Origin of the sequence: Microbacterium sp. JC 701, from assembly GCF_021026215.1 — a bacterium.
GTDB lineage: Bacteria > Actinomycetota > Actinomycetes > Actinomycetales > Microbacteriaceae > Microbacterium > Microbacterium algihabitans.
Genome location: NZ_JAJNCV010000002.1, coordinates 1 through 115343, shown reverse-complemented (window position 1 = coordinate 115343; position 115343 = coordinate 1). Strand labels below are relative to the sequence as shown.

Below are 115343 nucleotides of genomic sequence, written 5' to 3'. Positions count from 1 at the left end.
CATCCCGTCGATTGATCTTCTCGAGATCGCTCAGCTCGCGCCGGATGGTGGAGTACTCGCGGAAGTCGCCGCGGTCGCACGTCATCGCCTTCTCGTAGCCGGCGAGCGATTCCTCGGCCTCTTTCACCTGGCGGGCGAGGCCCACCACCGAGCGGTCGGCCTGGAACTGCGCGAACGACGACTCGAGGATCTCGCGGGCCCGCGCCCGACCGAACTGGTCGATGAGGTTCACGGCCATGTTGTACGTGGGCCGGAAGCTCGAGTTGAGCGGGTACGTACGGCGCGAGGCGAGGGCGGCGACCGACTGCGGGTCGAGCCCCTCGGTGAACTGCACGACGGCGTGGCCCTCGACGTCGATGCCGCGGCGACCGGCGCGACCGGTCAGCTGCGTGTACTCCCCCGACGTGATCGCGACGCGCGCCTCGCCGTTGAACTTCTCGAGCTTCTCGAGAACGACGGTGCGCGCCGGCATGTTGATGCCGAGCGCGAGCGTCTCGGTCGCGAAGACGACCTTGACGAGCTTGCGGCGGAACAGCTCTTCGACGACCTCTTTGAACGCCGGCAGAAGACCCGCGTGGTGCGCGGCGACCCCGCGCTCGAGGTTCTCCCGCCACTCCCAGAAGTGCAGCACGGCGAGGTCTTCGTCTTTGAGGGTGAAGGTCAGCTCGTCGACGATCTGGCGGATCTCGACCCGCTCCTCGGCGGAGGTCAGCCGCACATTCGCCCGGCGCAGCTGCTGCACGGCCGCGTCGCAGCCGGCCCGGCTGAAGATGAAGAAGATCGCGGGCAGCAGGTGGTTGCGCTGCAGCAGCTCGACGACCTCGGGTCGGTCGATGCGCTCGATGCGCGGGCCCTGCTGGGCGCGCAGCGGCTTGTGCCCACCGCGCCGCTGGTGCGCGTGGCGCGGGCCGCCTGCGTGACGCTGCGAGCGGTACTCCTGCGCGCGCCGGTTGTTCTCGTACCCGCCGGCGTTGCCGCCGCGGATGCGCAGCAGCTCCTGGTTGACCTGTGCGGTGGCGACCCCGGCCCGGTCGTCGAACAGCGGCAGCAGATCGCCGCGCACGAGCACGTGCTGCTCGAGCGGCACCGGCCGGGTCTCCGACACGATGACCTCGGTGTCGCCCCGCACGGTGTCGAGCCAGTCGCCGAATTCCTCGGCGTTCGACACGGTCGCCGACAGCGACACGAGCTTGACCGACGGCGGGAGGTGGATGATCACTTCCTCCCACACCGCCCCGCGGAAGCGGTCGGCGAGGTAGTGCACCTCGTCCATCACGACGAACCGCAGTCCGCGCAGCGCCGGGGAGTCGGCGTAGAGCATGTTGCGCAGCACTTCGGTGGTCATCACGACGATGCGCGCCGAGGCGTTGATGTTGGTGTCGCCGGTGAGCAGGCCGACCTCGTCGTCGCCGTAGATCTCCTGCAGCTCGTGGAACTTCTGGTTCGACAACGCCTTGATGGGCGTGGTGTAGAACGCCTTGTCGCCGGGCTCGAGCATCGCGAGGTGGATCGCGAATTCGCCGACGATCGTCTTGCCGGCACCGGTGGGAGCGGCCACCAGCACGCTCCGGCCATCCTCGAGGGCGTGGCATCCGGCGATCTGGAAATCATCGAGCTCGAAGCGCTGCATCTCGGCGAAATCCGCCGTGTGCGGGTGCGTGGAACGGGCGGAGGCGCGCGCGAAACGCTCGGCCGGACTCGGCGAACTCACGCGAGAGGCCCCGACGGCATCTCCGCCGCGGCGAGTCGGCGGGCCTTGCGCCGGTCGAACAGCATCGAGACGCCGGCGGCCGCGAAGAACAGCACGGTGAGGATGCCGGCGAGCAGGAACATGCTGATGATGTCGGCCGCGGGGGTGGCGAGGGCCGAGAACAGGGTGGCGATGAGGATGGCCACGCGCCAGCCCTTGAGGATCGCCTTGCCGCTCATGACGCCGGCCACGTTGAGGGCGACGAGGAACACCGGCAGCACGAACGCGACGCCCACCACGATCAGCAGCTTGAACACGAAGTCGTAGTAATCGACGGCGTTGTAGAAGTTGACGCCGCCCTCGGGGGTGAAGCCCCACATGAGCTCGATCACGTGCGGGACGATCAGCAGGCCCACCCAGCAGCCCACGAAGAAGAGCGGGACGGCGGATGCCACGAACCCGACCGTGTAGCGGATCTCTTTGCGCGTGAGCCCGGGCATGATGAACGCCCAGATCTGCCAGAGCCAGACCGGCGCCGAGAGGAAGATGCCGATCGTGAAGGCGATGCGCATGCGCAGATCGAACGCCGAGGTCACCGAGGTGAAGTTCAGCGCCGAGAAGTCGTCGCCACGCCTCTCAGCGATCACGCGGATCGGCTCGGTGATGAGGTGGATGATCGGGTCGGTGATGACGAAAGCCACCACCATGCCGACGACGAGCGCCAGCGCGGCGATCATGAGCCGCTTGCGCAGCTCGACCAGGTGCGCCCCGATCGACATGCGCTTGTCGCGCCGCGGCCCTTCGGGCACGTCGATGCGCGGCGGACCTGCCGTCACCACGGGTTAGACGGTGGGGTCGGTCGACCTGCGCGGCTCGGGGGCGACAGACGGCGCAGTGCCGGCGTCGGTGGCGCGCGGGGCTTCGGGGGCGGCAGCGACCTCGTCGTCGCGCTTCATCTCTTTCATCTCGCTCTTGAACACGCGGGCCGACTGGCCCATGCTCTTCGCGAGCGCCGGCAGCTTGGCGGCACCGAAAAGAAGGAGGATCACAGCGAGAACGGCGAGCAGGTGCCATCCGGTCAGACCTTGCAACATGAGGACTCCTCGACTCGTTCGTGCGGAGCTTCAGTCTAACCCGCGTGGTTGCGGAGGGCTTCAGCCACGGCGCGCGGGCGGAAAACGGCCGCGATCAGCGGTACTGCGCCAGTCCGGCCGCCGCCCAGGCGGCCGCGGCACGACGTGCCCCGGCCGGTTCGAGCAGTTCGACCTCTCCCCCGCGGCGGGCGGCGAGGCGTTTGAGGCTCTGCTCGTCGGCGAGGCGGAGGGATGCCACGGCGGTGCCGTCGTGATCGTCGTCGACCTCGGCGCGCTCGAGGTAGTCGGCCAGCAACGGCGCGACCGCGCGGGGGAAGCGGAAACGCGCGACCACCTCGTCGTCGCTCGGGGCGAACAGCTCGGGCACCGGGTCGGCTCCGTGGATCGCCGGGGTGTCGGTCACGCTCGGCGCGCTCACGCGGTCGAGGTGGAACGTGCGCACCGCCTTCCGAAGGTGGTCCCAGCCCTGCAGGTACCACTGGTCGTTCGCGATGTGCACCTTGATCGGATCCACCGTGCGGGTGGTCGGCTCGGCGCCCGGCGCGCGGTAGGTGAAGGTGACGGCCACGCGGGCGCGCAGCGCGCGGTCGACCACGTCGCGCACGCCGTCGACCGGGCCGGGCGCCACGATCACCGGCGGCGGTGCGGTGGCGGCCCCTCGCGCGAGCTTGGCGAGCAGCGCCGTGACGAGCTCGCTGTCGCCGAAGCCCGGCAGGCTGCGGGCGAGCTGGAGCCCGGCGAGCAGAGCAGCGGCTTCGCGCGCGGTCAGCCGCGGCGACCGTTCGAGGCCGACGGTGTTCGTGATGGCGATGACGTCGTCGCGGTCGAGCAGATCCCAGTCGATGTCGAACAGGTCGTGCGGCAGCTGCCAGTAGCCGCGTTCTCCGGGAAGACCGATCACGGTGAGCCGCTCGACCATCGCGCGCATCTCGTCGGGGGTCACGTCGAAGTCGGCCGCGGCCTCGGCCACGGGAACTTCGCCCTTGCCGAGCAGGTAGGGCACGAGCTGCAGCAGCAGGGCCGCCCGGTCGAGGGCGGCGACGGGGCGTTCGGGGATCACGCGGAACCCCCGTGCAGCACGACGGTCGCCTCGAGGCGGCGGATGACCTCGGCCCGCAGGTCGGCGGGCTCGACCACGCGCACCTCGGGTCCGTACGAGGCGAGTTCGTCGGCGAAGACGTGCAGGTCGACGTAGGGCACGACGATCCCCTGCGGGGCGTCCTGCGGCGCCTCCTGGGCCCGACGCGCGAGACGCAGCGAGGCCTCGGTGCCGGGATGCACCTCCAGCAGGGCCCGCTGACGGGCGGCGACCGCACGGAGCCCCGCCACCGCGCGCTCGCCCGCGCCCTCGAGCAGCTCGGGGGCGAACTTCTCGCGGCGCACGGTCACGTCGCCGACGATCCGCGAGAGCAGGAACGTGCGATCGGCGTCCATGTTGAGGTCGAACCCGTACACGTGCCAGCGCGCCTCGTACTCGACCAAGGCGAGGGGGCGGATGCGCCGCTCGCGCGGCTGCGCCTCGCCCGGGCGCAGGTAGGTGAAGGTCACGACGCGGTTCTGCTCGATCGCGCGCTGCAGCGTCGGGAACGAGGCGTCGCGCACGCGGATGCGCGGGGCGTAGCCGATGATCGGCTCGTCGACGACGATGCCGAGCGCGCGGATCTTGCGCAGGCCGCTGCGCGCGTCGGCCGAGAGTGATTCGCTCCCCCACACGCCGCCGGCGATGTTCAGCAGCGCGACCTCGGCCGGACTGAACACGATGTCGTCGGGGAGCGCGTACTCCGCCGTGGGCACGCGGTAGCGCGCCTCGCGCAGGTCGTCGGGGTCGGCGCGGTTGCCGATCGTCTCGATCGGCACGCCGAGTCCGCGGAGGTTCTCTTTATCGCGCTCGAACATCTTCTCGAGCGCGTCTTTGGAGGCTCCGGCCTCGAGCTGCTCTCGGTAGCCGGTGACCGACGACAGGATCGTGTCCTTGGTGAGCCCCTGCTCGGTCGCCATGAGCGCGACCACGAGGTTCACCAGGCGCTCTTCGGGAGCGCTACGAGACGCAGTGGCGGACACTCGCCCATCCTAGGCGCGGTTGCGCGGCCCGCCGCGGTGCCGCGGCAGGCGGATCGTCGGGCTCAGCCGACGGTGCCGAGGATGTCGACCACGTAGACCAGCGCGCTACCGGCCGGCGCCTTGAGGATCTGCTGGTCCTGGTCGGTCTGATCGGCGGGGACGACGACGAGCACCTGGGAGCCGACGGTCTGCCCCTCGAGGGCGCTCGCGAGCGCCGGCGGCAGGCCCGAGACCTTCGCCTGTCCGGGCGCGCCGTTCTTCCAGGTCGACGCGAACGTCGTCTTGGCGCCCCACGCGACACCCTGCAGGTGGATGATCACCGAGGAGTCGGCGGTGACGGTCTCGCCGTCGCCCTTCTCGATCGTCTGCGAGCGCTCCTGGGTGGGCGCGTCTCCGGCGGGCATGACCACACCGGGCGTGCCGTCGGGTGCGCGCACGACCGAGGGCATGCCCGAGTCGGCGTTGTACTGGTCGGCGCCGTTCGCAGCCGGGAGGAACACCTTGCGCACGTCGAAGACGAAGATCGCGCTGTCGCCCTCGTCGATGCCGAGCGCCTGCGCACCCTGCGCGCCGAGCTGGTCGCCGGGGAGGGCCACGGCCACGCGCGAGCCCTCGGCCACGCAGTGCAGCATCGGGGTGAGCGAGGGGATCGCCTGCGTGAGACGCACGATCGGGGTCGCCGAGGCCACGTCGGACGGGTACTGCGTCGCGATGACCTGCGAGCCCGTGGTCGCGTCGAGCACGGTCACGTCGACGAACGCCAACTGGTCGTCGGCGGTGATGCGCTGACCGTCACCCTCGATGAGGGTCTGCGTCCCGGCCTGCGAGGGGACGAAGGGCGAGCGCACCGAGACGGTGGGCGCGGAGCCGAAGTCACCACTGGCGTCGACCACCGCGGCGATCGAGCTGTCGGTGGGGGTCGGGCACGACGAGGCGGCGGATGCCGAGCACCCGACGAGGCCCATTCCGGCCAGGGCGGTCACGGCAACGAGAGCGGGGAGTCTGCGCACCGGAACAGTTTAGGCGGTCGAACCTGTGTCCTCCGACGCAGCCCCCGCGACGGACTGCCGCACGCCCTCGGCCGACTTCTGCGCCTCGCGCACGCGCTTGCGCAGGTTCTTGTCGGTGATCTCGCGATCGCCCACCGCGCCGGGGGTCCACAGCTCCACGTCGTCGTCGCCGTAGCTCGACTTCGACGCGCGGCGCTTGACCTCGGGCGGGATCGCTCCGGGTGCGAGACGGCGCGCCGTGATGAGGAAGCCCGTGTGCGCGACCATGCGGTGATCAGGGCGCACCGCGAGCCCTTCGACGTGCCATCCGCGCACCATCGTCTCGCTGGCATCCGGTTCGGTGAACAGCCCCGTCGCGCGGATGTACTCGGCCACGCGGCTGAGCTGCGTGGCGGTGGCGATGTAGCAGAGCACGACGCCGCCGGGGGTGAGCGCGTCGGCGACGGCGTCGATGCACTCCCACGGGGCGAGCATGTCGAGCACGACACGATCGACGGATGCCGGCTCCACGGCATCCGGAAGGCTCTGCACCAGATCGCCCACGACGACCTCCCACGTGGCGGGGGCCTCACCGTGGAACGTCTCGACGTTGGCGCGGGCGACCTCGGCGAACTCCTCGCGGCGCTCGAACGACAGCAGGCGGCCGGCCGGTCCGATCGCGCGCAGCAGCCACAGCGAGAGGGCGCCGGAGCCGACGCCGGCCTCGACGACCGTGGCCCCGGGGAAGATGTCGGCCTGCGCGAGGATCTGCGCGGCGTCCTTGGGGTAGACGATCGCCGCTCCGCGCGGCATCGACATCACGAAGTCGCGCAGCAGCGGGCGCACGGCGAGGTAGTCGTGGCCCGCGCTGTTGGTGACGACGCTGCCGTCCGGCTGGCCGACGAGCAGCTCGTGCTTCAGCACGCCGTTGTGGGTGTGCAGCTCGCCCGCCTCGCGCAGGGTGATGGTGTGCATGCGACCCTTGGGGCCGGTCAGCTGCACCCGGTCGCCGACCCGGAAGGGGCCGCTCAGGTGGGGGGTCTCGCTCATCGGGTGATCCGCGTCTCGTCGGGGTGGATGGGGGTGTGCGCGGCGTGCAGCGCGCGGAGGTCGGAGGCGGTGCGTCCGGAGAGACTGGGCCACAGCTGCGCGGCGCCGACGCCCTCGAGCGACACCATGTGCGGCACGCCGAGGCTCACGGCCCCGCTGGCGATGGCCGAGCGCAGCCCGTTGGGCGAGTCCTCGATCGCGACGGTGTCGGCGATGTCGACGCCGAGCGCCGCGGCCGCCTGCAGGTAAGGGTCGGGGAAGGGCTTGGGACGTTCGACGTCGTCGCCGGCGACCACGACGTCGAACGCCGCAAAGTCGATCAGGTCGGCGACCGTCAGCGCCATGCGGCGCATCGACATGGTCACCAAACCGGTCTTCACACCCGCCGCGCGCAGGTCGGCGAGCAGCTCGTACGCGCCCGGGCGGAACGGCACGCCGACGGTCGCGAGCTGGCGCAGCACCTCGTCGGTCAGGTACGCGATGATCTCGTCGACGCTCCACGGCACGCCGGCGTTCTGCAGGAGCCCGGCCGAGTCTTCGAGCGCGAGGCCGACCATGCCGAGGGCCTGTTCGTGCGACCACGTGCCGCCGAAGCGCTCCACGAGCGGGGTCTCCGCGGCCATCCAGTACGGCTCGGTGTCGACGAGCGTGCCGTCCATGTCCCATAGGACCGCGGCGAGGGCGGGAGAAGTCATCGTTCCATCGTATCGAGCGCGGGTGTCGCGCCCGCACCCGCTCCCCACCACCGTCGGCGCTTCAGCGGTCGGACCCTCCGGCCGCGGTCTCGCCCGTACGCCTATTCTGGAAGTCAGCCCCGACGGGGCAGAGGAGGTTGCGTGGACGCACTGGGTCGCCGGATCATCGTCGCCGCTTTCGACGGCTGGAACGACGCCGGAGAAGCCGCGTCGGCCGCCGCCGCGATGCTGCGGGCGGATGCCGAGTACGAGGTCGTGCACACGGTCGACCCCGAGCTCTACTTCGACTACCAGTACACGCGCCCGCAGGTCGGACTCGACGCCGAGGGGCGTCGCACCCTGACCTGGCCCGAGGCGAAACTGCTGCGCCCCGTCGAGCGCTCCGACGACGCCGAGATCTGGCTGCTCGTGGGAGTGGAGCCCGCCCGCGCGTGGCAGGCCTTCGCCGCCGAGTTCATCGACGTCGCGCTGCGCGAAGACGTTACCGGCTTCGTCGCGCTGGGCTCGATGATGTCCGACGTGCCGCACACCCGGCCCATCTCGGTCTTCGCCGGCAGCGACAACGAGGTGGTCCGCCAGGAGCTCGGACTCGAGCGGAGCCTGTACGAGGGACCCGTCGGCATCCTGAGCGCCATCGGCGTCGTCTCCGAGACCGTGGGCATTCCCACCGCCAGCCTTTGGGCGAGCGTGCCGCACTACGTCGCCGGTCACACCCCGTCGCCCAAGGCCACCCTCGCCCTTCTCGAGAAGCTCGAGGCCGTCACCGGCATCACCGTGCCGCGCGGCGACCTCGAGGTCGAGTCGCGCGCGTGGGAGGCCTCGATCGACGCCGCCGCCGCGGACGACGAGGAGATGACGGAGTACATCCACCAGCTCGAGCAGACCCGAGACACGTGGGACTCCCCCGAGGCCTCGGGTGACGCGATCGCCCAGGAGTTCGAGCGGTACCTGCGCCGGGGCGGCGACGGGCCGACCAAGCCCGGCCGCGACGACCCGCCGCGTCGCTGACCGCCGGGTCCCGGCCCTTCGACAAGCTCAGGGACCTCGCGCTGCAAGGTGGCTGAGCCTGTCGAAGCCACCGCACCCCACCGCGCCGCCCGGCCACTGACCGCCGGGTCCCGGCCCTTCGACAAGCTCAGGGACCTCGCGCTGCAAGGTGGCTGAGCCTGTCGAAGCCACCGCACCCCACCGCGCCGCCTGGCGCTGAACGCCTGGTCCCGGCCCTCCGACACGCTCAGGGACCTAGCCGAACCAAGGTGGCTGAGCCTGTCGAGGCCACCGCACCCCACCGCGCCGCCCGGCCACTGACCGCCGGGCCCCGGCCCTTCGACAAGCTCAGGGACCTCGCGCTGCAAGGTGGCTGAGCCTGTCGAAGCCACCGCACCCCACCGCGCCGCCCGGCCACTGACCGCCGGGTCCCGGCCCTTCGACAAGCTCAGGGACCTCGCGCTGCAAGGTGGCTGAGCCTGTCGAAGCCACCCCACCCCGCCGCGCCGCCCGGCCGCTGAACGCCTGGTCCCGGCCCTTCGACAAGCTCAGGGACCTCGCGTTGCAAGGTGGCTGAGCCTGTCGAAGCCACCGCACCCCACCGCCCTGCCCGGCCCTTCGACAAGCTCAGGGACCTAGCCGAACCAAGGTGGCTGAGCCTGTCGAAGCCACCGCACCCCACCGCCCTGCCCGGCCCTTCGACAAGCTCAGGGACCTCGCGTTGCAAGGTGGCTGATCCTTTCAGGGACCCCTCCACCGCACACGACGACGGCGCCGCCCCGATCGGGACGGCGCCGTCGTCGCATCCGGGATCAACTGGCGATGATCGTCGACTCCGCGGGGATGACGCCGAGCACCAGCAGCACCATGATCAGCACGCCGAGGGCGACGCGGTAGATCACGAACGGCAGGAAGCTGCCGCGCTTGAGGTACTGCATGAGGAACGCGATCACGACGTAGCCCACGACGAACGCGATGATCGTCGCAATGGCCGTCTCGCCGAGCGTGTACGGGCCCGTGCCCTCGTCGAAGCTCTTGTAGAGCTCGAACAGACCGCTGGCGAACACCGCGGGCACGGCGAGCAGGAACGAGTACTCCGCCGCGGCGGTGCGCTTGTATCCGAGCGCGCGGCCGAGCGTCGTGGTGGCACCCGAGCGCGAGACGCCGGGCACGAGCGCGAGGGCCTGGGCGAAGCCGTAGGCGATGCCGTGCGGGTAGGTGAGGTCGTCGAGGTCTCGGCGACGCTTTCCGTAGTGGTCGGCGAGACCGAGCAGGATGCCGAAGACGATGAGCACGACGGCCGTGATCCACAGGCTCCGGAAGTTGTCGCGGATGAGGCTCTGCAGCAGTACACCCAGAAGGGCGATGGGGATCGTGCCGATGATGACGAGCCAGCCCATGCGGGCGTCAGGGTCGTTGCGCGGCACCTTGCCGGTGAGCGAGCCGAACCACCGCGAGATCACGCGGACGATCTTCTTGCGGAAGTAGATCAGCACGGCGAGCTCGGTGCCGATCTGGGTGATGGCGGTGAAGGTCGCACCCGGGTCGGTCTGCGACGGGAGGAACTCGCCCACGATGCGCAGGTGCGCACTGGAGGAGATGGGGAGGAACTCGGTCAGGCCCTGGACGAGCCCGAGGATGATCACCTCGAAGATGTGCATTCGGTCCTTCAGTACGTTCGGAGGAGGTCGGCGAGAACTCGTCGACCGAACTCGAGCGCGTCGACGGGGACGCGCTCGTCGACACCGTGGAACATCCCGGTGAAGTCGAGATCGGCGGGGAGTCGCAGCGGCGCGAATCCGTAGCCGGCGATGCCGAGGGCCGACAGCGCCTTGTTGTCGGTGCCGCCTCCCATCAGGTACGGCAGCACGGGCACGCCCGGGTCGTGTCGGCCGAGCTGGGCGACCATGGCGTCGACGAGGTCGCCCGAGAACGGCACCTCGAGCCCGATGTCCTGGTGCACGATCTCGATGTCGACGTCGGGTCCGACGATGCGGCGGATGTCGGTGAGGGCGGCCTCTTCGGTCCCCGGCAGCACGCGCACGTCGATGAGCGCCTCGGCGCGGTCGGGGATGACGTTGTGCTTGTAGCCCGCGGTGAGTCCCGTGGGGTTGGTGGTGGTCCGCAGCGTCGAGCGGATGAACGCGGATGCCGCGCCCGTGCGCAAGGCGAGGGCATCGGGGTCGCCGGCGTCATCACCGGTGATGTCGGCGAGGCCCGCCAGCAGCTGGGAGGTCGTGTCGGTGAGGCGAATGGGCCACTCGGTGCGGCCGAGGGCGGCGACGGCCTCGGCGAGCTTCGTCACGGCGTTGTCGGGGTGCAGGCCGCTGCCGTGGCCGGCGCGACCGCGGGCGACGAGCTTGAGCCAGACGAGGGCCTTCTCGCCGACCTGCAGCAGGTAGGCGCGACGACCGCCGACGGCGATCGAGTAGCCCCCGACCTCGCTGATGGCCTCGGTCGCGCCAGCGAACCACTCGGGGCGGTTGCGGATGACGAGGGCCGACCCTTCGACCCCGCCGTTCTCCTCGTCGGCGAAGAAGGTCACGATGATGTCGCGCTCGGGCTGCTCCCCCGCGCGCACGAGCTCGGCCACGGCGGTGAGGATCATGGCGTCCATGTCCTTCATGTCGACCGCGCCGCGGCCCCACAGCACGCCGTCGCGGATCTCTCCCGCGAACGGGTCGACGCTCCAGTCCTCGGCGACGGCGGGCACGACGTCGAGATGCCCGTGCAGTACGAGGGCCGGCTTGTCGCGGTTGCGCCCCGGGATGCGCGCGCACACGTTGGTGCGGCGCTGGATCGGCTCGTAGTACTCGGTTTCGAGGCCGAGGTCCTCGAGGTAGGCCCCGACGTACTCGGCGGCCTCGCGTTCGCCGTTCGCCCGGCCTCCGCCGTAGTTGGAGGTGTCGAACCGGATGAGCTCGGATGCGACGTGCGCGACCTCGGGCAGGTAGGGGACGACCTTGGGCATGGCCACTACGGTACCTGCGGCGGGGCCGCTCTCCCGACGCGCGACGCCCCGCGACGCGCTCCGCCGGCGCGCAGGACGCGCCCGGGCTGCTGCACCGGTTCGAGGCGCGGCCCCGGGCATGGTAATGTCGTTCCTCGTTGCGAAAGCGACAAATCACCCAGATGCGCGGGTGGCGGAATAGGTAGACGCGCTAGCTTGAGGTGCTAGTGCCCTTTAACGGGCGTGGGGGTTCAAGTCCCCCCTCGCGCACACACGAGAAAGACCCCCCGGGTTCATCCCGGGGGGTCTTTCTCATTTCTGCGACAGGGTAGGGCTTGGACCCGTGCGGGGTTGGGCCCCTGGCGCCCGAGAGGCTCCGCTCGGCTCAGGCCATGCGCCCGAAGGTCGCGTCGATGTCGGCCATCTCCATCGCGGCGGTGGCCTCGATCAGCTCACGCAGGTCGGCGTCGGCTCCGGGCGAGAACTCCTCGAGGCGTTCGGGCGAGATCGTCATCGGCGCTCCCGCGGGAGCCTGCTCGCTGGCGTCCAGCTGCGTCCCGTCATTCGAGGGCGAGGCGCCCTGGAAGATCTTGCCGGCTTCGGACTGGTTGCCGAGGTCGAACGAGTACTGCTTGCTCTGGAGTCCCAGATCGACCAGCCGCTTGACCTCCGGGAACTGCTCGGCGTTGGTCTTCGGGATCGGCAGCGAGGTGCGCCAATTCACCCCGAGCGTCTCGAGCGCCTTGGCGTAGGCGTTCTCGTGAGCCTGATCGCGGACGATCAGGTACGAGATCGTGCCGCGCGCCATCTTGTTGTCGGTCATCTCGTAGAGGCGGCACTTCTGCAGACGGCCGGTCGATTCGAGCATCAGGTTGTACAGCAGGTCGAGGACGAGATTGCCCGAGTTGTACACGTAGCTCCCCGACCAGGGGTTGCCGACGGAGTCGACCGGAAGCGCGCCCTGCGCTCCGACCAGGTAGTGGTGGATGTTCCCGTGGTCCACGGCGATGCTCAGCGGGGTGGCTCCGCCCGCCCCGGGCTGGTCGACGGGGTCGGCGGGCGTGCCGTGGTAGCCGGGCGAACCGTCGAGAAGGCGAGAGATCGTGGTGCCGATCAACTCGACGTGGCTGATCTCCTCCGTACCGATCCCCTGGATGAGGTCCTTGTAGGCCTTTCCCGACGGACCGCGGAAGTTCATGCTTTGGAAGAGGTACTGCATCATGGTGCGCATCTCGCCGAACTGCCCGCCGAGCCCTTCTTGGAGCGCGTTCGCGGCGGCCGGATCCGGCTCGTCCTGAGCGATGTCGTTGATGAATTCCTGCAGGTGAAAATACATGTTTCCTCCAAGGGGGTGGGTGGCCGACAGTGCGCCCGAAACGCTCCGTCGCCGAGCCCGTAGCCATGGCGGGCGTCGGCGACTACCCTGCCCGGTGGCCAGCGGCGCCATCCGCTCTCCCACCCCCACGGCATCCGGAACCCCCGTCCCCGATCCCGTGACGCTGCGGAAACACAGATGTGACATCGCGCGCTTAGCGTCGGGCCATGGCTTCTTTCCACGTGCCCACGATCGACATCTCGGCGTGGGTGGGTCCCGGTCCTGACCATGCCCGCGCGGCGGTGGTCGCGGCGGTCGACCACGCGTGCCGCACCGTGGGATTCATGCAGATCGTGGGGCACGGGGTTCCGGATGCCGTGATGCACGACCTCGAGGACGCACTGGACGAGTTCTTCGGCCTCCCGCTCGAGGCGAAGAAGGCGTACGTGCGACCGGCGGGCGAGAACCGCGGGTACAGCCCGCCCAAGAGCGAGTCGCTCAGCTACAGCCTCGGGGTGGATCCGGTGACGCGCATGAACGACTTCTTCGAGGCGTTCAACGTCGGCACGTCGTGGCAGGAGTATCCGGGGGCGTCGGTGTCGCCCGACGATTACGCGACGAACACGTGGCCCGCCGAGACGGCGCTGTTCGAGCCGGCCGTTCGCACGTACTACGACGAGGCGCGACGGGTCGCCCACACGCTCACCCGCATCTTCGCGGCGGCGTTGCGCGTGCGCGACGACTTCTTCGACGGGCTCACCGACCACTCCATCGACGTGCTGCGGATGAACAACTACGCCCTGCCGCCGGGGTCGATCGAGCTCGGCGCCGAGTTGACGGGCATGGGCGAGCACACCGACTTCGGACTCGTCACGGTGCTGTGGGCCGATCAGGTGGCGGGCCTGCAGGTGCTCGGGCTCGACGGTTCGTGGAACGACGTCGCGCCCGCCGACGGCGCGCTGCTGGTCAACCTCGGCGACGTCGCCGCGCGACTCACCAACGACAAGTGGCTCTCGACCCTGCACCGGGTGAAGCCGCCGGTGATCGACGGCACGATCGAGCGGCGGCGTTCGGCGGCGTTCTTCCACGACGGCAACGCGGATGCCGTGGTGGGCCCCCTTCCGCACTTCGTCACCACCGAGACTCCCGCGCAGTACGAGCCGGTCACGGTGAGCGAGCACATCGCCGCGAAGCTGGCCGGGTCGCGTGCCGGGCGCAAGAACGTCTCGGCGGTGCGCGAGGCCGCGCGGGTGACCGCAGCGAGCCGAGCCTGAGCGCGGGTGGCGCTGCCCGAGGCAGCGCCACGCCCGGCGTCAGGCCGCGGACACCCCGAACAGCAGGCCCAGCACGTAGGTGACGGCGGCGGCGCCGAAGCCGATCGCGAGCTGGCGCAGACCCCGCTTCAGCGGCGACGCACCCGAGAGCAGGCCGACCATGGCGCCCGTGCCGAGCAGCGCGATGCCGACGAGCCCCAGCGCGAGGGCGACGGCCGGGAAGCCGGCCATGCCGAAGATCCACGGCAGCACCGGGATGATCGCGCCCGAGGCGAAGAACAGGAAGCTCGACAGGGCCGCTCCCCAGGCGCTGCCGACCACGTCGTGCGAGTTCTCGCCCGGGGCGGCGGCGACCGGTGCGGAGCCCGCCTGCGCGGCGGTGACGACCTCGCGGGCCTTGTCGAACGCGGCATCCGGATCCATTCCGCGCGTGCGGTAGACCAGGGCGAGCTCGTTGGCGTCGAGGTCGAGGTGGGGCAGGGCCGAGTCGGCGAAGTCGCTCTCTTCGGTGGCCTCGAGCAGTTCGCGCTGCGAGCGCACCGAGACGAACTCCCCCGCGCCCATCGACAGGGCGCCGGCGAGCAGACCGGCGATTCCGCTGAAGAGCACGAAGCTCGGCGCGACGCCGGTCGCCCCGACACCCATCACGAGGGCGAGGTTCGAGACGAGTCCGTCGTTGGCGCCGAACACGGCGGCGCGGAAGGTTCCCGACAGTCGGCGGCGGCCGCGCGCGGCGAGTCCGCGGACGACCTCGTGGTGCACGCGCTCGTCGGCGGCCATCGCGGCCGTGGCGTAGGGCTCGTCGGCATAGGGCGAGCGCGCTTCGGCGTTCTGCGCGAGGGCGAGCACGAAGATCGAGCCGAACCGGCGGGCCATCCAGGAGAGCAGGCGTGTTCCGATGCCGGGCGACGGCAGGCGCTTCGGCGTCTCGCCGAGGAGGTCGATCCAGTGCTGCTCGTGTCGGCCTTCGGCTTCGGCGAGCTCGAGCAGGATGTCGCGCTCCTCGCCGGTGCGGCGCGACGCGAGCTCGCGGTACACGCGCGCTTCGGCGCGTTCGTCGACGAGATAGCGCGCCCAGCGGCGGCGATCGCGGGCGGTGGGTGTGGCGAGGTTCGTCACGGGGCTCCTTCAGGTCGTCCCCCACCGTAATGAGGGCGATCCGGGCCCCCGGGCGCGTCGGTCGATACTGACAGCATTTCGGCTCCCCGAAGCCCGGAAAGACGCGGATGCCGGGGGGCCCATGCCAGCATTTCGGGGTCGCGAAAAGCGGGGTCGCGGGGCCGAGGTCGGGTGACGCGGCCGGCGGCGAGGCGCATCGCTCGGGCAACGGCGTCGGGCCCTCTGTGGCCTTGAAACTGCAGTTCGCTGACGAGTCGGTTGCAGCCTGTCACCGGAATGTCAGCGAGATGCAGTTTCGCGACGCGGAGCGCGCGGGTGACCCACGCCGACCCGCAGCCCGGACGAGACCGCAACCCGCCCGGATCAGGAGTGCACGCGCCGGCGCAGCACGTCGATGCGCGCCTGCAGCTGCGCGACGGTGGCGTGCGAGACGGCGGGGCCTCCGCAGATGCGGCGGAGCTCTGCGTGCACGAGGCCGTGCGGCTCGCCGGTCTGGCGGGCGTACAGCCCGACCATGGTGTTGAGCAGCTGACGCTGCTCCTTGAGCGTGCGGTGGAGAGGGGCGGGGAGCCCGCCGTCGTCGACCGAGGCCGGCTCGACACCGCTCTCCTTCTCGGTCGCCTCGCGGGTCGAACGGTGGCGCGACTGCCGCGTCGCGCGCGACATGAGCACCTCGTGCACCTGCTCGGGCTCGAGAAGGCCCGGGATGCCGAGGAACTCCTCCTCCTCGATGGTTCCCGGGACCGCGAGCTGCCCGAACTCCTGCCCGTCGAACAGCACGCGATCGAAGTGCGCGAGCGAGCCGAGCGCCTGGTACTCGAATTCCTGCTCGAGCGCGTCGGAGGCTTTGTCCTCGCGCTCGGCGGCATCCATCATGTCTTCTTCGGCGTTCCACTGGTCTTCCGCGTCGCTGTCGCGGTCGAGGGCGTGGTCGCGCTGCGCCTCCATCTCGCCGGCGAGGGCGAGCAGTTGCGGGACGTTCGGCAGAAAGACGCTCGCGGTCTCACCGCGACGACGCGCGCGCACGAAGCGGCCGATCGCCTGCGCGAAGAACAGCGGGGTCGAGGCGCTCGTAGCGTATACGCCGACGGCGAGGCGCGGCACGTCGACGCCCTCCGACACCATGCGCACGGCGACCATCCAGCGCGTCGTCCCCTTCGAGAACGTCTCGATGCGTCCCGAGGCCTCCGCCTCGTCGGAGAGCACGACGGTGACCTTCTCGCCGCTGATGTCTTCGAGGATGGCGGCGTAGGCGCGCGCGGCGGTCTGATCCGTCGCGATGACCAGGCCACCGGCATCCGGAACCGTCTCGCGCACCTCGGTGAGGCGGCGATCGGCGGAGCGGAGCACCGCGGGGATCCAGTCGCCGTTCGGGTCGAGCGCGGTGCGCCAGGCCTGCGAGGTGATGTCCTTGGTGTTGTCTTGCCCGAGCTGGGCCTCCATCTCCTCGCCCGCCTTGGTGCGCCAGCGCATCTGACCGGCGTAGACGAGGAAGAAGACGGGGCGCACGACGCCGTCGTCGAGGGCGCGGCGGTAGCCGTAGGCGTAGTCGGTGCGCGAGAGGCGGATGCCCTTCGAGTTCGGGTGGTACTCCACGAACGGGATCGGCGCGGTGTCGCTGCGGAACGGGGTTCCCGACAGCAGCAGGCGGCGCGTGGCGCGGTTGTAGGCCTCGCGGAGGGCGTCTCCCCAGCTGAGGGCGTCACCGCCGTGGTGCACCTCGTCGAGGATCACGAGAGTCCGGGCATCCATCGTCAGGCGCTGGTGCACCTCGGCCTTCACCGCGACCTGCGCGTAGGTCACCGCGACGCCGTGGTACTGCCGCGAGGGTGTGGCGTGCCGATTGGAGAAGAAGGGATCGAGACGGATGCCGACGCGTGCCGCCGCTTCCGCCCACTGGGTCTTCAAGTGTTCGGTGGGAGCGACGACGACGATGCGGTCGATCACGCGACGACGCATGAGCTCGGAGGCGAGGCGGAGGGCGAATGTCGTCTTACCGGCGCCGGGGGTGGCCGCCGCGAGGAAGTCGCGGGGACCCTTGCCGACGCCGTCGGGCCCGTCGGAGCCGAAGTATTGATCCAGCGCTTCGGCCTGCCATGCGCGCAAGCGCTGCGCGGTTCCCCACGGGGCGCGCTGCGGGAACGACGGAGACAGGTGCTCGGCGGCGAACGAACCGAAATGCGGCTCGGTGCCGTCGAGCGATCCATCGATCTGCGGGTCGGCGATCGCCCCGGGCGCGGGGGCGTCGGCGACGGGTGCGGTGGCGTGCGCCGGGTCGACGGGGGCGTCGGGGGATGTGGGGGCATCGGCGGCGGATGCCGGGGGCGCGGCATCCGGAATCGTCCTAGGAGGCGCGGGGGCGCCGAGGGTGCCCGGGGCGGGGGTTGCGACCGGGCCGGGGCTGGCGATCGGGCCGGGGGTTGCGACGGGGCCAGGACTTGCGACCGGACCGGGACTCGCGACCGGACCGGGACTCGCGACCGGGCCGGGAGAGGCGATGCGGGGAGTCGCCGTTTCGGCGGCGGGGCTCGTGTGCGGGAGGGCCGAGGTGCGGGCTTCTTCTTCCAGCATCGAACCTCCATCCCTCGCGAGCGCGAACATCCACGATAGGTCACTCCCGCGCTCCCCGTCGCGGGGCGCGGATGGCGGCCCGCCGCCTGTGCGTCGGTCGGAGGTCGCCGGGCGGGCAGAACGCAGGAGTTGAGGCATCCGCCCCGTGTCGTGGCCAGTTTCTCTGCATGGCCGGGTCGGGCGCGTCGGAAACTCCTGCGTTGTGGACGTCGGCGCGGGCGGCGGGCGGCGCCGGGGCGGGCCGACGGGGCGCCCGGGGCACGCACCGCTCGCTCGCAGTGTCGGAGGCCGGGGGTACCGTGGAAGGCGGAGGTTTCGATGACACTCGATCCGCACTCGCCCCGCACCTCGCCCACGCCCGACAATCCCGGCCCCCACCCGTGGCGCCGCTTCGTCGCCCTGGGCGACTCGTTCACCGAGGGCATCGGCGATCCGCTGCCCGACGGCGGCCATCGCGGCTGGGCTGATCGCGTCGCCGAGGTGCTCGGCGCGCAGGTCGACGACTTCGCCTACGCCAACCTCGCCGTGCGCGGGAAGCTCATCGCGCAGATCGTGGCCGACCAGATCGAGCCCGCACTCGCGCTCAAGCCCGACCTCATCACCATCTCGGCGGGCGGAAACGACGTCATCCGGCCGGGCAGCGATCCCGACGCGGTATCACGGCAGTTCGAAGACGCCATCGCGCGCCTCAGCACCAGCGGGGCGACCGTCGTCGTGTTCACCGCGATCGACACCGAGTTCACGCCGGTGTTCCGCGGCATCCGGGGCAAGGTCGCGATCTACAACGAGAACATCCGCTCGATCGCCGACCGTTACGACTGCGTCGTCGCCGACCAATGGGGTCTGAAAGAGGTGCAGGACATGCGCTTCTTCGACGACGACCGCCTGCACTACAACTCCCTCGGTCACCACGAGGTCGCCCGCATGGTGTTGCGGGCGCTCAACGTGCCGAACGACCTCGAGCCGATGAAGGCCGAGACCATGGCCATCACCACCTGGCGCGCCGCCCGCGAGAAAGACTTCGTGTGGGCGCGCGAATACCTCGTGCCGTGGGTGCTGCGGCGCCTGCGTCACCAGTCGTCGGGCGATCACATCCGGGCCAAGCGACCCGAGCCGCTCCCGATCGTGACTCTCGCCCCGGGTCCGGATGCCGCGGGCCCCCGCGAGACGCAGGTCTGACCCCCGTGCGCACTCTTCCCGACGCGGTGGGCGCTCTCCTGCAGGCGGCTGATGCCGACACGCTGCTGCGCGACGCCGACGCGCTCGCCGAGGCTCTCGCCGACGCCGGCTGGGCTCCCGAGGTCGAAAGCGGTCGCTTCAGCGCCGACGGATGGGACGTCGTGTCGTCGGCCTGGCCGCCGAACCTGTCGGTGTTCCGCGACGGCGACCTGCTCGATGTGCGTCGAGACGCCCTCGCGATCGCCGCGACGCTGAACGCCGAGCCGCAGCGGTGGGCCTTCGAGACCGAGGGCCCCGACTGGTCGGGCTGGACCACCGACGACCCGCGGTGGGACGACGACCAGATCGACTGGCTTCTCTGGCACGGGCAGGGCGTCGTCGTCGAGCTGTTCACCGCGCCCGCGGTTGCGGGTGAGGTGCCCGCGCACCTGCACCTCGCGATCGAGCGTGCCGACTCCCCGCCCGAGGGGCTGCCGCGAGACGATGTGCGCGACCTCCGCGTGGCATCCGAGGGGAGCATCGTCGAGCGGTGGTTCCTCGTGGGTGAGAGCGACCTGCCCGACGAACTACTCGCCACGCTCGAGGCCGACCCCGATCAGCGCGTCAGCGCAGCCGCGGCGTCGGAGCGCCGGATGCGCGACGGCGGGTTCGACGACCCGACCGGCTGAGCCGCTCTAGGCGGGTCTCCGTCTCAAACCCGCCGCCCCCGCCCGAGCTCCCACAGCGCCACCGCGCTGGCAGCTGCGACGTTGAGCGAGTCCACTCCCCCGGCCATCGGGATCGTCACGACGGTGTCGGCCGCGGCGAGCGCGTGACGGCTGAGTCCGTCTCCCTCGGATCCCATCAGCAGGGCGACGCGTTCGTGCCCGGCGGCCGAGAAGGCGTCGAGGGTGACGGCGTCGTCCGACAGGGCGAGGGCCGCGAGGTGGAATCCGGCGTCGTGCAGAAGGGGCGCGGCATCCGACCATTCGGGCAGGCGCGTCCACGGCACCTGGAAGACGGTGCCCATGCTCACGCGGACGCTCCGCCGGTAGAGCGGGTCGGCGCAGCGCGGCGTGACGAGCACCGCGTCGGCGCCGAGGGCGGCTGCGGAGCGGAACGCCGCACCGATGTTGGTGTGGTCGACGATGTCTTCGAGCACGACGACGAGCCGCGCGTCGCGCACGATCTCTGCGACGGATGCCAGGGCGGGGCGATGCATCGAGGCGAGGAGCCCGCGGTGCACGGTGTACCCGGTCACCTGCTCGGCGATCTCGGCCGCGACCACGTAGACCTCGGCGTCGTCGCCGACCAGGGCGAGCGCGTCGGCGAGGAACTTCTCCTGCACGAGCACCGATCGCGGGCGGTGCCCGGCACGCAGCGCGCGGTCGAGCACCTTGGCGGACTCGGCGATGTACAGCCCACCCGCGGGCTCGCTCACCCGGCGCAGCGAGACGTCGGTGAGGTCGCGATAGTCGGCGAGGCGCGGGTCGTCGGCGGAGTCGAGCGGGATCACGGGCATTCCCCCATCCTCCCAGCACGCCCCGCACGCCCCGCCCGCGCGTTGAGTGTCCACAACACCCCGCCCCCGTCCGTTGCATACGGCGTGCCGTGGACCCTCAACCCCCCGGGGGGGGGGACGCGCCGCGCGTCACGCGACGTGCAGTGCGCGGCCTCCCGCGATCACCAGGGCCCGCTCGGGTTGGCGCACGAGAGCGTCCATGGGGTTCTCGGCATCCACCAGCACGATGTCGGCGCGAGCGCCCTCGACGAGGTCGTGCACGTCGCGGCCGACCGCCCACGCTCCCGCGCTCGTGGCCAGCTTCACCACGCGCAGCAGGTCGTCGTCGCGCACGAGTCCCCCGGCGCGGGCGTACTGCCAGGCGATGCCGAGCGTGTCTCCGGTGCCGTAGGGGCTCCACAGATCGCGGATGCCGTCGGTGCCGAGCCCCAGCGCGACTCCGGCCGCGTCGAGTTCGGCGAGGGGCAGCTGCGTGTTGCGCAAGGGCGCGACGGTGGTCATGCTGACTCCCGCCTCGCCCATCGCCGCGAGGAGGTCGCGACGGCGGGCGGGCGCGAGGTCGGCGACGGCGAATCCGTGCGCGATGTTCACGCGTCCGCCGAGTCCGTGCCGCTGAGTGCGTTCGATGAGGAGCTCGATCTGGAACGCCCCGAGCTCGGCGGGGTCGTGCAGGTGGATGTCGATGCCGACGCCCGTGTCGGCGGCGAGCGCGACGAGGGCGTCGATCTGGCCCACGGGGTCGCGGTCGATCGTGGCGGGGTCGAGCCCGCCCACCCAGTTGACGCCGTCTCGCCCCGCGGCCTCTCGCAGCAGGTCGAGCACACCCGGGCGGCGCAAAATCCCGTCTTGGGGGAACGCGACGATCTGCACGTCGAGGGCGCCCTCGTATCGCGCGACCGCCTGTTCGACCGCCTCGATGCCGCGCAGGCCCACGCCGAGGTCGACGTCGACGTGCGAGCGGATCGCCGTGGTGCCGTGACGCACGAGTTCGCGCAGCACGACGGCCGAGCGTTCGATCGACGGGATGCCGAGGGCATCGCGCTGAGCGCGCTCGTGGCGGATGCGCCCGTCGGTGCTGCCCTCTCCCCCGTACGACTGCCACGGCAGGCCCCACCACGACTTGTCGAGGTGCGCGTGCGCGTTCACGATGCCCGGGAGGGCGAGGAGCCCCCGCCCGTCGAACTCGCGCACACCGATCGGATCGATGGCCGCGGGCCGGATGGCGGTCATGCGACCGTCGGCGATGTCGATGTCGACGGCATCCGCTCCCCACGGCCGCACGCGGCGGAGACAGGTGACATCGAGCATGGCCGGAGGCGACAGGGGGGTCATGGCCCCAGTATCCGTGGGCGAGCGCGCGGCTCGGGGGTGCCGCGCTCGACGAGCGGTGATCCGGATGCCACGACCGGGGCACCCACCGGCCCCTCCCCGCGCGGGTCCGGGTCTGCGGCTCGGGGGTGCCGCGCTCGACGAGCGATAATCCGGATGCCACGACCGGGGAACCACACCGACCCCTCGCCGCGCGAGCCGGGGTCGGCGGCCCGCCATAGACTCGATATGACGGAGGTGCGCATGACCGACACGGTGCAGGATGCCGAGTTCTCGGCATCCGTCGATCGTGCCGTCGAGGTTCTGGCGGGCCGTCGCGTGGCCGTGCTGACGGGCGCGGGGGTGTCGACCGATTCGGGGATCCCCGACTATCGCGGCAAGGGTGCTCCCACGCGCACGCCGATGACGGCGCAGCAGTTTCTCTCGAACGCCGATGCGCGTCGTCGGTACTGGGTGGGCAGCCACCTCGGCTGGAAGGTGTTCGCCGCCGCCGAGCCGAACGACGGCCATCGCGCGCTCGCCGCGCTCGAGACGGCGGGTGTCGCCAACGGCGTGATCACGCAGAACGTCGACGGACTTCACGTGCGCGCCGGCAGCGGACGCGTCGTCGAGCTGCACGGCACGATGCGCCGCGTCGGGTGCCTGCAGTGCGGGCAGGTATTCGACCGCCGCGATCTGGCCGAACGCGTCGAGGCCGACAACCCCTGGATCTCCCTCCCCGAGAACGTCGAGCTCGGCCCCGACGGCGATGTCACCCCGGCGAGCGCCGACGGCTTCGTCGTTCCCGTGTGCTCGGTGTGCGGGGGCACTCTCAAGCCCGACGTCGTGTTCTTCGGCGAGTACATCCCGGTCGAGAAGTTCCGCGAGGCCGAGCAGCTGGTGCACGCCAGCGACGCGCTCGTCGTGGCGGGGTCGTCGCTGGTGGTCAACTCCGGTATCCGGCTCGTCGAGCGGGCACGGCGCAAGCGTCTTCCGGTCGTGATCGTCAACCGTGGAGCCACGCGCGCCGATCAGCGCGCGGCCGTGAAGATCGACGGTGGCACGAGCGACGTGCTGAAGGCCTTCGCCGAGCGGCTGCCCGGACTGCTCTGACTCCGGCGACGTCCGCGGCGGCACGAGCGACGTGCTGAAGGCCTTCGCCGAGCGGCTGCCCGGACTGCTCTGACGGCCCGACGCCTCTCGGCATCCGGTCATCCCGCGCCGGTTAGGCTCGAACCGTGACGATTCTGACTCTGGTGCGGCATGGCGAGACGGCGTGGAACTACGAGGGGCGCATCCAGGGGTCGACCGACATCCCCCTGAACGACACGGGTCGTCTGCAGGCCCGTGGCATCGCCGACACCCTCGCCGCGGAGTACGCCGGCCGTGAGGTCGTCGTCGTCTCGAGCGACCTGGGCCGTGCCGCCGAGACGGCCGACATCATCGCCGCCGCCCTCGGCACCGAGGTCTCGCACCGCTTCCCCGGCCTGCAGGAGCGCTCCTACGGCGAGGCCGAGGGCATGGACGCGCCCACCTTCTACGACACCTACGGCCCGTGGCACGCGGCCGATGTGCCCGGCGCCGAGACCTGGCCGGTCGTGCGCGAGCGTGCGCTGGCCGCGCTCGCCGAGGCCGTGGCATCCGCCCCCGACGGCGTCGACGTGATCGCCGTCGCGCACGGGGCGCTCATCCGCGAGGTCATCATGTTCGCCACCGACGGAGAGTTTCCCCGCGAGGGCGAGCGCCTGCCGAACTGCTCGGCGACGACGTTCCGCCTCGATGGCGACCGTTGGGAGATGCTGGCCTACGCCGGCGTCGCGAGCTGACCCGAGCCCAGGTCCCTGAGCCTGTCGAAGGGACCGGAACCCGCGGACACCCCGGACCCCAGGTCCCTGAGCCTGTCGAAGGGACCGGAGACCGCGGACACCCGGAACCCGCAGACACCCGGTGGCTTCGACACGCTCAGCCACCACCCACGCGCGAACCCCGATCGCTGACCCCGGTGGCTTCGACACGCTCAGCCACCTCCCACGCGCGAAACCCGGTCGCTGACCCCGGTGGCTTCGACACGCTCAGCCACCACCCACGCGCGAACCCCGATCGCTGACCCCGGCGGCTTCGACACGCTCAGCCACCTCACCCGCTCACCCCGCCCGTGCGATGAGCGAGCGGGCGTGGCGCAGGATCGGCTCGTCGATCATGCGCCCCCCGTGGCGGAACACTCCCCGCTCCCCCTCGGCCGCGGCGAGCACTCCGCGCGCCCACTCGACCTGCTCGGGGGGCGGGGCGTACGCCTCGCGGATCGTCGCGACCTGCCCGGGGTGGATGCACGCGGTGGCCGTGAATCCGGATGCCACGGCATCCCGCGCCTCGTCCGAGAGTCCGTCCAGGTCGGCGATGTCGACGTGCACGGCGTCGATCGCCCTCTTGCCGAAGGCCCCGGCGGCGAGCAGCACCCGGGCCCGTGAGAGTCGAGCGATGTCGCGGTACGAGCCGTCGTCGTGGCGGCTCGAGGTTCCGCCGAGGCTCGCCACGAGGTCTTCGGCACCCCACATGAGGGCGACGACCTGCGGGAGCGCGGCGATCTGCTCGGCGGCGACCACTCCGCGCGCCGTCTCGCACAGGGCGATGACGTCGTACCCCTCGAGAGGGGCGAGGGATGCCGGGTCCTCGGCCTTCGCGACCATCACGCGCCGCACGCGCGTCCGCGCGAGGGCGTTGAGGTCGAGCGCGAAGTCGGGCGTCTCGGGTCCGTTGACCCGCACGATCACGCGGTCGGGGTCGGGATCGGCGGCGATCAGCTGCGCGCGGGCGTCGGCCTTGGCATCCGGGGCCACGGCGTCTTCGAGGTCGAGGATCGCGGCATCCGCCCTCTCGAGCGCCTTCGACAGCCGCTCCGGGCGGTCGCCGGGCACGAACAGGAGTGCGGGCCCGAGCGCGAAACTCACGCCGCCGCCTCCTGCGCCCACACCAGCACCGTGCGGGTCGCGGTGGCGACCACCTCGTCGTTCTGCGAGCGTCCGGTGTGCTCCATCACGACGATCCCCTGTCCGGGGCGCGACGCCGACGGCCGCACCGAGACGATCTCGGTCTCGGCGATCAGGGTGTCGCCGACGAACAGCGGGGCCGGGAAGCTCACGTCGGTCAGCCCGAGCTGCGCGACGAGCGTGCCCTGGGTGAGCTGTCCCACCGACAGGCCCACGAGGGTCGACAGCGTCCACATCGAATTCACCAGCGGACGCCCGAACGGCTGGGTCGCCGCGTACGCCGCATCGAGGTGCAGCGCCTGCGGATTCATCGTCAGGGTCGTGAACACGACGTTGTCGGCATCCGTCACCGTCCGCCCGGGGCGGTGCGCGTACCTCTCACCGACGACGAACTCCTCCAGATACAGGCCGCGCTGCTCGATCATGCCGCCACGGTACCCGTGAGCCCCAGCGCGCGCGAGATCACCATGAGCTGCACCTCGGTCGTTCCCTCGCCGATCTCGAGGATCTTGGAGTCGCGGTAGTGGCGCGCCACGGAATACTCGTTGATGAACCCGTTGCCACCGAACACCTGTGTCGCATCCCGCGCGTTCGCCATGGCGGCATCGCTCGCGGTCATCTTGGCGACGGCGGCGTCGACGGTGAACGGCTTTCCGGCGTCGCACAGGCGCGCGGCGTGCACCCACGCGAGGCGGGCGGTGTGCACGCGGGCGTGCATGCGCGCGAGCAGGAACTGCATGTTCTGGCGCGTCGACAGGCGCTCGCCGAAGACGGTGCGGCTGCGGGCGTAGTCGACGGCGGCTTCGAGGCAGCCCTCGGCGGCTCCGGTGGCGAGCGCGGCGATCGCGACGCGGCCCTCGTCGAGCGTGCGGAGGAAGTTCTTGAACCCGTGCCCGCGCTCACCGAGCAGGTTCGCCTCGGGAACCCGCACGCCGTCGAAGGTGAGCGGATGCGTGTCCGAGGCGTTCCAGCCGACCTTGTCGTACGCGGGACCCACGGTGAAGCCCGGCGTGCCGTTGGGCACGATGATCGTCGAGATCTCGGGGCGGCCCGCATCGGTGCGCCCGGTGACAGCGGTGACGGTCACGAAGCGCGTGATGTCGGTGCCGGAGTTGGTGATGAACTGCTTCGTCCCATCGATCACCCATTCACCGCCCTCGAGCCGCGCAGTCGTGCGGGTGGCGCCGGCGTCGCTGCCGGCCTCCGCCTCGGTGAGTCCGAATCCGGCGAGCGCGCGACCGGCGACGAGGTCGGGCAGGTACTCAGCCTTCTGCGCGTCGGTGCCGTAGCGGTAGATCGGCATCGCACCCAGGCCGACTCCGGCTTCGAGGGTGATGGCCATCGACTGGTCGACGCGCGCGACGCCCTCGATCGCGACGCACAGGCTCGCGTAGTCGCCGCCCTGTCCGCCGACCTCTTCGGGGAACGGCAGGCCGAAGAGCCCCAGGTCGCCCATCTGCTCGACCAGGTCGAGGGGCAGCTGGTGGGCGCGGTCGGCTTCGTACGAGCGCGGCGCGATCACCTCGTCGGCGAACTCGCGCACCATCGCGCTCAGTTCGCGCTCGTCGTCGGTGAAGGCCTGCTGGCTGTCGATGCTCACGAGAGGGACTCCTTGTGGGAAGGGATGGGGGCGGATGCCGGGATGCCGGCGGAACCGTGCGGTTCGGGGTGGGAGGAGGGTGAGGTGACTGAGACGGCACTGCGGGTCCCGGGCCCTTCGACAAGCTCAGGGACCTGGGTAGCGGCGGTGGCTGAGCCTGTCGAAGCCTCCGGCGCGGGAGCACTGCGGGTTCCGGACCCTTCGACAAGCTCAGGGACCTCGGTAGCGGCGGTGGCTGAGCCTGTCGAAGCCCCCGGCGCAGGAGCACTGCGGGTCCCGGACCCTTCGACAAGCTCAGGGACCTCGGTAGCGGCGGTGGCTGAGCCTGTCGAAGCCCCCGGCGCGGGCCATGCGGGGTCCACGCGGGTCCCGGGCCCTTCGACAGGCTCAGGGACCGGCGTTACGGGCGTCACCGTCGCGACCACCGCGTCTCGCGCGACCTGCGCGCCGGCCGCCGTGCGCAGGCGCACCGTCCCCGCGTGCGGGCTCACGACCGTGTGCTCCATCTTCATCGCCTCGATGGTGACGAGCCGGGCGCCCGCGTCGACGGCGTCTCCGTCGGCGACGTGCACGGCGACCACGGTGCCGGGGAGCGGAGCGATGAGGTCGGGGGCGACGGCCCCGGGCGCGCGGCCCGCGGCGACGCGGCGACGCTCCGTGGCATCTCGCCGCGACACCACTCGCAACCGGTGCGCTCCCCCGTCGGCGTGCACCCAGTACTCGACCGGGCCGCCCGTCACGACCGCCTCTCCAGCGGTACCCGGCGCGACAGCGTGCACCTGCCCGGCGTCGTCTTCCAGCGACACCGTGCGCGCAGCCACCGCTCCGCCGGCACGCCAGGCCCCCACGCGTCCCCAGACCGAGCCGTCAGCCGGATTCCCGGCATCCGCGACTCTCTGCGCCACGGCGGCGAGCGCGGCCGGCGACGGTTCCGGAGCCTCCGGAGTCCCCCGCCGATCGAGCAGCCCCGTGTCGAGGTCACCCGCGCGCACGGCGGGATCGGCGAGCAGAGCCCGCAGATCCGCGATGTTCGTGTCGACGCCGAGCACGATCGTGTCGGCGAGGGCGGCGTCGAGTCGCGCGAGGGCGGTCTCGCGGTCGGGTCCGTGCGCGATGACCTTGGCGATCATCGGGTCGTACAACGAGCTGATGACACTGCCCGTCTCGACGGCGCTGTCGACGCGGGCGGATCCCGGATGCCACAGGCCCACGGTCCCGGTCGCGGGGAGGTATCCGCGGGCCGGGGTCTCGGCGTACACGCGTGCCTCGATCGCGTGTCCGTCGAGGCGGATCTCGCCGAGCTCGAGCGCGAAGCCCGCCGCGACCCGCAGCTGCTGCTCGACGAGGTCGATGCCGGTGACCATCTCGGTCACGGGGTGCTCGACCTGCAGGCGCGTGTTCATCTCGATGAAGAACGGCTCGTCGAGCCGGTCGCCCGCGACGAGGAACTCCACGGTGCCCGCGCCGAGGTAGCCGACGCTGCGGGCGGCGGCGACGGCGGCCTCGCCCAGGCGGGTGCGCGTCGCGGCATCCACGACGGGTGAGGGGGCCTCTTCGATCACCTTCTGGTGCCGCCGCTGCAGGGTGCACTCGCGCTCGCCGAGCGAGAGGGTCGTGCCGTGCGCGTCGGCGAGCACCTGCACCTCGATGTGGCGCGGGCGCTCCAGCAGCCGCTCGAGCAGCAGGGTGTCGTCGCCGAAGGCCGCGGCGGCGACCCGTCGTGCGGTCGCGAGGGCGTCGGCGAGGTCGTCGGGCCCGGTGGCGACGGTCATGCCCTTGCCGCCCCCGCCGGCGGAGGGCTTCACGAGCAGGGGGTATCCGGCGCGATCGGCTTCGGCGGCGATCTCGGCGTCGGAGAGACCGGTCGCCGAGAACCCCGGCACGGTCGGCACGTCGTGGGCCGCGACGTGCTCCTTGGCGCGGATCTTGTCGCCCATCACCTCGAGCGCCTCGACTCCGGGGCCGACGAAGACGATCCCCGCCGCGGCGCACGCGCGGGCGAAGCCGGCGTTCTCGCTGAGGAAGCCATAGCCCGGGTGCACGGCATCCGCCCCGGACGACACCGCGGCGGCGACCACCGCGTCGACGTCGAGGTACGAGGGCACGCGCACAGCGTGGTCGGCTTCGCGGGTGTGGGGCGCGTCGGCATCCGCGTCGGTGTAGACGGCGACCGAACGGATGCCGAGACGCCGCAGCGTCCGGAACACCCGGCGCGCGATCTCGCCGCGGTTGGCGACGAGAACGGTGGAGAAGGGGCGAATGGTCATGTTCACATCCGGAAGAGGCCGAAGCCCCGGTCGGCCAGCGGCACGCGACTGACGACGTCGAGCGCGAGCCCGAGCATCGTGCGGGTGTCGGCGGGGTCGATCACGCCGTCGTCCCAGAGCCGGGCGGTGGCGTAGTACGGGCTGCCCTGCTCGTCGTAACGGTCGCGGATGGGTTTCTGGAAGGCCTGGTCGTCGGCATCCGTCCACTGATCACCGCGCGCGGCGCGCTGATCGCGCGTGACGGTCGAGAGAACGGATGCCGCTTGCGCCCCGCCCATGACCGAGATGCGGCTCGAGGGCCAGGTCCAGAGGAACCGCGGGTCGTACGCGCGGCCGCACATGGCGTAGTTGCCGGCGCCGTACGAGCCGCCGACGAGGACCGTGAGCTTGGGGACGCGGGTGGTCGCGACGGCGGTGACCATCTTGGCGCCGTCTTTCGCGATGCCTCCGGCCTCGGCATCCCGCCCCACCATGAACCCGGTGATGTTCTGCAGGAAGAGCAGGGGGATGCCGCGCTGATCGGCGAGCTCGATGAAGTGCGCGGCCTTGAGCGCCGACTCGCTGAAGAGAACGCCGTCGTTCGCGATGATCGCGACCGGGTGCCCGTGCAGGCGCGCGAAGGTCGTGATGACGCTCTCTCCGTACAGCGCCTTGAACTCGTGCAGGGTGCCGGCATCGACGAGGGTGTCGATGATGGCGCGCATGTCGACGGGCTGCGTGACGTCGGCGGGGACGATGTCGTAGAGCTCCTGCGGATCCCGAGCGGGATCGTTCGGCGCCTCGACCTGCCAGACCGGCGCGGGCGTCTGCGGAAGGGTCGCGACGATGTCGCGGACGATCTCGAGCGCGTGCTCGTCGTCGTCGGCGAGGTGGTCGACGACTCCCGAGCGGCGGGCGTGCAGGTCGCCGCCGCCGAGCTGTTCGGCGGTGACGTCTTCGCCGATCGCGGCCTTGACCAGGGGTGGTCCGCCGAGGAACACCGTGCCCTGGTTGCGCACGATCACGCTCTCGTCGCTCATCGCGGGGACGTAGGCTCCACCCGCGGTGCACGAACCCATGACGGCGGCGATCTGCGGGATGCCGCGGGCCGACAGCTGCGCCTGGTTGCGGAAGATGCGGCCGAAGTGCTCGCGGTCGGGGAACACCTCGTCCTGCATCGGCAGGAACGCCCCGCCCGAGTCGACGAGGTAGATGCACGGCAGGCGGTTGTCGAGGGCGATCTCCTGCGCGCGCAGATGCTTCTTCACCGTCAGGGGGAAGTACGCCCCGCCCTTCACGGTGGCGTCGTTGGCGACGACCATCACGTGGCGCCCGTGCACGAGGCCGATCCCGGCGACGACCCCGGCACCGGGAGCCCCGCCGTCGTAGAGGCCGTGGGCGGCGAGGGGTGCGACCTCGAGGAAGGGACTGCCCTCATCCAGCAGGCGGTCGATGCGGTCGCGGGCGAGGAGCTTGCCGCGGGCGGTGTGACGCTCTCGCGCGGCGTCGGATCCACCGCGGGCGGCCGTGGCGAGGGTTGCGCGCAGCTGTTCCGCGAGGTCGCGCTGGGTGGGCGGCGCGGGGGTGGCGGGCGCGGCGTTCGGTGACGTCTCGGGCGCTGGCGCGGTGACCGGTGCTGTGCTCATGGCGGCTCCGTCTCGGGGCCGCATCGTCGACGGCACCGTCGTTCCGGTCGGGGTCGTTTCCGCCGGAGGGGTTTTCAGTTAATGTTGGCTAACTGAGATTCCAGGCTAGCCCGAGCGGATGCCGATGACAAGAGCAAACGACGAGCCTTCAGGGGCCGACGGCGAGACGCGCGCTGACGCGGTGACCGCGGTCGCCCCCGCTCGCGTCGACGTCTCGGCGGACGACGCCTCCGGCGCGGCACGCGACCGCGCGACGGGCCCGACGCCTGACCCCGCTTTCGGCACCGCCCGCGACCGCGCCAAGGCCGACCGCCGCGCGGCCCTGCTCGCCGCCGCCGCCCGCCTGTTCGCCGAGCGCGGGTTCGACGGCGTGACCCTCGGCGACATCGGCGAAGCCGCCGGAGTGAGCGGCCCGGCCGTCTATCGCCACGTCGCGGGCAAGCAGGCGTTGCTGGGCGCGATCCTCGTCGACGTCAGCGAGCGGTTGCTCGAGGGCGGGCGACGGGTTGCCGGGTCCTCCGTCGCGCACACACCCGCAGACCCGGCCCCCACCTCCCGTGGCGCCGAATCCCTCCGCGATCCTGCACACACGGCATCCGCCCCCGACCGTCCTGCGGATCGCGGTGCCGACGCGCCGTCTCACGCAGCCCCAAAGCCGCGTGTCGCGGCTGATCTCCGCACGACGGCGGCGCCCGCCGACACCACGCTCCGCGCGCTCGTCGACTTCCACGTCGCGTTCGCGCTCGCCGAGGCCGATGTGATCCGCGTGCAGGACCGCGACCTGGATCGCCTCTCCCCCGACGACCGCCGCACGGTGCGCAATCTGCAGAACGCCTACGTTGCGGTGTGGACTGAGGCGCTCGCCACAGCGCTCCCGGATGCCGAGTCCCCCGCCGAGCGCCGCGTGCGAGCCCTGGCGTGCTTCGGTCTGATCAACTCGACCCCGCACAGCGTGCGCGGAGTGCCCGCGGCTCGCGTGCGCCCCACTCTGACCCGCATGGCGCTGGCGGCGCTGACGGCCTGAGTCCCCGCCATCCGCCCCGCAGCCGGCGCCCGGCGAGGCGCGCCCGCCTGGCACCCCTCAAAACCGGAAGGTGCCGAGGGCGACCACTCCCCCGGCACCCTGTCGATGCACCGCGCGACGACCGCGCCGCCGCGCGTCGCTCAGCGCAGCAGCATCGCCCGCCCTGGCTCGCGCAGCACGCCGGCGACGTCGGTGAGGAATCGCGCCGCCTCGGCCCCGTCGACCAGCCGGTGGTCGAACGAGAGGCTGAGGGTGAGCACGTCGCGCAGGGCGATCTCGCCGTGATGCTCCCACGGCGTGCGCCGCAGGGCGCCGACCGCGAGGATGCCCGCTTCGCCGGGATTCAGGATGGGCGTTCCGGCATCCACTCCGAACACGCCGACGTTGGTGATCGAGAACGTCCCGCCGGTCATCGCGGCCGGAGCGGTGCGTCCGGCGCGGGCCGTCGCGGCGAGCTCGGCGATCGCGTCGGCGAGGTCGACGAGGTCGAGCCGGTCGGCATCCGGAATCACGGGAACCACGAGACCGCGGTCGGTCGCGGCGGCGATCCCCAGGTTGACGTAGTGGTGCTCGACGATCTCACCCGCCGCTTCATCCCACTTGGCGTTGAGCGCGGGAGTCCGCCCGAGCGCCAGGCACACGGCCTTCGCGACGATCGCGAGCACGCCGATGCGGTGCCCGTCGAGCGCGCGGTCAGTCTTGAGCGACGCGAGCAGTTCGGTGGTCGCGGTGACGTCGAGGGTGAGGAACGTCGTCGCGTGCGGAGCCGTGAACGCGCTCTGCACCATCGCCGCGGCCGTGTGCTTGCGCACTCCGCGGATCGGCGTGCGTGTCACCCGATCGGCGGACCGGCCGGTCGGGGGGACCGTCGACATTGAAGCGGGGGCGGATGCCGTGACCTCGCCCACCTGGCCGCGCGCCACCGTCCCACCGGGGTTCGCGGGGGCGGATGCCGCGACCTCGGGCATCGCCGGAGTGCGCGCAGCGAACTCCTCGACGTGGCCGCGCGTGACCATCTCACCCGGGTGGGCTGCGGCGACCAGCACGAGGTCGACCCCGAGGTCTTTCGCGAGCTTGCGCACCGGCGGGGTCGAGCGCGGACGCTCGAGAGGCAGGTCGATCGGACCGGTCTTGACGACGTCGTGGGGAGCGGCCTCGCGCACGGCGTGGTCGGAGTCGATCACCGCGGTCCCACCGCCGCGCGCGCGTCGCTTCGGACGGTTGCCGGATGCCGGGGCGGCGCCGTACCCGACGAGGTTCGGGGTCGCGCGGGCGGCGATGTCGTCGGCGGGGGCCTCGAGCGGTGCCTCGGTGACCGTCTCGACGGCGCGGCCGGCCCCGGCCTCTCGAGTCGCCTCAGCAGAGGGGGCCGCCGGGGTACCGGCATCCGTCCCGCCGAGGTCGAACGACACCAGGGGTGAGCCGACCTCGACGACGTCTCCGGCCGCGGCGTGCAGACCCTGCACGGTGCCGGCGTACGGCGAGGGGATCTCGACGATCGCCTTCGCCGTCTCGACCTCGGCGATCGTCTGGTTGAGGGTGACGGTGTCGCCCTCGGCCACGTGCCACTGCACGATCTCGGCCTCGGGAAGCCCCTCGCCGAGGTCGGGAAGCAGGAACTCGGCGATCATCGAACGCCTCCTTCGATCGTGCCCGCGATCCGCCCTGCAGCACTGCGCTCCGCGATCATCGAACGCCTCCCTCGACGGTCGCGGCGGATGCGCCACCGGTGGGCGAAGAGCCCGCACTGCGCTCCAGCACCAGATCCACCGCGTGCAGGATCCGGTCCAGATCGGGCACGTGGTGCTTCTCGAGCTTCGACGGCGGGTAGGGGATATCGTGCCCGGTGACGCGCCGCGGCGGCGTCTCGAGGTAGTGGAAGCACTCCTCGGTGATGCTCGCGATGAGCTCCGCGCCGACTCCCGCTTCGCGCGCGGCCTCGTGCGTGACGACGACGCGTCCGGTCTTGCGGACGGATGCCGCGACCGTGTTCATGTCGATCGGCGAGAGCGAGCGCAGGTCGATGACCTCGAGCGAGATCCCGTCGTCTTCGGCGGCGACGGCGGCGTCGAGGGCGGTTCGCACCTGGGCGCCGTAGGTGACGATCGTGGCATCCGTGCCCTCGCGGGCGACGCGCGCGAGGTGCATCGGCGGGGCGTCGGCGAGGTCCGCGTCGAGATCGACCTCGCCCTTGGAGTGGTACAGGCGCTTGGGCTCGAAGAAGATCACCGGGTCGTCGGAGGCGATCGCCTGCTGCAGCATGACGTAGGCGTCCTGCGGGTTCGAGGCGGCGATCACGCGGAGTCCGGCGGTGTGCACGAAGTACGCCTCGGGCGACTCGGAGTGGTGCTCGGCCGCGCCGACGCCTCCGGCCCACGGGATGCGGATGACCAGCGGCAGCCGGATGCGACCGTTGCTGCGGTAGTGCAGCTTCGCGACCTGGCAGACGATCTGGTCGAACGCCGGGTAGACGAAGCCGTCGAACTGGATCTCGACGACGGGTCGGTAGCCGCGCAGGGCGAGGCCCACCGCGGTGCCGACGATGCCGGCCTCGGCGAGCGGGGTGTCGACGACGCGCTGCACGCCGAAGCGCTTCTGCAGGCCGTCGGTGACGCGGAAGACGCCGCCGAGCTTGCCGATGTCCTCGCCCATGAGCAGGACTTTGTCGTCGTTCTCGAGTGCCTTCGACAGGCCCGCGTTGATCGCGGAACCGAGGGTCAGGGAAGTCATCGCGACATCTCCTTCTCGTCGCCGTGGGGAGCTTCGGGCACTGCCGCGGTGATCGCGGAGCCGAGGTTCAAGGAAGTCATCGCGACATCTCCTTCTCGTCGCCGTGAGGAGCTTCGGGCACTGCCGCGGTGATCGCGGAGCCGAGGGTCAGGGAAGTCATCGCGTGCCCTCCTGCTCGAACCCCGCGAGGTAGTCCATGTACTCGGCCTTCTGCCTTTCGACTCCGGCATGCGGTTCCGCGTACACGTGGTCGAACATGGTCTCGGGCGCACGCGTGGTCGCTCCGATGCACGCGGCGCGCACGTCGGCGGCGAGGGCGTCGGCGGCCCGGGCGACCTCATCCATGCCGGAGTCGTCGAGCATGCCCTCGGCCCGCAGGTAGGCCTCGAGCCGGGCGATCGGGTCGCGACCGGCCCACCGCTCCACCTCGTCGGCGTCGCGGTAGCGGGTGGGGTCGTCGCTCGTGGTGTGCGGACCCATGCGGTAGGTCACGGCCTCGATGAACGAGGGCCCTTCGCCGCGGCGGGCACGATCGAGGGCCCAGCGCATGGCGGCGACGCAGGCGAGGGCGTCGTTGCCGTCGATGCGGAGGCTCGGGATGCCGAAGCCCGGCGCCCGGCCCGCGATGGGGTACTTGGCCTGCACGGTGACGGGCTCGGAGATTGCCCACTGATTGTTCGAGCACACGAACACCACGGGGGCGCCGTACGACGAGGCGAACACCATCGCCTCGTTGACGTCGCCCTGGCTGGTGGCACCGTCGCCGAAGTACGCCACGGCCACATCGGTCGAGCCGTCGCGCTGCGCACCCATGGCCCAGCCCGTCGCGTGCAGCGAGTGCGCGCCGATGATGATCTGGGGCGGGGCGACGTTGATCGACGCGTGGTCGTAGGCGGAGTGCTCTTCGCCGCGCCAGGCAAGCACGTAGCCCTCGGGCTTGGCGCCGCGGGCGAGCAGCACGCCGTGCTCGCGGTAGCTGGGGAAGGCGAAGTCGCCGGGAGCCATGGCGTGGGCGGTGCCGACCTGCACGGCCTCCTGGCCGCGGCAGGGCGCCCACAGGGCGAGCTGACCCTGGCGCTGCAGCGCGACGCCCTCGGCGTCGAGGCGACGGGTGAGCACCATGTCGCGGTGGAGGGAGCGCAGCTCGTGCGGCGAGAGGTCGGCGATCCAGGGATCGAGCTCGGCGTCGGCGATACGAGTGCCGTCCGGCTCGAGCAGGCGGAGGACGACGTCGACGTCGTCCTGGGGGTCGTGGTCGTCGGCTCTTCCGATCGAAGAGTCTCGCGTCTGGGTGTACGTCATCGTCATCCCTCCAGGTGCGGCCCGTGGCTCCTCGTGAGAGCCGGGGCGATCCGGGTGTCGGCAACAGCGCCGACGTGGCCGACCGTACGCGCGGAATGCACCCCGCTCAAGACCTCGTCGTCATATTGAGCACTGTGCCCATTGCAGACGGCCCCGGCGCTGCTAATGTTTCGCAGCATGAGCAAGCTCGACGCGGTCGACCTCGACCTCCTCCGCGCCCTGTCCGCCGATCCGCGCGCCACCGTCGTCGCGCTCGCCGAGAAGCTCGGCCTCTCGCGCAACACCGTTCAGGCGCGCATGAGCCGCCTCGAACGCGGTGGGGTGTTCCTGTCGTACGAGCGGACGTTGTCGGCGGAGGCGCTGGGCTTTCCGATCGAGGCGTTCCTGCAGGTGACCGTGCGCCAGGCCGAGCTGCCGATCATCCGCGAAGAACTCGCCAAGGTTCCCGAAGTGCTGCAGGCGCACGGGCTGAGCGGTCAGGTCGACCTGCTCGTGCGCGTCGCGTGCCGTGACACCCAGCACCTGTTCGACACCGATGCGCGCATCCTCGCGATCGAGGGCGTCGAGCGCACCGAGACCTCTCTGGTGATGGGCGAGGTGATCGGCTACCGCGTGGGCCCGCTGATGCAGCTGGCGCGCGAGGAGAACTAGCCCGCGAGGTCCCTGAGCCTGTCGAAGGGACCGGAACCCCTGAAAGACCGGTGGCTTCGACAGGCTCAGCCACCTGCGAACCGAAGGTCCCTGAGCCCGCGAGGTCCCTGAGCCTGTCGAAGGGACCGGAACCCATGAAAGACCGGTGGCTTCGACAGGCTCAGCCACCTCCAAACCGAAAGCCCCTGAGCCCGCGAGGTCCCTGAGCCTGTCGAAGGGACCGGAACCCATGAAAGACCGGTGGCTTCGACAGGCTCAGCCACCTCCAAACCGAAAGCCCCTGAGCCCGCGAGGTCCCTGAGCCTGTCGAAGGGACCGGAACCCCTGAAAGACCGGTGGCTTCGACAGGCTCAGCCACCTGCGAACCGAAGGTCCCTGAGCCTGTCGAAGGGACCGGAACCCGCGCCGGCCTACGGCGCCGGCACCACCGGGATGCTCGCCGTCTCGGTCTTCTCCTCGACCGCGCCGCCGGCGTCGAGCCGCACGAGCACGACGCCGACGAGGATCAGCGCACCGCCGACGAACTGCACGGGAGCGGGCGTCTCGCCGAGCAGCAGCCAGGCGAACGCGAGGGCGAACAGCACTTCGCTGAGCCCGACGAATGACGCGAGGCGCGAGCCGATGAGCGGCACCGCGATCACCCCGAGGGCGTACCCGACAGTGGTGGCGACGCCGCCCACCCAGAGCAGGGGCAGGATGCCGGGAACCTCGAGCCCCGCGAGCGACACCGTGATCGAGGGTGCGGCGAAGGGCAGGATCCCGGTGGCGACGAGGATGCCCATCAGCACGGTTCCGGTGATCAGGCCTCCCGCGGCGAGAGCGAGGGGCGGGAGATCGTCGCCCGCGCGCCCGGCGATGACGAAGTAGGCGGCCGCGCACACGGCGGCGCACAGCGCGAAGATCGTCCCCAGCAGGTCGAAGCGCGCCCCGCTGATGTCGACCACGAGCACGAGGCCGACCATCGCCACGACGGAGCCGATCAGCACCGCCTTCGAGGGAGCCGTGCGGGTGCGCACCCAGACCGCGAGCACGAGCAGCACCGGCGCGATGTACTGGATGAGCAGGGCGACGGCCACCGGCATCCGCTGCATCGCGGCGAAGTAGAACAGCTGGCATCCGGCCACGGCCGTGAGGCCGAAGGCGAGGATGAGCAGTCCGTGTCGGCGGATGAAGCCACGCTGCCGGCGGATCGCGAGGATCAGCGCGGGCGACAGCAGGAGCGCCGCGACCCCCATCCGCACGAGCAGGACCGCCCCGAGCGACCAGCCCCCGTCGAGCAGGGGCTTCACGAACGGACCGCTCGACGAGAACGCGAGGGCCGAGGCGACGGCGATCACGAGCCCGGTGACGGCTCCGGAGCCGTGTCGGGTGGGGCGCGGAAGGGTGACGGACGACGTGGTCATGCGAGCCTGCTGTCAGGAGTGAAGAACGTTTACACTCGTGACAGTACGACCCGCGCCTGTCAGGAGTCAACATGGTCTTCATCCGTGACACCGAACTGGTGCTGCGCGCTGCCGTCGAGCTGGTCAACACCCTGCCGCAGACCGACGTCAGCGGCGTCGACACCCTCGAGGAGGTCGAGGCCCTCGAGGACTTCACCGAGCGTCACGGCTACACCGGGTCGCGCACGCGCGATGCGCGCGAACTCGCGGCGGTCCGCGGCATCCGCCCCCGTCTTCTCGCGCTGTGGAGCACGGATCGCGACGGGGCGGTGCCCCTCGTGAACGCCATGCTCGCCGACGGTCGGGCGCTCCCCCAGTTGGTGCGGCACGACGGGCTCGACTGGCACATCCACGCGAGCGATCCGGCCGATCCGTTGGCGACGCGCATCCTCGTCGAGTCGGCGTTGGCATTCGTCGACGTCATCCGTGCGGACGAATACGCGCGCGTTCGCGTGTGCGACGCCGACGACTGCGCGGGCGTCTACGTCGACTTCTCGAAGAACGGCTCGAAGCGCTACTGCGACGCCGGCAATTGCGGCAACCGTATGAACGTCAACGCGTACCGTCGCCGCAAGGCCGAGGCTCCGGCCTGACCGCGGGGCGGGGATCTTCCCCTCTTCTGCGGCGATGACACCTGCCGGGGGGGGGTGACGCGCCGCACTGATCGCGATCGCGTGCGGACCCACGTTCGCCGTATGGATCGCCGACCCGTGATGCGCGTTTCGTGGGCGGATGCCGAGAACCCGCCCGACCTTCCCCTCGGGCGTTCCGTCTCGACGCCGTCGGCGCTCGGCCGTCTCGCGCTCTCGTCTACGGTCGAGGCATGAGCAGCACCGCGACGGTCCGCCCAGCCACCCTCGACGATGCGGACACGATCGCCGCCGTCCATGTCGAGACGTGGCGTGAGACCTACACGGGTCTCATGCCCGATGAGATGTTCGACGACACCGCCCTCGAGCGGCGGCGTGGGGCGTGGGCGTTCATGCTCGGCGCCGACGCGCCCCCGCTGACCATCGTGGTCGCCGAACGCGACGCGCGGATCGTCGGGTTCGCCCTCGCCGGGGCGTCGAAGGGCGCCGACGCGACGAAGGGATTCGAGCCGACGCGCGATCTCACCCTCTTCGCGATCTACCTGCTGGCTTCAGAGCACGGCACCGGTGTCGGTCACGCCCTGCTCACGGGGGCCATCGCCGACCGTCCCGCTCAGTTGTGGGTCGCGAGCGCGAATCAGCGCGCGCGGGCGTTCTACGAACGGCATGGCTTCCGCGAAGACGGGGTGTCGTTCGAGGATGCCCACATCGGCGGCATCGTCGAACTGCGCATGGTGCGGTAGCGAGCCCGCTCGAGCCGAGCCCGATGTCTCCAGCCTGGCTCGGCACCTTCGCTCAGCACGAGCCCCCACTCACTCCGCGTCCACGAACCCCCGGATCGCCGCCGCCGCAGCCTGAGGCGTCTCGTAATGGATGAGGTGTCCGACGTCGGGGATCTCGACGAGCTCGGCCCGCGGGAACAGCGTCGCGAGGTGACGTTCCGCTTCGATCGGCGTGATGTCGTCTTTCTGCGCGGCGATGAGCAGCGTGGGTTGAGCGATGCGCGGCGCGAACTCGCGCACGTCGTGCGACACGCTCGTCACGAAGGCCTCGTGCAGCACATCGCGGTCGGCGAACCGCGAGAAGTATTCGTCGTGCTGCTCGTGAACGAACCGCCGCAGTTGCGGGTCGCGTGTCTTCGCCATGGCGTTGCTCATGACGCGGACGATGAGTCCGTTGCGCAGAAGCCCCTCGCCGATCGCGCGAGGAAGCTTCGCCCCGGCCAGGTAATAGAACACGGCGAGGCGGGTCAGAATCCCTCGCGGCCCCTCGAGCGCGGGTGCACCGATCGGGTTGACGAGGATCAGTCTGGGCGTCGATAGCCCTCCGGCGACAGCGGCCGACGACACGATCGAGCCGAACGAGTGGCCGAGGATCACGGCATCCGGAGCGACGTCTTCGACGAAAGCGCGCAGCCACGCGGCGTAGGTGTCGAGGTCGTGCGGGCGTCCGACGAGAGGGGCCGTCTCGCCGAACCCGGGAAGATCGGGCGAGATGACCCGGATGCCGGGAAGGTGCGCCACGACGGGATCGAGCCCGTGGTGCTCGCCGCGGAAGCCGTGCACCGCGACGATCGTGGTCGCTGCGGAATCGTCGCCGTAGACCCAGTACGCGGTCGTGCCACCGAGCACGTGCGCCTCGCGTCGCGTCACGGGGATCGCGGCGAGCAGTTCGGCGTACGGATTCGGCATGGGTCGAGTCTAGGAGGGGGTTCCGACATCGACCTGGGCGCTGCGACGGAGCCCCTCCGCGCCCCGCGCGAACGCGTCCGACCCGCGCCCCCACGTTCGGGCATCCGGGTGCCGCGACGGAGCCCCTCCGCTCCCCGCGCGAGCGCGTCCGACCCGCGCCCCCACGTTCGGGCATCCGGGCGCCGCGACGGAGCCCCTCCGCTCCCCGCGCGAGCGCGAATCCGGCCCCCGGCCGAGCCGCGGCATCCGCCCCGGTCCTCCCCCGTCGACCCCGGTGCCTGCGCGCCTGGCCGCCCATGTCGGAACCCCGCTCTACCGTGGGCGCATGACCACGTGGCAGGCCGAGCCGCTTCCTTTGTTCCAGACGCCCGAGTGGGCGCGCCTCATCGGCGTGTTCGATCTCGAGACCACCGGGATCGACGTCGAGAACGACCGCATCGTCACCGCGCACGTCGGCGTTCTCGACGTCGACGGACACGTCGTCGACGCCCGCGACTGGCTGGCCGATCCGGGTGTGGAGATCCCGGCCGGGGCGGCCGCCATCCACGGCATCAGCACGGAACGCGCCCGGGCCGAGGGCGCTCCGGCGCCCCGCGTGGTCGGCGAGGTCGTCGAGGCGCTGTCGGCGCTGTTCGCGGCGGGGATCCCGGTCGTGGCCTACAACGCGCCGTTCGACTTCTCGCTGTTGAAGAACGAGGCGATCCGGCACGGCGTCGAGCCCATCGCCACTCCGTCGCCGGTCATCGATCCGCTCGTCGTCGACAAGACGTACGACCGGTATCGCCGCGGAAAGCGCACGCTGTCGGTCGTCGCCGAGCACTATTCCGTGCCGCTCGAGTCGGCGCACGAGGCCTGTGCCGATGCCGTCGCGGCGGGTCGGCTCGCCCTCGCGCTGGCCGAGAAGTTCGGTCCCTGGATGCCGTCCACCCTCGACGAGCTCCACACCCGCCAGATCGGGTGGGCCCGCGCGCAGGCGGCGAGCCTCACCGAGTATTTCATCAAGATCGGGCGACTGGATGCCACGGCTCCCCCGGTCGACGGGACGTGGCCGATCCGCTGAGTGGTGCTAGCGAGGTTTTCTGCGTCGCGAGCGGTTGCCTGATCCGCTGAGCGGGACCAGTTGCGACCTCGCCACGGCTTCCCCGCTCGATGACGCGTCAGTGTTCCCGTGAGCGGTCAGGACCCTAATCTCGGCCGGTGCCCCCGGTCGACGGCGTCTCGCAGAGCCGCCACCCCGGTTCGGCTCCCCGGTCGACAGCGTCGGGCAGCCCCTCTACACGACCTCGACTCGGCTCCCCGGCGGACGCGCCGCGCAGCCCCCCTGCGCGATCTCGACTCGACTCCCCGGTCGACAGCGCCGGGCCGCCCCACAGCACGACCGCGACTTGGCTCCCCCGGCGGACGCGTCGGCAGCCCCACAGCGCGATCTCGACTCGACTCCCCGGTCGACAGCGCCGCGCAGCCCCACAGCGTGATCTCGACTCGACTCCCCGGTCGACAGCGCCGCGCAGCCCACTGCGCGATCTCGACTCGACTCCCCGGTCGACAGCGCCGGGCAGCCCCACAACGCGATCTCGACTCGACTCCCCGGTCGACAGCGCCGCGCAGCCCCACTGCGCGATCTCGACTCGACTCCCCGGTCGACAGCGTGGGGCCGGCCCGCCCCTCGATCTCCCCTGCCGGTCCGATCCTGCCGAGCGGTCCTGCCACCGATTCAGCCTGGCCCTCAGGGCCGGTGCGAACTGCAGTCCCCGTCCCCGATCCCGCCCGTGGCCTGGACTTCTCCCGACCACGAACCCAATGTCGGAGGTCCCCGATACCGTTCTCCCATGACCAGCACCGCCCCTTCCGAAGACCGGCCGCGACCGGTGTTCCGCGAGACCGACGGTGCGCCCTGGCCCAGCGATGACGAGCTCGAGATCGAGGCCCGATGGGCGGCGATACGCGAGTCCGCAGACGTCGACTGGTGGCCGTACGATCAGCCCACGCACCAGTCCGACGCACTCAGCGCAGTGCCCGAGGTCGAATGGTGGGCGGATGCCGATGACGACGCCCCCTGCGCCGTGAACGGCGTGGTCATTCCGCTCCTCATCGGCGACTCGCCCGCGTCCGAGTGGGCGGATATCGCGGGAGCACCGTCGGAAGGCCCCCGCGAAACGTCCAGCGAGACCGCCCCGCAGAACGCCGTCGATCCGTTCGACGAGTTCCTGTCGGCGGATGCCGATGACGGCGACCTCGACGCCCCTCTCCATCGGCTGAAAGCCGTCGCGCGGGTGCGCCAACGGGCGACCGCGGAGGAGTACCGACTCATCGCGTCCATCCTGCAGGCGGCTGCCGAAGACCCCACTCCGTGGGCGGGACCCGATCCGACCCGTGACCCCTCATGGAGCGACGCACGTCGGCGCACCATCCGCGCCGTCCGCCGCGATCGCGCGGACATGGCCGAACGCGCCGCCGTCGCCGAGATCGCCGTGCGTCTCCGCCTGTCCGAGCAGACCGTCCGCACGCGCGCGGCGCACGCCCGCACCCTCGACGAGCGCACCCCTGCGGTCTGGCGGGAGTTCAGCGAGGGGCGCATCTCGGAGCGCCACGCAGTCGAGGTCGCTCGACTGGCGTCGTCCCTGCCCGACGAGCCCGAGCCGTTGCAGCGATTCGATGAGCAGGTGTGCGAGCGAGCCGTGGTGCTCACACCCGCGAAGTTCGCCGTCGCGGCGCGCGTCATCCGCGAGCGCGTCCACGCGGAGTCCCTCGAAGAGCGTCATCGTCGCGCGGCGGCAGATCGCGGCGTCTGGATGTCCGCCGAGCTCGACGGCATGGCCTCGCTCAGCGCCCTCCTCCCCGCTGATCGGGCCCGTGCCGTCATGTCGCGCCTCGACGGAGTGGCGCGCTCTCTCCGCGCCCTCCCGGACGAAGACCGGACTCTCGCGCAGCTGCGCGCTGATGCTCTGGCCGATCTCGTCGCGACGGTGCCCTCCGGCGCCCCCGAGCCGGCGCGAGTGGAAGCCGCCACCTCGGAGTCACCGCCGGCAGGGGCATCGATGTCGACTCAGCCCGCGGTCGCTCCGCCGCAGGTCGCTCCGCCGCCGATCGATTCACCTACGATCGATGCACCCTCGTTCGATTCACCCCCGGTCGCTCCGCCGCACGTCGCTGCGCCCCCGGTCACTCCGCCGCACGTCGCTGCGCCCCCGGCCGCTTCTCCCCAAGCCGCTTCGCCACCCGCCTCGGCCGCACCGCGTTCCACGCCCTCCGCAACGGTGATCGTCACCGTCCCCGCCCTGACGCTGCTCGGCGCATCCGCCGAACCCGCCACGCTGGAGGGCTACGGCCCCATCGATCTCGACACGGCCCGTCGCCTCGCCGGCAATGCGACCTCGTGGATCCGTCTGCTCACCGACCCCGTGACCGGCGCGCCCCTCGCTCTCGACCGCAAGACCCATCGAGTTCCGCTCGCGCTTCGTCGTTGGCTCGGCGTGACGCATCCGACGTGCGTCTTCCCCGGATGCAATCGGGCCGCCCGCGAATGCGACATCGATCACCGCACGGCGTGGGCCGAAGGCGGAACGACCGACGAAGACAACCTCGACCCGAAGTGCCGCCATCACCATCGACTCCGACACGAAACGCTGTGGGAGCCGTCCGCCTCGCCCGACGGTGACCTGACATGGCGTTCGCCGCGGGGCGAGACCTTCGACGCGGATCCGCCGCCGTTCTAGAACTCACGCGCGGATCCGGGGAAAGCTCATGCCCGCGGTCGTGCCCCCTGCGTCCGAGCCCGCCCGGTCAAGTCCACAGGAGCGAGCCCACACTGTGGAGCACACGAACCCGCCAGCTCGACTCACTCCGCCTGCAGCGCCCGCCTCCACGCCACTTCCCGCTCCAGCTGCCCCGTACGACGGAACATCCGCACCTGATGCGTATTCGCGAGAACGCCCGCAAGCTCGTCCCGATCCGCGGGCACGAACCCGAGGCTCTGCCAGAACCCTCCCGACCGACGGCTGAAGAGCCAGGCCGTATGCGCACCCTCGGCGGCTGCTCGCTCGAGAGCGAAGACGGCCAAGGCGCGACCGTGGCCCAGCAATCGTCGCTCGGGCGCGACCGCGACGCTCCGGATCAACACATGCCGCCCGTCAGCGCTGACTTCCCATCCCGTGCTGCCGATGATCCGACCGGCGCCAGCCCGAGCGGCGTCCGCCGTACCGGCGCCAGCCCGAGCGGCGTCAGCCGTACCGGCGCCAGCCCGAGCGGCGTCAGCCGTATCGGCGCCAGCCCGAGGAACATCAGCCCGACCAGCGCCAACCTCATCGGCACCAACACCAAGAGCACCACCCCGACCAGCGCCACGCCCTCCGGCACCACCATCACCGGCCACAACCCGACCAGCACCGACGCCACAGGCACCGTCCCCACCGGCCCTCTTCCCACCGACGCCCTCGCGCTCCACCCACAGGCGCACCGTCGGCGCGTCGAGGCCGGCCACGGTCAGATCCGCCTCGCGCAGAAAGACCTCGATCTCCGCGATCTCCTCCGCCGTCCGGCACCGCTGCAACTTCATCGCTCCAGCAAACCAGCCCGGCGCAGACACCGACCACCCGCCCCACCACCCCCCTCCAGCCACACGCCCAGCCCCACACTTCCGACCACACCCGCCCACCCCACACTCCCGACCACGCGCGCCTGCCCCACGCCCTGCCACACTGATCCGGTGACCTTCCGCATCGCCACCGTGCAGGCCGAAGCCCGACCCGGAGCCCTGCTCCACAACGTCTCGCGAGCGGCGCACCTCATCGCCGCGGCGGCGGAGGCGGATGCCGATGTGGTGGTGTTCCCGGAAGCGTTCCTCACCGGCTACGCCGACGAGGTCTTCGCGGCGCCCCTTCCCGACCTCCACGACCTGCAGTGGCAGGATCCTCTCCGGCGCATCGTCGACGAGACCGGCGTCATCGCCATCGTGAACACCGCCCTGCAGTCGAGCGGCAGACGGACCCTCACCGACGTGGTGTTCGCTCCCGGACGTCCACCGTTCGCCGCCTACGCCAAACAGCACCTCCATGCCCCCGAGCGCGAGATCTTCGATCCCGGCGAGCGGGGCTTCTCGTTCGAGGTGAAGGGCATCCGCGTGGCGTTGTCGGTCTGTTACGACGCGAACTTCCCCGAGCATGCGGCCGCCGCCGCGGCATCCGGTGCTCTCGTGTACGTGAACAGCGGCGCGTACTTCCCCGGGGGCGAGCGGCGACGCGACCTGCACTACGCCTCGCGAGCCCTCGACAACGGCGTGTACGTCGTCTTCAGCGGACTCGTGGGCGCGCCCAGCGACTTCATCGGCGGTTCGGCCGTGTTCGATCCGCTCGGTCGCCGCATCGCGCACGTCGAAGGTCGCGAGGGGGTCGCGGTCGCCGCCATCGACTTTGCCGTCGTCGCCGAGGCGCGCGCCGAGCAGCGCATGTGGCGAGACCGCCGCGACGACCTCGGAGGATACGAGAACGCGGGAAAACTCACGTCGAGGGTCTGAGGGCAGGCACGCATTCGCGTCGACACACACGCGACGACGGGGCAGCGGGCGCAGTTCGTCGTGACCGGCGCTCGTCGCCAGAACGACCCTGAAGGATGCGAGACCGCGCGACACCGCGCCGTCCGCTGCACCCCGCAGCCGAGCCCGCCGCCCGACGCACCCCACGCACCGACGCACCCCACGCAACCAATTCGGAAAAGCGAAAGCCCCCCATCCCGAAGGACGAGGGGCTTTCGCTGCGAGAACCGGTGCGGATCAACGACCGCCGAAGTTCTTGAAGCGCTGGTTGAACTTCTCGACGCGGCCGGCGGAGTCCATGATGCGCTGCTTGCCCGTGTAGAAGGGGTGCGAAGCGGACGAGATCTCCACGTCGATGACGGGGTACTCCACGCCGTCGAGCTCGATCGTCTTGTCGCTCGAGACGGTCGAACGGGTGAGGAAGGTGTCGCCCGAACCGAGGTCGCGGAAGACGACGGCCTTGTACGTGGGGTGAATGTCAGTCTGCATGGGAGGTCCTTTGAGAAGTGGTGTCCTGGATTCTGCCAGGACGTCAAAGTCTGCGGCGCCGAAGGCACCAACGTCAGAGTCTATCAGGCCCGAGCAGTGCCCTGACACGAGGGCGCCGGTTCAGCCGACACCCGGATCCGAACTCTCAGACCGCGCGGGCCACGTACCGCCCGGCTTCGCGCGTCAGCGAGATCTCGAGCCCGACCGACAGACGGAGTCGAGCGCGAGAAACGCCCGGATCCGAACTCTCAGACCGCCCGCGCCGCGTAGCGCCCGGCCTCGCGCGACAGCGAGATCTCGAGCCCGACCGACAGACGGAGTCGAGCGCGAGAAACGCCCGGATCCGAACTCTCAGACCGCCCGCGCCGCGTAGCGCCCGGCCTCGCGCGTCAGCGAGATCTCGAGCCCGAACGTCTTCGTGAGGTTCTCGGCCGTGAGGGCCTCCTCGAGAGGACCGGATGCCACGACCTCGCCGTCGCGCAGCAGCAGCACGTGCGTGAAACCGACCGGGATCTCCTCCACGTGATGCGTGACCATCACCATGGCGGGCGTGGTCGGCGCCTGCGCGTAGCCCGACAGCAGGGTGAGCAGCTCTTCGCGCGCACCCAGGTCGAGGCTCGCGGTGGGCTCGTCGAGCAGCAGCAGCTCGGGGTCGGTCATGACCGCTCGAGCGATCTGCACGCGCTTCTGCTCGCCGTCGCTGAGGGTGCCGAAGGTGCGGTCGGCGAGGTGGTCGAGCTTCCACTCGGCGAGCACGCGCAGTGCACGACGCTCGTCGATGTCGTCGTAGTCTTCGCGCCAGCGACCCACGACCGAGAACGCGGCCGTGAGCACGACGTCGAGCACGGTCTCTTCCGGCGGCACGCGACGCGCCATCGCCGACGAAGCGAAACCGATGCGCGGACGCAACTCGAACACGTCGGTGCGTCCGAGACGCTCCCCGAGGATCGTCACCGAACCCGACGTGGGGTGCAGCAGGGTGTCGGCGAGCTGGAGCACCGTCGTCTTGCCCGCGCCGTTCGGCCCGAGCACGACCCAACGCTGGTCGTCCGACACCTCCCAATCGAGGTGGGACACGATGTCCCGCGCGTTCCGGCGGACGACGACGTCGGAGAACTCGAGCACCTGGGGCATGGATCTAGCCTACTGTCCGAGACAGGGGCTCCCGGATGCCACGCGGCCCCTGTGGAGAGTGCCGGAGCGCCCCCGCGCCCGTCGTGCGCGGCGCTTTCCGAGACGTCCCCGGTCGTCGTGCCGCACATCGCGACCGCGGCCGCCTACCTCCCCGCGACCTCCGCGTAGAGCGCAGCGGTGGTCTCCGCGATGGCCGCCCAGCTGAAGTCCTCGACGGCTCGCGTGCGACCGGCTTCTCCGTAGGCCCGGGCGGTATCGGCATCCGTCACGACCTCCGTTAGCACGCGGGCGAGATCGTCGACGAACCGCTCGGGATCGACGGGCGTTCCGGTCCCGTCCTGCACCTGCTCGATCGGCACGAGACGCCCGGTCACGCCGTCGACGACGACCTCGGGGATGCCGCCGGTCGCCGTCCCGACGACCGCTGCGCCGCACGCCATGGCCTCGAGGTTCACGATGCCCAGCGGCTCGTACACCGAGGGACAGACGAACGTCGTCGCCGAGGTGAGGATCGCGCTGAGCTCGTTGCGCGGCAGCAGCTTCTCGATCCACACGACCCCGTCGCGGGTGGCCTGGAGCCCCCGGACCAGCTCCTGCACCTCGGCCATGATCTGCGGGGTGTCGGGGGCGCCGGCGCACAGGATGAGCTGCACCTCGGGCGGCAGCTGCTCCGCCGCGCGCAGCAGGTAGGGCAAGCCCTTCTGGCGGGTGATGCGACCGACGAAGACGACCGAGGGGCGCGACGGATCGATCCCCTGCGACGCGAGGAACGCGTCATCCGACACCGGATGCCACGACTCGGTGTCGATGCCGTTGTAGATGACCCGCACCTTGGCGGGATCGAGCGAGGGGTAACTGCGCAGGATGTCGTCGCGCATGCCGGAGCTCACCGCGACGACCGCGGCGGCACCCTCGTAGGCGGTCTTCTCGATGTAGCTCGAGACGGCGTAGCCGCCCCCGAGCTGCTCGGCCTTCCACGGGCGCAAGGGCTCGAGGCTGTGGGCGGTGACGACGTGCGGGATGCCGTGGAGCAGGGATGCCAGGTGCCCGGCGAAGTTCGCGTACCAGGTGTGCGAGTGCACGACGTCGGCGCCGGCGATGTCGGACACGATCTCGAGATCGGTGCCGAGCGTCTGGATCGCGCCGTTGGCGGAGGCGAGCTCTGCGGGCACACCGTATGAGGTCACGTCGGCTTCATCACGGTCGGCGCCGAACGCGCGGACCTGCACCTCGGTGCCCTCGGCGCGCAGCGCCTTGACGAGCTCGGTGGCGTGGACTCCGGCTCCGCCGTAGATCTCCGGCGGGTATTCCTTGGTCACGATGTCGACGCGCATGACACGAACCGTAGTACAGCGAAAGGCGCGCCGCAGACGTGTTTCCGCAGCCGCATCCGCCCCTTAGTGTGGTGCCATGCCTGCAGCGCCGAAGGTCTTCGGAATCATCCTCGCCGGCGGCGAGGGAAAGCGACTCATGCCCCTCACGGCCGATCGCGCCAAACCCGCCGTTCCGTTCGGCGGCCAGTACCGCCTGATCGACTTCGCCATCTCGAATCTCATCAACTCGGGGCTGCGGCAGCTGGTCGTGCTCACGCAGTACAAGTCGCACAGCCTCGACCGCCACATCTCGCAGACGTGGCGCATGTCGCCGATGCTCGGCTCGTACGTCGCCTCGGTCCCCGCGCAGCAGCGACTGGGCAAGCGCTGGTTCTCGGGCTCGGCCGACGCGATCCTGCAGTCGATGAACCTCATCCGCGATGAGAAGCCCGACATCGTCGTCGTCATCGGTGCCGACCACGTGTATCGCATGGACTTCAAGCAGATGCTCGACGCCCACATCGCCTCGGACGCGAAGGCCACCGTCGCCGGCATCCGTCAGCCGATCTCGCTCGCGAACCAGTTCGGCGTCATCGACACCGACCCCAGCGACCCGACGAAGATCCGCGCGTTCCTCGAAAAGCCGCAGAGCCCGGCAGGCCTCGCCGACTCGCCGCACGAGGTGCTCGCTTCGATGGGCAACTACATTTTCGACGCCGACGCCCTCGTCGACGCCGTCACGCACGACGGCGAGCTGCCGGCCTCGGCCCACGACATGGGCGGCGACATCGTCCCCTACTTCGTCGACCGCGGCGAGGCGGCCGTCTACGACTTCCAGCGCAACGACGTGCCCGGGTCCACTCCCCGCGACCGGTCGTACTGGCGCGACGTCGGCACGATCGAGTCGTTCTACGACGCGCACATGGATCTGATCTCGACCCTGCCGATCTTCAACCTGTACAACAACGACTGGCCGATCTTCTCGCAGACCTTCAACGCCCCTCCGGCGAAGTTCGTGCGCGACTCGGTCGGGCGCATCGGCAACGCGATCGACTCGATCGTGTCGCTGGGCTCGGTGCTGTCGGGAACCCACCTCGAGCGCAGCGTCGTCGGCCCGTGGGCCCTCGCGGGCGGCGGATCGACGATCACCGACTCGGTGCTGTTCGACAGCGTCCAGGTGGGTGCGGGAGCGCGGATCCACCGCGCGATCCTCGACAAGAACGTGGTGCTCGAGCCCGGGGCGACCATCGGCGTCGATCGCGAGCGCGACCTGGCCCGCGGTTTCACCGTCACCGAGACGGGCATCACCGTCGTCGGCAAGGACGTGCACGTCCACGCCTAGTCGTGAAACGCGGTTCCGGATGCCGAGAACCTCCGGATGCGAAGAGGGGGCGGTGACCGCGAAGGTCGCCGCCCCCTCTCGTTCGCAGCGGTAGGAGGTGGGGAGCTTGCCGCTCCGCGTCAGACGCCCACGCGCTCGAATGCGTCGCGCGAGACTCGGCCTGCCCGCTACCCGTTCAGCTCCGCGTCAGACGCCCACGCGCTCGAATGCCTCGCGCGAGACTCGGCCTGCCGGGTACCCGTTCAGCTCAGCGTCGGACGCCCACTCGCTCGAATGCGTCGCGCGAGATGCCCTTCTCGAGCACGACCTTCGACCACTCCTTGGCCGTGTGCAGGCTGTGATCGCGGTAGTTGCCGCAGCTGAACGCGTCGGTTCCGGGCACGTCGTCCCACTGCACGTCGTCGACGATGGCGCGCAGCGAATCGCTGATCGCATCGACCAGGGCGGCCACGTCGGGCTCGCCCCACATGATCACGTGGAAACCGGTGCGGCATCCGAACGGCGAGATGTCGATGAGGCCGTCGATGCGGTCGCGCACGAGGCTCGCGAGCAGGTGCTCGATCGTGTGGAGCCCGGCCGTCGGGATCTCCTGCTCGTTGGGCTGCACGAGACGCAGATCGAAGTTGGAGATGACGTCACCGCGCGGCCCCGACTCGGTGCCGATCAGGCGGACGTACGGCGCCAGAACGGCGGTGTGGTCGAGGGTGAAGCTTTCGACATCGGCCATGAGGGGTCCCTTCTCAGGAGTCGGCGGTGCGAAAAGCCTACGCGGGGGCTCCGACATCGCCCCCGCGCATGACGCCGTGCGACGAGAGCGCAGTCGCGCTGATGCGACCGGTCGTGGACCTCGCGACCCCCGGCTCACCCGCTAGGGTCGAGCGCGTGCCTGCGCCCGCTCGTTTCCTCATCGTGCTCGATGCCGACTCCACCCTGATCCGCAACGAGGTCATCGAACTCCTCGCCGACGAAGCCGGCCGCGGTGCCGAGGTCGCTGCGGCGACCGAGGCGGCCATGCGCGGCGAGGTCGACTTCGCCACGAGCCTGCGCTCACGCGTCGAAGCCCTCGCGGGCGTCTCGACCGAGGCCTTCGCTCGCGCGATCGCACGCATCGAGCCGACTCCCGGCGTGCGCGAGCTCATCGCCGCGGTGCACGAACGCGGAGGGATCGTCGGAGTCGTCTCCGGAGGCTTCCACGAAGTGCTCGACACCATCGCGCCCGACCTGGGGGTCGACGTCTGGCGCGCGAACCGGCTCGTCGCCGACGACGGCCGCCTCACCGGCGAGGTCGGCGGAGAGATCGTGGATGCCACGGCCAAGGCCGACACGCTCCGCCGCTGGGCCGACGAGAACGGCGTCCCCCTGCGGTCGACGTTCGCGATCGGCGACGGCGCGAACGACCTCGAGATGATGAAGACGGCCGGCCTCGGTCTGGCGTTCAACGCGAAGCCCGCCGTACGCGAGCGGGCCGATCTGGTCGTGGGCGACGTGGATCTGGCGCAGGTCATCGCCCTCCTCCCCCGCTGACGCAGGGATCCCGCGCGAATCCCAGAGCGGGCGGATGCCGTGGGGCTCTCGGGTCGCGCGGACGGCAGGAGCGGTCGAACCGATGCCTGACCTGCTCTTTATCAGATGCACTCGCCGATGTCGGAACCCCGTCCTACGCTCGCAATATGGACGTCATCCTCGTACCCGGACTCTGGCTCACCGCGTCGTCGTGGGACGACATCGTTCCCGCTCTCGAGGCGGCAGGGCATCGCCCGCACGCCCTGAGCATGCCCGGCCCCGCCGTCGGCGACCTCGTGATCGACGACTGGGTCGACGCCGTCGTCACCGAGATCGACCGTCTGGACCAGCGCGTCGTGCTCGTCGGACACTCGGGCGGGGGCAACGTCGTCTGGGGCGCGGCCGACCGACGCCCGGACCGTGTCGCGCGGGTCGTCCTCGTCGACACGATCGTGCCCCACCCCGGCGCGATGATCTCGGAGTTCCCCGTCGAAGACGGCGTGGTGCACTTCCCCGGGTGGGAGTTCTTCGACGCCGACGACACCGCCGACATCGACGAAGAGACGCGCACCCGCACGGCGACGCAGGTCGTCGACGTACCGGGTCGCGTGCCGACCTCGCCCATCACTCTCGGCGACGAACGACGCTTCGAAGTCCCTGTGACGGTGCTCTCAGGTCAGCTCGACGCCGAGTCACTGCCCCGCGTGCTCGCCGACTGGGGTGACTACGCCGATGAGTTCGGCAAGATCCGCGACGTCGAGGTCGTGCGACTCGGGTCGGGCCATTGGCCACAGTTCTCGCAACCCGAGAAGTTCGCCGAGAAGCTGGTCGCCGCCGTGCGCTGAGAGGCACAGCGGCTCGAGAAGCCGATCGAACGAGCGTCCTTCCAGCCGCGCCGGGTTCGGTGGCCCGCGCCGTCGCTGTAGGGCGCCGGGGTTGGTGACCGACCTTCTGGGGCGCCGGGTCAATGACCGACAATCTGGGGCGTCGGGGTTGGTGACCGAGGCTCTGGGGCGCCGGGGTTATTGACCGAGGCTCTGGGGCGTCGGGGTTGATGACCGACGCTCTGGGGCGCCGGGTTCAGTGACCGACGCTCGCGGGCGTCGGGGTCAGTGCCCCATGCCGAGGCCACCGTCGACCGGGATGACCGCGCCCGAGATGTAGGCGGCGTTATCTCCGGCGAGCCAGGTGACGACGCCCGCGACCTCATCAGGCGAAGCGAAACGACCGGCGGGGATGTTCTTCTTGTACTCCGCCTGCGTGTCGGCGGGGAGCTCAGCCGTCATGTCGGTCTCGATGAACCCGGGAGCCACGACGTTGGCGGTGATGCCGCGACCGCCCAGCTCGCGCGTGAGCGAACGGGCGAAACCGACGAGGGCGCTCTTGGACGCCGCGTAGTTGATCTGTCCGGCCGAACCGTAGAGGCCCACCACGCTCGAGATGAGGATGACGCGACCCCACCGCGCTTTGAGCATGCCCTTCGAGGCGCGCTTGACGACGCGGAACGCGCCGCCGAGGTTGGTGTTGACCACGCTGTCGAAGTCGTCCTCGCTCATGCGCAGCAGCAGGGTGTCCTTGGTCACTCCGGCGTTGGCGACGACGACGGCGATCGGTCCGAGCTCAGCCTCGACCTGCGAGAACGCCGCGTCGACAGCAGCGGCATCGGTCACGTCGGCGCGCACGGTCAGTGTTCCCTCGGGGCCTTCGCCCGAACGGGCGGTGACGGCGACCTTCCAGCCCTCCGCGACGAAGCGCTCGGCGATGGCGCGACCGATCCCCCGGTTTCCTCCGGTGACGACGACGACGCGGTCCTGAGACATGGTGAGACTCCTGCGCTTGCGGGTGACGGAACCGGCCCAGCCTACCGACGACCGGGCCGGGACACCGCGAGCACACCGAAGCAACGACAGCCCGCCCGACATCTCGCCGCCCAGCCGTTCCCGACTCAGCCGTTCCAGACTCAGTCGTTTGACACGGGTGGAGACGCGCTGGAACGCTGGTGAAGACCGCAATGAAAGGGACTCCCGTGAGCGACGACCGCACGACCGATCCGAACCAGCCCGGATACACCGACGGCGCCTCGCCCTCGAACGACGCCCCCTCCGCGTCGCCCTACGCCCCGCAGAGCGACAACGACTCCTCGAGCGCCACCGCGAGCGGGACCGGCGACGCCGCGGCATCCGGGACCACGGCCTCCGAAAACACGGGCTCCGGACACGCGGCATCCGGAAACACCACTCCCGACGCGCCCGCCTACGGGGCTCCCCCGGCTCCGCCGTACGGGGCCCCCGATGCCCCGTCGGCACCTCCCGCGCCGCCCTACGGCTCGGCCTACGACGCTCCCGCGCCCGACGCCGCGGCATCCGCCTACGGCTCCGCCCCCGCAGCTCCGGCCTCCGACCAGCAGGGCTACGGCCAGACGGCGTACGGCCAGCAGGCCTACGGGCAGCCCGCCTACGGACAGGCATACGGACAGCAGGCGTACGGACAGCAGGCCTACGGGCAGCAGTACGGCTACACCGCCCCGCCGAAGACCAACCTGCTCGCGATCCTGTCGCTGATCGCCTCGCTCGTCGGTTTCATCATGTTCCTGCCCGTGATCGGACAGATCGCCGGCGTGATCATGGGCCACATCTCGCTCAAGCAGATCAAGACCACCGGAGAGCGCGGCCACGGCATGGCCCTCGCCGGTCTGCTGATCGGCTACATCAGCCTCGGCCTGATCGTCCTGTTCGTCATCGGCATCTCGATCCTGATCGCCTCGACCGCGAACTCGACCAGCTCGGGCTACGGCGTCTGACGCCCCCGTCGCGCACGACGAGCCGCCGGACGCAAGGCGTTCGGCGGCTTGTCATGACGTCGAACAACCGGCACCGCAACCCCGCCCCATGTCATTCCTGCGGGCGTACCCTGAGACCACTGTGAAGACATCGCATCGAGCCCAATCCGCGACGTCGCTTCCCCAGGCTCCCCGGGATGACGCCGACACCCGTTTCGCCAAGTACATGGTGATGATGGGTATCCGTATCGCGTGCTTCATCGCCATGGCGGTCATCACCCCGTACGGCTGGTACACCTTCGTCTTCGCCGCCGGGGCGATCTTCCTCCCCTACCTCGCCGTGATCGTCGCCAACGTCGGCCAGGACGCCTCCAACCGGACCGTCATCAACCCCGAGCGCGCGATCGAAGCCCCGGTGACGCCCACGGCGACCGTGGCCCCCGCCGAGGGTCCGATGGTCATCCGCATCGCCGAGACCCCGCGTCAGGATCCCCCGCGCGACGACCGCCCGTGACGGCGTCGACGTCAGCGGGAAGCGCGCGCGTCGAATGCTCCCGAGCCGGATGCCGTGACGACGCCGTCTGGGCTGTGCACTGGCGCAACCCGCGCATCCACTCCGCCGACCGCCGCAAGACCTGGGTCGCGTGCGATGCACACGTGTCGTACCTGCGCGAGTTCCTGAGCGCCCGCGACTTCCCCGTGCGGGTGGAGGCCCTGTCGAACGAACCGGCGTGAGCGCCGCGCCGACCGACGTACCCTGGAAGACGTGACCGGAGCATTCGACGACGCAACGCGACACGGTGCCGGGTCGTCGATCGTGAGCCGGTCGTCGAGCTTCCGCGGCATCCGGATCGTCCGTGACGACGCAGCCGTTCACCGAGGACACCGCTCATGAGCCGCCGCGAGACCCCCGCCGCCGCCCGGTGGGCGATGTACGTCGGCGTGGCCATCCTCTTCGCGATCGCCTGCGGATTCCTCTCGAACTGGCAGTTCTCCCGCAACGCCGAGCGCAGCGAGCAGCTCGAGCTCGTCGCGAACAACTACGACGCCCCGCCCGTCGCCCTCGGGGATCTGCTCGCCCCCGGGGCGCAGCTGACGCCCTCCGACGAGTGGCGCCCCGTGCGCATGCAGGGCGAGTACCTCACCGACGAACAGCTGCTCGTGCGCAACCGCGCGCACGGCGGCTCGGCCGCGTTCGAGCAGCTCGTGCCGTTCCGCCTCGACGACGGACGCACCTTCCTCGTCGATCGCGGATGGCTGCCGCCGGGCAACCAGCAGTCCGTCCCCGATGTCATCCCCGATCCGCCGTCGGGTCAGGTGACCGTCGAGGTGCGCCTCCGCCCCGAAGAGGCCGCGCCCACCTCCGGTCGCAGCGCCGATCCGGGTCAGGTGCCGACGATCAACCTGGGCCTCGTCGCCGAGCAGACCGGCCCCCTCGAACCGGGCGCGTATGGACTGCTCATGTCGGAGACGCCCGCGCCGCAGACCGCGCCGAACACGGTGGATCCGCCCAGCAACGACCCCGGCCCGTACCTGTCGTACGCGGTGCAGTGGATCCTCTTCGCCGTCATGGGCTTCGGCTTCATCACCTACGTGATCGTCAACGAACGCAAGCTGCGCCGCGAAGAAGCGGAAGACGCGGACGAAGAGGGTGACGAGCTCATCGAGGCGACCCCCGAGCCCGAGAGCGTCACGACCGAGAAGCGCCGCGTCGACCCCGTCGCCCTCCACCGCGCACGAAAGCGCCCGAAGGATCGCGACGCCGACGACGAAGACGCGCTGCTCGACCAGCGCTGAACGAGAGCCCGCCCCCGCGGCATCCGGAACGAACGCGCGAAGCGCCGCGGGCTGTTACGCCAGAGTGATCAGATCCGCGTAATCGCGGCCCCAGATGTCTTCGACACCGTCGGGCAGGATCAGCACGCGCTCGGGGTTGAGCGCCTCGACCGCACCCTCGTCGTGCGAGACGAGCACGACGGCACCCTCGTAGTGCGACAGGGCGCCGAGGATCTCTTCGCGCGAGGCGGGGTCGAGGTTGTTCGTGGGCTCGTCGAGCAGCAGCATGTTCGCCGACGACACCACGAGCGTCGCGAGAGACAGACGCGTCTTCTCGCCACCCGAGAGCACACCGGCGGGCTTGAGCACGTCGTCGCCGACGAACAGGAACGAGCCGAGCACCTTGCGGGCCTCGGTCGCGGTGATGTGCGGCGCCGACGACATCATGTTCTCGAGCACCGAGCGATCGACGTCGAGGTTCTCGTGCTCCTGCGCGTAGTACCCGATCTTCAGGCCGTGACCGGGCTCGAGCTGTCCGGTGTCGGGCTGGTCGACGCCGGCGAGGATGCGCAACAACGTCGTCTTTCCGGCACCGTTGAGGCCGAGGATGACCACGCGCGACCCGCGGTCGATCGCGAGGTCGACGTCGGTGAAGATCTCGAGCGAGCCGTACGACTTCGACAGACCGGATGCCATGAGCGGAGTCTTGCCGCACGGTGCGGGCTTCGGGAAACGGAGCTTGGCGACGCGCTCGTCCTGACGCACGTCATCGAGGCCCGACAGCATCTTCTCGGCGCGGGCGACCATCTGGTGGGCGGCCGCGGCCTTCGAAGCCTTCGCACCGAAGCGCGCGGCCTGCAGCTGCAGCGCCGTGGCCTTCTTCTCAACGTTGACGCGCTCCTTCTTGCGGCGCTCCTCGTCGGCCACCCGCTGGCGCAGGTAGTTCTTCCAATTCATGTTGTAGACGTCGATGACCTGGCGGTTCGCGTCGAGGTAGAACACGCGGTTGACGGTCTCGCCCACGAGCTCGACGTCGTGCGAGATCACGATGAGCCCGCCCTTGTAGCCCTTGAGGAACTCGCGCAGCCACACGACGCTGTCGGCGTCGAGGTGGTTGGTCGGCTCGTCGAGGATCATCGTCTGCGCGTCGGAGAAGAGGATGCGCGCGAGCTCGATACGGCGACGCTGACCACCCGAGAGGGTCTTCAGCGGCTGGTCGAGGATGCGGTCGGGAAGCGACAGGTTGTGCGCGATCGACGCCGCTTCCGCCTCGGCCGCGTATCCGCCGGCCGACTCGAACTCCTCGGTGAGGCGGCCGTACTTCTTCATCGCCTTCGCCGCGACGGCGGGGTCGTCGTCGCCCATCGCCATCGACGCCTCGTGCATGCCGAGGGCGAGCGAGCCCAGCCCGCGGGCGTCGAGGATGCGCGTGCGCGCGAGCATCTCGGGGTCGCCCGAGCGGGGATCCTGGGGCAGGTAGCCGAGCTCACCGGAGCGGTCGACGCCCCCGTTGGAAGGCAGCAGGTCGCCGGCGAGCACCTTGGTGAGGGTGGTCTTTCCGGCGCCGTTGCGTCCGACGAGGCCGATCTTGTCGCCGTCGGAGACGCGGAACGCCACGTCTGACATGAGCACGCGGGCACCCACGCGGATCTCGAGGTCGTGCACGGCGAGCACAGCGAACGTCCGTTCTTCGGGGATGGGGAAGCAGGCCGACATGGCCAGCCACCCAGTATAAGACGCGCCCCTGCATGCGGGCCGACAGCCGAATCCCCCGAGCCCGCTCCCGCCCGCGGGAGGGGGCGCAAGGGTCGACGAACATCCCGGATGCCGTTGTCTCGGCGTCGAGACGAAGGCCCGGGTCCAGCGGCATCCGGGTTTGCGTTCTCACCCGAGGTCTGACCTAAACTAAGCCTATCCTTACCTAACACGCAGGAGGCTCTTCGTGTCCCGATTCCGCGCTCTGGCGGCACTCGCCGTCGGTTCCGCCCTCGTCCTCACCGGCTGCGCCGGCACCTCGGCCGCCCCCGGAGACGAGGCGGCGCAAGGCTCCGACGACGTCTTCCCCGTCACCGTCGACAGCGCTCTCGGCCAAGCGGTCATCGAGAAAAAGCCCGAGCGCGTGGCCACCGTCGCGTGGTCGAACCAGGAGGTCCCCCTCGCTCTCGGCATCGTGCCGGTCGGCATGGCGAAGGCCACGTGGGGCGACGACGACGGAGACGGCATCCTCCCCTGGGTCGAAGACAAGCTGACCGAGCTCGGCGGCGAGACCCCCGTGCTCTTCGACGAGACCGACGGCATCGACTTCGAGGCCGTGGCCGACACGCAGCCCGACGTCATCCTCGCCGCCTACTCGGGACTCACGCAGGAGGACTACGACACGCTGTCGAAGATCGCGCCCGTCGTCGCCTACCCCGACGCCGCGTGGGGCACCACCCTCGACCAGATGATCCAGCTCAACTCCAAGGCCCTCGGTCTCGAGAGCGAGGGTGAGGCCCTCATCGAGCAGATCAAGACCGAGTCGCAGGCGGCCTTCGACGCCCACCCCGCTCTCGCCGAGGTCGCGCCCCTGTTCGCGTTCACCGACCCCACCGACCTCAGCACCATCACCTACTACACCTCGCACGACCCCCGCTCGGGGTACCTGCACGAGTTCGGCATGCCCGAGCCCGAGCAGGTGACCAAGACCTCGAGCGAGATCGACGCGTTCTACAGCGACATCTCCTCGGAGCAGGCCGACGTCTTCAACGATGTGGGGCTGTGGATCACCTACGGCAACACCGACGGCTCGACCCTCGCGCAGCTCCAGGCCGACCCGCTCCTGTCGAAGATCCCCGCCGTGGCCGCCGGCCACGTCGCGGTGCTCGAAGACGGCACGCCTCTCGCGGCCTCGGCGAACCCCTCTCCCCTCTCGGTGAGCTGGGGCCTGTCGAAGTACCTCGACGTGCTGACCGCCGCCCTCGGCTGATCCCCGCCCCCGGACACCTCGAATCGCGCCCACCGTGAACTCCCGCACCGCCGTCGCCGACGCCCCACCCGACACCGCTGATCTGCGGCGATCGACGGGCCGTCGACTCGGCTGGCTGCTGGCGCTCACGGTGGGCGTGGTCGTGATGTGCGCGGCATCCATCGCCTTCGGCACGCGTGACGTGTCGATCGGCGAGATCTTCTCGGCGTTCTCGGGGGGCACCGGGGTCGGTGAGGCAGTGGTCGCCACCCGCATTCCGCGCACGGTGCTCGGGCTGCTCGTCGGGGCAGCCCTCGCGATGGCCGGGCTCACCATGCAGGCGGTCACCCGCAACCCGCTCGCCGACCCCGGCATCCTCGGCGTCTCCGCCGGAGCGTCGCTGGCCGTCGTCACGGGCATCGCGTTCTTCGGCCTGTCGAGCTCGCTCGGATACATGGGATTCGCCGTCGTGGGAGCGGCCGTGGCCGCGGTGTTCGTCTACACGGTCGGCTCGCTTGGGCGCGGCGGCGCCACTCCCCTCAAGCTCGCCCTCGCCGGGGCGGCCACCACCGCCGCGTTCGGCTCACTGTCGAGCGCGATCCTGCTGCCGCGCGTCGACCTTCTCGAGGTGTTCCGCTTCTGGCAGATCGGTGGCATCGGCGGTGCCACGTGGGACCGTGTGCAGATCGTGCTGCCGGTGCTCGCCGCCGGAGCCCTCGTGTGCATCCTCTGCTCACGCGGCATGAACTCCCTCGCCCTCGGCGACGACGTCGCGACCGGGCTCGGCGAGCACGTCGGACGCACGCGCCTCATCGCCTCCGCGGGTGCGGTCGTGCTGGTGGGCGCCGCCACCGCCGTCGCCGGCCCCATCGCGTTCGTCGGTCTCGTCATCCCGCACATCTGCCGACTGCTCATCGGGACCGATCACCGGTGGCTCGTGCCGTTCTCGGCGCTCGGAGGCGCGATGCTCCTCGTGGGAGCCGACGTCGTCGGTCGCCTCGTCGCGCGCCCCACCGAGATCGAGGTGGGCATCCTCACCGCCCTCATCGGCGCCCCCTTCTTCATCTGGATCGTCCGCCGGCAGAAGGTGCGTGAACTGTGAGCATCGTCCTGCAGCGCCCGGCCGCGGTCGGCGCCCTCGCCCGCGGACGCCGAGCCCGCACCCGGCGCCGGATCGGCGTGACCACCGTGCTCGCCGTCGCCGTCGTCGTCGTCTTCGCGGTGACGCTCATGGTCGGCAACACCTTCTACACCCCCGATCAGGTATTCCGCGTCCTGCTGGGCCAGACGGTCCCGGGCGCCTCGTTCACCATCGGCGAGCTGCGCCTGCCGCGCGCGAGCCTGGGCCTGCTGTCGGGACTCGCCTTCGGCATGGCCGGAGTCACGTTCCAGACGATGCTGCGCAACCCTCTCGCCTCCCCCGACATCATCGGCATCTCCTCCGGGGCGAGCGCGGCCGCCGTCATCGCAATCATCGGCTTCTCGCTGTCGGACGCCCTCGTCTCGACCTTCGCCCTCGTCGGCGCCCTCGCCACCGCCGGCGCGATCTACCTGCTCTCGCGAAAAGGCGCCTTCACCGGCACGCGACTCGTGCTCATCGGCATCGGCGTCGCCGCCATGCTCGACAGCGTCACGACGTACATGCTGAGCCGCGCCGCCAACTGGGACCTCCAGACGGCGATGCAGTGGCTGACGGGAAGCCTCAACAACGCCTCCTGGGGTCGGGTGCTCCCCCTGGCCCTCGCGGTCGTCGTCATCGTCCCGCTCATGATCGGCAACACCCGCTCGCTCTCGGTCCTCCGCCTCGGCGACGACTCCGCCGCGGGTCTCGGCGTCCGTGTGGAACGCACGCGTCTGCTCCTGATCGTCGGGGCGGTCGTGCTGCTGGCCGTGGCGACGGCCGGTGCCGGGCCCATCGCCTTCGTGGCCTTCATGGCCGGTCCGATCGCCGCGCGCCTCATCGGCCCCGGCGGATCCCTCCTGGTGCCGGCCGGGCTCGTCGGTGCCCTGCTGGTCATGTTGTCCGACCTCGTCGGCCAGTTCGCCTTCGACAACCGCTACCCGGTGGGTGTCGTCACGGGCGTGCTCGGCGCGCCGTATCTCATCTACCTGCTCATCAGGACCAATCGCTCCGGAGGCTCGCTATGACCGCGAACCGCACTCTGTCGGCCGAGGGTCTCACCCTCGCCTACGCCGACCGCACCATCGTCGACGACCTCGATCTCGTGCTCCCCGCCGGGCGGATCACCGCGATCGTCGGCGCGAACGGGTGCGGCAAATCGACGCTGCTGCGCGCGCTCGCTCGCCTGCTCCCGCCGAAGGCCGGTCGCGTGATCCTCGACGGCAAGGCGCTGCACGAGCGGCCCACGAAAGAGGTCGCGCGCATCCTGGGGCTGCTTCCGCAGAGCCCCATCGCTCCCGAGGGCATCGCCGTCGCCGACCTCGTCGGCCGTGGTCGCCACCCGCACCAGCGTGCCCTCGCCCGCTGGAGCGCCCGCGATTACGAGGTCGTGGCCGAGGCGCTCGCCGCCACGGGGATCAGCGACCTCGCCGACCGCGCGGTCGACGAGCTGTCGGGCGGCCAGCGGCAACGCGTGTGGATGGCCATGGCGCTCGCTCAGGAGACCGACATTCTGCTGCTCGACGAGCCGACCACCTTCCTCGACGTCGCCCATCAGGTCGATGTGCTCGACCTGCTCACCGACCTCAACCGCGACCGGGGAACGACCACCGTCATGGTGCTGCACGACATGAACATGGCGGCCCGCTACGCCGACCATCTCGTGGCCCTGCGCGACGGACGCGTCGTGGCCGCCGGCGACCCGAGCGCCGTCATGACCAGCGAGCTCATCGCCGAGGTGTTCGGGCTCGACGCTCTGGTCGTGCCCGACCCCGTGTCGGGAACCCCCCTCGTCCTTCCGCGCGGACGCCACCACGTCAGCGTCCGCACGCCGTCCGTCGCCACCACCCGGGAGTCCCACGATGTCGTCCCCTCTTGAGACTTCGCGGTTCTTCCGCGTCCGCGTCGCCCGCATCACCGACCTGACCCCGAGCTTCCGCCGCTTCACGTTCGTCGGCGATGACCTGCACGAATACGGCGACCCCGGTTTCGATCAGCGCGTGAAGATCGTCTTCCCCACCGCCACGGCCGATCTCGACACGATGCCGACCGGCGGCGACTGGTGGACGGCGTGGCGCGAGCTTCCCAATGATGCGCGCCCGCCGTTCCGCACCTACACGACCCGCGCCGTGCGTCGCGCCGAGCGGGAGGTCGACATCGACATGGTCGCCCACGAGGTGCTCGGCCCGGCATCGGCGTGGATCGAGAACGCACGGCCGGGCGACGAGGTGCTCATCTTCGCCCCCACGGTCGCGCTCACCGACGTGAGCTTCGGCGTCGACTTCGTCCCGCCCGCGCAGACCGGCGACTACCTCCTGGCGGGCGACGAGACCGCCGCCCCCGCGATCGCCGTCATCCTCGAGCAGCTCCCCCCGGAGGCCACCGGAACCGTCGTGCTCGAGGTCCCCACCCCCGAGGACTGCTCCTATCTCCCCCGGCATCCGGGATTCGACTTCCGTCTGGCCGCGCGGTCCGCGGGCGACCGCCACGCGCACCTCGTCACGGCCACGCGCGACGCCGCGTTCGCCCTCACCCCCGACGGCCACGGCGACGAGGTCGAAGAGGTCGACATCGACGAGGGCATGCTGTGGGAGGTCCCGCGCACCGCCAAGGGCGGAGCCGCGCTGAAGAAGGCGCCGCTGTACGCCTGGCTCGCCGGCGAGGCCTCGGCGATCAAGACCCTCCGACGCCACCTCGTCACCGAGCGCGGGGTCGACCGTCGCGCCGTCGCGTTCATGGGCTACTGGCGCACCGGACGAGCCGAGGTCTGATTCCGGATGCCGTGACCCGGTGTCACCCCTCGGTCGCGCCCCGCGTTCTCTCGACGCGCCGACCGCTCATCCTTGTCGAGCCAGCGCGCCGATGCGCGTGATCGCCTCGCGCAGCACCTCGGGCGCGCACCCGACGTTGATGCGCACGTGGCCGATGCCCTGCTCTCCGAACAGCGGTCCGTGGTGCAACGCGACCTTCGCCTCGCGGCGGATGTGCGGCGACGGGTTGTCACCCCACCCGTACGCCGACACGTCGACCCAGGCGAGGAAGCCCGCGTCGGGCAGACGGTAGCGCGCCAGCGGGAGGTGCTCGGCGAGCAGCTCGGCGAGCAGACGGCGGTTGTCGTCGAGCGCGACCAGGAGCGATGCGAGCCAGCCGTCGCTCTCGGCCGCGAAGGCCGCGCGATTGGCGATCACGCCGAACAGACCCGCGCGCCACTCCACCTCCCACGGCAGTGACCGCACGACCGCGGCCGTCTCCTCCGAGCCGGTGACGATGACCGCGCACTTGAGACCGGCGAGGTTGTAGGTCTTGCTCGCGCTCGTCACGGCGTAGCCGACCGCGGCGGCCTCGGGCGCGGCATCCAGGAACGGCGTGAACACCGCGGGGGCGTGCGTGAGCGGAGCGTGGATCTCGTCGCTCACGACGCTCGCCCCGTACCGCTCGGCCAGACGCGCGAGTGCAGCGAGCGACGCGCGCGCGTGCACCGTTCCGGTGGGGTTGTGCGGATTGCAGAGCAGGATCGCCCGCGCGCCCGCGGCAAAGGCGCGCTCGATGCCCGCCAGGTCGAGTCTCCACGTCTCGCCGTCGTCGACGAGGGTCACACGCTCGACGACGGCGCCCGCCTCTTCGACGGTGTCGTAGAACGGCGGGTACACCGGCGGCGTCACGATCACGCGATCACCGGGCGAGGTCACGGCCCGCAGCACCTCGACGACGCCCATCATCACGTCGCCGGTCCACCGGATCCTCGACGGGTCGATCGTCCAGCCCCACATCCGCTGGGCGTACGCGGCGAAGTCGACGTCGATGCCGGGCCGCGGCGGGGTGTACCCGGTGTCGCCGATCTCGACGGCGCGATGAAGAGCCGCGGTGATCGCCGGTGCGAGCGGGAAGTCGGTCTCGGCGACGAACATCGGGATCACGTCGTCGTCGTACGAGCGCCACTTGGTGCTGGAGCGCTGACGCAGAAGGTCGAGAGGCAGGGCCTGCAACGGGGTGACGCTCATCCGGAAAGCCTAATCAGGGCACCGGATGCCGCGCACCCGGCGCGTCAGAGGAAGACACACGGGCGCGGGCCTGCGTTCGTCGCGGTGCTCGACGCCCGCGAAGCGCCGGGACCTCGGCATCCGGAAACCACGAACGCCCACCCCGTGAGGGATGGGCGTTCGCGTGAGTTCTTCGTTCAGATCGCGAAGCCGAGGGCGCAGGTCTCTCGAGCGGTCGGATTCGGATCCTGCGTTCAGATCGCGAAGCCGAGGGCGCAGGTCTCTCGATCGGTCGGACTCGGATCCTGCGTTCAGATCGCGAAGCCGAGGGCGCAGGTCTCTCGAGCGGTCGGATTCGGATCCTACGTTCAGATCGCGAAGCCGAGGGCGCGCATCATGTCGCGGCCGTCGTCAGTGATCCGCTCGGGGCCCCACGGCGGCATCCACACCCAGTTGATGCGGAAGCGATCCACGACGTTGTCGAGGGCCTGGGCCGTCTGCTCTTCGAGCACATCGGTCAGCGGGCAACCGGCCGAGGTGAGGGTCATGTGGATGACGAGCGCGTCGTTCTCGTCGTCCCACGCGAGATCGTAGATGAGGCCGAGGTCGACGACGTTGATCCCCAGTTCGGGGTCCATGACGTCTTTGAGAGCCTCGGTGACCTCGTCGTACTTCTCGGGAGCGAGGGTTGCGGTCATGTAACGATCCTACGCGTCGATCGGGGTACCGGCCTCGAGGAAGCGGTCGTAACCCTCTTCTTCGAGTCGGTCGGCGAGCTCGGAGCCGCCCTCTTCGACGATCCGGCCCTTGACGACGACGTGCACGAAGTCGGGGCGGATGTAGCGGAGGATGCGGGTGTAGTGCGTGATCAGCAGCACACCGAGGTCGGTCTGCTCCTTGGCGCGGTTGACGCCCTCCGACACGATCTTCAGCGCGTCGACGTCGAGGCCGGAGTCGGTCTCGTCGAGCACCGCGATCTTCGGCTTGAGCAGCTCGAGCTGGAGGATTTCGTGGCGCTTCTTCTCGCCACCCGAGAAGCCCTCGTTGACGTTGCGCGCGGCGAACTTCGGGTCCATGCGGAGGTTCTCCATGGCGCCCTTGACGTCCTTCGTCCACGAGCGGATGGCCGGAGCCTCGCCGTCGATGGCCGTCTTGGCGGTGCGGAGGAAGTTCGTCACGGTGACGCCGGGAATCTCGACCGGGTACTGCATGGCGAGGAACAGGCCCGCGCGGGCGCGCTCGTCGACACTCATCGCGAGCACGTCTTCGCCGTCGAGCGTGATCGAGCCGCTCGTCACGGTGTACTTGGGGTGACCGGCGATCGTGTACGCCAGGGTCGACTTGCCGGAGCCGTTGGGGCCCATGATGGCGTGGGTCTCACCGGTGCGCATGGTCAGCGTCACGCCGTTGAGGATCGGGGTCGTACCGTTCTCCGTCTCGACCGTCACGTGGAGGTCGCGGATCTCGAGGACAGACATGGTGTTCCTTACTCGTAAGTCTTCAGGTCGTGGGCGTTGTCGTGAGCGGCGCTCAGGCCGTCGCCTTGGTGACGGCGGGATCGATGAGCACGTCGTCTCCGTCGATCACGACCTCGTACACGGGGACCGGCTCGTAGGCCGGGAGGTTCAGGGGGCGACCGGTCTTCAGCGAGAACGCCGAGCCGTGCGCCCAGCACTCCAGCGTCTCGCCCTCGACGAAGCCGTCCGACAGCGAGATGTCGCCGTGGGTGCAGACGTCGCCGATCGCGTGGACCTCGCCGTTGCCGTCGAGCACGACGGCCATGGCGACGCCGTCGATCTCGACGCGGCGGGCTTCGTCCTGCACGAGCTCACTCAGGGCGCAGGCGCGCGAGGCGCTCACGCGGCGGCCCCTTCGGCCAGCTCGTGCTCGATGGCCTCGATGAGCTCGGTCTCGAGCTCGGGGATGCCGATGCGCTGCACGATCTCGGTGAGGAAGCCGAGCACGACGAGGCGACGGGCCTCGTCTTCGGTGATGCCTCGAGCCTGCAGGTAGAACAGCTGCTCGTCGTCGAAGCGACCCGTGGCGCTGGCGTGGCCGGCACCCTGGATGTCGCCGGTCTCGATCTCGAGGTTCGGGATCGAGTCGGCGCGGGCGCCGTCGGTGAGCACGAGGTTGCGGTTGGCCTCGTACGAGTCGGTGCCCGTGGCATCCGGTCCGATGAGCACGTCGCCGATCCAGACGCTGCGCGCGCTCTGGCCCTGCAGCGCACCCTTGTAGAGCACGTCGCCGACGGTGTGCGGACCCTTGTGGTGCAGGTAGACCTGCGACTCGAGGTGCTGACCGGCGTCGGCGAACGACAGGCCGTACAGACGCCCCTCGGCGCCGGGGCCCGAGAGCTCGACCGACGGGTTCACGCGCACGACGCCGCCGCCGAAGCTCACCACGACGTGCGTGAGCTTGGCGTCGCGGTCGACGCGGGCCTGGTGCGATGCCGCGTGCACGGCGTCGTCGTTCCAGCGCTGCACCGACACGACCGTGAGGTCGGCACCGTCGCGCACGATGATCTCGACGTTCTGGGCGTGGTCGGCGGTGCCCTCGTGACGCAGCACCACGGTGCCGCGCGAGTTGGGCTGCGCGTCGATCACGACGTGGGCGTGCGCGAGGCCGCCCGTGCCGGTCAGGCGCACAACGACGGGCTCGTCGAGCTCGACGCTCGCGGGGATCCGCAGCAGCGGAGCCTCGGTCTCGTGGGTCCAGGCGAGGGCCGCGGGCAGGTCTTCGGGGCGGAAGTGCTCACCGCGCGGCGCGTCGCCGGCCGCGAGGCGCAGCTGCTCCACGGCATCCGGCGCCTGCACGTCGACGGTGATGACGCCGGTGGGGCCGGCCTCGTCGACGAACAGCGGAGCCAGGCGCGCGATCGGGCTGAGCTTCCAGTTGACCTCGCGCCCCGTGGGGGTGCCGAAGTCGGCCGGGTCGAACGAGGTCAGACGCTCCGAGCGCGTCTGCACCGGAACGACGGATGCCACGAGGGCTGCCGGGTCGATGTGACCCTCGGCGGCTGCGGGTGATTCGGTCGCAGTCGTCATTTAGCCTACGGATCCTTCCATGCCCATTTCGATGAGCTTGTTGAGTTCGAGCGCGTACTCCATGGGGAGCTCCCGCGCGATGGGCTCGATGAACCCGCGAACGATCATGGCCATGGCCTCGTCTTCGGGCATGCCGCGCGACTGCAGGTAGAACAGCTGCTCTTCGCTGACCTTCGAGACCGTGGCCTCGTGACCGAGCTGCACGTCATCGACGCGGATGTCGATCGCGGGGTACGTGTCGCTGCGCGAGATCGAGTCGACCAGCAGCGCATCGCAGCGCACGGTGTTGGCGGAGTGGTGCGCGTTGGCGTCCACCCGCACCTCGCCTCGGTATCCGGCACGACCGCCACCGCGGGCGATCGACTTCGAGACGATCGACGACTGCGTGTACGGCGCCATGTGGATCATCTTCGCGCCGGCGTCCTGGTGCTGACCGGGACCGGCGAAGGCCACCGAGAGGGTCTCGCCCTTGGCGTGCTCGCCCATCAGGTAGATGGAGGGGTACTTCATCGTCACCTTGGAGCCGATGTTGCCGTCGACCCATTCCATGGTCGCGCCCTCGTGGGCGACGGCACGCTTGGTGACGAGGTTGTACACGTTGTTCGACCAGTTCTGGATCGTCGTGTAGCGAACGCGGGCGTTCTTCTTCACGATGATCTCGACCACGGCCGAGTGCAGCGAGTCGCTCTTGTAGATCGGAGCGGTGCAGCCTTCGATGTAGTGGACGTAGCTGTCCTCGTCGGCGATGATCAGCGTCCGCTCGAACTGACCCATGTTCTCGGTGTTGATGCGGAAGTACGCCTGCAGCGGGATCTCGACGTGCACGCCCTTGGGGACGTAGACGAACGAGCCGCCCGACCAGACGGCCGTGTTCAGCGCCGCGAACTTGTTGTCACCGGCGGGGATGACGGTGCCGAAGTACTCCTCGAAGAACTCGGGGTGCTCGCGCAGAGCGGTGTCGGTGTCCATGAAGATGACACCCTGCTGCTCGAGGTCTTCGCGGATCTGGTGGTAGACCACCTCGGACTCGTACTGCGCGGCGACGCCGGCGACGAGGCGCTGGCGCTCGGCCTCGGGGATGCCCAGCTTCTCGTAGGTGTTGCGGATCTCTTCCGGGAGGTCTTCCCAGGTCTGCGCCTGCTTCTCGGTCGAGCGCACGAAGTACTTGATGTTGTCGAAGTCGATCTCCGACAGATCGGCACCCCACGTGGGCATGGGCTTCTTGCCGAAGAGCTGGTAGCCCTTGAGACGCGTCTTGAGCATCCATTCGGGCTCGGACTTCAGGGCCGAGATGCCGCGCACGACGTCTTCGTTGATGCCGCGCTGGGCGAGGGCACCCGCCGCGTCGGTGTCGTGCCAGCCGAACTCGTATTGCCCCAGGCTTTCGAGCTCTGGTCGGTCGATGAGGACATCGGACATGGTGATCACTCTCCTTCTCGGGCCACAACGGTGTCATCCGCCCCGACATTCCGGACTCCGGTCGAAGTCCCAGGAATGTCGCTGGTGGGCCCGCTCGAAGGCGCTGGCTGCGCGCCTAGACTGTCGTGGGTGCGGTTCGCGCGAGCGCTGCACCCGGACCCTTCGATTCTACAGGCAACACCCGCTCCCGGCATGGCACCCCCGCTCTCCCGACGGCCCGGAGCACTTCGACGCCAGGAAGCCGTACGCATGCCCTCCGCCTCGTCCCCCACCGCTTCGACCGACGCCGCCGCGTCCCGCGTGCCGGTCCCTCTGCGCCGCATCGTCGCGTGGCTGCCGACCGAGGTCGACGCCCGCGTGCGCGTCTTCGCGTGGCTGTCGTTCGTGGCCGAGGTGCTCATCATCGGCACCGGCGGCGCGGTGCGTCTGACGGGGTCGGGCCTGGGCTGCCCCACGTGGCCGCGCTGCACCCCCGACTCCCTCGTCAACACCCCCGAGATGGGCATCCACGGCATCATCGAGTTCGGCAACCGCACCCTGACCGGGCTCGTCGGCATCCTGGCCCTCGCCGTCGTCGTGCTGGTGTGGCGCATGCGTCACGAGCGCCGGGTGCTGTTCGTGCTCTCGCTCATCGTGCTCGTCGGGATCGTCGCGCAGGCGGTCGTGGGCGGCATCACGGTGCTCACCGGCCTGAACCCCTTCATCGTCGGCTTCCACTACATCGCCTCGGTGTCGATCGTGGCGGTGTGCGCGGCATTCCTCGTCTTCATGAACCAGCCGGCCGGCCCCCGCGCCCTCGCCGTGCCGCGCGGCTTCGCCGCCCTCGTGCACGCCGCCACCGGCGTGCTCGCCCTCACGATCGTGTTCGGCGTGCTCACCACCGGCGCCGGCCCCCACTCCGGAGACGCCGCCGCGGGCCGCAACGGCTTCGACGCCGAGGTGCTCGAGCACGTGCACTCGTGGCCCGGATACGCCCTGTTCGTGCTGACGCTCGCGATCGTCGTGCTCGCCTGGCGCCTGCGCCTCGACGTCCGCCGCTGGGCCGTCGCGCTGCTGGCCGTCGAGCTCGTGCAGATCGCCGTCGGGCTGTACCAGGCCCGCAACGGCCTGCCCGAGATCGCCGTGGGCACCCACATGGTGCTCGCGGCCCTCGCCGCCGCGACGATGACCGTCGTCGTACTGCGCCTGAAGCGCCCCGCCGTCGTCGAGGCGCCCGCCGCGCGTCGCTCCACGGCATCCGCCCGCAGCTGACGCTCTCGAACCGCACGGGCGGGGCGTTCCGGATGCCGGGAACCCGGCCCATCGCGAAACGTTACCCGGGCGCACCGACCCTTATACGCTCATAGGCCATTCATCGGCGACCCCTATCTCGCGCACCGACGGGTGGGTCATGGTTGACCGTGGCACTTCGGTGTCCGCCGTCCCGTCGTCCCCCGCTTCGGGACCCGTACCCGACACCCCCTGTCGGAACGACAAGGAGTACTCCCCATGAAGACCCGTCCCCGCTTGGTGACCAGCATCCCGTTCTGGGTGCTCGTCGTCGCATCCCTGGCCGCCGTCGCCGGCGGACTCGCGATCGTCCTGAACGGGATCGACGCGATGGAGCAGGTGCTCAACGATCCCAACGCCACGGTCGTGCAGGTCTACGTCGGCCAGTCGTGGGTCGTCGTGGGCGCCGCGGTGCTCGGCGCCGGCGCGATCGGCATCGCTCTGGCGCTGGCGCTCGGTGCTGCCGCAACGCTGACCCGTCGCCCCGACGTCGCAATCGAGACCATCGACTGGAACAGCGACGACGAGACCGTCGCCGAGAGCGCTGCCCCCGTCGCTCCGTTCGCCCCGGCCACCACCGCCACCCCCCTCGCGGTGGAGGACGCCGACATCGAGACCCCCTCGACCGCGACCGCTCCCCCGCAGGCCGCCGCCGCAGCGAACCACGACGCCCCCAAGCTCGACACGGGAGACGACGCCGCGCGTCGCTGATCCCGCGAGACCGAGAACGCCCGCTCCCCTCCTGGGGGCGGGCGTTCTCGCGCGTGGGCGGGGCTCAGGGCGAGCGGCGCGGGCGGGCGGGCGGGTGGAGCAGGTCCAAGGGGCGGATGCCGCGGAGTCGGGTCACGCACACTGCGGAGCCGGGCCACGCCTCGCGGCCCCTCGAGCTCACGGCATCCGGAAACGCGAACGCCCGCCCCGCGAACGGGACGGGCGTCGACGGGACGGATCAGAAGGGCAGCAGCGGGTCGACCGCGATGGCCACGAACAGCAGCGTCAGGTAGGTGATCGAGGCGTGGAACACGCGCATCGGCCGCGGCTCGCCCCCGCGCACGGCGCGGGAGTAGAGGCGGTGCGACTCGTAGATGAACCAGCCGCCGAAGACGAGGGCCGAGACGGTGTACACCAGGCCCATCGGCGCGACGGGGATGAGCAGCAGCGAGCACGCGACGGTCGCCCACGCGTACAGGATGACCTGCAGGCCGACCTGCGAACCGCTGCGCGTGGCGCCGAGCATCGGCACATCGACCTCGTCGTACTGGGCCGCGTACTTCATCGACAGCGGCCAGTAGTGCGGCGGCGTCCACAGGAACACCAGCGCGAACAGGATGAACGGCACGAGCGACAGTGAACCGGTGACCGCCGACCAGCCGATCAGCACCGGGAAGCAGCCCGCGATGCCGCCCCACACGATGTTCTGCTCGGTGCGGCGCTTGAGGATCATCGTGTAGATGACGACGTAGAAGAAGATCGCGGTCGCCGACAGGGCGGCGGCGAGCAGGTTGGTGAAGGCCCACAACCAGATCGTCGAGACCGCCGCGAGCGTCCACGCGAACGTCAGCGCGCCGCGCGGCGAGACCTCGCCCGTGACGAGGGGGCGGTTGACCGTGCGCTGCATGTGCGCGTCGATGTCGCGGTCGAGGTACATGTTGAACGCCGCGGCCGAGCCCGCACTGAGGGAACCGCCGATGACCGTGGCGAAGATGAGCCACAGGTTGGGCAGACCCTGCTGCGCGAGGATCATCACCGGCACGGTGGTGACCAGCAGAAGCTCGAGGACGCGGGGCTTCGTCAGAGCGACGTAGGCCCGGAGGGTGCGTCCGACGGAGCGGCGATCGGTCGTCGCAATGACGTGCGACGTCGTCGAGATGTCCATCGTCCCCCGGGGTAAGCGCGTATAGAACCTCAACGATTCTAAGCCATCCCCACCACAGGTCCGGCCGCCTGTCGACCCCCGTCACAGACGGCAACCGCGACGGGCGATCTCGCTATGCTGGCCAATGAACGCGCGCCCCGCGCCGACACCCCACCCCACTCCCACTCCTACGGTGGTGAGCGCGACGTCGGATCGTGAACAGGGCGCTCAGTATCGAGAAAGGCGACCCTGTTGTCGGACTTCGAATGGGATGACATCGATCGGCGCGCGGTGGACACCGCACGCATCCTGGCGGCTGACGCCGTCGAGAAGGTGGGCAACGGCCACCCGGGGACGGCCATGTCGCTGGCCCCCGCCGCCTACCTGCTCTACCAGCGGGTGCTGCGCCACGACCCGGCCGACACGCACTGGCCCGGCCGCGACCGCTTCATCCTCTCCGCCGGACACTCCTCGCTCACGCAGTACGTGCAGCTCTACCTCGGTGGCTTCGGCCTCGAGAAGAAGGACCTCGAGGAGCTGCGCACCTGGGGCTCCCTGACCCCCGGCCACCCCGAGTACGGCCACACCGACGGCGTCGAGATCACGACCGGACCGCTCGGCCAGGGCCTGGCCTCGTCCGTCGGCTTCGCCTACGCCGCCCGCTACGAGCGCGGCCTCTTCGACGCCGAGACCCCGGCCGGCGAGAGCCCGTTCGACCACTTCGTCTACGTGATCGCCGGTGACGGCGACCTCCAGGAGGGCGTGACCAGCGAGGCCTCCTCGCTCGCCGGCCACCAGGAGCTCGGCAACCTCATCGCGATCTACGACTCCAACCAGATCTCGATCGAAGACGACACCAACGTCGCCTTCACGGAAGACGTCCAGAAGCGCTACGAGGCCTACGGCTGGCACGTGCAGACGGTCGACTGGAAGAAGACCGGCCAGTACGTCGAAGACGTCGCCGAACTGCACTCCGCGATCGAGGCCGCCAAGGGCGAGACGAGCAAGCCCTCGCTCATCATCCTCAAGACGATCATCGGCTGGCCCTCGCCCGGCAAGCAGAACTCCGGCAAGATCCACGGCTCCGCCCTCGGCGCCGACGAGCTCAAGGCCACGAAGGAGGTGCTCGGCTTCGACCCCGAGCAGCACTTCGCCGTCGCCGACGACGTGCTCTCGCACACGCGCCAGCTCGTCGAGCGCGGCGAGGCCGAGAAGGCCGCCTGGCAGGAGAAGTTCGACGCGTGGGCCGAGGCCCACCCCGAGCGCAAGCAGCTGTGGGACCGCCTGCAGGCCCGCGAGCTGCCCGGCGACATCGCCGACGCGCTGCCCGCCTTCGAGGCCGGCAAAGACGTCTCGACCCGCGCCGCCAGCGGCACGGTGATCAACGCGCTCGCCGCCGAGCTCCCCGAGCTCTGGGGCGGTTCGGCCGACCTCGCCGAGTCGAACCTCACCACGATCAAGGATGCCAAGTCGTTCATCCCCTCGTCGTGGTCGACGCACGAGTGGTCGGGCGACCCCTACGGCCGCGTTCTGCACTTCGGCATCCGCGAGCACGCCATGGGCGCGATCCTCAACGGCATCGTGCTGCACGGTCCCACGCGTCCGTTCGGCGGCACCTTCCTCATCTTCAGCGACTACATGCGCCCGCCGGTGCGTCTGGCCGCCCTGATGAACATCCCCACGATCTTCGTCTGGACGCACGACTCCGTCGCCCTCGGTGAGGACGGCCCCACGCACCAGCCGATCGAGCAGCTCGCGACGCTCCGCGCCATCCCGAACTTCGCCCTCGTGCGTCCGGCGGATGCCAACGAGACCTCGGTCGTGTGGCTCGAGATGCTGCGTCGCACCGCCGGCCCTGCCGGCATCGCCCTCACCCGCCAGAACATCCCCGTCTTCGCCCGCGGCGAGGGCGAGGCGTCCGGCGACGAGTTCGCCTCCGCGGCGAACGCCGTCAAGGGTGCGTACGTGCTGGCCGAGGCCGCGAACGGCGAGCCCGATGTGATCCTCATCGCCACCGGCTCCGAGGTGCAGCTGGCCGTCGAGGCCCGCGAGAAGCTCGCCGCCGAGGGCGTGCACGCCCGCGTCGTGTCGGCTCCCTCGCTCGAGTGGTTCGCCGAGCAGGACGAGGCCTACCGCGAGTCGGTGCTGCCGTCGTCGGTGAAAGCGCGCGTGTCGGTCGAGGCCGGCTCCGCCCTGAGCTGGGCGGGCATCGTCGGCGACGCCGGCCGCTCGGTCGCGATCGACCACTTCGGTGCGTCGGCCGACTACAAGACCCTGTTCCAGAAGTTCGGCATCACCACCGAGCACGTCGTCGAGGCCGCGCGCGAGTCGCTGGCCGCCGCGAAGAAGTAATCAGAGGAGAACCAGAATCATGAGCACTCCCACCGCCGACCTCGCCGCCCAGGGCGTCAGCATCTGGCTCGACGACCTGTCGCGTCAGCGCATCCAGTCCGGCAACCTCGCCGAGCTCATTCAGTCGCGCAACGTCTCGGGTGTCACCACGAACCCGACCATCTTCGCCGGCGCCCTCTCGAAGGGCGAGGCGTACGAGGGTCAGGTCAAGGAGCTCGCGGCCGCCGACGCCAGCGTCGACGAGGCGATCTTCTCGATCACCACCGACGACGTGCGCGACGCGTGCGACATCTTCACCCCGGTCTTCGACGCAACCAACGGCGTCGACGGTCGCGTGTCGATCGAGGTCTCCCCCGACCTCGCCCACGACACCGAGGGCACCGTCGCGCAGGCGAAGGACCTCTCGGCCCGCGTCGACCGCAAGAACGTGCTGATCAAGATCCCCGCGACCAAGGCGGGCCTGCCCGCCATCACCGAGGTCATCGGCGCCGGCATCTCGGTCAACGTCACGCTCATCTTCAGCCTCGAGCGCTACGAAGAGGTCATCGACGCCTACCTCGCCGGTGTCGAGAAGGCGCAGGCCGCCGGCCACGACATCTCGACCCTGCAGTCGGTGGCGTCGTTCTTCGTGTCGCGCGTCGACACCGAGATCGACAAGCGTCTGGCCGCCATCGGCACCGACGAAGCAGCCGCGCTCAAGGGCAAGGCCGGCATCGCCAACGCGCGCCTGGCCTACGAGCTGTACGAGAAGAAGTTCTCGGAAGACCGCGCCAAGAAGTTGCTGGATGCCGGCGCCACGGTGCAGCGTCCGCTCTGGGCCTCGACCGGTGTCAAAGACCCGGCGCTGCCCGACACGCTCTACGTCACCGAGCTCGTCGCCCCCGGCACCGTGAACACGATGCCGGAGAAGACGCTCGAGGCCACCTTCGACCATGGCGTGATCGAGGGCGACACCGTGACCGGTGCCTACGCCGACGCGCACGACGTGTTCGACCGCCTGGCCGCGGCCGGCGTCGACGTCGCCGACGCGACGCAGGTGCTCGAAGACGAGGGTGTCGAGAAGTTCATCGCCTCGTGGCACGAGCTGCAGGACACCGTCAGGACCGCTCTGCAGGCCGGAAGCGCCCAGGCCGCGAAGTGAGCTTCGCCGTCAAGGTCACCGGCCACGTTAAGTCGGTCGTCGACGCCGAGCTGCCGGGACTCACCGGCTCGCTCATCGCGTCGGGGATCACGGCGTCCGACCCCACACTGTGGGGCACGGCCGCCGAAGACGAGGCGTCGCGTCGGTTGGGGTGGGTGCGGGCGGTCACCGTCTCGCGCCCCCTCGTGCCCGAGATCACGGCCCTGCGCGACGAGCTCGTCGCGCAGGGCGTGACCCGCGTCGTGCTGGCGGGCATGGGCGGATCCTCGCTCGCCCCCGAGGTCATCGCGCAGTCGGCCGGTGTGCCGCTCGTCATCCTCGACTCGACCGCTCCGGGCCAGGTGCTCGCCGCGATCGACGGCGACGCTGAGTCCGGCGGGCTCGAGAAGACCGTGCTCGTCGTGTCGAGCAAGTCGGGCTCGACCATCGAGACCGACTCCGCGAAGCGTGCGTTCGAGGCCGCCTTCCGCGACCTCGGCATCGACCCGGTGCAGCGCATCGTCGTGGTCACCGACCCCGGTTCGCCGCTCGAGCAGTCGGCTCGCGCCGACGGCTACCGCGTCTTCACCGCCGACCCCACGGTCGGCGGTCGCTACTCCGCGCTCACCGCCTTCGGCCTCGTGCCGGCCGGCCTCGCCGGAGTCGACATCGACGACCTGCTCGACGAGGCGGACGCCACGCTGCTCGAGGTCGCGATCGACTCCCCCGAGAACCCGGCGCTCGTGCTGGCCGCGGCCATCGCGGGTGGCGGAGAGCTGCGCCGGGACAAGCTCGGCCTCGTCACCGACGGCAGCCACCTGATCGGCCTGCCCGACTGGATCGAGCAGCTGATCGCCGAGTCCACCGGCAAACAGAGCACCGGCATCCTGCCCGTCGTCCTGCTCCCGGTCTCGCCCGAGCTCGAGTCGACGCCCGACGACCTGCAGGTCGTGCGCTTCGTCGACGACGCGGACGCCTTCCACCTGTTCGACCGCCACACCGGCGAGGTGCTCGTGAGCGGCTCGCTCGGTGCGCAGTTCGTCGTGTGGGAGTACGCCACCGCGATCGCCGGTCGCCTGCTCGGGATCGACCCCTTCGACCAGCCCGACGTCGAATCGGCGAAGGAGGCGACGCGCGGTCTGCTCGACGCGCAGCCCGCCCCCACCGCCCCGGCGTTCGTCGTCGACGGCGTCGAGGTGCGCGTGTCCGACCCGGCCCTGGCCGCCGACGGCACCATCGCGGGCGTGCTCGACGCGCTCTGGCGCACGGTGCCCGCAGACGGCTACGTCAGCGTGCAGGCGTACGTGAACCGACTCGACCTCGCGCAGCTCGCGGGGTTGCGCGAACTCGTCGCCGCCGACTCCGGCCGGCCGACGACCTTCGGGTGGGGACCGCGCTTCCTGCACTCCACCGGGCAGTACCACAAGGGCGGACCCGCCAACGGCGTGTTCCTCCAGATCATCGAACGCACCGACGTCGACCTCGAGATCCCGGGGCGACCGTTCACGTTCGGACAACTCATCCAGGCACAGGCCGCGGGCGACGCGAGCGTGTTGGCGGAGGGCCACGGCCGTCCCGTCGTCACGCTGACGCTGACCGACCCGCAGGTCGAAGTCCTCTCACTCTTCGAGGCGGCACAGTAAGCATGGTCGTAGAGATCACACCGGGTCACAATCCCCTCCGCGATCCCGAGGATCGCCGACTGAACCGGATCGCCGGGCCCAGCGCCCTCGTGATCTTCGGCGTCACCGGCGACCTCTCGCGCAAGAAGCTCATGCCGGCGGTCTACGACCTCGCCAACCGCGGCCTGCTCCCTCCCGGCTTCGCGCTCGTGGGCTTCGCCCGCCGCGACTGGGAGGACCAGGACTTCGCGAAGGTCGTGTACGAGTCGGTCAAGCAGCACGCGCGCACGGAGTTCCGCGAGGAGACGTGGAAGGAGCTCCTCGAGGGCATCCGCTTCGTGCAGGGCGAGTTCGACGACCCCGAGGCGTTCGCGCGCCTGCGCGAGACCGTCGACAAGCTCGACGTCGAACGCGGCACCATGGGCAACCACGCCTACTACCTGTCGATCCCGCCGAAGGCCTTCCCCCTCGTCACCACGCAGCTGAAGGCGTCGGGACTCGTGGGCGACAAGGCCGACGGCGTCAACGGCTGGCGACGCGTCGTCATCGAGAAGCCGTTCGGTCACGACCTGGCATCCGCTCGCGAGTTGAACGAGGTCGTCGAGAGCGCGTTCCCCGCCGACTCGATCTTCCGCATCGACCACTACCTCGGCAAGGAGACGGTGCAGAACATCCTCGCACTGCGCTTCGCCAACGAGCTGTACGAGCCGATCTGGAACCGCAACTACGTCGACCACGTGCAGATCACCATGGCCGAGGACATCGGCGTGGGCGGTCGCGCCGGGTACTACGACGGCATCGGTGCGGCGCGCGACGTCATCCAGAACCACCTCCTGCAGCTGCTCGCGTTGACCGCGATGGAGGAGCCGATCAGCTTCAACGCCGCCGACCTGCGCGCCGAGAAGGAAAAGGTCCTCGCGGCGGTGCGCCTGCCCGAGAACCTCGCCGAGGCCACCGCCCGCGGGCAGTACGCCGGCGGATGGCAGGGCGGAGAGAAGGTGCTCGGCTTCCTCGAAGACGACGGGATGAACCCCGGCTCGGTCACCGAGACGTACGCGGCCATCAAGCTCGAGATCAACACGCGCCGCTGGTCGGGCGTTCCGTTCTACGTGCGCAGCGGAAAGCGGCTCGGACGACGCGTGACCGAGGTCGCCGTGGTGTTCAAGCGCGCTCCCCAGCAGCTGTTCTCGCACAGCCAGACGCAGGAGCTCGGTCAGAACGCCCTGGTCATCCGCGTGCAGCCCGACGAGGGCGTCACGATCCGCTTCGGCTCGAAGGTCCCCGGCGACGGCACGCAGGTGCGCGACGTCACCATGGACTTCGGCTACGGGCACGCCTTCACCGAGGCGAGCCCCGAGGCCTATGAGCGCCTCATCCTCGACGTGCTGCTCGGCGACCCGCCGCTGTTCCCGCGTCACGAGGAGGTCGAGCTCAGCTGGAAGATCCTCGATCCCATCGAGGAGTTCTGGGCCGCTCAGGGCGGTCCGCTCGAACAGTATTCGCCCGGGTCGTGGGGGCCGGCATCCGCCGACGAACTCCTCGCCCGCGACGGCCGCACCTGGAGGCGCCCGTGATCATCGATCTGCCCGACACCACCGTCAGCGCGATCTCGAAGAGTCTCGTCAGCGTGCGCGAAGAGGGCGGCGCCGTCGCCCTCGGTCGCGTGCTGACGCTCATCATCGTCACGCACCACGGCGCCGAAGAAGAGGTCATCGCCGCCGCGAACGACGCCTCGCGCGAGCACCCCATGCGGGTGATCGCGGTCTCCCTCGGCGACAGCGACGAGGAGCCGCGTCTCGACGCGCAGATCCGCGTGGGCGGCGACGCCGGCGCGAGCGAGGTCGTGGTGCTGCGCGCACACGGCCCCGCGGGATCCAACGCCGAGAGCCTCGTGACCGGACTCCTCCTGCCCGACGCCCCCGTCGTGGCGTGGTGGCCCGCCGAGGCTCCCGAGACCCCGTCGACCTCCGCGATCGGTCGCATCGCGCAGCGTCGCATCACGGATGCCTCGTCGCAGGCCGATCCGGCGGCGTGGGTCGCGCAGCTCGGCGAGCACTACGCGCCCGGCGACACCGACTTCTCGTGGACCCGCGTGACGCGCTGGCGCGAACAGCTGGCCGCGGTCCTCGACCAGCCGCCGTTCGAGCCGGTCACCGCGATCGAGGTGCGCGGTGCGGCGGATTCCCCGTCGACCGCCCTGCTGGCGGCCTGGCTCGGCATGAAGCTCGACGCGCCCGTCGACTACGCCTACCTGCCCGCCGACGAGTGGGCCAGCGGCATCAAGTCGGTGCGCCTCACCCGTCCGAGCGGCGACACGCTCCTCGAGCGGCCCGAGTCCGGTGTCGCGGTGCTCACGCAGCCCGGTCAGCCCACGCACGATCTGGCGTTCCCGCGCCGCACGCTGCGCGAGTGCCTCGCCGAAGAACTGCGCCGCCTCGACCCCGACCTGCTGTACGGACGGGTCATCACCGAGGGTCACGACCTGCTCCTCGCCGCGAGCGAGCGGAGTGCATCGTGACCGAGAACGGCGCCGTCAAGCAGGTCATCATCAAGGCGGACGCCGACGCCCTGGCATCGTACGTCGCGACGCGGTTCATGAACCGCGTCGTCAAGCGCGTCGCCGAAGGCAAGCGCATGCACGTCTGCCTCACCGGCGGCACGATGGGCGGAGCCGTGCTGCGCACCGCGGCGAAGGACGAGCGGGTCGGCGAGATCGACTGGTCGCTCGTGCACTTCTGGTTCGGTGACGAGCGGTTCGTGCCGCGCGACTCCGACGACCGCAACGAGAAGCAGGCCCGCGAGGCGTTCCTCGACCACCTCGACATCCCGGCCGAGAACATCCACGTCGTCGCCTCGACCGACGACGGGCTCGACCTCGATGCCGCCGCGATCGCCTACGCCGACGAGCTCGCGCAGTTCGCCCCCTCGGACCGCAGCGAGACCGGCCCCTGGCCGTCGTTCGACATCTGCTTCCTGGGCGTGGGTCCCGATGCGCACATCGCGTCGCTGTTCCCCGACCGGCCGGAGATCTCGGTCACCGACCGCGCAACCGTGCCGGTGCGCAACTCCCCCAAGCCGCCGAGCGACCGCGTCTCGCTGACGCGGCCGGTCATCAACTCGTCGAAGCGCGTCTGGATGGTCGTGGCGGGAGCCGACAAGGCCGCCGCCCTCGGTCTCGCCCTCGCGGGCGCGAGCTACCAGAGCGTCCCGGCCGCCGGGGCGAAGGGCCGCCGTCGCACGGCGTTCTTCGTCGACGAGGTCGCCGCCGATCAGGTGCCCCCGCAGCTCATCGACCGCGAGTACTGAGCCTCGACCCTTCTGCAGAGACCGGATGCCATGGCATCCGGTCTCTGCTTCTTGCTCGGTGTACTCGCGGCTGACGTCTCTTGTCGTGGGCGGCCCGTGCTCGTACGATTCGGGTGGGGGGCATCCTGATTCGCGCGAGGAGCGTTCGGATGCCATTTGTTGGACGTGAGCGAGAAGTACGGGTCGCGTCGGACCTGGTCGGGTCGGGCAGTGGATCCGCGGGCCTGTTCGTCGGCGAGAGCGGGTCGGGCAAGACGGCCCTGGCTCGTGAGCTCGCCGCTCGACACGGGGCCGTGCTGGTCACCGTCAGCCCGAACGAGCGCATGTGGCCGCTGTCGGGCCTCACCGCGGTGGCCGCCGCCCTCGACGACGGACGCCGGGCGGCTGTCGACGGCGTGCTGGCGCGCGGTCGCGACTGGCCCGAGCACCTCATCGCCGAGGAAGTCAGCCGCACCCTGCACCTCGTGCGCGGCGGAGCGTGCGTCGTGGTGATCGACGACCTCGACGACATGGACAGCGCGAGCATCACGGTGCTGTCGTACGTGTTCGGGCGCCTCCGCGGCACCGGCGTGAGCGTGCTGGCCACGAGCGGGACCCTGGAGGAGCGCCACGACTTCGCGGGCATGATGCAGACGCGCATCCGTCGGCTGTCGTTCGACGAATCGGTGGATCTCGCCCGCTCCGCTCTCGGCGACGCCTCGGCACCCGCCGTGCTGCGCATCGTCGCCGAGCTGTCGGCGGGTGATCCGGGCGTGCTCGCGGGACTCCGCCTGAGCGCCGCGGAGGCGACCGGCGACGAGCCGCTGAACGTGCCGCTGCGCCTGCGCGATCAGGCCCCCAGCCGCCGCCAGCGGCGCGAGGTCCGGGCGTTGGATCCGCGGTGGGGCGAGCTTCTCGACCTGCTCGCGGTCGGACCGGTGTACGGCACCGATCGTCTGCGGCGCGCAGCGCGTGAGAGCGGCGCTGACGTCGACGACCTCGTGGAGGAGGGACTCGTCGTCGTCCGTGGCCAGCTCTCCCGCATCGCCGACCCGGCGCGCCGCCTGCGCCGCCACGCCGGCCTCGGAGCCGACGACCGGCGGCGCCTGCACGCGCGCGCAGCCGACGACCACGCGGGGGCGTACCCCGCCATCCGCGGGTGGCACGGCAGCTTCCTCGAGCCGCACGCCGACCGCGAGCCCCTCCTCGCGGGAGCCGTCCTGCTGGCCCACGAGGGCGAGGCGATGGCGGCCGTCGAGTTCGCCGAGCGGGCGCTGGCCGGTGACATCGACGAGGCCCTGCGTTCGAGGCGTCTCGTCGACCTCGGCGAGGCCCTCGTGTTCGGCGGGCACGACGAGCTCGGCCAGCACTACCTGCGCCGCGCCGGGGCGAGTTCAGACCCCGACACGCGCGCCCGCGGGGCGATGGCGCGGCTGCGCGCGCTCTCGGTGGTCGACCACGTCGTCGACGACAGCGTCCTGACGCACGTCGCACCCGGCGTCGGCGCCGAGGCCGCGGCATCCGAGAGACTCCTCTGCGAGAGCGCGGCCCTGCACCTGCACCGCGGAGAGGTGCACCTGGCCGCCGAGCGCATCTCGACCGCCGTGGAGATCGGCGTCGCCTCCACCCGCACGGCGCTGCTGGCGCACATGACGCGCGAGTTGGGCGGCCACTGCCCGGAGGTGTCCCCCGTGCACCTCATCGAGGCGGGCGAATCCCCCGCCGACGAGGCGATCCTCACCGCCGGCGTGCAGCTGCTGCGCGAGGATTACGCGTCGGCGCGACAGACGATCCGCGCCCAGCTCGACCGCCGGCCGCGGCTCGCTCCGCTGTGGCGCGAGCACCTCCTGCGTCAGCTGGTCACCGCCGAGGTGCGCGCCGGCGACCCGACCGCCGCGCGCGAGGCGGTCACGGCCTGGCAGCACGAATGGCTGCCCGGTCGTCGGCCCGACGCGGCGAGCACGCTCATCCTCGCCGCGGCGGCGCTCCTGGAGACTCCACCCTCGCGTACCGCCGAGCTCGTCCGCCAGGGACGCGAGCGTGCGCGTCGCGAGCGCGCGACGGCGCTGCTGCCGTGGTTCTGCGCCATCGACGGACTGCTCGCCCTCCGAGAGGGACGACCCGCGGATGCCGTCGACCAGCTCCGCACCGCGCAGGCGACGGCCCCCGACGCCGACCCCGCCGTCATGCGCATCGCCGCCGATCTCGTCGAGGCCCTGTGGCTCGCCGGACGCCGCGCCGAAGCCCTGCACGAACTCGACCGCCTCGAGCGGCTCGCCGCCGCCTCTCCCCGGCGGTGGACGCAGCTCGCGCTCGCCCGCGCCCGCGCCGTGTGCCGCTCGGCGCACGAGGGGGCCGCCGCGTTCTCCGAGGTCGCCGCCCTCTTCCGGCCCGACGACGCCCCCTTCGAGCGCGAGAACCTGCGTCTCGCGCGCCTGCGCTGCCTGCCCGACGACCCCACGGGCGCGATCCGCGCCCTCACCCCGGCGTCCGAGGGGTCGCTCGACACCGGCGCGCTCTCGCCGAACGAACAGGACATCGTCGCTCTCGTGGAGCGCGGCCTGCGCAATCGCGAGATCGCCGCAGCCCTGTACATCTCGCTGCGCACCGTCGAACTGCGCCTGACCGGGATCTACCGCAAGCTCGGGATCACCTCGCGCGTGCAGCTGATCGCGCACTTGCACGGCGCGGTGGGCTGAGCGGGAGGTTCTGCACCCTCGAGGTCACCTCGCGTGCACGCACGGGCGGTCGCGCGCGTGGACGGAGCGTCGGGCTGAGCGGGAGGTTCTGCACCCTCGAGGTCACCTCGCGTGCACGCACGGGCGGTCGCGCGCGTGGACGGAGCGTCGGGCTGAGCGCTGGCCCCCGCATGCGGGAATCACCGCACCTGCACGGCTCGGAATCACCTCGCGTGTGCAGCCGATCGCGCATCTGCGCGGAGCGCGAGCCGCGCCGTCGCCGCCGGGACCGCGGCGGGGCGTCGGTCGGGACTGCGCCAGCGACCGTCGGAAGGTCGCCCGAGCGCCGCGGTGAGCGCGCGCAGGCACAGGGCCGCGTCCCAGACCCGCATGAGCGGGTACAGCAGCATCGCCACGCGCGGCCGGGTTTCCGACACCAGGCAGACGAAGGCGCTCATCGTGAGGTCGACGAGCAGGAACCCCAGCAGGAGCGGGCCCACCGGCAGCACGGCGGCGACGTCGGCGGCCGTGGCGGCGACCTCCCCGCTGCCGAGCGCGCCCACCAGCGCCGCCGCGGTCGCGACGAGCAGCACCGGCAGCATGGCCACGAGCACGAGGCTCGACACCACCGTCTCGAGGGCGAAGAGACCGACCGAAGCCCAGAAGACCCCGCGGTGAGGACCGTGCCGGCGCACCGTCTGCCAGAAGCCGAGGCTCCACCGCCGCACCTGCGATGAATAGTCGCGCAGCACGTCGGGATCCTGGGTCTCGGCGATCGCGCACTCCGGGTGGAAGGCGATGCGTCCGAGCTTCTTGGCGTGCACCTCGAAGGTCATGTTGAAGTCCTCGATCGACAACCCGGGCGCGTCGATGTCGATGCGGTCGAGCACATCCGTGCGGTACAGGCTCGCGAAGCCGGGGACGATCGCCACGGCATCCGCCCCCTGCGCCGCCTGGCCGAACTTGTGCAGGTACTGCGTGCACACGTAGGTGCGCTCGCGGTACGCGGTGAGGAAGCGCCCCATGCGCGTGGCAGGGGCCTCCGTCGACGTCGTCGCCCGCCCCGCGACGGCCACGACGCCGTCGTCGGTGAACTGCGGCAGGGCCGTGCGCAGGTAGTCGGGGCGTGGGCGGGAGTCGGCGTCGAGCAGCAGCAGCAGGGCGAAGCGCTCGGCGATGCGGAAGTGCTTGAGTCCGGCGCGGATCGCCCCGGCCTTGCCGCGGTTGGGCCGCAAGTCCCACGCCACGGCCCCCGCGTCGCGCGCGCGGGCGACGGTGGCATCGCTCGAGCCGTCGGAGACGACGAACACGTGCCCCTCCGGCACCAGTCGACGGGCGGCGAGCACGGCGTCGGCGATGACGAGTTCCTCGTTGTGCGCGGCGATGAGCACGGCGACGTCGGCGGGGCGGTAGTACATCGACGGCGTCAGCAGGGTTGCCGCTGGCCGTCGTTCCGCGACGAGCCGGCAGAGCGCCGCGAGGCCCCAGACGAGCGTGGACACGCCCACCGTGCAGACGGCGACGAGCACGACGAGAGCGGAGGTCATGGCATCCCACCTCTTCGGGTCTTCGGGGCGAGGGTTTCGGGTCGCGGTTTCGGGTCGCGGGGCGGCGGCGGCATCCGGATCGCGTGTACGAGACGAGCGAGCGGATGCCGTGTCGAGCCCGACCGTACGCGAGCAGGGCCCCGCTGCGACCGCGTCGGCCCGCAGTCGCTGTTGCGGTATCCCGCATATCCGGTTGCGGTCCGCGGGACCCCGCATGATCGCCCCGGGTTCCTTGACCCGCCCGTGCCCGGCGCAGCACTGTGAACCGCGGATCAGCTCCGATACCACCTCGCCAGCTGACGCACCACCCGATTCGTCCGAGGGGGCGCCGCATTTCCCCCGCCGTCCTCTCGGACCCGCTGTTGGAGGATGAAGATGTCCACGATCGACGTCCGCGCTGACGAACTCGCCCCGTCTCAGCCGCGTACTCACGACACCGCCCCGCTCACCCCGCCCTCGCCGGCGTTCGACTTCGACGTCGCGATCGTGGGGCTCGGCTACGTCGGACTCCCGACGGCCCTGGCCTACCACGCCAGCGGCTCGCGGGTGCTGGCGCTCGACGTCTCGCCCCGCCGGCTGCGCACCATCGCCGCGCGCGGCGCCGACCTCATCGACACCGACCGCGAACGCCTCGACACGGCGCTACGGACGCCCGCGGCGTTCCGCCTCACCAGCGACACCGCCGAGCTCTCGCGGGCCGCCGCCATCATCGTGTGCGTACCGACTCCGGTCGACCACCAGCAGGTCCCCGACCTCGCCCCGCTGCGGGCGGCATGCGCCACCGTCGTCGCCGCCGCCCGCCCCGGTCAGCTCGTCATGCTCACCTCGACCACCTACGTCGGCTGCACGCACGACCTCGTCGAGGCTCCCCTGCGCGAGCGCGGGTTCGAGATCGGCCGCGACTTGTTCGTCACCTTCAGCGCCGAGCGCATCGACCCCGGCAACATCGGCTTTGCGCAAGAGGTCGTCCCCCGCGTCGTGGGCGGCGCCACCCCGCAGTGCGAGGAGGAGGGCGCGCGCCTGCTCGCCCGCTACGCCGCGCGGGTGCACCGGGTGTCGAGCCTGGCCACCGCCGAGATGACGAAGCTGCTCGAGAACACCTTCCGCGCCGTCAACATCGCCCTCGCCAACGAGTTCGCCGACATCTGCGGGGCCCTCGACGTGCCCGTCACCGAGGTGATCGAGGCCGCGAGCACCAAGCCCTACGGCTTCATGGCGTTCTACCCCGGTCCCGGGGTCGGCGGCCACTGCATCCCGTGCGATCCGCACTACCTGCTCTGGCAGCTCAAGGCGCTGCACGTCGACGCGGGGGTCATCACCGAGGCGATGACGCGCATCGCCGCGCGTCCGCGCCGGGTGGTCGACCGCATCCGAGACGTGCTCGGTCGCGCCGGCAAGGGCACGCTCGGCGCCCGCGTGCTCGTCGTCGGCGTCACCTACAAGCCCGACGTCGCCGACCTGCGCGAGTCCCCCGCCCTCGAGATCATCGACCACCTCATCGACGTCGGCGCCGAGGTGCAGTACGTCGACACGCACGCCCCGCACATCCACCTCGATTCCGGTCGCGAGCGCGACTCGCTGCCCGATCCGGCGGCGTTCCACCCCGACATCGTGCTCGTGCACACCCGCCACCACGACGCCGACCTGGCGTGGCTCGACGGCGACGCGGTCGTCGTCGACGGCACTTACCGCAGCTCCGACATCGCCGGGCGGGTGCTCCTGTGAGCGGCGTTCCGGTCTACCCCGCATCCGGAGGATCGCACATGAAGACACTCGTCACCGGCGGCGCCGGCTTCGTCGGCAGCCACCTCGTCGAACACCTGCTCGATCGCGGCGACGAGGTCGTCGTGCTCGACGACCTGTCCACTGGGTCGGCGCGCAACCTCGCGGGGGTGGCCCACGACCCGCGGCTCGAGATGATCCACGGCTCGATCCTCAACGCCAAGACCGTCGACACCGCCATCCGCGGCTGCGATCGCGTGTTCCACCTGGCCGCTGCGGTGGGCGTCAAGCTCATCGTCGAGCAGCCGTTGCGGGGCCTGCGCATCAACATCCACGGCACCGAGAACGTGCTGACCGCCGCGATCGAGCATCAGGCCTCGGTCCTTCTGGTGTCCACGAGCGAGGTCTACGGCAAGAACACCGCCGACCGACTGCGCGAGGACTCCGACCGCATCCTCGGCGACCCGCTGCTGTCGCGCTGGACCTATGCCGGAGCCAAGGGCATCGACGAGGCGTTCGCGAAGGCGTACTGCGACCAGGAGGGTCTCGACGTCGCGATCGTGCGCCTGTTCAACACCGTCGGTCCGCGCCAGACCGGGCGCTACGGCATGGTGCTGCCCAACCTCGTGGGCCAGGCGCTGCGCGGGCACCCGCTGACGGTGTTCGGCGACGGCCTGCAGACGCGGTGCTTCTCGGCCGTCGAAGACGTCGTCCCTGCGATGGTGCAGATCGAGCGCGACCCGCGGGCGCGTGGGCAGGCCTACAACCTCGGCGGGGCGCGCGAGATCTCGATCCTCGATCTGGCGCGCGAGATCATCGAGACCCTCGACAGTCGCAGCGAGATCGCGCTCGTGCCCTACGAGCAGGCCTACGCCGCCGGGTTCGAAGACATGCGCCGGCGGGTGCCCGACAACACCAAGGCCCACGACCTGGTGGGCTACGAGCCGCACACCTCCCTCACCTCGACGATCATGCGCGTCGCCGCCGATCTGCTCGCCCGCGAGAGGCTGGGGTCGGATGCCATGCCCCTGGCCGGCGCAGGGACGTTCCGGGGCGTGGTCTGATGTGCGGCATCACCGCGTACCGCGGCCCGTCCGCCGCCGCGTCGCGGGCGCGCGCCGCTCTCGAGCGGCTCGAGTATCGCGGCTACGACTCGGCCGGCGTCGCCGCACGTCACCCCGACGGGACCTGCGTGCACCTGCGCACGCTCGACGGCGTCGCGGCGCTCGCGGAGCCCGTGGGCGAGAGGGCGGCGGATGCCACGACCGCGGCGATCGGCCACACCCGCTGGGCCACGCACGGTGGGGTGACCGAGTCGAACGCCCATCCGATCGAGGACTGCGGCGGGCAGCTGTTCATCGTGCACAACGGCATCGTCGAGAACGCCGACGTGCTGCGGGCCCACCTGATCGCGGCGGGGCACCGCTTCGCCAGCGAGGTCGACAGCGAGGTCATCGTGCACCTCGTCGAGCAGGCCCACCGCCCGGGTGTCGGCCTCGGCGACGCGCTCGCCGACGCGGTCACGCGTCTCGAGGGAACGTGGGCCGTCGTCGCCCTCGACACCCGCACGGGCGCTCTGGCCGCGACCGCGCACGGCTCTCCCCTCGTGTTCGCCGAGGGCGACGAGGGGGCGTACTTCGCCAGCGACGTCGGGGCGATCACGCCGGTCGTGTCGGCCTTCCGCGTGCTCGAAGACGACGACGTCGTCGAGGTGTCGGCCGAGGGCATGCGGTGGCATCGCGCGGGCGGCAGCTGTCGTCCGCGGGGCCTCTGGCCCGTGCCGAAGACGGCCCTGCTGTCGACCAAGGGGCGTCACCGCGACCACATGGGCAACGAGATCGACGAGCAGCCGCTGGTCGCCCAGCGCGTGGTCGACGCCCTCGCCCCCGCGATCACCGACGGACTGCTGTGGCGCGGGCTCGGCCTGCCGCCCCTCGACGAGATCGACCGCGTCGCCATCATCGGCTGCGGCACCTCGCTGCACGCGGGGCGCGCGATCGCGGGCGTCTTCTCGCGCGTCGGCGGTCTGCCCACGCGCGCCCTCGTCGCCAGCGAAGCCGCGCACGGGGTGTGGGAGCCCCGCACGCTGGTGATCGCCATCAGTCAGTCCGGAGAGACCGCCGACGTGCTGCGGGCCCTGCAGGGGCTTCCTGCCGAGCACGGCACGGTGCTGGCCCTCACCAACAACCCCTCGTCGTCCCTGGCCCGGCGCGCCGACGCCGTGATCGACTGCCTCGCCGGTCCCGAGATCGGGGTCGCGGCGACGAAGACCTTCGTCGCGCAGGTGCTCACGGGTGTCTGCGTCGCGCTGTCGGGGCTGACCGTCTCGCATCGGGCGGATGCCACCCTGCTCGACGCCGACGTCCGTGCCCTCACCGCGACCCCCGAGGCGCTGTCGACGGCGCGCGACACGTGGCGGGGCCCTGCCGCGACCCTCGCGGCCGAGTTCGCCCGGGCGTCGGGCTTCCTCTTCCTCGGCCGCGGCGCCGGACTCGTCTACGCCGCGGAGGGCGCGCTCAAGCTGAAGGAACTGTCGTACCGCTGGGCCGAGCACCAGCCGGCGGGTGAGCTCAAGCACGGGCCGTTGGCCCTGGTGGATGCCGGCACTCCGGTGTTCGTCGTCGACGACGGCGACCCGCGCCTCGAGGTCGACATCGCCGAGGTGACCGCACGGGGGGGCCGCGTCATCCGGCTCGGTGAACGCATCCTCCGCGTGGGCGGACTCCCCCTCCACCTCCCCCGCACCGGGCCGTCGTGGGGGCCGCTCGAGACCGTCGTGCCCCTGCAGATGTTCGCCCGAGAGCTCGCCCTGCGCCTGCATCGCGACGTCGACAAGCCCCGCAACCTGGCCAAGTCGGTGACGGTGTCCTGAGCTTTCCTCCCCCCACCTCGCCCCGCACGAAAGGCAGTCCTCCATGACCCGACGAGACCTCCGTATCGCCAGGCGGCGCCCACCCACGTCTCCACGCCGACCGTGGGTGCGCGCCCTCGCGGTGCTCGCGACCCTCGGGGTGGCGGTGGCGGGCTCCGTCGCGCTCGCCCCCGCCCCCGCCGAGGCGGCCACCCGCACCGTCGTCAGCCTCACGTTCGACGACGGCAACGCCGATCAGCTGAAAGCGCTGCCCGCGCTCCAGGCCAACGGCATGAAGGCGACCTTCTACATCCCCTCCGGCTACATCGGCGCGTCGACCTACATGACCCGCACCGACCTGACGAACCTCAAGAACGCCGGCATGGAGATCGGCGGGCACACCGTCAACCACGCCGATCTGACCGCGGTCAGCCTCGACGAGGCCACGCGCCAGATCTGCCAGGATCGCAAGAACCTCACCTCGTGGGGCTTCAACGTCCGCAGTTTCGCCTATCCCTTCGCCGACGCGAACGCCGACGTCGAGAAGGCCGTCGCGGCGTGCGGATACAACAGCGGCCGCCTGCTGGGCGACATCAAGAGCCGCTTCGGCTGCTCCGACTGCGGGTACGCCGAGAGCATCCCGCCCGCCGATCCCTACGCCCTCGCCGCTCTCGACCAGGTCGACTCGACGTGGACGCTCGCCGACCTGCAACAGGGCGTGACGAACGCCGAGAAGAACGGCGGCGGATGGGTGCAGTACACGTTCCATCACGTCTGCGACGACGCGTGCGACGATCTGGCGATCTCCACCTCGGTGTTCAGCCAGTTCCTGTCGTGGCTCAAGACCCGGCAGGCGGCGGGCACCGTCGTCAAGACCATCGGCAGCGTCGTCGGAGGCACCACGAAGCCCGTCGTGAACGGCCCCTCCGTGCCGGCGGCGACCGGATCGACCAACGGCATCGTCAACCCGAGCATGGAGACCGGCGCCCCCGACTGCTGGATGCGCGGGGGCTACGGCAGCAACACCGCCGACTTCAGCACCGGCTCCCCCGCGCACACGGGCAACATCGCCAGCGGGATCACGATGAGCGACTACGTCGACGGCGACGCGAAACTCCTGCCGCAGTTCGATCTCGGCCAGTGTTCGCCGACGGTGACACCGGGGCGCACCTACGCGCTGCGCGAGTGGTATCAAGCCAGCGGACCGACGCAGTTCGCGGTCTATCTGCGTTCGACGACGGGCACGTGGTCGTACTGGACCTCGAGCCCCTGGTTCGCCTCGGCGACGGCGTGGACCGAGGCCGACTGGACGACCGCGGCGATCCCCGCCGGCTACAACGGCATCAGCTTCGCCCTGAACATCTTCGGCAACGGAACGCTGCGCACCGACGACCTCGGTCTGTACGACAGCGCGAGTGCTCCGCCGGTGACCGCCCTGACGAAGACCGCTCCGCTCGCGAAGACCACTCCGGGCACCCCGCAGGGCCCGATCGAGACCGTGCACCCGACCGAGAGCGACCTCAGCGGATGACGCGACCCCCTCGCCGGACGGCGGCGATCACCCCCGCGGTGGTCGCCGCCGTCGGCGGGGTGGGACGACGATCCCGGATGCCGCGCCGGCACCGCCCCGCCACGGCGGTCGCCCTGGCGGTGCTCGCCGTCGTCGGCGTGACGGCGTGCGCCCCCGCGCAGCCCGACCGTCCGCAGACGGGATACCCCTGGCACACCGACATCGTCTCGACGACGTTCTGGGTAGGTGAGGTCTTCGACCCGAACGCCTCCGATGGCAGCCAGCGCATCTCGACCTACGACTCCGACTGGCTGGGGTCGTACGGCGGATGCGACGGCGTCGTCGACGGTGACTCGTGCCGCACCGAGGCCCGCACCGCGGCCGACGACTACTTCCCCACGCGCATGACACCGCGCGAGAACCCGTTCTACCTCGACCTGCCCTTCGACGACGTCAACGACGACGAGGGCTTCGCGACCCGGGGAGAGGTGGTCCCGTGGGCGGACAGCGGGCAGTACGCGGCCATCGCCGACGATCCGACGCAGAGCCTGATGAAGAATCGCTGGGTGGTCCTGCGCAAGGGCGACCGCACCTGCTACGGCCAGATCGAAGACGCCGGCCCCGGCGAGTACCGAGACGCCGCCTACGTCTTCGGCGCCGACGACCGGCGCCCCGCGAACGCCCGCTACAACGGCGCGGGCCTCGACGTGTCGCCCGCTCTGAACGGCTGCCTCGGCTTCGCGGAGCTCGACGGCGACGACGACACGGTCGACTGGGCCTTCGTCGACGACGCCGACGTGCCCGACGGACCGTGGACCAGGATCGTCACGGATTCCCCCGTCCGCTGAGCGGATGCCGTGCACGACGGCGTCTGCTCGCCGGACGCCGAGAAAGCAGAAGGGCCGGATGCCATGGCATCCGGCCCTTCTGTGAGATCAGGCGCGTCGGGTCACTGTCCGCGACGGTCGCGCAGTTGCTGCAGCGCGTCGTCGAGGAGCGAGGCCGCCTCTTCGTCGGAGCGGCGCTCCTTCACGTACGCGAGGTGCGTCTTGTAGGGCTCCGCCTTGGCGAGCGCCGGCGGGTTGGCCTTGTCGCGCCCGGCGGGAAGGCCGGAGTGCGGGGAGTCGATCGTCTCGGGGATCTCATCGTCGGGAATGCCGGCGGCGAAGTAGCGCACCGTCTCGTTGCCGAGGGCGTCCCAGTACGACACGGCCACGCGATCCGCGTGGAAGCCGTGATCCTGCTCGCCCATGGGGCCCGCGCCGACGCGCGAGCCACGGATGGCATTGCCGCCAGTGGCCATGTCAGATCTCCGCGAATTTGGTGAGGAGACCGAGACCGACGATGGTGACGAACCACACCAGCGCCAGCACGATCGTGAATCGGTTGAGGTTGCGTTCAGCCAGGCCCGACGAACCGAGGGCGGAGCTCATGCCGCCGCCGAACATGTCGGACAGACCGCCGCCGCGACCCTTGTGAAGCAGGATGAGCAGGGTCAGCAGGAGGCTGGTGATGCCCAGGAGCACCTGCAGGACGAACTCGAGAATCTGCACTGTCGAAAGCCTTTCGCGAGCGGCCAGTCGACCGCACAAGCGTCAAGTATACGGGGACGCGTCTCAAACGCACGGATGCCCGCGGCGGTGAGCCGCGGGCACCCGGGAGAAGGCGTCAGACGCCGACGTGCTTCTGGAAGCGGATGATCGCCGCGAACTCGTCGACGACGAGGCTCGCGCCACCCACCAGGGCACCGTCGACATCGGGCTCGCGCATGAAGCCGGCGATGTTGCCCGACTTCACCGATCCGCCGTAGAGCACGCGGGTGCGCGCTGCGGCATCCGCACCGAGCTTGTCGGCGACGACCGCGCGGAGCTTCGCGCAGACCTCCTGGGCCTGATCGGGCGTCGCGGCCTGACCCGAGCCGATGGCCCAGACCGGCTCGTACGCCACGACGATGTCGGCGTCGGAGGACACGCCCTCGAGAGCGACCTCGAGCTGACCTACGGGAACGGCGCTCGCGCCGAACTTCTCGAGGTCTTCCGAGGTCTCACCGACGCAGATCACCGGGACGAGACCGTGGCGGAGGGCCGCCTGGGTCTTCGCCGCGATGACGTCGTCGGTCTCGTGGTGAAACTGGCGACGCTCGGAGTGCCCGATGATCACGTACTTCGCGTCGAGCTTGGCCAGGAACTGGCCGGAGATCTCACCGGTGTACGCGCCGGAGTCGTGGGCCGAGAGGTCCTGACCGCCGAGGGCGAACTCGATCTTGTCGGCGTCGAGCAGCGTCTGCACGGTGCGCAGGTCCGTGTAGGGCGGGAACACCGCGACCTCGACACTGCCGTTCTCGTGCTTGGCTTCCTTCAGCGTCCAATGCAGCTTCTGGACGAACGCGACCGCCTGCAGGTGGTCGAGGTTCATCTTCCAGTTGCCGGCGATGAGGGGGGTTCTGGTCACTGCCATCCGAGGACCTCCAGTCCGGGGAGCTTCTTACCTTCGAGGAACTCCAGGCTGGCGCCGCCACCCGTGGAGATGTGACCGAACGCCTCGTCGGCGAAGCCGAGCTGACGCACGGCCGCCGCGGAGTCTCCGCCGCCGACGACGCTGAGGCCGTCGACCTCGGTGAGCGCCTGGGCGACGGTCTTGGTGCCGGCTTCGAACGCCTTCATCTCGAACACACCCATCGGGCCGTTCCAGAAGACGGTCCGCGAGCCGCGCACGGCCTCGGCGAAGATCTCCGCCGTGCGGGGTCCGATGTCGAGGCCGAGACCGGACGCACCGAAAGCGGTGTCTTCGAGGGCGTCCGCGTCGGCGACCACGTGGTCGGCGTCCGCCGAGAACGAGGCTGCGACGACGGCGTCCACCGGCAGCACGATCTCGACGCCGCGCTCCTTCGCCGAAGCGATGTAGCTCTTCACGGTGTCGATCTGGTCCTGCTCGAGCAGGCTCGCGCCGACCTTGTGCCCTTCGGCGACGAGGAAAGTGAACATCATGCCGCCACCGACGAGGAGCTTGTCCACGCGCGGCAGCAGGTGCTCGATGACGCCCAGCTTGTCGCTGACCTTCGAGCCGCCGAGAACGACCGTGTAGGGGCGCTCGGGGTTCTCGGTGAGACGGTCGAGGACCTCGAGTTCCTTCTGGATGAGAAGACCGGCGGCCGAGGGCACGAGCTGGGCGAGGTCGTAGACGCTCGCCTGCTTGCGGTGCACGACACCGAAGCCGTCCGACACGAGGGCGTCGCCGAGACCGGCGAGCTCACGGGCGAAGGCCTGACGCTCGGACTCGTCCTTCGAGGTCTCCCCCGCGTTGAAGCGGAGGTTCTCGATGACGGCGACCTCACCGTTCTCGAGCGAGGCGACGGCATCCCGAGCCGACTCGCCCACCGTGTCGCGCGCGAACGCGACAGGCTGGCCGAGAAGCTCGGACAGGCGCTGCGCGACCGGCTCGAGGGAGTACTTCGGGTCGGGGGCCCCGTCGGGGCGGCCCAGGTGCGAGCACACGATCACACGCGCGCCGGCGTTGATCAGTGCGTTGAGGGTCGGCAGCGACGCGCGCACGCGGCCATCGTCCGTGATGATCCCGTCCTTGAGAGGAACGTTGAGATCACAACGGACGATGACGCGCGTGCCGGCCAGCGACCCCAGCGAATCGAGGGTGCGCAGAGCCATGGAGGGTCAGAGACGCTCGGCGACGTACTCGGTCAGGTCGACGAGACGGTTCGAGTAGCCCCACTCGTTGTCGTACCACGACGAGACCTTGACGAGGTTGCCGCTGACGTTGGTCAGCTCGGCGTCGAAGATCGACGAGTGCGGGTTGCCCTGGATGTCGCTCGAGACGATCGGGTCTTCGGTGTACTGCAGGATGCCGTTGAGGCGACCCTCGGCAGCGGCCTTCTTGTAGACCTCGTTGACCTGGTCGACGGTCAGACCCTCGGTGGGCGTGACGATCGTGAGGTCGACGATCGAGCCGGTGGGAACCGGAACGCGGTACGACGAGCCGCTGAGCTTGCCGTTGAGCTCGGGCAGCACCAGGCCGATGGCCTTGGCGGCACCGGTCGAGGCGGGGACGATGTTGATCGCCGCACCGCGCGCGCGACGGAGGTCGCTGTGCGGGCCGTCCTGCAGGTTCTGGTCGGCGGTGTAGGCGTGAGCGGTCATCATGAAGCCGCGCTCGATGCCGAAGGCCTCGTTGAACACCTGGGCGAGGGGCGCCAGGCAGTTCGTGGTGCACGACGCGTTCGAGATGATGACGTCGGTCTCGGGGTTGTAGGTCTCTTCGTTGACGCCCATGACGATGGTCGCGTCGTCGCCCGTGGCGGGAGCCGAGATGAGGACCTTCTTGGCACCACCGGTGATGTGCTTCTTGGCGTCTTCGGCCTTGGTGAAGCGACCGGTCGACTCGATGACGATGTCGACGCCCAGCTCGCCCCAGGGGAGGTTGGCGGGGTCGCGCTCTTCGAAGACCTTGATGGTCTTGTCGCCGACCGTGATGGAGTCAGCGGTGTACGAGACGTCCTCGGTCAGCACGCCGCCGACGGAGTCGTACTTGAGGAGGTGCGCCAGCGACTTGTTGTCGGTGAGGTCGTTCACCGCCACGATTTCGAGGTCGGCACCCTGCGCGAGAGCCGCGCGGAGGTAGTTGCGTCCGATACGGCCGAAGCCGTTGATTCCGATCTTGACGGTCACGGAATATCTCCTGAATCAGTTGTGCGCGAGAAGCGCGTGATTGCGGTGTTCGCTGGCGGACAACGGCGTCCCGGTGGGGTGCCCCACCGGGACGCCGCACCGTTTACGACAGTACCAGCAGACCCGCGGTCTTCTCTCGGGCGGCCGCGAAGCGGTCCTGGGCGTCGGCCCAGTTGGCGATGTTCCAGAACGCCTTCACGTAGTCGGCGCGCACGTTCTTGTAGTCGAGGTAGTACGCGTGCTCCCAGACGTCGAGCAGGAGGATCGGCACGGTGCCCGCGACGATCTGGCCCTGCTGGTCGAAGAACTGCTGGATGACGAGGTTCTCGCCGATCGAGTCCCAGAACAGACCCGCCCAGCCCGAACCCTGCACGCCGAGGGCGGCGGCGGTGAACTGCGCGCGGAACGCGTCGAACGAACCGAACTGGTCGTCGATGGCCGACTCGAGGTCGCCGGTGGGCTTGTCGCCACCGTTGGGCGAGAGGTTTGTCCAGAAGATCGAGTGGTTCGTGTGGCCGCCGAGGTTGAACGCGAGGTCCTTCTGCAGGCGGTTGATGTTGGCGAAATCGTTCTTCTCGCGCGCTTCGGCGAGAAGGTCGAGAGTGGTGTTGGCGCCGTTGACGTAGGTCTGGTGGTGCTTGCTGTGATGCAGCTCCATGATCGTCGCGCTGATGTGCGGCTCCAGCGCCGAGTAGTCGTAGGGCAGTTCGGGCAGCGTGTACTTCGCCATGTTCTCTACTTCCGAATCGGGCGCTGCCCCAGACCTCTGTATCGAGACGACTTGCCGAGACGACGTGCCGAGACGACGGTCGAGGAATCGAGCAGCGAGGGTGACGTCTTCATCCTATTGAGGGTCAACGCCGCACCCCCAGGGTTGCTTCCCCGAATGACGGAGAGTAGACGGCCCGGGCGCGTCGCGAAGGGCTGGCCGGAGGTCGCGAGACCCTGACGACGGCAGGACCATCGGGGGCGGATGCCGCGGAACCGGTGTCAGCGCGAACGCGCGGATGCCGTGAGCTCACGGCATCCGGGGAGATCTTCTCTCCGTCGTCGGCGCCGACGGGCACGGCGGCCTCGGTGCCCGGGATCCCGTCGACTTCGGCAGGTCTGATCCGGGTCAGTCGTCGGCGCCGACGGGCACGGCGGCCTCGGTGCCCGGGACCCCGTCGACTTCGGCCTTCTTGTCGGCCATCGCGAGCAGGCGGCGGATGCGACCGGCGACGGCGTCCTTCGTGAGGGGCGGGTCGGCGTGGTGGCCGAGCTCGTCGAGGCTCGCATCGCGGTGGGCGAGGCGCAGCTCGCCCGCCTGCTGCAGGTGCGGGGGAACCTCGTCGCCCAGGATCTCGAGCGCGCGTTCGACGCGGGCGCACGCGGCGACGGCCGCCTGGGCGGAACGCCGCAGATTCGCGTCGTCGAAGTTCACGAGGCGGTTGACCCCCGCGCGGACCTCGCGGCGCTGGCGCATCTGGTCCCACTCCCCCGCGGTGCGACGCGCGCCCATCTCGTAGAGCGCGCCGCGGATCGCCTCGCCGTCGCGCACGACGACGCGCGGCACTCCGCGCACCTCGCGGGCCTTGGCCGGGATACCGATGCGGTGCCCGGCGCCGACGAGGGCCATCGCGGCCTCCGACGAGGGGCACGAGATCTCGAGAGCTGCGGAGCGGCCCGGGTCGCTGAGGGTTCCGGCGGCCAGGAACGCGCCGCGCCAGATCGCGCTCAGATCGGAACGCGAGCCGGTCGTGAGCTTGTTCGGCAGGCCGCGCACGGGGCGACGGCGCTGGTCGAGAAGACCCGTCTGGCGCGCGAGGGTTTCGCCGGCTTCGATGACCCGCACCGCGAACAGCCCGCCCGTGCGTCCGCCGGAGCCCTGCACGTGATGCAGCTCGGGGCGCACGCCGTAGAGCTCCATGAGGTCGCGGGCGACACGGCGCGCGAGCACGTCGGAGTCGAGTTCGGCCTCCACGGCGACGCGGTTGGCGATGGAGTGCAGACCCCCGGAGAAGCGCAGGAGGGCCGTGAGCTCGGCGACGCGCGCGGTCGGGCGCGGGTCACGGACGGTGATGAGCTCGGCCTTCACGTCGGCGGTCAGGGGCACGGTTCTCCTCGGGTGGGGGGGCGGCGGGGACGACGTTACAGCCTACTCGCGACCGAGGTCGCGGTGAGCCACCCGCACGGCCACCCCGGGCACATCGGCCAGACGTGCAGCGAGCTCGCGCGCCATCACCACCGATCTGTGCTTACCCCCCGTGCAGCCCACGGCCACCACGGAATGACGCTTGTTCTCGCGTTGATATCCCTCGAGCACGGGGCGCAGCGCCGCCGCGTACGACCCCAGGAACTCCTCGGCGCCCTGCTGGCCCAGCACATATTCCCGCACGCGGGGATCCTCACCGGTGAGCGGGCGCAGCTCGTCGTTCCAGAACGGGTTCGGCAGGAATCGCATGTCGGCGACCAGGTCGACGTCGGGCGGCAACCCGTACTTGAACCCGAAGCTCATGAGGGTGACGGTGTGACGCGCCGCGCCCTCTTCGCCGAACAGCTCGACGGTGCGCAGCGACAGCTGGTGCACGTTGAGGGCCGAGGTGTCGATGACCACGTCGGCGGCCTCGCGCACCGGGGCCAGACGCTCGCGCTCGCGCCGGATGCCGTCGAGGATCGTGCCGTCGTGCTGCAGGGGGTGCGGGCGGCGGACCGCCTCGAAGCGCCGCACGAGCACGGCGTCGGAGGCGTCGAGGAACACCACGCGCACCTGCCGACCGGCCTGTAGGGTGCGCATCGCCTCGGGGAGGTCGCCGAACAGCGTGCGCCCGCGCACGTCGACGACCACGGCCACGCGGGGCACGGCACCGCCGGCGAGTTCGGTGAGCTCGAGCAGGGGCCGCAGCATGCGCGGGGGCAGATTGTCGACCACATACCAGTCGAGGTCTTCGAGCGAGTTCGCGACGGTCGATCGCCCGGCGCCCGACATGCCCGTGACGATCAGCACCTCACCTGGCTCGTCTCGTGCCGGTTCCATGGGTGACCGCCTCCCGTCGTGTCGTTCCAGCCTACCGAGCCAGATGGGTGTGGATGTTCTCGGCGAGGGTCGGTCCGATGCCCGGGAGCTCCATGATCTCGTCGGGTGTGGCGTTCTTCAGCGCCGACACCGAGCCGAAATGCCGCAGCAGCGCCTTGATCCGCGAGTCGCCCAGGCCGGGGACCTCGGCGAGGACGCTCGTGATGTCGCGCTTGCGGCGCTTGCGCTGATGCACGATCGCGAAGCGGTGGGCCTCGTCGCGCAGGCGCTGCAGCAGGTACAGGGCCTCGGAGGTGCGCGGCAGGATCACGGGGTACTCCTCCCCCGGCAGCCAGACCTCTTCGAGGCGCTTCGCGATGCCGCACAGCGCGATCTCCTCGTGACCGGCGTCGGCGAGGGCGCGGGCGGCCGCGGCGACCTGCGGCTGACCGCCGTCGACCACGAGCAGCTGCGGGCGATAGGCGAAGCGCGGGCGCTTGCGCGCCGTGACGACCTCGCCGTCGGCCGTCGCCTCCGCCGAGTCGGGGGCGGTGACGATCGCTCCGCCCATCGTCTCGGGCTCGATCTCGTCGGGCCTGTCGAGGTAGGCGAGGCGCCGCGTGAGCACCTGGTACATCGAGTCGGTGTCGTCCGTGGTCTCGGCGACCCCGAACGAGCGGTACTGGTCTTTGCGCGGGAGCCCGTCTTCGAAGACGACCATGGATGCCACGACGTTGGTGCCCGCGAGGTGCGAGATGTCGAAGCACTCGATGCGCAGGGGCGCCTCGGTCATGCCGAGGGCCTCCTGCAGGTCGGTCAAGGCCTGCGACCGCGCCACGTAGTCGCTCGTGCGGCGGGTCTTGTGCAGCATGAGGGCCTGCTGGGCGTTGAGCGTCGCGGTCTTCAGCAGGTCGGCCTTGCGTCCGCGCTGGGCCACCTGCAGCGTCACGGGCCGGCCGCGACGCTCGCGCAGCCAGTCCTCGAGCTGTTCGGCGTCGTCGGGCAGCTCGGGAACGAGCACCTGACGCGGGATGTCGGTGGCATCCGCGTCGCCGTAGGTGCGCTGCAGCACCTGATCGACGAGCTCGGCGCCGGAGATGTCGATCTCCTTCTCGATCGTCGTCGCCCGCACACCGCGCACGCGCCCGCCGCGCACGACGAAGTGCTGGACGGTCGCGGCGAGCTCGTCCTCCGCGATGCCGAAGAGGTCGGCATCCGTGTCGGAGGCCAGCACGAGGGCGCTCTTGCCGAGCACCGCGTCGATGGCCTGCAGGCGGTCGCGGTAGTGCGCGGCCGACTCGTAGTCCATCGCCGCCGAGGCCTCTTTCATGCGGGCCGTGAGCTCGCGTGCGAAGCGCTGGTCGCCGCCCGACATGAACGAGACGAAGTCATTGACGATCGCGCGGTGCTCCTCGATCGTCACCTTCATCGAGCAGGGGCCGCCGCAGCGACCGATCTGGCCCGGGAAACACGGTCGTCCGGATGCCATCGCCTTCTTGTACGACGAGTCGCTGCACGTGCGGATCGGGAAGACCTTGATCATCAGGTCGATGGTGTCGTGGACCGCCCAGACCTTGGGGTACGGCCCGAAGTACTTCGCCCCCCGGATCTTCGGGTTGCGCGTGACGATGACCCGCGGCGCCTCGTCGGCGAGGGTGATCGCCATGAAGGGGTACGACTTGTCGTCTTTGTAGCGGACGTTGAAGGGCGGATCGAACTCCTTGATCCACATGTACTCCAGCTGCAGCGAGTCGATGTCGCTCGGCACGACCGTCCACTCCACGCTCGCGGCCGTCGTGACCATGCGGCGCGTGCGCTCGTGCAGCGAGTGCAGCGGAGCGAAGTAGTTCGACAGGCGTGCGCGCAGGTTCTTCGCCTTGCCGACGTACAGCACGCGCCCGTCGGCGTCACGAAACCGGTAGACCCCCGGGTTGGTGGGGATCTCTCCGGCCTTCGGTCGATACGAAAGCTGCGACATCCGTTCTCGGGATGCCACGGCTCAGCCCGCCGCGCCCACGAGCTCCCGCTCGGCGCTTCCGGCGTCCGTCGCGGTGTTGCGCTGCGCGCCCGTGCGACCCGTCTCGAGCAGCTCGGCGAGGAACGCGCCCGTGTGGCTCTCGGGCACCTTGGCGACCTGCTCGGGGGTGCCCGTCGCGACGATCGTGCCGCCGCCCGCGCCGCCCTCGGGCCCGAGGTCGATGACCCAGTCGGAGCTCTTGATCACGTCGAGATTGTGCTCGATCACGATGACCGTGTTGCCCTTGTCGACGAGACCGTTGAGCACCTTGAGCAGCAGCGAGACGTCTTCGAAGTGCAGACCGGTCGTGGGCTCGTCGAGCACGTAGATTGATCGGCCGTTGCTGCGGCGCTGGAGCTCGGTCGCGAGCTTGACGCGCTGCGCCTCGCCGCCCGACAGGGTGGTCGCGGACTGGCCCAGGCGCACGTAGCCGAGGCCCACGTCGACGAGGGTCTTGAGGTAGCGGTGGATCGCCTGGATTGGCTCGAAGAACTCGGCGGCCTCGGAGATGGGCATCTCGAGCACCTCGGCGATGTTCTTGCCCTTGTAGTGCACCGACAGGGTGTCGCGGTTGTACCGCTTGCCGTGGCAGACCTCGCAGTCGACGTAGACGTCGGGCAGGAAGTTCATCTCGATCTTCAGCGTGCCGTCGCCCGAGCAGGCCTCGCAGCGTCCGCCCTTGACGTTGAAGCTGAAGCGCCCGGCCTGGTAGCCGCGGACCTTCGCCTCGGGCGTCTCGGCGAAGAGGCTGCGGATGCGGTCGAACACTCCGGTGTAGGTCGCGGGATTCGAGCGCGGGGTGCGGCCGATGGGCGCCTGGTCGACGTGCACGACCTTATCGAGGTTGTCCAGCCCCGTGACGCGGGTGTGCTTGCCCGGCACGCGCCGCGCGCCGTTGAGCTTGGACGCGAGGACTTCGTACAGGATGCCGTTGACCAGGGTCGACTTGCCCGAACCGCTCACGCCGGTGACGGCGGTGAGCACGCCGAGCGGGAAGTCGGCGGTGACGTTCTGCAGGTTGTTCTCGCGCGCACCGACCACGCTGACCTGGCGCTTCTTGTCGATCTTGCGGCGCTTCTTGGGTGCCTCGATCGAGCGGCGACCCGAGAGGTAGGCGCCGGTGAGCGAGGCCTCGTCGTCGAGGAGCCCGGCCAGCGGACCGGAGTGCACGACGTTGCCGCCGTCGACGCCGGCGCGGGGTCCGATGTCGACGACCCAGTCGGCGGCGTGGATGGTTTCTTCGTCGTGCTCGACGACGATGAGGGTGTTGCCGAGGTCGCGCAGCGTCTCGAGGGTCTGGATGAGACGGCGGTTGTCGCGCTGGTGCAGGCCGATCGACGGCTCGTCGAGCACGTAGAGCACGCCCGTGAGTCCGGAACCGATCTGCGTGGCCAGGCGGATGCGCTGCGCCTCACCGCCCGAGAGCGTGCCCGCCGCGCGACCGAGGCTGAGGTAGTTGAGTCCGACCTGCAGCAGGAAGTCGAGTCGCGCGCGGATCTCGCGCAGCACCGCCGCGGCGATGGTCGCTTCGCGGTCGGTGAGCGTGAGGTTCGAGAAGAACTCGCGCGCGTCGGCCAGGCTCATGCGCGAGGCCGCGGCGATCGAGGTGTCGTCGACGAGCACGGCGAGCACCTCGGGCTTCAGACGATCGCCGTCGCACACGGCGCAGGGCACCTCGCGCAGGTACTCCGACCAGCGCTGGCGCTGCGTGTCGGACTCGGCCTGCAGGTACTGGCGCTCGATATAGGGGACGACGCCCTCGAAGCCCGAGGCGTAGCGCATCTCGCGGCCGTAGCGGTTCTTCCACTTGACGGTGACCTTGTAGTTCTCGCCGCGCAGCACCGCCTGCTGGACGTCGTGCGAGAGGTCTTTCCACGGGGTGTCGAGCGAGAAGTCCAGGTCGCGGGCAAGACCCTCGAGGAGGCGCTCGTAGTACTGGAACAGTCCCTTGCCCTGCGTGGTCCAGGGCAGGATCGCGCCCTCGCGGATCGAGAGCTCCTCGTCGCCGAGCATGAGGTCGACGTCGACCGACATGCGGGTGCCGAGACCGGAGCAGACGGGGCAGGCGCCGAACGGCGCGTTGAACGAGAACGTGCGGGGCTCGATCTCGGTCAGCTGCAGCGGGTGCCCGTTGGGGCACGCGAGCTTCTCGGAGAACGACTGCCACGCGTCGTCGCCCTCTTCGTCGACGTAGTTGACCTGCATGATGCCGCCGGCGAGGCCCATCGCCGTCTCGACGGAGTCGGTGACGCGGCTGAGGTTGTCTCCGGATGCCACGAGCCGGTCGACCACCACGGCGATGTCGTGCTTGTAGCTCTTCTTCAGCGTCGGGGGCTCCGACAGCTGCACGAGCTCACCGTCGACCACCGCGCGGGCGTAGCCCTTGGCGCTCAGCTCTTTGAAGAGATCGACGAACTCGCCCTTCTTCTGCGTGACGACGGGGGCGACGATCTGATAGCGCGTGCGCTCGGGCAGCTCCATGAGCTGGTCGGCGATCTGCTGCACCGTCTGACGCTGGATGCGCGCGCCGCAGTCGGGGCAGTGCGGCACGCCGATGCGCGCCCAGAGCAGACGCATGTAGTCGTGGATCTCGGTGATGGTGCCCACCGTGGACCGAGGGTTGCGGTTGGTCGACTTCTGGTCGATCGACACCGCGGGGCTGAGCCCCTCGATGAAGTCGACGTCGGGGCGGTCGACCTGGCCGAGGAACTGACGCGCGTAAGCGCTCAGCGACTCCACGTACCGACGCTGGCCCTCGGCGAAGATCGTGTCGAACGCGAGGCTCGACTTGCCCGAACCCGACAGCCCCGTGAAGACGACGAGGGAGTCGCGCGGGATGTCGAGGTCGACGTTCTTCAGGTTGTGGACGCGGGCACCCCGGACACTCAGCTTTCCGCTGGAGCCGGAATTCGCCGCAGAGGAGGGCGAGGAGACGGGAACGATGGGCACCTGTTAAGTCTAGGTCGGACCTCCGACATCGGCCCCGGGTTCGCCCCGGGCGCACGAATGTGCGAAGGTGCGAGCCCTCCGATCACGGCCTCGGATCCGCCGCAAAGGGGGCGAGCCCGTCGCGCAGCGCCCGCAGCGCGCGCTCGTCGACGCCCACGCGCTCCATGATCTTGCCTGGGACCTCGAGAGCCGCCTCACGCAGCGCCCGGCCCTCGTCGGTCAGGTCGATGTCGAGCACGCGCTCGTCGTCGGCGCGACGGGAGCGCACCACCCGCCCTTGCGCCTCCAGGCGCTTGACCAGCGGCGAGAGTGTCGCGGGTTCCATGGCGAGCTCTCCGGCCAGGGCACCCAGGGAGCGCGGCGCCTGCTCCCAGAGAGCGAGCATCACGAGGTACTGCGGGTGGGTGAGCCCCAGCCGCTCGAGCACCGGCCGGTAGATCGACACCACGTTGCGCGCGGCCGTGACGAGCGCGAAGCACACCTGGTTCTCGAGCTTCAGTGGATCGTCCACGCACCCTCCCAAATACTTAGTACACTAATGATCATGACACGAAAGGATCCGGAACGCCCGCCGCTGCGCGAGCGCGTCCGCGAGGCCGGGGGCTGGTACCAGTACCTCAACACGCGACTCATCCGCGTCGCCGGGCCGGCGTCGGTCGGCCCGTACGAGACCACGCCCGAACCCGTGCGAACGGGACGCCCCTGCCCGCTGTGCGGTCACGCGATGACCGAGCACAGCGTCGACCGGTCGGGACCCAAGCCCCTGCTGCACTGCCCCTGAGCCACCCAGCGCCGGTGGGCTGACGCGCAGGAACACCTGTCCGACGGCACCACCGGTTGCCCCGAGGACCTCGGTGCTGCGCTCAGCGCACGGGTCCGCGGGCAACGGCGCGGCGCTCAGCGCACAGACCGGAGAGCCACCGCGGCGCTCAGCGCGCAGGCCGCAGGGCTTCGGCGCTGCGCTCAGCGCACACTTCCGGCGCCGCACGCGACGCTCAGCGTCCAGCCGACGGCGGCCCGTTCAGTCGAGGTCGGGCCTGCCCTGCTCGTCCAAGGGCCAGCCGGGATTGACGGCGATCTCCCACGGGTGCCCGTCGGGATCGACGAACACCCCGGAATAGCCACCCCACGGCGTCTCCGCGCCTGTCCGCGCGAGTCGCGCCCCGGCCGCTTCGGCGTCGGCCAGAATGGCATCGACCTCGGCGACGTCATCGACGTTGTGGGCCAAGGTCACTCCGCCCCATCCTCCGCCGTCCTCGACTCCCGAGTCCGCGGCGAGCTCTGCGCGACCCCACAGCGCGAGCACCTGGCCGCCGGTGTCGAAGAACGCCACCTCGCCGGCGACCGACGAACGGTGCTCCCGCCACCCGAGCGCGCGGTAGAACGCGACAGCGCGATCGAGATCGGCCACTCCGAGAGTGACGAGCGTGACGCGCTGCTGCATGACGACCCTCCCGGTCTCAGGCGTGACCCGCGCGCTCCATGGCGCGCAGCTCCTTCTTCATGTCCTGCACCTCGTCGCGAAGGCGTCCGGCGAGCTCGAACTTCAGCTCCGACGCGGCCGCCAGCATCTGCTGGGTCAGGTCGGCGATCGTCGACTCGAGCTGGTCGGCACCCTCGGCCGCGATCCCGGTCCGGCGCAGAGACGGTGTGGGCGACTTGCCCTTACCCGCCTTGTCGTTGCGTGCCAGCAGCTTCTTCGTGTCGGAGGCCTCGCGGTTCAGCACCTCGGTGATGTCGGCGATCTTCTTGCGCAGCGGCTGCGGGTCGATGCCGTGCTCGGTGTTGTAGGCGATCTGCTTCTCTCGGCGACGCTCGGTCTCTTCGATGGCCTTCGCCATCGAGTCGGTCATCTTGTCGGCGTACATGTGCACCTCGCCCGACACGTTTCGGGCGGCACGGCCGATGGTCTGGATGAGGGATGTGCCGCTGCGCAGGAATCCCTCCTTGTCGGCGTCGAGGATCGCGACGAGCGAGACCTCGGGGAGGTCGAGACCCTCGCGGAGCAGGTTGATGCCCACGAGCACGTCGTACACGCCGGCGCGCAGCTCGGTGAGCAGCTCGACGCGGCGGAGCGTGTCGACGTCGGAGTGCAGGTAGCGCACGCGCACCCCGTGCTCACCGAGGAAGTCGGTGAGCTCCTCGGCCATCTTCTTGGTCAGGGTCGTGACCAGCACGCGTTCGTCTTTCTCGACGCGGATGCGGATCTCTTCGAGCAGGTCGTCGATCTGCCCCTTCGAGGGCTTCACGATGATCTCGGGGTCGACGAGTCCGGTGGGGCGGATGATCTGCTCGACCACGCCGTCGGCGATGCCCATCTCGTAGCGTCCCGGGGTCGCCGACAGGTAGACCGTCTGCCCGACGCGCTCCTTGAATTCGTCCCACCGCAGCGGGCGGTTGTCCATGGCGCTGGGCAGGCGGAAGCCGTGCTCGACGAGCGTGCGCTTGCGCGACGCGTCGCCCTCGTACATGGCACCGATCTGCGGCACCGTCACGTGCGACTCGTCGATGACGAGGAGGAAGTCGTCGGGGAAGAAGTCGAGCAGAGTGTGCGGCGGATCGCCGGGCATGCGGCCGTCCATGTGCCGGGAGTAGTTCTCGATGCCCGAGCAGAAGCCGAGCTGCTGCAGCATCTCGAGGTCGAACGACGTGCGCATGCGCAGTCGCTGGGCCTCGAGGAGCTTGCCCTGCATCTCGAACTCTTTGAGGCGCTCCTCGAGCTCGTGTTCGATCGTGCCGATCGCGCGCTGCACGGTCTCGGTGCCCGCGACGTAGTGCGACGCCGGAAAGATCGGCACCGAGGCCATCTTCTCGATCACGTCGCCCGTGAGCGGATGCAGTGTGTACAGCGCCTCGATCTCGTCGCCGAACATCTCGATGCGGATGGCGTACTCCTCGTACACCGGGATGATCTCGATCGTGTCGCCGCGCACGCGGAAGTTGCCCCGCGAGAAATCGACGTCGTTGCGGTTGTACTGCATGGAGATGAACTTGCGGATGAGCGCGTCGCGGTCGTAGCGCTCCCCCACCTGCAGCGCGACCATCGCGCGCAGGTACTCTTCGGGCGCGCCGAGACCGTAGATGCACGAAACGGTCGAGACCACGACCACGTCGCGGCGCGAGAGCAGCGAGTTCGTGGTCGAGTGGCGCAGGCGCTCGACCTCGGCGTTGATCGAGCTGTCCTTCTCGATGAAGGTGTCCGTCTGGGGCACGTAGGCCTCGGGCTGGTAATAGTCGTAGTACGACACGAAGTACTCGACCGCGTTGTTGGGCATGAGCTCGCGGAACTCGTTCGCGAGCTGCGCCGCGAGGGTCTTGTTATGGGCGAGCACGAGGGTCGGCCGCTGCACCTGCTCGACGAGCCAGGCCGTCGTCGCCGACTTTCCGGTACCCGTGGCACCGAGCAGCACGACGTCGGTCTCACCCGCATTGATGCGCCCGGCGAGCTCGGCGATCGCCTGCGGCTGATCGCCGGACGGGGTGTACTCGCTGATGACCTCGAAGGGACGGACGGAACGCGTGGCCTGCATGATTCCAGCGTAGGCGGGACCTCCGACATCGGGGTCGGCTTGCGTTCGCCCAGCGCGAGCGCGACAGCCGGAACGCACCGGCGTGCGGTCTCAGCCGGCGGTGATCCGCTCCCAGAGCCGGTCGACCTGCGCGCGGGTGTCGTCCATCGTCGTCGCCGTGTCGATCACCACGTCGGCCAGCGCGAGACGCTCGTCGTCGCCGACCTGCGAGCCGATTCGGGCTCGGGCGTCGGCATCCGTCATCCCGCGCTCGTGCACGAGGCGGTGCACCCGCTGCTCGGCCGGGGCGTGGGCGACCACGACGAGATCCCACGCGTCGCCGCCGCGCGCCTCCGCGAGCAAGGGCACGTCGTAGACCACCACCGCAGCGGGATCCGCGGCGAACGCCTCCTGGAACCGGCGCTCCGACTCGGCGCGGACCGCGGGATGCACGAGGGCGTTCAACGCCGCGAGCCGCTCGGGATGCCCGAACACGCGCGCGCCGAGGGCAGCGCGATCCAGCGCTCCGTCGGGGCGGATGACCTCGGCCCCGAACTCGCGCTCGATCGCGGCGAGCACCGGGGATCCCGGAGCCTGGACCTCGCGCACGATGGCGTCGGCGTCGACCACGACGGCACCGTGGGCAGCGAGGAGAGAGGCGATGGTCGACTTGCCCGAGGCGATGCCGCCGGTCAGCGCGAGAAGAGGCACCCGACGAGGATGCCACACGCGCCACCCCCCAGCGGCGATCCGCCGCGTCGTCTAGCATTCGAGAAGGCCGCCGCCCGCTCGGCCCTGAAAGCTCCGCCATGTCCGCCACGCGCACCACGGTCGTCATCGAAGACGACCTCGACATCCGTCTTCTCGTGTCGACGGTGCTCGAGGGAGCCGGGTTCGTCGTGCACGCCGCCGCGACCGGACTCGACGGGATCGAGCTGGTCCGTCGACACGATCCGTCCGTGGTCACTCTCGACGTGAGCATGCCCGGCATCGACGGGTTCGAGACCGCTCGGCGCATCCGCGCGTTCAGCACGACACGCATCCTGATGGTCAGCGCCCGTGCCGACGATGCCGAGCAGCGCGCCGGACGCGAGGCCGGCGCCGACGACTACCTCACCAAGCCGTTCCGCCCACGCGAGCTCCGCCAGCGCGTCGAATCGCTCCTCGCCGCCTCCGCCTGAGCGATCAGACCACCCCGAAGGGCTGCGCGCCGGTCACGGCGGCCTGCGCGGCAGCCTCGTCCGCGCGCGCGATGAGCGCGGCGGCGTCGAACCCGTGGTCGGCGGTGAGCGCCATGCCGGTGCCCACCACCGGAACCACCGACGGCCCGAGACGGGCGAGGTCGGCGACGACCCGCTCGTGCAGGATGCGCGCGATCCGCCTCACATCGGTGGTCGCCGTGGTGGTGAACGCCACCGCGACCCCGGCGGCATCGACCTCTCCCACGAGGGCCATGGTGGGCGCGTGACGACGCACCGACGCCCGGAACTCTCCCGCGATCGAGTCCGCCTCGTCGGGCCCGAAGGCCACGGCGACGCGCCGCAGGTCGTCGATGCGCACGCCGATCAGGCCGACGCCCTCATCGGCGCTCTCGGCGCGCGCGCAGACGATGGTCATCGTCGCCTCGAACGATTCGCGGAACAGCACGCCGTCGGCATCCACCGACAACGACTTCGCCGTGCCCGGCCCGCGCAGGGCGGACTCGTTGGCCCGCAGAGCCGAGGTCACCACGACCGCCGCGATCACCAGCGTGATCGTGAGAAGCGACGACACCCGCGTGTCGAAGACCGTCCGGAACAGCTCGCTGTCGGGACCCACGCTGAGGAAGACGACCGTGCGGACCACGAACCACACCGCCTCGATCCCCAGGACCAGCGTCAACCCGGTGGAGCTCCACCGGCGTCGGATCGCGCCGCGACGGGTTTCGACGGCACCGGCCACAGCGAGGGCGGCGTTGCCGAGGAACAGCGCCACCGCTCCGGCCCAGTCCCCGCCGTCGGGACCCGCGGCGAGGGCCGCGACGACGACGATCAGCCCGACGGCCGCGACGATCAGCGCGGGAATGCGCACCGAGCGCCTGTTGAAGGCGACGCACCCGAGCCAGATGAAACCGGTCGCCGCGACGAAGGCGCCGTTGCCGAGCGCGATCGTGAGGAAGACGTCGGGCAGCAGGAGCCAGCCCAGGTAGCAGAGGGCCGAGAACGTGCCCGCCAGATACGCACTGGCCCAGAGCCGGCCGGGCAGGCCGTCCTTGAGCATGAGCGTGTCGAGCAGGTACATCACGGCCGACACGACGATCACCACCGATGCGGCGGTCTGCAGGCTCAGCAGGTCGAGGTTCATGCGCCCTCCTTCGGGTCGCGCGGCAGCCGCACGGTGAATGTGGCGCCTTCGCCCGAGGCGGTGCGCACGGTGATCTCCCCGCCGTGCGCGCGCGCGAGGTCGCGACTGATGGCGAGCCCGAGGCCGCTGCCGTGCGTCGAGGTCTTGCGTACGGCGTCTCCGCGGAAGAATCTTTCGAACAGGCGCGCCTGCTCGCTCGGTGAGATCCCCGGGCCGTCGTCCGCGACCACGATCGACAGCGACTGCACGTCGGCGGTGACCGTCACGGTGATCGAGGCGCCGCGGGGGATGTACTTGACGGCGTTCGAGAGCAGGTTGTCGACGATCTGACGCACGCGTCGGGCATCGACGACGGCGCGGATCGGGGCCATCTCACCGGTGAGGATCCGGATGCCGTGATCTCGGGCCCGCGGTTCGATCGACTCGACCGCGGCGCGGACCAGCGCGGCGATGTCGGTGGGGCTGCGGTCCAGTTCGATGGCACTCCCCCCGCCCGAGTCCGTGGACTGCGAGAGGATGTCGGCGACCAGTTCGAGCAGTCGGGAGGCGTTCCGCTCCGCGATCTCGAGCCGGTCGCGCGCAACGTCGCCGAGGGTGTCGTCGTCGAGCACCAGGTCGAGGTAGCCGATGATCGAGGTCAGCGGGGTGCGGAGTTCGTGCGAGACGCTCGCGACGAGGTCCTCGCGCGCACGGCGGGCCTGCTCCTCGACGGTGACATCGCGCGAGACGACCACTCCCCCGGCGTCCACCCCGCCGGGGGCGGGGAGGCGGCGCGCGGTCACGCTGAGGGCGCGCCGGTCCTCACCCGGGAGCCCGTACCAGACCATCTCGCTCTCGAACACCTCGCCGGCGCGCGCGCGGGCGAGCGGGCTCGCCGAGGCGGCGATGGCCGTCGAGCCGTCCGCGGCGAAGACGGCGATCTCGTGCCCGAAGGCGTCGGTCGTGTTGAGCAGCAGCCCGTGCGCGGTGTTGGTCACGGCGAACTCGCCCGTCGCGGTGATGCGCGTCACACCGAAGTCGACGGCATCCAGCACCTCCGTCACGAGGTCTTCCTGCCGTTGCGCCCGCTCGACGGCGCGACGCAGCTCGGCCGACTGCTTCTCGAGAAGGGCGCGTTGCGCTCTCGCCCGGCGCGCAGTGAGGTGGGCCATCGACGACAGCGCCGCGATGATGAACGGCAGGATGAACGTCGACGACGCGAAGCGCTGCTCGTTGTCGGTGATGGTCTGGTGCAGCAGCAGGATGCTGACGACGCTCGAGACCCCGACCACTCCCCGCAGTCCGAACGACCCGCCGATCCATAGCGCCGGGAACGCCCACAGCAGCCCGAGGCCGGCGACGGGGGCGCTCTCGCGCATCACGGCGATGACGACCACGTCGGCGCCGGGCAGGAGCAGGAGCGCCCAGCGCGGCAGCGTCTCCCAGCGCACCAGCACGGCCGCGATCGTGCCCGCGTAGACGACGGCCGCCCCGACGAAGAACAACGCCGGATCGCGCACCTGTCCGAGCACGATCGACACGATCACGCCGATCGTGGCCGCTGCGGCGAGCAGCGATTGGTTCGAGACGATGCTGCGCCGCAGGCCGAGACCTTCGCTCGGGTTGAAGGGCGCCATGGCCTCGACCATAGCGTTCTCCCAGGCGCCGCCGCGGGAGGTGGGAGCGGTTTCTCGCGCGGACCCTCCGGTGAGGCGCCGTCTCGGTCCCGCCGGCCGGCTCAGAAGCCGAAGTCGCCCCCACCGAAATCGCCGCCGCCGAAGTCGCCACCGAACCCGCCGCCGGCGTCGCCGCCGAATCCACCGCCGATGTCGCCACCGGCATCCGCTCCCCCGGCATCCGTCGCCGAGGCATCGGCCGCGCCCGCGTCGCCCGCGGCGTCATCGGCCGCTGCACCGTCGGCGTACCCCGCGTCGTACCCGGGATCGAAGAGGGCTCCGACCAACGCGGACCCGACGACGTATCCGCCGATCGTGCCGAGCATCGAGGCGCCGAGCATCGAGCCGAACCCGGGGCCGTTCGAGAACGAACGGCCGGCGAACGTGCGCTCCATGAAGCCCGGCTGCCGGTACTCGGCGCGGGTGGCGGCTCGCGCCAGCGCGTCGGGGTCGTCGGTGCGGGGTCGCTCCGCGGGGTCGAGCCCCGACGACAGCTCCTGCAGCACCTGCCGGCGCTGCTCCGGGGAGAGCTTGCCGAACGCCTCGGCGTGCACCTGCTCGACGGTCTCGGGCGGAGCGGTGCGTAGCAGATAGCGGTATCGCTCGATCGCCTGCTCGTCGGCGGATGATCCGGATGCCGCGGGCGCGGCGCCCCGCACGGCCTGAGCCTGCGGCGGGGGCGGCGCGTACCGGCCATCGGTGTCGCGCAGCTCGCTCGCGGTCCCGCGGGGCGCGGGAGGGACATCGGCGCGTCCGGAGTCGTCACCGGAACCGAAGAGTCGATCGAGGAAGCCCATGCTGGTCGCCTTTCTGCGGGTGTGCGCCCACGCTACGGGGCGCGACACGGCCGAGACAGGGCTTGCGCCCGCACCCTCAACCGCGCCGCGCGAGGGCCTCGCTCACCCAGCGCGCGTACCGCGCCCACGGGTCGTCGACACCCGCGGCGAGGCCGGCGATGTGCGCGTCGAGCGCGGGACTGCGGCGGAACCACTCGGTCCGCCCGAACCGCTCGTCGGCGAACAGCGCGTGTCGCCGGCGCTCGACGAGCCGGTCGCCCGGCTCGAACGCGAGGAGCTCGTCGTGCCAGATCGCAGCGAGGCGGCGACGCGGGTGGGCCGTGGTGCCGATCTTCACGCGGTCGTCGAAACGCAGGTAGTAGACGACGTCGACCCGCGGAGGGGGGAGTTCGTCGTCGAGCGGTTCTCCGTGCCGCCACTCGCACACCGCGCACAGCCATCCCGACGGCCAACGGACGCCGAGACGCGATCCGCACACGAGGCACGGGGTGGGGAGGACGTCGGTGACGCCCTCGCGGGCGGCCGACCAGTCCGAACTCACCGCGAGGTGCCAGGCGCACAGCGCAATGGGCGCGTCGGGCTCGACGACGCCGACGCAACCGACGACGAGACAGGGAGGAGAGGGGGGCACGGCGTCAGGCTACGCGCGGCCTCCGACATCGCGGGCGGCCGCCGTCCGTCACCGGTGGCGGCCGCCCGCAGACGTCAGTCCTCGACGGTCGGCGCCTCGAGCAGCAGGAAGAGGCCCGCGTAGGGTCCGAGCTCGAGCGAGAAGCTCTGCAGCTCGTCGACCCGACCGACGGTCTCGCCGGTGGAGGCGTCGACGGCGGTGCTCTGCGGCACGAGCCACTCCGAGCGCACGGTGCCCTCGATCGTCTCGTTCGAGAAGTTCAGCACCGTGATCTGCAGAGGCGCCGTGTCGTCGCGACGGTCGCCCCCGTCGAGGCGGTGCACCATGACGAGCATGCTCGGGTGACCGACCTGCGGGATGTCGACCTGCGACGCGACGGCGATGCCGTTCTCGCTGCGGATGCGGAGAACCTCGCGCAGCCCCGAGAGGAACGACTCGGGGTCGTTCTGCTGGGTGCCGAGCGAGCCGTACAGCGACCGCGCGCGCGGGATCCCCGACATCGACGACGACGCCTCGGGCGCGACGTCGAGCAGATCGTGCCCTCCGCGCTCGATCCACCGGGTGTCGCCCGACGAGATCAGGTGCCGCACGTCGTCGGCGGGGAGCGTCAGCGACCCGGTGAGGTCCCACCCCGAGAGGGCGAACACACCGGGCTGCCACGAGTTGTACTTCGCGAGAAGCAGGTGCGCGTCGCGGATCGCCGGGATGTCGGCTTCGGTGATGTCGTCGAGGGTCGCCTTGCCCTGGGTGGCCGCGATCAGCGAGGCCGAGGTGCAGGCGATGCCGTTCTGCGTGAAGACGAGGTTGTAGTCGGCCTCGACCGTCAGCTTCTCGGTGAGGTCGGCGCGCACCATCTCGGCGATCTCTCCGCCGCTGTACTCCTCGTGGCGGAAGGGGTAGAGGGTGTCGCGGTGCGTGGTCGCCCAGTGCACGAGCTCGTAGGTCAGCTCGTCGTGGTTCTGCAGACCGTGCACGAGCTGCACCGGCTCCACGCCCGTCTCGAGAGCCGTGTTCAACGCGAGACGGAGGAACTCGGTGTTCGCCGTCGCGAGCGCGTGGTGGTATCCGGGCCGGGTCACGAAGTCGTAGGAGAGGTCGGCTCCCACCGCGCCGGTGTCGCGGATGTCCTCCATCGTGAGGTTGAGCTCCTGGAAGGTGAACCCGCCCACCTTGCGGACCATGCCCGCGATGATGTGGTTCGCCGCGTGCGAGAGCGGGTGTCCTTCCGACCACGCCGGAAGTCCTTCCGCGCTCTTCTCGACCCCGAGGAAGCCGTTCGCGTCGAGACGCAGGGCGCTCGTGCCGAGGTCGCCCAGCGAGTGCAGGGCATCGCCGATGACGAGGCGCATGCCCGCGAACGTGGGGTCGAGCCAGTTGATGGAGGGCTGTCCCTCCTTGAAGTAATGCAGGTAGACCCATCGGCGCTCGAGGCCGTCGGTTCCCACGACCGGAGCGGTGGTGCTCCAGTTGGTCTCTTTCACGCCGGGGGTGTAGAAGATCACGCGCTGCAGCTCGCCGATGATGTAGCCACGGGCGCTGAGTTCGCGCTCGGTCTCGGAGTCGAGGTTGACCGAGTCGCGACCGGCGGGGACCTCGGGCAGCAGGTCCCAGTCCTCACGCGGGATCTCGACCATGTGGTAGATGCCAGGGTAGTCCTTGTACGCCATCTCGGCGAGGCGGAAGTCGGCGCCCTTGCCCGTGTGACCGGGCACGATGTCGTCGATGACGCTGCCGCCGTGCGACTCCGCCACGTCGGCGACGCGGCGGAAGGCGTTCTCGTCACCGAACTCGGGGTCGATTTGCGTGCTGATGCGGTCGAAGTGGCCGTCGACGCTGGGCGTTTCCTGCCAGCCCGTGATGCCGCCGGCGCGCTTGACCGGACCCGTGTGGATGCCGTTGATCCCGACCCACTCGAAGGCCTCCCACAGCGCCTCGTCACCGAGTGCTTCGAGGAACGACTCCCCCGGGCGCGTGATCAGCGAGATGGGGTAGGCCGTGAACCAGACGTCGGTCGACTCGATGGCGCGGCGCGCATCGGGCCGGGCGTACGGGTTGCGCCACATCGACGGCTGACCCGACAGCTGCCGGCTCAACACGTCGGCATCCTTCAGCATCGACTGGCGGACCAGCCACTCCACGTAGGAGGGGTTGCCGCCGTTGGCGTTGCGCGGGTCCGTGAGGAAGCGGCGCAACGTGCCACCGCGGAACTGATCCCGCGGGCGAAGGCGCCGCGGCCGCGCCGGATAGCGCTGCTCGTCGTAACTGATCTCGGTCGTGGCCTCCGCCACGTCGTCAGCCTCGACACGCTCCGCGTCGAAGTGATCCGCATCGACCACGGCGTCATCCGCCATGCTCCGCTCGTCGGCGTCATCCACGCGCGACCTCCCTCTCACGTCACCATCGACGCTAGTCGGTTCCCCCGACATCGAAGGTGGCCATTGACCTCGCCCGTCGGTGTGTCGGTGAATCCGTGGGTCACGCGGCGCCGCGCGGCGCCCGCAGAGCCACCACCGCGAGCACGAACGCCGCACCGCACATCACCAGGACCGCTCCGACGAACGGCGCCCACCCGAGCGAGCCGAACAGCAGTCCCAGCGCCCAGCCGAACACGCTGGAGCCGGCGTAGTAGCCGAGGTAGTACAGAGACGACGCCTGGGCGCGCGCGCTCGGCTCGGCGGCGACGGGTGTCCATCCGGATGCCACGGCGTGGGCGCCGAAGAAGCCGGCGGTGAACAGCAGCAGGCCGGGGACCACGGCGATGAGCGTCGGCACGAACATCAGTGCGGCGCCGGCGCTCATCACCCCGATGCTCCAGAGCAGCACGGGGAGCCGGCCGTGCCGAACCGCCAATGCTCCCGCGCGCGGCGATGACGCCGTGCCGGCGAGGTAGGCGAGGAACAGCAGGGTCACGAGCGCCGGCGCGAGGGCGAACGGCGGAGCCGTCAGATGGAAACCGAGGTAGTTGTAGACCGCGACGAAGGCCCCCATCAGAAGGAAGCCCTGCGCATAGAGCGCGAGTTGCACGGGCGATCGCAGGTTGGAGGCCAGCCGTGCGCGGATCGTCGGCCCCCGCTCCCGCCGGGCGCGGCCGGGGACGAACCCGCGTGCCTTCGGAACGAGGCCGAGGAACAGTACGGCCGCGAGCACGCAGAGCACGACGACGGATGCCACTCCCCACCGCCACCCGGCGAGTTCGCCGATCCAGCCCGAGAAGACGCGTCCCGACAATCCGCCGACCGTCGTTCCCGCGATGTAGGAGCCTGCGGCCGCGGCCACGTGGCGCGGCGACACCTCTTCACTGAGGTAGGCGAGCGCGACGGCGGGGACGGCGCCGAGCGCCGCTCCCTCGAGGAGGCGGAGCGCCAGCAGCACACCCATGTCACCGGCGAACGGCGTGAGCGCCCCCAAAACGGTGGCGACGAGGAGGCCGATCGTCATGGCGGGGACCCGACCGATGCGATCCGCGACGATCGACCACGGGATGACGGCCGCCGCGAGACCCAGCGTCGACGCCGACACGGTCAGCGCGGCCGCCGCGGGGCCGCCGCCGATGTCGGTGGCGATGGCGGGAAGGACCGCCTGGGTGGCGTACAGCTGCGCGAAGGTCGCGACTCCGCCGAAGAAGAGACCGATGAGAAGACGTCGGTACTCGCGGCTGCCCGGTACGTGCCCCGAGAACCCGCTCACGTTCTCGACCCTACCCGGCCCGGATACGACGAAACGCCGTCGCATCCCCTCCTGTCGGCGGGGGTGCGACGGCGTCATGCCGAGTGCGGGCGTGTGAGCACGCCTGTAAATGCGAAATGGCCACCCAGCTTTGGGTGGCCATTTCGACTTAAAGGAAGTCCGGCGGTGTCCTACTCTCCCACAGGGTCCCCCCTGCAGTACC

The 115343-nt window shown here is 70.5% G+C and carries 103 protein-coding genes and 1 tRNA gene (1 of these 104 running past the window's edge); 43 read left to right on the top strand and 61 right to left on the bottom strand.

Annotation, left to right across the window (positions count from 1 at the left end):
* From LPW41_RS08485 to LPW41_RS08450, 8 genes are all read right to left on the bottom strand, one after another.
* A protein-coding gene (locus LPW41_RS08485) for an RNA helicase (protein WP_144833331.1) crosses the window boundary here: on the bottom strand, positions 1 to 1711 show its 5' portion. 773 nt of this gene lie to the left of the window's left edge; the window shows 1711 of its 2484 coding nt (coding positions 1-1711); it begins with the start codon at positions 1709 to 1711; its stop codon lies beyond the left edge, outside the window.
* On the bottom strand, positions 1708 to 2469 hold the full coding sequence (gene tatC / locus LPW41_RS08480) for a twin-arginine translocase subunit TatC (protein WP_154096784.1): 762 nt from the start codon (positions 2467 to 2469) through the stop codon (positions 1708 to 1710). Before tatC ends, LPW41_RS08485 begins: the two co-directional genes overlap by 4 nt.
* Before the next feature lie 63 nt (positions 2470 to 2532).
* Positions 2533 to 2784, bottom strand: a complete 252-nt coding sequence (tatA, locus tag LPW41_RS08475) for a Sec-independent protein translocase subunit TatA (protein WP_144833330.1) — start codon at positions 2782 to 2784, stop codon at positions 2533 to 2535.
* Between the two features lie 94 nt (positions 2785 to 2878).
* Positions 2879 to 3844, bottom strand: coding sequence for a YafY family protein (locus LPW41_RS08470; RefSeq protein WP_186325516.1), 966 nt, complete (start codon positions 3842 to 3844; stop codon positions 2879 to 2881).
* Positions 3841 to 4845: a YafY family protein gene (locus tag LPW41_RS08465; protein ID WP_230704588.1), complete on the bottom strand. Its 1005-nt coding sequence runs from the start codon at positions 4843 to 4845 to the stop codon at positions 3841 to 3843. Before LPW41_RS08465 ends, LPW41_RS08470 begins: the two co-directional genes overlap by 4 nt.
* A gap of 62 nt (positions 4846 to 4907) precedes the next feature.
* Positions 4908 to 5855: an FKBP-type peptidyl-prolyl cis-trans isomerase gene (locus tag LPW41_RS08460; RefSeq protein ID WP_144833326.1), complete on the bottom strand. Its 948-nt coding sequence runs from the start codon at positions 5853 to 5855 to the stop codon at positions 4908 to 4910.
* A gap of 9 nt (positions 5856 to 5864) precedes the next feature.
* Positions 5865 to 6884, bottom strand: coding sequence for a tRNA (adenine-N1)-methyltransferase (locus LPW41_RS08455; protein WP_144833324.1), 1020 nt, complete (start codon positions 6882 to 6884; stop codon positions 5865 to 5867).
* Positions 6881 to 7579 carry an HAD family phosphatase gene (locus LPW41_RS08450; protein ID WP_230704587.1) on the bottom strand — a complete coding sequence of 233 codons (699 nt, stop codon included), beginning with the start codon at positions 7577 to 7579 and terminating at the stop codon, positions 6881 to 6883. The genes LPW41_RS08455 and LPW41_RS08450 overlap by 4 nt, the downstream gene beginning before the upstream one ends.
* Positions 7580 to 7720: 141 nt before the next feature.
* Between LPW41_RS08450 and LPW41_RS08445 the strand changes: the two genes are divergently transcribed.
* Complete coding sequence (locus LPW41_RS08445) at positions 7721 to 8587, top strand: PAC2 family protein (RefSeq protein ID WP_144833320.1); 867 nt, start codon at positions 7721 to 7723, stop codon at positions 8585 to 8587.
* Positions 8588 to 9378: 791 nt separating this feature from the next.
* On the opposite strand, the gene LPW41_RS08440 is transcribed toward LPW41_RS08445, so the two are convergent.
* On the bottom strand, positions 9379 to 10227 hold the full coding sequence (locus tag LPW41_RS08440; RefSeq protein ID WP_154096698.1) for an undecaprenyl-diphosphate phosphatase: 849 nt from the start codon (positions 10225 to 10227) through the stop codon (positions 9379 to 9381).
* Between the two features lie 8 nt (positions 10228 to 10235).
* Positions 10236 to 11537, bottom strand: a complete 1302-nt coding sequence (locus LPW41_RS08435) for a M20/M25/M40 family metallo-hydrolase (RefSeq protein WP_230704586.1) — start codon at positions 11535 to 11537, stop codon at positions 10236 to 10238.
* Between the two features lie 163 nt (positions 11538 to 11700).
* On the opposite strand from LPW41_RS08435, the gene LPW41_RS08430 reads away from it, so the two are divergent.
* A tRNA-Leu gene (locus tag LPW41_RS08430) sits at positions 11701 to 11786 on the top strand.
* 115 nt (positions 11787 to 11901) lie between these two features.
* Here the strand turns inward: LPW41_RS08430 and LPW41_RS08425 are convergent.
* Complete coding sequence (locus LPW41_RS08425; RefSeq protein WP_230704585.1) at positions 11902 to 12852, bottom strand: manganese catalase family protein; 951 nt, start codon at positions 12850 to 12852, stop codon at positions 11902 to 11904.
* A 206-nt stretch (positions 12853 to 13058) separates the two neighbouring features.
* Between LPW41_RS08425 and LPW41_RS08420 the strand changes: the two genes are divergently transcribed.
* Positions 13059 to 14105, top strand: a complete 1047-nt coding sequence (locus LPW41_RS08420; protein WP_230704584.1) for an isopenicillin N synthase family oxygenase — start codon at positions 13059 to 13061, stop codon at positions 14103 to 14105.
* Between the two features lie 39 nt (positions 14106 to 14144).
* On the opposite strand, the gene LPW41_RS08415 is transcribed toward LPW41_RS08420, so the two are convergent.
* Both LPW41_RS08415 and LPW41_RS08410 read right to left on the bottom strand, forming a co-directional pair.
* Positions 14145 to 15224, bottom strand: coding sequence for a VIT1/CCC1 family protein (locus LPW41_RS08415; RefSeq protein WP_144833310.1), 1080 nt, complete (start codon positions 15222 to 15224; stop codon positions 14145 to 14147).
* 363 nt (positions 15225 to 15587) lie between these two features.
* Entirely contained in the window at positions 15588 to 17435 is a 1848-nt protein-coding gene (locus LPW41_RS08410) for a DEAD/DEAH box helicase (protein ID WP_144833764.1), read from the bottom strand.
* A gap of 678 nt (positions 17436 to 18113) precedes the next feature.
* Here LPW41_RS08410 and LPW41_RS08405 point away from each other — a divergent pair.
* Complete coding sequence (locus LPW41_RS08405) at positions 18114 to 18974, top strand: SGNH/GDSL hydrolase family protein (protein ID WP_230704583.1); 861 nt, start codon at positions 18114 to 18116, stop codon at positions 18972 to 18974.
* 5 nt (positions 18975 to 18979) lie between these two features.
* Positions 18980 to 19642, top strand: a complete 663-nt coding sequence (locus LPW41_RS08400; protein WP_230704582.1) for a hypothetical protein — start codon at positions 18980 to 18982, stop codon at positions 19640 to 19642.
* 23 nt (positions 19643 to 19665) lie between these two features.
* Here the strand turns inward: LPW41_RS08400 and LPW41_RS08395 are convergent, their stop codons facing one another.
* Entirely contained in the window at positions 19666 to 20475 is an 810-nt protein-coding gene (locus LPW41_RS08395) for an RNA methyltransferase (RefSeq protein ID WP_154096703.1), read from the bottom strand.
* Between the two features lie 129 nt (positions 20476 to 20604).
* A complete protein-coding gene (locus LPW41_RS08390) occupies positions 20605 to 21807 on the bottom strand; it encodes an amidohydrolase family protein (RefSeq protein WP_230704581.1) in 1203 nt (400 codons plus the stop codon).
* 240 nt (positions 21808 to 22047) lie between these two features.
* Between LPW41_RS08390 and LPW41_RS08385 the strand changes: the two genes are divergently transcribed.
* Complete coding sequence (locus LPW41_RS08385) at positions 22048 to 22896, top strand: Sir2 family NAD-dependent protein deacetylase (protein ID WP_144833300.1); 849 nt, start codon at positions 22048 to 22050, stop codon at positions 22894 to 22896.
* A gap of 125 nt (positions 22897 to 23021) precedes the next feature.
* Positions 23022 to 23609: a histidine phosphatase family protein gene (locus LPW41_RS08380; protein WP_144833298.1), complete on the top strand. Its 588-nt coding sequence runs from the start codon at positions 23022 to 23024 to the stop codon at positions 23607 to 23609.
* Between the two features lie 318 nt (positions 23610 to 23927).
* On the opposite strand, the gene LPW41_RS08375 is transcribed toward LPW41_RS08380, so the two are convergent.
* Genes LPW41_RS08375 through LPW41_RS08355 form a run of 5 tightly spaced genes read right to left on the bottom strand, consistent with a single transcriptional unit; the run spans position 23928 to position 30262 of the window.
* Entirely contained in the window at positions 23928 to 24731 is an 804-nt protein-coding gene (locus tag LPW41_RS08375) for a CoA ester lyase (RefSeq protein WP_230704580.1), read from the bottom strand.
* Complete coding sequence (locus LPW41_RS08370; RefSeq protein ID WP_144784845.1) at positions 24728 to 25195, bottom strand: MaoC family dehydratase; 468 nt, start codon at positions 25193 to 25195, stop codon at positions 24728 to 24730. The genes LPW41_RS08375 and LPW41_RS08370 overlap by 4 nt, the downstream gene beginning before the upstream one ends.
* Positions 25192 to 26370 (bottom strand): acyl-CoA dehydrogenase family protein, encoded by a 1179-nt coding sequence (locus LPW41_RS08365; RefSeq protein WP_308071709.1) that lies wholly within the window; start codon positions 26368 to 26370, stop codon positions 25192 to 25194. The genes LPW41_RS08370 and LPW41_RS08365 overlap by 4 nt, the downstream gene beginning before the upstream one ends.
* On the bottom strand, positions 26367 to 28637 hold the full coding sequence (locus tag LPW41_RS08360; RefSeq protein ID WP_230704579.1) for a biotin carboxylase N-terminal domain-containing protein: 2271 nt from the start codon (positions 28635 to 28637) through the stop codon (positions 26367 to 26369). Before LPW41_RS08360 ends, LPW41_RS08365 begins: the two co-directional genes overlap by 4 nt.
* 2 nt (positions 28638 to 28639) lie before the next feature.
* A complete protein-coding gene (locus LPW41_RS08355; RefSeq protein WP_230704578.1) occupies positions 28640 to 30262 on the bottom strand; it encodes a carboxyl transferase domain-containing protein in 1623 nt (540 codons plus the stop codon).
* 322 nt (positions 30263 to 30584) lie between these two features.
* Here LPW41_RS08355 and LPW41_RS08350 point away from each other — a divergent pair, with 322 nt between their 5' ends.
* On the top strand, positions 30585 to 31286 hold the full coding sequence (locus LPW41_RS08350; RefSeq protein WP_230704922.1) for a TetR/AcrR family transcriptional regulator: 702 nt from the start codon (positions 30585 to 30587) through the stop codon (positions 31284 to 31286).
* Positions 31287 to 31426: 140 nt separating this feature from the next.
* On the opposite strand, the gene LPW41_RS08345 is transcribed toward LPW41_RS08350, so the two are convergent.
* From LPW41_RS08345 to pdhA, 3 genes are all read right to left on the bottom strand, one after another.
* Positions 31427 to 32917, bottom strand: coding sequence for a dihydrolipoamide acetyltransferase family protein (locus tag LPW41_RS08345; RefSeq protein WP_230704577.1), 1491 nt, complete (start codon positions 32915 to 32917; stop codon positions 31427 to 31429).
* Between the two features lie 55 nt (positions 32918 to 32972).
* Positions 32973 to 34016, bottom strand: a complete 1044-nt coding sequence (locus LPW41_RS08340) for an alpha-ketoacid dehydrogenase subunit beta (RefSeq protein WP_230704576.1) — start codon at positions 34014 to 34016, stop codon at positions 32973 to 32975.
* Between the two features lie 156 nt (positions 34017 to 34172).
* The gene (gene pdhA, locus LPW41_RS08335) at positions 34173 to 35318 is read right to left on the bottom strand and encodes a pyruvate dehydrogenase (acetyl-transferring) E1 component subunit alpha (protein ID WP_154096712.1); all 1146 of its coding nucleotides are present in this window, start codon (positions 35316 to 35318) and stop codon (positions 34173 to 34175) included.
* A gap of 177 nt (positions 35319 to 35495) precedes the next feature.
* On the opposite strand from pdhA, the gene LPW41_RS08330 reads away from it, so the two are divergent.
* Positions 35496 to 35969: an Lrp/AsnC family transcriptional regulator gene (locus tag LPW41_RS08330; RefSeq protein WP_144833281.1), complete on the top strand. Its 474-nt coding sequence runs from the start codon at positions 35496 to 35498 to the stop codon at positions 35967 to 35969.
* A 410-nt stretch (positions 35970 to 36379) separates the two neighbouring features.
* Here the strand turns inward: LPW41_RS08330 and LPW41_RS08325 are convergent, their stop codons facing one another.
* The gene (locus LPW41_RS08325; protein WP_230704575.1) at positions 36380 to 37372 is read right to left on the bottom strand and encodes a DMT family transporter; all 993 of its coding nucleotides are present in this window, start codon (positions 37370 to 37372) and stop codon (positions 36380 to 36382) included.
* 71 nt (positions 37373 to 37443) lie between these two features.
* Between LPW41_RS08325 and LPW41_RS08320 the strand changes: the two genes are divergently transcribed.
* From LPW41_RS08320 to LPW41_RS08315, 3 genes are all read left to right on the top strand, one after another.
* On the top strand, positions 37444 to 38004 hold the full coding sequence (locus tag LPW41_RS08320; protein WP_230704574.1) for a CGNR zinc finger domain-containing protein: 561 nt from the start codon (positions 37444 to 37446) through the stop codon (positions 38002 to 38004).
* A 102-nt stretch (positions 38005 to 38106) separates the two neighbouring features.
* Positions 38107 to 38238: a hypothetical protein gene (locus tag LPW41_RS16845; protein WP_260979745.1), complete on the top strand. Its 132-nt coding sequence runs from the start codon at positions 38107 to 38109 to the stop codon at positions 38236 to 38238.
* Positions 38235 to 38744 (top strand): GNAT family N-acetyltransferase, encoded by a 510-nt coding sequence (locus LPW41_RS08315; protein ID WP_230704573.1) that lies wholly within the window; start codon positions 38235 to 38237, stop codon positions 38742 to 38744. The genes LPW41_RS16845 and LPW41_RS08315 overlap by 4 nt, the downstream gene beginning before the upstream one ends.
* Before the next feature lie 69 nt (positions 38745 to 38813).
* On the opposite strand, the gene LPW41_RS08310 is transcribed toward LPW41_RS08315, so the two are convergent.
* Positions 38814 to 39692: an alpha/beta fold hydrolase gene (locus LPW41_RS08310; RefSeq protein WP_144833273.1), complete on the bottom strand. Its 879-nt coding sequence runs from the start codon at positions 39690 to 39692 to the stop codon at positions 38814 to 38816.
* Between the two features lie 325 nt (positions 39693 to 40017).
* Here LPW41_RS08310 and LPW41_RS08305 point away from each other — a divergent pair, with 325 nt between their 5' ends.
* Both LPW41_RS08305 and LPW41_RS08300 read left to right on the top strand, forming a co-directional pair.
* Complete coding sequence (locus LPW41_RS08305; protein ID WP_230704572.1) at positions 40018 to 40752, top strand: exonuclease domain-containing protein; 735 nt, start codon at positions 40018 to 40020, stop codon at positions 40750 to 40752.
* 769 nt (positions 40753 to 41521) lie between these two features.
* Entirely contained in the window at positions 41522 to 43408 is a 1887-nt protein-coding gene (locus tag LPW41_RS08300) for an HNH endonuclease signature motif containing protein (protein ID WP_230704571.1), read from the top strand.
* A gap of 122 nt (positions 43409 to 43530) precedes the next feature.
* Here LPW41_RS08300 and LPW41_RS08295 read toward each other — a convergent pair whose 3' ends face one another.
* Complete coding sequence (locus LPW41_RS08295) at positions 43531 to 43812, bottom strand: GNAT family N-acetyltransferase (protein WP_230704921.1); 282 nt, start codon at positions 43810 to 43812, stop codon at positions 43531 to 43533.
* Entirely contained in the window at positions 43806 to 44087 is a 282-nt protein-coding gene (locus tag LPW41_RS17065; protein ID WP_230704947.1) for a hypothetical protein, read from the bottom strand. The genes LPW41_RS08295 and LPW41_RS17065 overlap by 7 nt, the downstream gene beginning before the upstream one ends.
* A gap of 310 nt (positions 44088 to 44397) precedes the next feature.
* Between LPW41_RS17065 and LPW41_RS17060 the strand changes: the two genes are divergently transcribed.
* Positions 44398 to 45204: a carbon-nitrogen hydrolase family protein gene (locus LPW41_RS17060; protein WP_230704570.1), complete on the top strand. Its 807-nt coding sequence runs from the start codon at positions 44398 to 44400 to the stop codon at positions 45202 to 45204.
* A 255-nt stretch (positions 45205 to 45459) separates the two neighbouring features.
* On the opposite strand, the gene LPW41_RS08280 is transcribed toward LPW41_RS17060, so the two are convergent.
* The 3 genes from LPW41_RS08280 to glgA all read right to left on the bottom strand — a co-directional run bounded on the left by LPW41_RS08280 (position 45460) and on the right by glgA (position 48179).
* Positions 45460 to 45711 (bottom strand): type B 50S ribosomal protein L31, encoded by a 252-nt coding sequence (locus LPW41_RS08280; RefSeq protein WP_055837630.1) that lies wholly within the window; start codon positions 45709 to 45711, stop codon positions 45460 to 45462.
* A gap of 351 nt (positions 45712 to 46062) precedes the next feature.
* A complete protein-coding gene (locus LPW41_RS08275; protein ID WP_144833265.1) occupies positions 46063 to 46845 on the bottom strand; it encodes an ABC transporter ATP-binding protein in 783 nt (260 codons plus the stop codon).
* Positions 46846 to 46988: 143 nt separating this feature from the next.
* Positions 46989 to 48179: a glycogen synthase gene (gene glgA / locus LPW41_RS08270; protein WP_144833263.1), complete on the bottom strand. Its 1191-nt coding sequence runs from the start codon at positions 48177 to 48179 to the stop codon at positions 46989 to 46991.
* A 76-nt stretch (positions 48180 to 48255) separates the two neighbouring features.
* Between glgA and glgC the strand changes: the two genes are divergently transcribed.
* The gene (gene glgC, locus LPW41_RS08265; protein WP_230704569.1) at positions 48256 to 49500 is read left to right on the top strand and encodes a glucose-1-phosphate adenylyltransferase; all 1245 of its coding nucleotides are present in this window, start codon (positions 48256 to 48258) and stop codon (positions 49498 to 49500) included.
* 247 nt (positions 49501 to 49747) lie between these two features.
* Here the strand turns inward: glgC and LPW41_RS08260 are convergent, their stop codons facing one another.
* Entirely contained in the window at positions 49748 to 50227 is a 480-nt protein-coding gene (locus LPW41_RS08260) for an S-ribosylhomocysteine lyase (RefSeq protein ID WP_230704568.1), read from the bottom strand.
* 155 nt (positions 50228 to 50382) lie between these two features.
* Between LPW41_RS08260 and serB the strand changes: the two genes are divergently transcribed.
* Positions 50383 to 51024, top strand: a complete 642-nt coding sequence (serB, locus tag LPW41_RS08255) for a phosphoserine phosphatase SerB (RefSeq protein WP_230704567.1) — start codon at positions 50383 to 50385, stop codon at positions 51022 to 51024.
* Positions 51025 to 51170: 146 nt separating this feature from the next.
* Entirely contained in the window at positions 51171 to 51848 is a 678-nt protein-coding gene (locus LPW41_RS08250; protein ID WP_144833255.1) for an alpha/beta fold hydrolase, read from the top strand.
* 264 nt (positions 51849 to 52112) lie between these two features.
* Here the strand turns inward: LPW41_RS08250 and fabG are convergent, their stop codons facing one another.
* Positions 52113 to 52823 (bottom strand): 3-oxoacyl-ACP reductase FabG, encoded by a 711-nt coding sequence (gene fabG / locus LPW41_RS08245; protein WP_230704566.1) that lies wholly within the window; start codon positions 52821 to 52823, stop codon positions 52113 to 52115.
* Positions 52824 to 53029: 206 nt separating this feature from the next.
* Between fabG and LPW41_RS08240 the strand changes: the two genes are divergently transcribed.
* The 4 genes from LPW41_RS08240 (at position 53030) to LPW41_RS08225 (ending at position 55579) form a co-directional block, all read left to right on the top strand.
* Entirely contained in the window at positions 53030 to 53803 is a 774-nt protein-coding gene (locus LPW41_RS08240) for a DUF4190 domain-containing protein (protein WP_230704565.1), read from the top strand.
* 88 nt (positions 53804 to 53891) lie between these two features.
* Positions 53892 to 54296 (top strand): DUF3099 domain-containing protein, encoded by a 405-nt coding sequence (locus tag LPW41_RS08235; protein WP_269074266.1) that lies wholly within the window; start codon positions 53892 to 53894, stop codon positions 54294 to 54296.
* Positions 54293 to 54517 (top strand): hypothetical protein, encoded by a 225-nt coding sequence (locus tag LPW41_RS08230; protein WP_230704563.1) that lies wholly within the window; start codon positions 54293 to 54295, stop codon positions 54515 to 54517. Before LPW41_RS08235 ends, LPW41_RS08230 begins: the two co-directional genes overlap by 4 nt.
* Before the next feature lie 156 nt (positions 54518 to 54673).
* A complete protein-coding gene (locus tag LPW41_RS08225; RefSeq protein ID WP_230704562.1) occupies positions 54674 to 55579 on the top strand; it encodes an SURF1 family protein in 906 nt (301 codons plus the stop codon).
* A 54-nt stretch (positions 55580 to 55633) separates the two neighbouring features.
* On the opposite strand, the gene LPW41_RS08220 is transcribed toward LPW41_RS08225, so the two are convergent.
* Positions 55634 to 57232 (bottom strand): ABC-F family ATP-binding cassette domain-containing protein, encoded by a 1599-nt coding sequence (locus LPW41_RS08220; RefSeq protein WP_144833760.1) that lies wholly within the window; start codon positions 57230 to 57232, stop codon positions 55634 to 55636.
* 268 nt (positions 57233 to 57500) lie between these two features.
* Here LPW41_RS08220 and LPW41_RS08215 point away from each other — a divergent pair, with 268 nt between their 5' ends.
* From LPW41_RS08215 to LPW41_RS08195, 5 genes are read left to right on the top strand one after another with little or no spacing between them, the layout of a single operon-like run.
* Positions 57501 to 58523 carry an iron-siderophore ABC transporter substrate-binding protein gene (locus LPW41_RS08215; protein ID WP_144833239.1) on the top strand — a complete coding sequence of 341 codons (1023 nt, stop codon included), beginning with the start codon at positions 57501 to 57503 and terminating at the stop codon, positions 58521 to 58523.
* A gap of 34 nt (positions 58524 to 58557) precedes the next feature.
* Positions 58558 to 59604 carry an iron ABC transporter permease gene (locus LPW41_RS08210; RefSeq protein WP_230704561.1) on the top strand — a complete coding sequence of 349 codons (1047 nt, stop codon included), beginning with the start codon at positions 58558 to 58560 and terminating at the stop codon, positions 59602 to 59604.
* Positions 59601 to 60650 (top strand): iron chelate uptake ABC transporter family permease subunit, encoded by a 1050-nt coding sequence (locus LPW41_RS08205; protein WP_144833237.1) that lies wholly within the window; start codon positions 59601 to 59603, stop codon positions 60648 to 60650. The genes LPW41_RS08210 and LPW41_RS08205 overlap by 4 nt, the downstream gene beginning before the upstream one ends.
* Positions 60647 to 61501: an ABC transporter ATP-binding protein gene (locus tag LPW41_RS08200; protein ID WP_154096726.1), complete on the top strand. Its 855-nt coding sequence runs from the start codon at positions 60647 to 60649 to the stop codon at positions 61499 to 61501. Before LPW41_RS08205 ends, LPW41_RS08200 begins: the two co-directional genes overlap by 4 nt.
* Complete coding sequence (locus LPW41_RS08195; RefSeq protein ID WP_144833233.1) at positions 61485 to 62393, top strand: siderophore-interacting protein; 909 nt, start codon at positions 61485 to 61487, stop codon at positions 62391 to 62393. The genes LPW41_RS08200 and LPW41_RS08195 overlap by 17 nt, the downstream gene beginning before the upstream one ends.
* A 66-nt stretch (positions 62394 to 62459) precedes the next feature.
* Here LPW41_RS08195 and LPW41_RS08190 read toward each other — a convergent pair whose 3' ends face one another.
* From LPW41_RS08190 to sufB, 6 genes are all read right to left on the bottom strand, one after another.
* The gene (locus LPW41_RS08190) at positions 62460 to 63623 is read right to left on the bottom strand and encodes a MalY/PatB family protein (RefSeq protein ID WP_230704560.1); all 1164 of its coding nucleotides are present in this window, start codon (positions 63621 to 63623) and stop codon (positions 62460 to 62462) included.
* A gap of 347 nt (positions 63624 to 63970) precedes the next feature.
* Positions 63971 to 64300, bottom strand: coding sequence for a metal-sulfur cluster assembly factor (locus LPW41_RS08185; protein ID WP_013586729.1), 330 nt, complete (start codon positions 64298 to 64300; stop codon positions 63971 to 63973).
* Positions 64301 to 64309: 9 nt separating this feature from the next.
* Positions 64310 to 65080 (bottom strand): Fe-S cluster assembly ATPase SufC, encoded by a 771-nt coding sequence (gene sufC / locus LPW41_RS08180; RefSeq protein WP_144833229.1) that lies wholly within the window; start codon positions 65078 to 65080, stop codon positions 64310 to 64312.
* Positions 65081 to 65132: 52 nt separating this feature from the next.
* Complete coding sequence (locus LPW41_RS08175; RefSeq protein ID WP_144833227.1) at positions 65133 to 65462, bottom strand: non-heme iron oxygenase ferredoxin subunit; 330 nt, start codon at positions 65460 to 65462, stop codon at positions 65133 to 65135.
* The gene (gene sufD, locus LPW41_RS08170; protein ID WP_230704559.1) at positions 65459 to 66649 is read right to left on the bottom strand and encodes a Fe-S cluster assembly protein SufD; all 1191 of its coding nucleotides are present in this window, start codon (positions 66647 to 66649) and stop codon (positions 65459 to 65461) included. The genes LPW41_RS08175 and sufD overlap by 4 nt, the downstream gene beginning before the upstream one ends.
* Positions 66650 to 68068, bottom strand: coding sequence for a Fe-S cluster assembly protein SufB (gene sufB / locus LPW41_RS08165; protein WP_144833223.1), 1419 nt, complete (start codon positions 68066 to 68068; stop codon positions 66650 to 66652).
* A gap of 249 nt (positions 68069 to 68317) precedes the next feature.
* Here sufB and LPW41_RS08160 point away from each other — a divergent pair, with 249 nt between their 5' ends.
* Both LPW41_RS08160 and LPW41_RS08155 read left to right on the top strand, forming a co-directional pair.
* Complete coding sequence (locus tag LPW41_RS08160) at positions 68318 to 69319, top strand: heme A synthase (RefSeq protein WP_230704558.1); 1002 nt, start codon at positions 68318 to 68320, stop codon at positions 69317 to 69319.
* Between the two features lie 237 nt (positions 69320 to 69556).
* On the top strand, positions 69557 to 70048 hold the full coding sequence (locus LPW41_RS08155) for a dinucleotide-utilizing enzyme (protein WP_144833218.1): 492 nt from the start codon (positions 69557 to 69559) through the stop codon (positions 70046 to 70048).
* Positions 70049 to 70286: 238 nt separating this feature from the next.
* On the opposite strand, the gene LPW41_RS08150 is transcribed toward LPW41_RS08155, so the two are convergent.
* On the bottom strand, positions 70287 to 71213 hold the full coding sequence (locus tag LPW41_RS08150; protein ID WP_144833216.1) for a heme o synthase: 927 nt from the start codon (positions 71211 to 71213) through the stop codon (positions 70287 to 70289).
* 231 nt (positions 71214 to 71444) lie between these two features.
* Here LPW41_RS08150 and tkt point away from each other — a divergent pair, with 231 nt between their 5' ends.
* The 7 genes from tkt to LPW41_RS08115 all read left to right on the top strand — a co-directional run bounded on the left by tkt (position 71445) and on the right by LPW41_RS08115 (position 82270).
* Entirely contained in the window at positions 71445 to 73544 is a 2100-nt protein-coding gene (tkt, locus tag LPW41_RS08145; protein ID WP_230704557.1) for a transketolase, read from the top strand.
* Positions 73545 to 73563: 19 nt separating this feature from the next.
* Positions 73564 to 74685 carry a transaldolase gene (gene tal, locus LPW41_RS08140; protein WP_230704556.1) on the top strand — a complete coding sequence of 374 codons (1122 nt, stop codon included), beginning with the start codon at positions 73564 to 73566 and terminating at the stop codon, positions 74683 to 74685.
* Positions 74682 to 76307 (top strand): glucose-6-phosphate isomerase, encoded by a 1626-nt coding sequence (locus tag LPW41_RS08135; protein ID WP_230704555.1) that lies wholly within the window; start codon positions 74682 to 74684, stop codon positions 76305 to 76307. The genes tal and LPW41_RS08135 overlap by 4 nt, the downstream gene beginning before the upstream one ends.
* Positions 76308 to 76309: 2 nt before the next feature.
* Positions 76310 to 77860: a glucose-6-phosphate dehydrogenase gene (gene zwf, locus LPW41_RS08130; protein WP_230704554.1), complete on the top strand. Its 1551-nt coding sequence runs from the start codon at positions 76310 to 76312 to the stop codon at positions 77858 to 77860.
* The gene (locus LPW41_RS08125) at positions 77857 to 78804 is read left to right on the top strand and encodes a glucose-6-phosphate dehydrogenase assembly protein OpcA (protein ID WP_144833206.1); all 948 of its coding nucleotides are present in this window, start codon (positions 77857 to 77859) and stop codon (positions 78802 to 78804) included. Before zwf ends, LPW41_RS08125 begins: the two co-directional genes overlap by 4 nt.
* Positions 78801 to 79592, top strand: a complete 792-nt coding sequence (gene pgl, locus LPW41_RS08120; protein ID WP_154096733.1) for a 6-phosphogluconolactonase — start codon at positions 78801 to 78803, stop codon at positions 79590 to 79592. Before LPW41_RS08125 ends, pgl begins: the two co-directional genes overlap by 4 nt.
* Before the next feature lie 149 nt (positions 79593 to 79741).
* The gene (locus tag LPW41_RS08115) at positions 79742 to 82270 is read left to right on the top strand and encodes a LuxR family transcriptional regulator (RefSeq protein WP_230704553.1); all 2529 of its coding nucleotides are present in this window, start codon (positions 79742 to 79744) and stop codon (positions 82268 to 82270) included.
* A 203-nt stretch (positions 82271 to 82473) separates the two neighbouring features.
* Here the strand turns inward: LPW41_RS08115 and LPW41_RS08110 are convergent, their stop codons facing one another.
* Positions 82474 to 83796, bottom strand: coding sequence for a glycosyltransferase (locus LPW41_RS08110; protein WP_230704552.1), 1323 nt, complete (start codon positions 83794 to 83796; stop codon positions 82474 to 82476).
* A 375-nt stretch (positions 83797 to 84171) separates the two neighbouring features.
* Between LPW41_RS08110 and LPW41_RS08105 the strand changes: the two genes are divergently transcribed.
* The 5 genes from LPW41_RS08105 to LPW41_RS08085 all read left to right on the top strand — a co-directional run bounded on the left by LPW41_RS08105 (position 84172) and on the right by LPW41_RS08085 (position 90727).
* Positions 84172 to 85521 carry a nucleotide sugar dehydrogenase gene (locus LPW41_RS08105; RefSeq protein ID WP_230704551.1) on the top strand — a complete coding sequence of 450 codons (1350 nt, stop codon included), beginning with the start codon at positions 84172 to 84174 and terminating at the stop codon, positions 85519 to 85521.
* Positions 85522 to 85559: 38 nt separating this feature from the next.
* Positions 85560 to 86582: an NAD(P)-dependent oxidoreductase gene (locus tag LPW41_RS08100; RefSeq protein WP_144833196.1), complete on the top strand. Its 1023-nt coding sequence runs from the start codon at positions 85560 to 85562 to the stop codon at positions 86580 to 86582.
* Positions 86582 to 88390, top strand: a complete 1809-nt coding sequence (gene glmS, locus LPW41_RS08095; RefSeq protein WP_230704550.1) for a glutamine--fructose-6-phosphate transaminase (isomerizing) — start codon at positions 86582 to 86584, stop codon at positions 88388 to 88390. The genes LPW41_RS08100 and glmS overlap by 1 nt, the downstream gene beginning before the upstream one ends.
* A gap of 106 nt (positions 88391 to 88496) precedes the next feature.
* A complete protein-coding gene (locus LPW41_RS08090; RefSeq protein ID WP_230704549.1) occupies positions 88497 to 89900 on the top strand; it encodes a polysaccharide deacetylase family protein in 1404 nt (467 codons plus the stop codon).
* A complete protein-coding gene (locus tag LPW41_RS08085) occupies positions 89897 to 90727 on the top strand; it encodes a hypothetical protein (RefSeq protein WP_230704548.1) in 831 nt (276 codons plus the stop codon). The genes LPW41_RS08090 and LPW41_RS08085 overlap by 4 nt, the downstream gene beginning before the upstream one ends.
* A 101-nt stretch (positions 90728 to 90828) precedes the next feature.
* On the opposite strand, the gene LPW41_RS08080 is transcribed toward LPW41_RS08085, so the two are convergent.
* The 11 genes from LPW41_RS08080 to LPW41_RS08030 form a co-directional block, all read right to left on the bottom strand.
* Positions 90829 to 91182 (bottom strand): RNA polymerase-binding protein RbpA, encoded by a 354-nt coding sequence (locus tag LPW41_RS08080; protein WP_144833188.1) that lies wholly within the window; start codon positions 91180 to 91182, stop codon positions 90829 to 90831.
* 1 nt (position 91183) lies between these two features.
* Positions 91184 to 91432, bottom strand: coding sequence for a preprotein translocase subunit SecG (secG, locus tag LPW41_RS08075; RefSeq protein WP_056232190.1), 249 nt, complete (start codon positions 91430 to 91432; stop codon positions 91184 to 91186).
* A gap of 115 nt (positions 91433 to 91547) precedes the next feature.
* A complete protein-coding gene (gene tpiA / locus LPW41_RS08070; protein ID WP_144833186.1) occupies positions 91548 to 92336 on the bottom strand; it encodes a triose-phosphate isomerase in 789 nt (262 codons plus the stop codon).
* Entirely contained in the window at positions 92327 to 93541 is a 1215-nt protein-coding gene (gene pgk / locus LPW41_RS08065) for a phosphoglycerate kinase (RefSeq protein ID WP_230704547.1), read from the bottom strand. The genes tpiA and pgk overlap by 10 nt, the downstream gene beginning before the upstream one ends.
* A 6-nt stretch (positions 93542 to 93547) precedes the next feature.
* Entirely contained in the window at positions 93548 to 94558 is a 1011-nt protein-coding gene (gap, locus tag LPW41_RS08060; RefSeq protein WP_094734144.1) for a type I glyceraldehyde-3-phosphate dehydrogenase, read from the bottom strand.
* A gap of 103 nt (positions 94559 to 94661) precedes the next feature.
* A complete protein-coding gene (locus tag LPW41_RS08055; RefSeq protein ID WP_144833183.1) occupies positions 94662 to 95288 on the bottom strand; it encodes a superoxide dismutase in 627 nt (208 codons plus the stop codon).
* A gap of 387 nt (positions 95289 to 95675) precedes the next feature.
* On the bottom strand, positions 95676 to 96653 hold the full coding sequence (whiA, locus tag LPW41_RS08050; protein WP_230704546.1) for a DNA-binding protein WhiA: 978 nt from the start codon (positions 96651 to 96653) through the stop codon (positions 95676 to 95678).
* A 42-nt stretch (positions 96654 to 96695) separates the two neighbouring features.
* A complete protein-coding gene (gene rapZ, locus LPW41_RS08045; RefSeq protein WP_144833179.1) occupies positions 96696 to 97574 on the bottom strand; it encodes an RNase adapter RapZ in 879 nt (292 codons plus the stop codon).
* A 31-nt stretch (positions 97575 to 97605) separates the two neighbouring features.
* Positions 97606 to 99531, bottom strand: a complete 1926-nt coding sequence (uvrC, locus tag LPW41_RS08040; protein WP_154096739.1) for an excinuclease ABC subunit UvrC — start codon at positions 99529 to 99531, stop codon at positions 97606 to 97608.
* Between the two features lie 21 nt (positions 99532 to 99552).
* Positions 99553 to 102519, bottom strand: a complete 2967-nt coding sequence (gene uvrA / locus LPW41_RS08035; RefSeq protein ID WP_186325513.1) for an excinuclease ABC subunit UvrA — start codon at positions 102517 to 102519, stop codon at positions 99553 to 99555.
* 82 nt (positions 102520 to 102601) lie between these two features.
* Complete coding sequence (locus LPW41_RS08030; RefSeq protein WP_144833176.1) at positions 102602 to 103030, bottom strand: MarR family winged helix-turn-helix transcriptional regulator; 429 nt, start codon at positions 103028 to 103030, stop codon at positions 102602 to 102604.
* A gap of 33 nt (positions 103031 to 103063) precedes the next feature.
* Between LPW41_RS08030 and LPW41_RS08025 the strand changes: the two genes are divergently transcribed.
* Positions 103064 to 103300 (top strand): hypothetical protein, encoded by a 237-nt coding sequence (locus LPW41_RS08025; protein ID WP_230704545.1) that lies wholly within the window; start codon positions 103064 to 103066, stop codon positions 103298 to 103300.
* A 240-nt stretch (positions 103301 to 103540) separates the two neighbouring features.
* Here LPW41_RS08025 and LPW41_RS08020 read toward each other — a convergent pair whose 3' ends face one another.
* The 3 genes from LPW41_RS08020 to coaE form a co-directional block, all read right to left on the bottom strand.
* Positions 103541 to 103963, bottom strand: coding sequence for a VOC family protein (locus tag LPW41_RS08020; protein WP_144833172.1), 423 nt, complete (start codon positions 103961 to 103963; stop codon positions 103541 to 103543).
* A gap of 16 nt (positions 103964 to 103979) precedes the next feature.
* Positions 103980 to 106049 carry an excinuclease ABC subunit UvrB gene (gene uvrB, locus LPW41_RS08015; RefSeq protein WP_144833171.1) on the bottom strand — a complete coding sequence of 690 codons (2070 nt, stop codon included), beginning with the start codon at positions 106047 to 106049 and terminating at the stop codon, positions 103980 to 103982.
* Between the two features lie 90 nt (positions 106050 to 106139).
* Positions 106140 to 106739: a dephospho-CoA kinase gene (gene coaE, locus LPW41_RS08010; protein ID WP_230704544.1), complete on the bottom strand. Its 600-nt coding sequence runs from the start codon at positions 106737 to 106739 to the stop codon at positions 106140 to 106142.
* A gap of 98 nt (positions 106740 to 106837) precedes the next feature.
* Between coaE and LPW41_RS08005 the strand changes: the two genes are divergently transcribed.
* Positions 106838 to 107209, top strand: a complete 372-nt coding sequence (locus LPW41_RS08005) for a response regulator transcription factor (protein ID WP_154096742.1) — start codon at positions 106838 to 106840, stop codon at positions 107207 to 107209.
* 4 nt (positions 107210 to 107213) lie between these two features.
* On the opposite strand, the gene LPW41_RS08000 is transcribed toward LPW41_RS08005, so the two are convergent.
* From LPW41_RS08000 to LPW41_RS07975, 6 genes are all read right to left on the bottom strand, one after another.
* Complete coding sequence (locus LPW41_RS08000) at positions 107214 to 108371, bottom strand: diguanylate cyclase (RefSeq protein WP_144833166.1); 1158 nt, start codon at positions 108369 to 108371, stop codon at positions 107214 to 107216.
* Entirely contained in the window at positions 108368 to 109999 is a 1632-nt protein-coding gene (locus LPW41_RS07995) for a cell wall metabolism sensor histidine kinase WalK (protein ID WP_230704543.1), read from the bottom strand. The genes LPW41_RS08000 and LPW41_RS07995 overlap by 4 nt, the downstream gene beginning before the upstream one ends.
* A gap of 89 nt (positions 110000 to 110088) precedes the next feature.
* A complete protein-coding gene (locus LPW41_RS07990) occupies positions 110089 to 110823 on the bottom strand; it encodes a hypothetical protein (RefSeq protein ID WP_230704542.1) in 735 nt (244 codons plus the stop codon).
* A gap of 76 nt (positions 110824 to 110899) precedes the next feature.
* The gene (locus LPW41_RS07985) at positions 110900 to 111454 is read right to left on the bottom strand and encodes a GIY-YIG nuclease family protein (protein WP_154096744.1); all 555 of its coding nucleotides are present in this window, start codon (positions 111452 to 111454) and stop codon (positions 110900 to 110902) included.
* A 74-nt stretch (positions 111455 to 111528) separates the two neighbouring features.
* Complete coding sequence (gene treS, locus LPW41_RS07980; protein WP_230704541.1) at positions 111529 to 113829, bottom strand: maltose alpha-D-glucosyltransferase; 2301 nt, start codon at positions 113827 to 113829, stop codon at positions 111529 to 111531.
* A gap of 100 nt (positions 113830 to 113929) precedes the next feature.
* Positions 113930 to 115141 (bottom strand): MFS transporter, encoded by a 1212-nt coding sequence (locus tag LPW41_RS07975; protein ID WP_230704540.1) that lies wholly within the window; start codon positions 115139 to 115141, stop codon positions 113930 to 113932.
* Positions 115142 to 115343: the final 202 nt, after the last annotated feature.

Bases quoted from the DNA above. Each gene is read 5' to 3' on its own strand.
- tatC (WP_154096784.1), bottom strand. From the start codon at position 2,469: ATGTCGATCGGGGCGCACCTGGTCGAGCTGCGCAAGCGGCTCATGATC.
- tatA (WP_144833330.1), bottom strand. From the start codon at position 2,784: ATGTTGCAAGGTCTGACCGGATGGCACCTGCTCGCCGTTCTCGCTGTG.
- LPW41_RS08455 (WP_144833324.1), bottom strand. From the start codon at position 6,884: ATGAGCGAGACCCCCCACCTGAGCGGCCCCTTCCGGGTCGGCGACCGG.
- LPW41_RS08450 (WP_230704587.1), bottom strand. From the start codon at position 7,579: ATGACTTCTCCCGCCCTCGCCGCGGTCCTATGGGACATGGACGGCACG.
- LPW41_RS08440 (WP_154096698.1), bottom strand. From the start codon at position 10,227: ATGCACATCTTCGAGGTGATCATCCTCGGGCTCGTCCAGGGCCTGACC.
- LPW41_RS08435 (WP_230704586.1), bottom strand. From the start codon at position 11,537: ATGCCCAAGGTCGTCCCCTACCTGCCCGAGGTCGCGCACGTCGCATCC.
- LPW41_RS08425 (WP_230704585.1), bottom strand. From the start codon at position 12,852: ATGTATTTTCACCTGCAGGAATTCATCAACGACATCGCTCAGGACGAG.
- LPW41_RS08420 (WP_230704584.1), top strand. From the start codon at position 13,059: ATGGCTTCTTTCCACGTGCCCACGATCGACATCTCGGCGTGGGTGGGT.
- LPW41_RS08405 (WP_230704583.1), top strand. From the start codon at position 18,114: ATGACACTCGATCCGCACTCGCCCCGCACCTCGCCCACGCCCGACAAT.
- LPW41_RS08395 (WP_154096703.1), bottom strand. From the start codon at position 20,475: ATGCCCGTGATCCCGCTCGACTCCGCCGACGACCCGCGCCTCGCCGAC.
- LPW41_RS08390 (WP_230704581.1), bottom strand. From the start codon at position 21,807: ATGACCCCCCTGTCGCCTCCGGCCATGCTCGATGTCACCTGTCTCCGC.
- LPW41_RS08385 (WP_144833300.1), top strand. From the start codon at position 22,048: ATGACCGACACGGTGCAGGATGCCGAGTTCTCGGCATCCGTCGATCGT.
- LPW41_RS08370 (WP_144784845.1), bottom strand. From the start codon at position 25,195: ATGATCGAGCAGCGCGGCCTGTATCTGGAGGAGTTCGTCGTCGGTGAG.
- LPW41_RS08360 (WP_230704579.1), bottom strand. From the start codon at position 28,637: ATGACCATTCGCCCCTTCTCCACCGTTCTCGTCGCCAACCGCGGCGAG.
- LPW41_RS08355 (WP_230704578.1), bottom strand. From the start codon at position 30,262: ATGAGCACAGCACCGGTCACCGCGCCAGCGCCCGAGACGTCACCGAAC.
- LPW41_RS08345 (WP_230704577.1), bottom strand. From the start codon at position 32,917: ATGATCGCCGAGTTCCTGCTTCCCGACCTCGGCGAGGGGCTTCCCGAG.
- LPW41_RS08340 (WP_230704576.1), bottom strand. From the start codon at position 34,016: ATGACTTCCCTGACCCTCGGTTCCGCGATCAACGCGGGCCTGTCGAAG.
- pdhA (WP_154096712.1), bottom strand. From the start codon at position 35,318: ATGACGTACACCCAGACGCGAGACTCTTCGATCGGAAGAGCCGACGAC.
- LPW41_RS08330 (WP_144833281.1), top strand. From the start codon at position 35,496: ATGAGCAAGCTCGACGCGGTCGACCTCGACCTCCTCCGCGCCCTGTCC.
- LPW41_RS08325 (WP_230704575.1), bottom strand. From the start codon at position 37,372: ATGACCACGTCGTCCGTCACCCTTCCGCGCCCCACCCGACACGGCTCC.
- LPW41_RS08320 (WP_230704574.1), top strand. From the start codon at position 37,444: ATGGTCTTCATCCGTGACACCGAACTGGTGCTGCGCGCTGCCGTCGAG.
- LPW41_RS16845 (WP_260979745.1), top strand. From the start codon at position 38,107: ATGGATCGCCGACCCGTGATGCGCGTTTCGTGGGCGGATGCCGAGAAC.
- LPW41_RS08315 (WP_230704573.1), top strand. From the start codon at position 38,235: ATGAGCAGCACCGCGACGGTCCGCCCAGCCACCCTCGACGATGCGGAC.
- LPW41_RS08310 (WP_144833273.1), bottom strand. From the start codon at position 39,692: ATGCCGAATCCGTACGCCGAACTGCTCGCCGCGATCCCCGTGACGCGA.
- LPW41_RS08305 (WP_230704572.1), top strand. From the start codon at position 40,018: ATGACCACGTGGCAGGCCGAGCCGCTTCCTTTGTTCCAGACGCCCGAG.
- LPW41_RS08300 (WP_230704571.1), top strand. From the start codon at position 41,522: ATGACCAGCACCGCCCCTTCCGAAGACCGGCCGCGACCGGTGTTCCGC.
- LPW41_RS08280 (WP_055837630.1), bottom strand. From the start codon at position 45,711: ATGCAGACTGACATTCACCCCACGTACAAGGCCGTCGTCTTCCGCGAC.
- LPW41_RS08275 (WP_144833265.1), bottom strand. From the start codon at position 46,845: ATGCCCCAGGTGCTCGAGTTCTCCGACGTCGTCGTCCGCCGGAACGCG.
- glgA (WP_144833263.1), bottom strand. From the start codon at position 48,179: ATGCGCGTCGACATCGTGACCAAGGAATACCCGCCGGAGATCTACGGC.
- glgC (WP_230704569.1), top strand. From the start codon at position 48,256: ATGCCTGCAGCGCCGAAGGTCTTCGGAATCATCCTCGCCGGCGGCGAG.
- LPW41_RS08260 (WP_230704568.1), bottom strand. From the start codon at position 50,227: ATGGCCGATGTCGAAAGCTTCACCCTCGACCACACCGCCGTTCTGGCG.
- LPW41_RS08250 (WP_144833255.1), top strand. From the start codon at position 51,171: ATGGACGTCATCCTCGTACCCGGACTCTGGCTCACCGCGTCGTCGTGG.
- fabG (WP_230704566.1), bottom strand. From the start codon at position 52,823: ATGTCTCAGGACCGCGTCGTCGTCGTCACCGGAGGAAACCGGGGGATC.
- LPW41_RS08235 (WP_269074266.1), top strand. From the start codon at position 53,892: ATGTCATTCCTGCGGGCGTACCCTGAGACCACTGTGAAGACATCGCAT.
- LPW41_RS08225 (WP_230704562.1), top strand. From the start codon at position 54,674: ATGAGCCGCCGCGAGACCCCCGCCGCCGCCCGGTGGGCGATGTACGTC.
- LPW41_RS08200 (WP_154096726.1), top strand. From the start codon at position 60,647: ATGACCGCGAACCGCACTCTGTCGGCCGAGGGTCTCACCCTCGCCTAC.
- LPW41_RS08195 (WP_144833233.1), top strand. From the start codon at position 61,485: ATGTCGTCCCCTCTTGAGACTTCGCGGTTCTTCCGCGTCCGCGTCGCC.
- LPW41_RS08190 (WP_230704560.1), bottom strand. From the start codon at position 63,623: ATGAGCGTCACCCCGTTGCAGGCCCTGCCTCTCGACCTTCTGCGTCAG.
- LPW41_RS08185 (WP_013586729.1), bottom strand. From the start codon at position 64,300: ATGACCGCAACCCTCGCTCCCGAGAAGTACGACGAGGTCACCGAGGCT.
- sufC (WP_144833229.1), bottom strand. From the start codon at position 65,080: ATGTCTGTCCTCGAGATCCGCGACCTCCACGTGACGGTCGAGACGGAG.
- sufD (WP_230704559.1), bottom strand. From the start codon at position 66,649: ATGACGACTGCGACCGAATCACCCGCAGCCGCCGAGGGTCACATCGAC.
- sufB (WP_144833223.1), bottom strand. From the start codon at position 68,068: ATGTCCGATGTCCTCATCGACCGACCAGAGCTCGAAAGCCTGGGGCAA.
- LPW41_RS08160 (WP_230704558.1), top strand. From the start codon at position 68,318: ATGCCCTCCGCCTCGTCCCCCACCGCTTCGACCGACGCCGCCGCGTCC.
- LPW41_RS08155 (WP_144833218.1), top strand. From the start codon at position 69,557: ATGAAGACCCGTCCCCGCTTGGTGACCAGCATCCCGTTCTGGGTGCTC.
- LPW41_RS08150 (WP_144833216.1), bottom strand. From the start codon at position 71,213: ATGGACATCTCGACGACGTCGCACGTCATTGCGACGACCGATCGCCGC.
- tal (WP_230704556.1), top strand. From the start codon at position 73,564: ATGAGCACTCCCACCGCCGACCTCGCCGCCCAGGGCGTCAGCATCTGG.
- zwf (WP_230704554.1), top strand. From the start codon at position 76,310: ATGGTCGTAGAGATCACACCGGGTCACAATCCCCTCCGCGATCCCGAG.
- LPW41_RS08115 (WP_230704553.1), top strand. From the start codon at position 79,742: ATGCCATTTGTTGGACGTGAGCGAGAAGTACGGGTCGCGTCGGACCTG.
- LPW41_RS08110 (WP_230704552.1), bottom strand. From the start codon at position 83,796: ATGACCTCCGCTCTCGTCGTGCTCGTCGCCGTCTGCACGGTGGGCGTG.
- LPW41_RS08105 (WP_230704551.1), top strand. From the start codon at position 84,172: ATGTCCACGATCGACGTCCGCGCTGACGAACTCGCCCCGTCTCAGCCG.
- LPW41_RS08100 (WP_144833196.1), top strand. From the start codon at position 85,560: ATGAAGACACTCGTCACCGGCGGCGCCGGCTTCGTCGGCAGCCACCTC.
- glmS (WP_230704550.1), top strand. From the start codon at position 86,582: ATGTGCGGCATCACCGCGTACCGCGGCCCGTCCGCCGCCGCGTCGCGG.
- LPW41_RS08085 (WP_230704548.1), top strand. From the start codon at position 89,897: ATGACGCGACCCCCTCGCCGGACGGCGGCGATCACCCCCGCGGTGGTC.
- LPW41_RS08080 (WP_144833188.1), bottom strand. From the start codon at position 91,182: ATGGCCACTGGCGGCAATGCCATCCGTGGCTCGCGCGTCGGCGCGGGC.
- tpiA (WP_144833186.1), bottom strand. From the start codon at position 92,336: ATGGCAGTGACCAGAACCCCCCTCATCGCCGGCAACTGGAAGATGAAC.
- pgk (WP_230704547.1), bottom strand. From the start codon at position 93,541: ATGGCTCTGCGCACCCTCGATTCGCTGGGGTCGCTGGCCGGCACGCGC.
- LPW41_RS08055 (WP_144833183.1), bottom strand. From the start codon at position 95,288: ATGGCGAAGTACACGCTGCCCGAACTGCCCTACGACTACTCGGCGCTG.
- rapZ (WP_144833179.1), bottom strand. From the start codon at position 97,574: ATGGAACCGGCACGAGACGAGCCAGGTGAGGTGCTGATCGTCACGGGC.
- uvrC (WP_154096739.1), bottom strand. From the start codon at position 99,531: ATGTCGCAGCTTTCGTATCGACCGAAGGCCGGAGAGATCCCCACCAAC.
- LPW41_RS08025 (WP_230704545.1), top strand. From the start codon at position 103,064: ATGACACGAAAGGATCCGGAACGCCCGCCGCTGCGCGAGCGCGTCCGC.
- LPW41_RS08020 (WP_144833172.1), bottom strand. From the start codon at position 103,963: ATGCAGCAGCGCGTCACGCTCGTCACTCTCGGAGTGGCCGATCTCGAT.
- uvrB (WP_144833171.1), bottom strand. From the start codon at position 106,049: ATGCAGGCCACGCGTTCCGTCCGTCCCTTCGAGGTCATCAGCGAGTAC.
- LPW41_RS08005 (WP_154096742.1), top strand. From the start codon at position 106,838: ATGTCCGCCACGCGCACCACGGTCGTCATCGAAGACGACCTCGACATC.
- LPW41_RS08000 (WP_144833166.1), bottom strand. From the start codon at position 108,371: ATGAACCTCGACCTGCTGAGCCTGCAGACCGCCGCATCGGTGGTGATC.
- LPW41_RS07995 (WP_230704543.1), bottom strand. From the start codon at position 109,999: ATGGTCGAGGCCATGGCGCCCTTCAACCCGAGCGAAGGTCTCGGCCTG.
- LPW41_RS07990 (WP_230704542.1), bottom strand. From the start codon at position 110,823: ATGGGCTTCCTCGATCGACTCTTCGGTTCCGGTGACGACTCCGGACGC.